Raw genomic sequence first — 112,643 nt, forward strand, 5'->3', positions numbered from 1 at the left:
GCGACGAAGGAACAACGCTACTACTGCGCACAAGGCGCCGATGACAAACGGAATGCGCCAGCCCCAGGCATACAGCTGTTCGGTGGTAAGGGTTTGTTGCAGCACGATCAGCACACCCAGCGCAATGAGCTGGCCGGAAATCAGCGTGACGTACTGAAAGCTGGAGAAGAAGCCGCGACGCTCCTTGGTCGCCATTTCACTGAGGTAGGTCGCCGAGGTTCCGTATTCGCCGCCGACCGAAAGGCCCTGCAGCAAGCGGGCGAATACCAGCAGGATCGGTGCGCCGACGCCGATGCTTTCATAGCCCGGTGTCAGGGCAATGATCAGCGAGCCGAAACACATCAGCAGCACCGATGCCATCAGCGCGGCCTTGCGGCCCTTGTAGTCGGCATACAACCCCATCAGCCAGCCACCAATCGGTCGCATCAGAAAGCCGACGGCGAAGATTGCGGCGGTGTTGAGCAGTTGCGCGGTGGTGTCGCCTTTGGGGAAGAACGCTTTGGCGAAGTACAGCGAGAACGCGGCGTAGACGTACCAGTCGTACCACTCGACCATATTGCCGACCGAGCCACTGAAGATCGATTTGATACGGCTGGAGGTGGTTTTTGGGCCGGCTGCAGTAGCAGCCGACCCGTTGGAGGCGGGATTGGAGGTTTCCATGATGTTCCTTGATTTCATTATTTTTAGAAGGAGGCATTCAGTGCCCTGCTCAGTTCCATAGCAGGAGCTGTGCCACACCATGAGGGCTTGGGCTAGAGCGGTCGCGAGAGCGTGGTAAGCAAGAATCCGCTTATAGACGCAGCGCGGATAGGCGGATTCTTGCTGATAGGAGGGGAGAGCTACTAATGACCGCGTGCCGGTCCGAAAGCAATCACGGCTCCAACAAAGGCGAGCATCAGGCCCATGAGGATCATGATGCCTTTGAACGTGTTCCTGGCGCAGAAGGCTTTTACTCCGTGCCAACCTCCGGTACGAGCCGAAACAGCGTCTTGAAAAAGAGAAATCCGGTAGGGCGACAGGACAATCCATGACGCCAGGCCAGCGCTGAACAGCGCTAAAAGCAAAAGTCCTTCCTGTATGCAGGCGGCCCCGATGGTGACCACCGGAATACCATGGCGCAGCAGCAGAGTCTGGTAGCCAGGCCAGCTCAGCCAGCCGGGCAGCAGGCGTTCACTCCAGCGCTTGTCCGCGGTCTTGAAGCTTTCGCTGACAGGCCCCCAGAGGGTCATGACCATGTAGCTGATAAGCAAGAAAAGTACGGGGGCGCTCAGCGCAATGCCGATTACTTCATACCAGGCAACGTCGGCTCTCGAAGGGTCGAGTGAGGCCGTTATGAATATCGCCAGTGCACCGAACAGATAGGTCCTGAGGTTCGGATTGAACGACACCTGCTCAGGCAGTTTTCGCCAGGACTGCACATCAGCGTCCGGAAATACCTCCATGGCCTCCGGAAAACGATGGATCAGATCAGACGTGAGCGTCTCGCAGGCTTGCCAAAGCGCTTGATCACCTTGTCTTGCCAGGCGCAGTCGTTCATTCAGTGGCGGTGGCTGCAGGATCAAGTGCGCTGCGGTCGCTTCAGGGCTGTCTGCCGGCCCTTCGAGCAAGTGATGCAGGCGAGTGATGAAAGCCTTTTTTTCACAGCGCTGAACCAGGTTCATCCACAACGACATTGGCCCGGAATGCACATCATGTTTCTGATCCCAGTCAAACAGGGCGCTCAGGCGTTCGAACAACGCAGGTGACCAGTGAGGGTTGTTGAGCAGCAGCGACATGGTCCATTGCTCCAACTGCTCCTGACGATCAAAGGACGCCAGCCATGGCTGCTGCTGAAGTGCCTTCAGCGCATCGAGAAAGGCGCGCTCTTCACTGTTTTCAAGCAGCGCGTGCAACGGCTGAAGCGAGCTGTCCAGCAGCGCCTGGGTCAAGCGCTGTGACTGGTGCGCCCTGAGCTGCACCTTTTGCCAGGGTGTCAGCCAGTGCAGTTGCTCAACCGCAGCCTTTATCAGCGGCAGGGTGCCTTCCGGGTCCAGCAGGCATCGGCGAGCCAGGTGCTGCTGAAAAACCTCGTCGCAGCCTTGGTCCTGGGCGAGCTGGTGTTGTGAGTGCAAATTCTCCGGCGTGGTTCGAGACGCTTGCTCGTGCCAGCTCAACTCTATCGCCGGGCGCACCAGTGGATAAGTACTGTCAACATCCGGCAGTGCTCGCTCATCGTCCGGCTGGACGGCCCGTGCAGGCTTGTCCAGAGTCAGCGACTCTGGCGCCTGGTCTGCGAACGACCAGAAGCCTGCGCCCTCGGGGGCGTATTCAACACGATTTCGAGCCCGTTCCAGGGCTTGTTCGTAAGCATCACGCAGCCTCTGGAAGGCGACAGGATCGTCGTCAGGCCGAGTAACTTTAAGCAGTCTTGCGTATTGCCGTTTGATGCTGCGCTCGTCGGCGTCGTCCTGCAGTTCCAGTACGCTCCAGCAATCCATTGCAATCACCATTCACCCCGTTCAAAACGGTCTGCTTCCTGTTCGATCTGCTTGCGCACTTCATTGATCTGCCGGTCATCCTGCGTTTCCAGGACGCGCTGGAATTGCGCTGCCCAGACGCCGATGGTTTCACGGGCTTCGCCCAGGTACTCCTGATAGAGCCGTTCCAGCCGGGCTGTCAGGTGAGTATTGACCTGCCGTTCGCGAGGATGGACCTTGAGCGCTTCCAGCACCTTGAGGCGTTCCTGGATTTCCGCCGGGGTCATGACGCCGGGGTTGTTCTCGATTACCAGCTTATGGTTCTCGCCGGTCATCTGGATAAGCACGTCGGCCTCCAGAAGGCCGTTGTTATCGTAGGTGAAGCGCACGTCCAGTTCGACCTCGCCAGCCTTGGCCTTGGGGACGGGAATGTTCAGTTCGCCCAGTGCGATGTTGTCTTTGACCAGGCGACTTTCGCCTTGAAAGATCTTCAGCAGCACGTGTTCCTGATTGTCGGCAATGGTGTTCACGGTGCGAACCCGGCTGACCGGCACCACGCTGTTGCGCTCGATGATCGGCAGGTAATGGCCGGCCTGATAGCCATTGAACACGTATTGCGTAGTTTCGATACCCAGGGTGTAAGGGCAAACGTCGGTCAGTACCACTTCCTCCAGCGCCGCATCGCGCTGCTTGAGGGCTGCCTGAATCGCGGCACCTTGCGCGACCACCTCATCCGGATTGAGGGTGATGGCCGGAAAACGCCCGAACATCCCCGCAGCCAGTTTGCGGATCAGTGGCATGCGCGTAGTGCCGCCCACCAGCAGGATCTCGTCGAGATCGGCGACGCGAATTTTCGCGTCACGCAAGGCGCGTTCAATTGGCGAACGCAGCCGGGCCAGCAAAGGCGCAAACTGCTCGGTCATCTGCTCCTGGGTGATGGTCTTGCGCCATTCCCTATCTGCATGGCGCAGCACGAAGTCGGCGCTGTCATCCTGCCCCAGCGCCTTGCGCACACGTTCGGCCTCACGCCGTAGCGAGGGGCTCACCAGTTCTTTGGCCGGGAAGTCACTCTCGTCGCGGTGCAGGTCAAGGAAGTGTTCGACCAGCAAACGGTCGAAGTCCTCACCGCCCAGAAAGTTGTCACCTGCGCTGGCACGCACTTCCATCACGCCGTCGAACAGCTCAAGAATCGAAATATCGAACGTCCCGCCGCCCAGGTCAAAGACCAGAAACGAGGTTTCGCCTTCCTTCTGATGCAGCCCGTAAGCCAGCGCCGCCGCAGTTGGCTCATTGATGAGCTTTTCGACTTTAAGCCCTGCCAGTTCACCGGCGATACGCGTGGCCTTGCGCTGAGCGTCGCTGAAATACGCGGGAACACTGATCACTGCTTCAGTGACCGGCTCGCCGAACGCGCGCTCGACATCTGCTTTCAGGCTCTTGAGGACCAGCGAGGACAGTTCTTCCGGGCGATAGGTCTCGGTGCCCAGTCGGATCTCCTGAGCACTGCCCATGTAGCGCTTGAACAGCGCTGTAGTTTTCTGCGGATGGGTCTGCAGGCGTTCGCGAGCGGCCTTGCCGACCAGAATCTGCCCTTCATCGTCCAGCCCGACAACGCTTGGGGTGAGCGTCTCACCCAGGGCGTTGGTAACCAGCTGGCTGCTGCCGTCGCGCCATACGGCTACCAGGCTGTTGGTGGTGCCCAGATCAATACCGACGATCATCTCAAAGATGCTCCCTGCTCTAAATTTGGCGTGATTCTAAATCAAGGTGTTTTTCAGTGCCTGCAACTGCGTGTTCAGTATTGCTGCTCCCCGCTGCGGCGCACGGCCTTGTACAGAAGGGCTGCCAGATCATCTCTGGAATAGGGCTTTTGCAACAGGTCGAAGCGATGTGTTTCGTCCTGAGCAATGGAGGCGAATTCGGTGCTGTAGCCAGTGGTCAGAACCACCGGCATCCACGGATAGCGCGCTTCGATTTCTGTGTACAGCTCCAGCCCGCTCATTCCCGGCATGGCGATATCGGAAAACACCACGTGGAAGTTTTCAGGGTTGCCGGACAGCTCTTGCAGTGCCTCGCGGGCGCTGGATACCCAGAGCACCTGAAAGCCGAGTTGTTCGAGCATCGGGCAGGTGTAGGTGCCAATGTCCTGATTGTCTTCGACCATCAACACGCACAGGCCAGGAGGCGCGGAGAGCACGTAGTGTTGGTTTTCCGGGGCGATTTCTTGATTTTGTGCGCTGGGCAGGCATAACGTAAAACGGCTGCCGCTGCCCAGTTCACTCTCGACCAGCACTTCGCCACCCGATTGCTTGGCAAAGCCGAAGACCTGCGACAGGCCCAGCCCGGTGCCCTGGCCAATACTCTTGGTGGTATAGAACGGTTCGAAGATCAGCCCCAGTTTGTCTTTGGGGATGCCTGACCCGGTATCGGTCAAGGACACCGTCACGTAGTCGCCTTCGCTGAGCGAAGGCGCCAGTTCGCTGGAAGAGCAGGCCGAGCGTTCGACCTTGATGGTCAGGCGACCGGAACCCGCCATGGCGTCGCGGGCATTGACTACCATGTTGACCAGCGCCGTATCGAACTGGCTGCCGTCGGCAAAGATAAAGCAAGGATCTGCAGGCAGGTCGATGTGAACCTGAATGCGCGAGCCGGTGAGGGTGTCCATCATTTCGCCGATCCGCGCCACGCTTTTGCAGACATCGAAGACTTCCGGCTGCAATGCCTGACGGCGGGCAAAGGCCAGCAATTGTCCGGTCAGACGAGCCGCGCGGTCGACTGTACTGGAAATGGCTTCCACATATTTAATGCGCCGCAGTTCGTCGAGGCTGGTGGATTTCAGCAGGTCGGTGCAGGAGCGGATAACCGTCAGCAGATTGTTGAAATCGTGCGCCACGCCGCCGGTCAACTGGCCGATGGCTTCCAGTTTCTGGGCTTGATGAAGTGCTTCCTGGGAAACCCTCAATGCCTCGTTGGCGGCTTCTTCGGCCTGGATATCACGGCCGACAGCGTGAATGAATTCATTGTCCGGAACAGCAGTCCAGGCGATGGTCCGGTATGAACCGTCCTGATGACGGTAGCGATTCTTGAAATGGGGGATGGTTTTACCGTTTTCCAGCCCGCTCATGGCAGCGAGGGTGCTGTCGATATCGTCCGGATGCACCAGCGCGAGGAATTGACTGTCGAGCAATTGTTCTTCCGACCAGCCCAAAGCCTGAGTCCATGCCGGATTGACCGCCGAAATGATGCCGTCAAATTGCGCGACCAGCATCAGATCGGTAGACAGCCGCCAGATGCGGTCGCGATCCCGGGTGCGTTCGATCACACGCTGCTCCAGGGTTTCGTTCAGGGAAAGCAGCGCTTCCTCGGCGTCCCTGAGTTGAGTGATGTCCCTGGATACGCAAAGTATCTTTTCCGGTTTGCCGTCCTTGCCAAAAATAGGGCTGACCTGCACATGCCACCATTTGACATTGCCACCCAGCGTTTGCGCCGAGCCCATGAAGCTGGCGCTTTGTCCGGCGCGGGCGGCTTCGACGGCAGCAATAGCGTCCAGATTGCCCTGGTTCTGCCAGAAGTCCGGCCATGGACAGCCGCGAATCGCGTTGAAATCGCTGACTTCCATGATCCGCTGACCGCCTTCACTCATGAAGGTCAGGCGCGAGTCGAGATCCAGTACTTTGATGCAGTCGTTGATGCTCGACAAAACGCGGTCGGTGAACGCTTCGTTTTCATTTTGCCGGGCTTTGGCAAGAACCTGAGAAGTGGTTTCGTTGACTCGGCTGAATACGCCCTCGATCTGCCCCGTGTCGCCGTAGAGGGGTGAGTAGGAAAGCGACCACCAGGTCTGTACGGATTTGCCATTGCGGATGACGGTGCGCTGAATGTCGTCGGACCTGCAACTGTGCCCGGCGAGCGCCTGCTCGGCCAAATGGCGAACCGCTTCCCACGCATCGCCCCATACGGACGCGATGGGTTGCCCCTGTGCCTGTTGAGCCTCGACGGGCAGGACCGGGCAATAGGCGTCGTTGAAAAACAGTGTGAAATCCTGCCCCCAGAGCAGGTACATGCTGTCCGGACAGTTGAGCATCAGGTTCATCGAAGACAACAAAGCTGCAGGCCATGTGTGCTTCGGCCCCATTGCAGACATCGACCAGTCTGTCTCGCGGATAAGCCGGCCCATTTCGCCGCCTCCCAGTGGGAGGTCGAGGGGAGTATTCACGGTAGAAAATGTCCCATCTTTCGGGCTGCCAAAGTGAGCTGAATGGTTAAAGCAGAAGTAGTGTCATTATGCCTTGTCTGACTCGGCGATCGCTATCGAATGCGACCGCGATCAGTAAGCAGACCCGGTGCAGCCGGAAATGTTCGGTTATGCCCTTGAAGAAGAAGCAGGTCGAGCCTGAAGTCCTCAATTGAGGAACATTTCCCGTGTTAGGGCATGACGTTGCATTTTCTCGTTCAGCGTCCGGCGTGGCAGTTGCAATTCGCCGAGCACGGCTTTGATGTCGCCTTTATGGCGGGTCAGCGAAGCGCGCAGGCATTGCGCTTCGAAGGCTTCCTGACGGGCCGCCAATGATTGCCCCTGCACGGCGCTGTCGGGCGCTGAAGGTGTCAGCTCCAGCCCGAGCGTCTGACGCTCGGCTGCATTGGCCAGCTCGCGAACATTGCCGGGCCAGTCATGGCTGAGCAACTGGCTCAGACGCGCAGCGCTGAGGGACGGCGCATCCCGGTTCAGACGTTCGGCGGCGGATCTGGCGAAGTGGCTGAACAGTTGAGGAATGTCCTCCCGGCGTTCACGCAAGGGCGGCAGGCGCAGCTCGGCCACATTCAGGCGATACGCGAGGTCTTCCCGAAAGCGTCCGGCACGCGCCTCCTCAAGAAGGTCTGGCTTGGTGGCGGCAATGATCCGCAGGTCGACTTCGATGCTTTGATTCGAGCCCAGCCGCTCCAGGCGTTTATCCTGCAGCACGCGCAGCAGCTTGACCTGTTGTGCCATCGGCATGCTTTCTATCTCATCGAGAAACACCGTCCCACCGTCGGCGTATTCCAGACGACCGATGCGCTTGCCTTGTGCGCCGGTGAACGCGCCGCTTTCGTGGCCGAACAGCTCGGCCTCGAACAGGTGTTCCGGGATGGCTGCGCAGTTGAGGGCAACAAAAGGCTTGCCTGCGCGCGGGCCGAAGTCATGCAGGCAGCGGGCGACCAGCTCCTTGCCGCTGCCCGTTTCGCCTCTGATCACCACATTGACCGGCAGCTGCGACAGGTCCAGCACCTGACGGCGGAGGGTTTGCAGGCTGGGCGAGGTGCCGAGCAGGGTGGCGTCCAGCCGGGTGCGTGCGTCGGCCTGCTCATGCAAACGGCGGTTTTCCAGCACCAGTTGACGTTTTTCCAGGGCGCGACGCAGGTTGCTGATCAGGGTTTCAGGGCTGAACGGTTTCTCCAGAAAGTCATACGCACCTTCGCGCATGGCCTCGACCGCCATCGGCACGTCGCCATGGCCGGTCAGCAGGATGACCGGCAAGTCGCGGTCCAGGCCTTGCAGCTGGCTCAGCAGCTCCAGACCGCTCATGCCCGGCATGCGCACGTCGGTCAGCACCACGCCGGGAAAGTGTTCCGGCACGCAGCTCAGGCATTCTTCGGCGCGGGCGAACACCTGCACCTCGAAACCTGAAAGGGTCAGCCACTGTTCGACGGCTTGCCGGATGGGCGCTTCGTCGTCTACCACGATGACCGAGTTCAACATGCCGGGTCAGGTCTCCAGAGCGTCATTGGGCAGGCAGAACCAGAACACCGCGCCATCGGCATGGTTTTCTGCGGTCAGTTGCCCGCCCAGTTGGTGAATGATGGCGTAGGAAACGGCCAGACCGAGGCCCAGACCGTCGCCTACCGGTTTGGTGGTAAAGAACGGATCGAAAATGTTAGCCAGATTGTCCGGGGCGATGCCGGTCCCGCTGTCCCTGACGCTGAGTCGCCAATGCGGGTCGAGCGCATCAATGCGCACTTCGAGACGCCGGGTGGTGCAGTCACGCATGGCATCCAGCGCGTTGCGCAGCAGATTGATCAGCACCTGTTCGAGACGTATGGCATCACCGCGCACCCAGGCCGGGTGCGGCAGGTGCAGCACGCAGTCGATGTGGTCTTCCCGCAGGCGCGGTTCAAGTAACTGCAACGCCTGCTCGACCACCGTCGCCAGGTCCAGCCGCTCGCGCAAGCCACTGGGGCTCTTGCGGGCGAAGGTTTTCAAGTGGCCGGTCAGTGCGGCCATGCGCGTCAGCTGCTGATCCACTGCAGTCAGCGCCTTGCAGGCTTCGTCAATGCGGCCTTGATCAAGCAGCAGGCGCAAGGTTGCCAGTTGCATGCGCTGGGCTGTCAGCGGTTGATTGATTTCGTGGGCCAGCGCTGCCGACATCTGCCCCAGCGCAGCCAGCTTGGCCGATTGCACCAGGCCGTCCTGCGCGGTTTGCAGATCGCGGGTGCGCTCCTGAACCAGTTGCTCAAGCTCGTCCCGGCTGCGTTCGCGCAATCGCGCCAGGCGCCAGCGTTGATAAAGAAACAGGCCGAGAAACACCAGCGCCAGCCAGATGCCAGCAGCGGCGAGCCCGGCATTGCGCATGTCTTCGCTGGAGGCCGGCGGCTTGCGCAGCAGGTGCAGGGTCCACTGTTCGTCGGGCAGCGGCAGTGATTGCCAGAGATAGTCAGCCGTGCCGTCCGGTCCTTCAACACGGCTCAAATGACTGTTGATGCCGAAGCGATCAATGATCCGACTGCGCAGCGGCGATAGAGGTTTTTTGTCGTATTGGCGAGTGCGCAGCAGATTGGCCCGGCCCTCGACGGGGATGGGCAACAGTTCGTGATAACGCCAGTCGGGTCGATTGGCGATGAACACGATGCCTTTCTCATCACTGACCAGCAGCAGGTCGTCGCCCTGACCCCATTCCTGCTCAAGGTTGGGAAACTCCAGTTTCACGACCATCGCGCCACTGAAGATGCCTGCATCGTTCACCACTGCACTGGACAGAAAGTAACCGGGAATCCCCGTGGTCACGCCGACCGCGTAGAAGCGCCCGCTGCCCTTGGCACGGGTTTGCAGAAAGTAGGGGCGAAAGCCGTAGTTATGGCCGACGTAGCTATTGGGTGTGCGCCAATTGCTCGCACCGATGGCCAGCCCGTTTGCATCAAGCAACTCAAGGGTCGATGAGTGGGCCGCGCTGTTGATTTTTTCCAGCTTGATATTGAGCGCGCGTTGCACGTCATCGGTCACCGGACCGCTCAGCGCTGCACGAATTTCGGGGTCCAGTGCCAGGACCGAGGGCAGGGCGCGGTAGCGTTCGATCAGGGTGTGCAGGGTATTGGCGTACAGCGCCAGTTGTTCGCTGCCCCGCGCTGCATCTTCTGCAAGTGCGTGGCGCTGAGCCTGACGCATGGCCAGGCTGGCCGACAGGGCGGCCCCCGCCAGAATCAGCAGCACGTACAAGGAAAGTCGCCAGTAGCGATGCTTGATCGTCATGGTGCCGCCTGAACGGAATCCGCTGGCGTATTGGCAAGCGGTTGCCAGCCAATACGCCGGGGAGGGGCGTTACAGCAGATTGAACGTCGCTTCTTTCACCGCCTCCGAATCCAGGCCGATCATGACCTTGAATTCGCCAGGCTCTGCAGCGTACTTGAGTTCAGGATTGAAGAACTTCAGGTCGTTCTCGCTGAGGGTAAAGGTAACCACCTTCTCCTCGCCTGGCTCAAGCATGACCTTCTCGAAGTTTTTCAGCTCTTTCACCGGACGGCTAATCGACGCGGTAATGTCACGCAAGTACAACTGCACAATGGTTGCACCCGCGACCTTGCCGGTGTTCTTCACGGTAACGCTGGCGGTCAGCTTGCCCTTGCGCTGCATAGTGGCGTCCGACAGCTTGACATCCGAAACGTCGAATTGCGTGTAGCTCAAACCATAACCGAACGGGAACAGCGGGCCATTTGGCTCTTCGAAATAGTGCGAGGTGTAATTGCCCGGCTTGCCTTCGTGATACGGGCGACCGGTGTTCAGGTGCGCGTAGTAGACCGGCAGTTGGCCAATCGAACGCGGGAACGTCATGGCCAGTTTGCCCGACGGGTTGTAATCGCCGAACAGCACGTCAGCTACCGCATTGCCGCCTTCGGTGCCCGGGAACCAGGTTTCAAGCATGGCATCGGCCTGTTCCTGTTCGTCGACCAGCACCAGCGGACGGCCATTCATCAGTACCAGCACCAGCGGCTTGCCGGTGGCCTTGAGCGCCTTGATCAGATCACGCTGTTTACCCGGAATGTTCAGGCTGCTGCGGCTGGCCGACTCGTGGGACATGCCGCGCGACTCGCCCACTACGGCAACCACGACATCGGCCTGTTCGGCGACCTTGACCGCTTCGTCGATCATTTCCTGAGCCGGACGTGGGTCAATCTCCACTTCCTTCTCGATGAAGTTCAGGTAGGTCAGGACATGTTCGTTGTCGCTGACGTTGGCACCGCGGGCATAGACCAGTTTGGCCTTGTCGCCGACGGCATTGGCCAGACCTTCGTATACGGTGACTGACTGATTGGCACGACCCGCTGCCGACCAACTGCCGAGCATATCGAGGTGACTCTGTGCCAGTCCGCCGATGACTGCGATGGTGCCTTGCTTCTTTAGCGGCAGGGTGTCGTTCTGGTTTTTCAGCAGTACCAGCGTCTTGCGCGCGACATCGCGAGCTTCGGCGCGGTGCAGGCGGTCGTCGGAATAGGTATCGGCAGGGTCATCGGCGGCAACGCCTATGCGACCGTAAGGTGAAGCGAACAGGCCCATGTCGTATTTGGCACCCAGCACTTCACGCACGGCGTTGTCGATTTCCTTCATGGAAACCTCGCCGTCTTTCACCAGCCCTGGCAACTGCTCGCCATAGGCCGCGTCGTTCATGCTCAGGTCGACGCCCGCCTTGATTGCCAGTTTGGCAGCTTCGCGGTAATCCTTGGCCACGCCGTGGTCGATCAATTCCTTGAGCGCGCCGTGGTCACTGATGGTCACGCCCTTGAAGCCCCAGTCCTTGCGCAACAGGTCTTGCATCAACCATTTGTTGGAGGTCGCCGGGATCCCGTTGATCGAGTTGAGCGCGACCATGATGCCGCCAGCACCGGCATCGATACCGGCCTTGTAGGGCGGCAGATAGTCCTGATACATGCGCGTCATGCTCATGTCCACGGTGTTGTAATCACGGCCGCCTTCTACGGCGCCATACAAGGCGAAGTGTTTGACCGCCGCCATGATGCTGTCGTTGGCGGCAACGTTCTTGCCCTGGAAGGACCTGACCATCACATCGGAAATTCGCGACACCAGATAGGTATCTTCACCGAAGCCTTCCGAGCTGCGGCCCCAGCGTGGGTCACGGGAAATATCCACCATCGGCGCGAAGGTCATGTCGATACTGTCGGCACTGGCTTCTTTGGCCGAGATCCGCCCCATTGTTGCGATGGCGTCCATGTCCCAACTGGCGGCCATGCCCAGGCTGATCGGGAAAATCGTGCGGTGACCGTGAATTACGTCGTAGGCGAAGAACATCGGAATTTTCAGACGGCTTTTGGCGACTGCGGCTTCCTGAAGCGGACGATTTTCCGAACGGGTAATGGAGTTGAACGTGCCGCCGATTCTGCCAGCGGCAATTTCCTTGAGAATCTGTGGCTGCGGCATTTCCGAACTGATGCTGATGAGTCGCAACTGACCGATCTTTTCGTCCAGAGTCATTTGCTTCATGAGTTTGCCGATGAAGGCATTCTTGGCCTGAAGCGTTGTATTGTCCGCGGCAGAGGCGCTCTGGACCATCACTGACTGACTGGCCATGCCGACCAGCAAACTTAATAAACACAGCTTATTCATGAATGATTTCTCAAGGCTTTTGCCGGTAACTCGCGTTTAATGTCCGACAGCCAGTTTTTGGGTTATGGACCTTTGGCGTTATGGTTCGCACTTGAAGCAAGGATAGTTGCCATCCGCTTCACGGTACGAAGTCTCCCCAAGGTGTGTACAAAAATGGCGGTTTGATTGATTTTTGTACAGACCCTGTTCAATCAAATAGTGACCGCGTCAGGTGTTGGCGGTCGATTATGCCGGGGAACTTGTGTTTTGGCTAAGGCGTGTCGTTTCAATGGATTCAAAAAAACACCGGAGGTCTGGATTTTGAAGTCTGTTTCACAGTGGATGTTGTACGTGGTGATGCTGTTGGGAGGGGTATTGCGTGCCGAGGCAGAGCCATCAGCACTGGTGTTTCCGCCGATGACCGGCAGTGTGGTGGATGCCGCACAAATGCTCGACAGCCAGACTACGGTTCGTCTGGCCAGACTTCTGCGTGCCCATGAAAAGGCGACCGGGGAGCGGGTGGTGGTCGTGACCCTCGCTGATTTGCAGGGCACGAGCATCGAAGAGTTCGGCTCTCGACTCGGTGACGCCTGGGGCCTGGGGCTGCACGGCAAGGATGACAGTGTTCTGCTGGTGGTCTATCGAGACAAGCGCAAGGTCTTCATGGAAGTCGGCGGTGCGCTGAAGGATCGTCTCAATGACGCCCAGACGTCTCTGATCATCGACATGCTGATGACCCCAGAGTTTGACGACAACCGGTTTGCCGTCGGCATAGAACGCGGTACGCGCGCGGTCATCGCGGCATTGGGTGGGCAGATACCCGATTATCCCGAGCCGACAATGCAGATGTCTGAGTATGACGAGCAGACCAATGACGACCATGTCTGGCTGATTGGTATCGTGTTGACCCTCATCGTGTTGGGGATTGTAATCATCAGCGTCAGACGCGGCGGCGCCACCCGGCCCCGCCGTGAAAGAGCCGCTGATCGCAGTGGCGGACGTTTCGGCGGTGGCGGTGCTTCAGGCAATTGGTAGTTGATGGATTCGGAATGAGGGAACCATGGCTTTACTGAACAAAGACGAACAGCGGCAGGTCGCCGAAGCGATTGACCGCGTCGAGCAGCGCACTGACGCCGAGCTGGTCACGGTGCTGGCCGCTCGCGCTGACGACTATGCCTACATGCCGCTGATCTGGGCCGGGCTGATCGGCCTGCTGTTGCCGGGCACGATCAATTACTGCCTTCAATTGATGAGCGCGGACGAGTTGATGCTCGCGCAGATGAGCACGTTCATTATCGTGGCGCTGGTGTGCCGCCTGTCCAAGGTCTCAGCGTTGCTGGTGCCTGTCTCGGTCAGGCGCTGGCGGGCAGGTAATCTCGCCCGTCGCCAGTTTCTTGAACAGAACCTGCACAAGACCCACGACGGAACCGGCATTCTGGTGTTCGTCAGCGAAGCCGAGCGTTATGTCGAAATTCTGGTTGATCATGGCATCGCCAGCCGCCTCCATGACGACACGTGGAAGGCGATGGTCGATGTGTTTACCCAGCAGGTGAAAGACGGGCAGACCCTGCAAGGTTTTCTCGGCTGCATCCATGCCTGTGGCGAGCTGCTTGCCGATCATGTGCCCGTGACCCACGGCAGGAATGAATTACCGAACAGGTTGGTGGTGCTCGGCTAAAAGCGAAGGCAGGCGTCTACTTTATCGACACCTGCCTTTTTAATAGGGGGGGATCAGAGCGTGCGGTTGATATCGTGGAACGATTTCAGGTAAGCCTTCAATTGTGCAACGTGCTCGCTGACCGAAACCGTTGAGTCGTCTTGCTGTGCGCTCTTGTCCAGAAAGCGATACAGCGATCGATACATGTGTTTAGCCTCCTGAGCCCAGGCCTCTTTGCTCTGCTCGACGCGTGACAACAGTGTCAACTCTTCAAGTTTGAACAGGGCGGCCTTGATTTCCTGAGCGTTGGCACGCGACTCGTTCAGCAGCGTGTTGTAACGCTGCCTCAACTTGTCGCGCTCTCCGGTCAGCTCTGAATAATTGATTGCGTCGCTGATTTTTCCCAGCAGCTTTCCGAGTCGGGCAATCCCGGCTTGTAGAAGGGCAATCTCTGGTGACGGTACATTGATCAGCGCCAGTTCTTCTGCGGTGGGGAGCTGGTCTTTGAAAAGATCTGCCAGATTGTATTTCTCGTACGTCTTGATCGCTTCATCCAACAGGCGTCGGTCTTCGGCGATCACGCTCATCCGGATGTCCAGATCGGTCACGCGCTGAGTCAAGTGATCAACGTGCTTCTGCAGCGTACTCTGCACGCGGCTGTCGTCCAGCTTCAGGTTGATCTGTTGCATGTCATCGCTGCTTTCGGCGATGGCGTTGGCCGCTTTAAGGATGATGGCTGTCAGCCCTGTAAGTTGACGAGTACGCTCGACGTTCAGCATACGAATGGCCTGCTGTTTCTGCAGATCACTCAAGTCAGCGTGCGCTTCGATCTGCTGCTGTTTCAAGTCAATCGGTGCCAGATTGACGCTACGCAGTTGCGCCACGATGGCGGACAGGTGTTCACCCCACAGCGCCTCGGCATGACTGAGAGCCCTTTGAAGAGGCAGCAGCTTTTCTTTCATGACCGGTAAGAAGTCCAACTGCAACGACATGACGTGGTCGTAGATATTCTGCCGAGCGGACTCCATGATTCGGGTGCCGGGCGGGGTAAGTTCCATACTGCTAGAGAGGGTGTGTGCGTTCACGGTAATATCCTTATTGAGTGATGTCTTTGCCTGACTTGAACTGGTCCAGTGCACGTTCAAAGATGTTCAGTAGCTCGGTCGAAATATTTCTGATTTCCAGCCACGGTGAGATCACCCCCTGGAAATGAAACGCGAAAATGAACAGTGCGTGATCGTCCTCTATGGTCGCCAGTTCCTGAGCAGAGCTCTTGATGTAGGACGACAATAAGGCCCAGACGTCTTTCAGGTTAGTTGCGCCCTGCTGAGCATCCTGCATGCGCAGGTTCATGTCTTCGGACATTAACTGCAGGCTGAGGATAGCCGCCGCAAGAGGGCGCTTTTCCTTGAGTTGTTGGACCTTGGCGGTTTTGATATGGATCAACCGATTCTTGTCCTTGCGTATCCTTTCTGCCTGGCTGCCGAATATTCCTCCGGTAATGGCGACACCGATGGGGCCTCCAAAGCCGCCCCAGGCAATACTGTTCTTGGCCTTCGTATATTCTTTGGCCTTTTGTTCGATATCGCGTGTTAACTGATCGATATCACTTTCCAGATCCCGGATCTCCTGATCCAGCTCCGAGTTGCTCGAAAGGGTTACCTTGTGTTGAATGCTCGGCATAATCTCCGTGTTCAGGGTGTTGCTGAAGGTGTTTATTTCTTCAGTCAGAAGCTCCGCTGAGTGGCGATGCATGTCTATTCTTCCGGCCATTTGGGTCAGCAAACTGGACAGGGCGCCACACACTTGCTTTTCTGTTGAGCTAAGTGGCAAGGACTTCAGGCCGCTGATGTCCTCAAGCTTCAAGTCGGCAATCGTCAGGGTCAACTGTTCGATGATGTCCATTCTTTCGATATGGGTGATAATCAGACCACCCTGTCTCACGAAATGATCGGCAAATATCCCTATATCGAAGCCGTTGGTCTTGATAGCATTTTCTATTGGCGACCAGCTTCTGGCATGCCGATTGATGGTGATGTAAGTGTCCATGACATCTTTTGGCTCAAGTCCGGGGATGCCGCTTTTTTTGAAGCCCAGGTACTGTTCCGTGAGTGCCAGCGTGGTGGGTAGATTCAGACCTTGTCGCTCATAGCGCTTTAAACTGAGCACGTCTTCCTTGGTCAGAATCAGGCCAGGACTACGGCCTTCATTCTTTTCATCTTCAAGTGTCACTCTCAGGTATTCGACGGGTTTTGTTGTAACGCGTGCGAGGTCCTCGGTTATAAAGGTTTTTACTGGATTAATCATAATGCACGGTCCTTATGCAATGAGTACGGTAGAGCCAATGCTCATGTTTTATATCGTCTGATCGATCGCTTTCAACTGAGCGTCAATATAGAGAGAGTTGCTCGCGGTTCAAGGTTTAATAATGAAACTTGGCAGCGATACTTTTACCGTTTATGTATATTTCAATATTCGATGTAGGCAAATGCGGACAGCCTCTGTGGTTCCGCAAAAATAAGGGTGCCCGGCAATCCGTCACGGGCTAAAATGTGCGCCTGATTTTTTCAAGTCCCGCTCGGGACGTTCGAGGCACCCTTTAATGTCAGTCAACACTCCCGCGCCACTCACAGCTGCGTCTGAGCACCTCGCGCAGTTCCTTGGTCTTCTGGACACCACCCTGTCGCAGAACTCGCTCATCAAGCTGGTCCTGGCCAAATACGTGGGCAGCGAAGCCGAGTTGCAGCGGGTCATCATCAAGCCGCTGATGGTCAAAGAGCAGCCGTGCCTGAGCTTCGTGTATCGCTACAAGACGCGCGATATCACCAAGAACTTTCCGCTTGGCGAAGCTGTGGCCGTGATCGCCGGGCTGATACCGGAATCGTTCAAGAACGCGCACCTGTTGTCGCTGACCGACGAGGTGCAGCTGGAGTTCAGCAAGAAGGGCAAGACGACGCTGTTCAAAAGCAAGGCTCAGCAGGAGCGCCAGGCCCCTTCGGCAGGGCATGATCGGGAGAAGAAGCGCTATCTGGAGCTTACCCGGCCATTCCTGACCGACCTTGGCGTGACCAATAGGCAACATGAGCTGATTCCGGCCATGTCGCGAAAATGGAAGCAGATCAACAAGTTCATCGAAGTGTTTTCCCATGCGCTGGGCTCATCGCCGCTCAAGCTCGATCAGCCGATCAAGGTCGCAGATTTCGGCTCAGGCAAGGGTTATCTGACATTCGCCATCCACGATTACCTGTGTAACACCTTGCAGGCGCAAGGGCAGGTGACCGGTGTCGAGCTGCGCGAAGACATGGTGACGCTGTGCAACGAGGCGGCTGCGAAGCTCGATCATTCGGGCCTCACCTTTGCGCATGGTGACGTGCGTACGGTGGCGCCCAGTGCGCTGGACGTGATGATCGCGCTGCACGCCTGTGACATCGCCACAGACTACGCCATTCATACGGGCATTCGCTCCGGCGCCTCAATCATCATGTGCTCACCGTGCTGCCACAAACAGATTCGTTTGCAGATCCAGAGTCCTGCCTTGTTGAAACCGATGCTGCAATACGGTCTGCACATGGGCCAGCAGGCAGAAATGGTCACCGACAGCCTGCGTGCGCTGTTGCTGGAGGCATGCGGTTACGAGACCAAAGTGTTCGAGTTCATCTCGCTGGAGCACACCAACAAGAACAAGATGATTCTCGCCGTCAAACGCGCCGAGCCCGTCAATCCAGCGCTGTTGCTGGCGCGCATTCAGGAACTCAAGACGTTCTATGGCATCACCGAGCATTGCCTGGAGACGTTGCTGCAGGCCGATGGTTATCTTGGCTGAAGAGAGTCTGGCCGGGCATCCTGCGACCAGTGGCCAGCAACCTGACCACTTCATTGCTCTGGGTCAATGGTTACACCTCGCGTAAAGCAGATGCTTGAGCTATTGCACAAGCATCCGAGCCAACCACGAGGTCCGTCATGATCAGCACCTTTTTCATCCCCGCTGTGAACATCATCGGCACCGGCTGCATTGATGAGGCGATGCAAGCCATCCGCAAATACGGATTTCGCAAGGCGCTGATCGTCACTGATGCAGGTCTGGCCAAGGCCGGAGTGGCGAGCCAGGTTGCAGGGCTGCTGGTCGAACAGGGCATCGACTCGGTGGTGTATGACGGCGCCAGGCCCAACCCGACCATCGCCAACGTCGAGAAAGGCCTGGCCTTGTTGCAGGAACGGCAGTGCGACTTCGTGATTTCTCTGGGCGGCGGCTCGCCTCACGACTGCGCCAAGGGTATCGCCCTGTGTGCCAGCAATGGTGGGCATATCAGCGACTACGAAGGTGTCGACCGTTCGGCAAAACCTCAGTTGCCGCTGATCGCCATCAACACCACGGCCGGAACCGCCAGCGAGATGACCCGCTTCTGCATCATCACCGATGAAGCCCGTCACGTGAAAATGGCCATCATCGACCGCAATGTTACGCCGCTGTTGTCGGTAAACGACCCGAACATGATGGTTGCGATGCCCAAGTCGCTGACAGCGGCCACCGGCATGGACGCGTTGACACACGCCATCGAAGCCTACGTTTCAACCGCCGCCAACCCGATCACTGACGCCTGTGCGTTGCAGGCCATGGCGTTGATCGCCAACAACCTGCGTGAAGCGGTCAGCAACGGGACAAACATCACGGCGCGCGAGAATATGGCCTATGCCCAGTTCCTCGCGGGCATGGCATTCAACAATGCGTCGCTGGGCTACGTGCACGCCATGGCGCATCAATTGGGTGGCTTCTATGATTTGCCTCATGGCGTGTGCAACGCCGTTTTGTTGCCTCATGTACAGCGCTTCAATGCCAGCGTCAGTGCTGCACGCCTGACCGATGTCGCGCATGCCATGGGCGCCAACATTCGCGGCCTGTCTCCAGAAGAGGGCGCCCAGGCAGCCATTGAAGCCATCCGTGCGCTGTCTGCCGCCGTAGAGATTCCGGCAGGCTTGACGGCGCTGGGCGTGAGGGAAGAGGACTTTCCGATGCTGGCTGCCAACGCGCTGAAAGATGCCTGTGGCCTGACCAACCCGCGCCCAGCGAATCGTGACCAGATTCAGGATATATTTCGTCAGGCACTTTAATCATTCGCAAAAAAACAGGCTCGCACATGGACATGCTTCGGCCCTACACCCTTACAGACCGTGACAGTTGTCTGCACATTTTTGATACCAACGTGCCGCGTTACTTTGACCCAAAGGAGCGCGAGCGATTCGCCAGTTTCCTGATGGCGCCGCTGGGTCACTACTTCGTGGTGGAGCGTGATGGCGAGGTTGTGGCCTGCGGTGGATACCTGGTGTTATCGGACCCCTCAGTGGCCGAGCTGATCTGGGGCATGGTCGACAGCAATCGCCACGGCAGCGGCCTGGGCCGTTTGCTCACCGAGGCCCGGCTGGATGTCATGAAGGCTTTACCGGGCGTTACCCGTGCCTACATCAACACCAGCCAGCATGTTCAGGGGTTCTACTCGAATCTTGGGTTTGCGGCAGTCTCGGTCGAAACCGACGGGCATGGTTGCGGAATCGACAGCGTCAAGATGGAGATGGTGTTTTCATGAGTGATAATGCCTGAACGAAGGCTGACAAAAGCCGTGGAACCGCATTAAGCCAAGCCACAGTCCGTATAGCATTCAGGTTGTCCTCGCGATTCCCGCGAACAGGCCTGGGAGTTCAACCGATGAGGCCTCTGCGCTCTCTGTTGCAAGGCAGTTATCTAAGAGGTGCCCTCACGTTAGTGCTGGTCCTGTCAGGGGCGCGATACTCGCAGGCAGCAGACGTGCCGGAAGGCTTTGCCAAAGGGGTAACCGGTGGTGGGTCTGCCGCTGCAGTGCATCCGGCCACACTGGATGAGCTTCGATCAGCACTCTGTGCATCTTATGACTCGCGCGGCGCCTGCACCGATGACACGTCGCGAGTGATTGTGTTGGACCACCTGTTCGACTTTCGCGGAAGTCTGGTTTCCAGTGGTAGCGCTGAAACCACCGAACCGGGTTGCGTAGTGAAACCCTGCCCGCAGGGCGGTGAGCAACTCGCACTCAACGGTGCCAACAACTTCTGCCAGTCAAGACCGCCGGTCAGGGTGACTTACGACAACGCCGGGCTGAAACCCCTGAAAGTCGGCTCGAACAAGACCCTGATCGGAGTCGGCAACAAGGCCGGCATTCAGGGAGCAGGTCTGTTCATTGGTGACGGCGCGCACAACGTGATCGTTCGCAACCTGACGCTTTCGGATATCAACCCACATGTCGTATGGGGTGGCGATGCGCTTACCCTGAACAAGGCCGATGGTGTCTGGATCGATCACAACACCTTTGCGCGGATTGGCAGGCAGATGATCGTCACGGGCTGGGGCACTGCTTCACACGTCACCATTTCCAGCAATGAATTCGACGGCCGAACGCCTTACTCGTCTACCTGTGATGGTCATCATTACTGGGTCTGGCTGTTCCTTGGCAGCCAGGACACGCTGACGCTGTCGAGAAACTATATACACGACACCTCCGGCAGAGCGCCCCATTCCGGAGGCATGAACAATGCTCAAATCCGCGCTCAACTGGTCAATAACGTTTTTCAACGCATGACCTACCAGGGCGCAATAATGTCGCGAACGTCATCCTCACAGCTGCTGGTTGAAGGGAACGACTTCGAGAATGTGGCTCATCCGCTGTTCAACGATACAGACCAACCGGGCACGGCGTTCGCCTTGTTCGAGCCGGTTTCAGCGGCCGCGAGCGATGCCTGTAAGAGCGTGATTGGCAGAGCCTGTGTTGCGAACCGGCAGCGCAGCAGTGGTGATGACTATCGTCCCCAGGATGAGTCGGCGTTGCAGGCATTCAAGGCGTATCGGCAGTATCTGGCGGTGCCGGTTGCGGCAGAAGAGGCCTGGGCGCGGGTGCCCGGGGAGGCGGGGGTGGGGAAGGTCAGTGTGGGTTTACTGCCATGATTTCACTATCTGCGTTGTATCGATCATCGAGTAAACCCACTCGTTGCCGGTCTTGGTTTTACTGAACAGCTTGAGCTCTACCAAGCCGTTGAGGGCGGTCGCGGCTGTGTTGTAAGCGCATCCAATGTTGTCTTTGACATCGGTCACTGTAAACGACTGGTTACTGGTGGACCTGGCTACGTTAAAGATGATTTTTTGCTTGTCGGACAGTTTTGCATACAGCCCGGACGTGTAGAGAAACGCATTGAACTGATCAATCGCGGCAACGGCTGCCTCATGATTTTTCGTGAACTCCTTGATGGCCCTTGCAACGATCTGGCACTGATAGTCGATAAAATACGTCAGGTCCATATCATCAGTTTCAGTGTACAAGTAGCTTCTTCCGTATTTGACGGGGGCGATTTTCAGCAGCGTACTGATAGCGATATACCTGAATCCGCCAAAGTCGGATTTGAACAGATACCAGTAAAACAATGACCTTGCGACTCGACCATTGCCATCATGAAAGGGATGCTCAAAACCGATGACAAAGTGGAGAATGACCGCTTTTATCAACGGATGGATGTAGGGAGTACTGTCGATATTTGTGTGGTCGGTATTGATCCAGTCAATGACTGATTGAAGCCGCTGCGACAACCCTCGAGCAGGCGGCGGCTGGTGAACACTGTTGCCATTGCCGTCCTCGACGACAATGTCATCAACAGACCGAAATTCGCCTGGGCGGTAGCGCTCATCTTCGATCCCCTCGACGCCCACTTGGTGCAGGTCGGTTATCAACTCAAGTGAAAGCGCTTCGTTCCGGCATTCCCAGGCATGTTGCATCATCCGGAAGTTACCGATGATCATCTTTTCATCGGGTGTTCGGGCGCCACGTTTGCGCTTCAACAGTTCTTTCGCCAACTGGGTAGTCGTTGCGGCGCCTTCGAGCTGACTGCTGCTGATGGCTTCGTCTTCGATCAGATCGTTGAGCAGGTACTTCAATTGCCTGGACTCTCCAAACCTGGCATTCATCCATTCCAGCGTCGCATTGGTCGTATTCTGGTCGCAGGCAGACACCGCCATCTGCATCGCAGGCGTATAGAGAAACCCGCAGAGCGTTGACGGCTCCCCAAGGGAAATGGCCATGCCCAACTGGCGATTTCTGGCTTGCCTGACGACCGACCAGGCAAGATCGGTATCCAGCGATTTCGGAAATCTGAAACGCAGTTTGTCAAAATGCAGGTAGCGCCCTTGTGCATCGAAGGGTTGCGCAAGCTCGAGGTAGGCGTCTGCCTGATCGGCATGGTCCTTGATAATTCTGGCGAATGGATTCTGGATGAGCCTGGGCGGCGATTTGATGGTCATTTCAAATTTCCGGTAATTTGAAATGGAGGATACGTAGATTGAGGTGGTATTTCAATTTTGGGTGAAATTGAAATCTCCAAAACGCCGAAACCGCTTTTAAAGTCAGAGCCGCTTCGTAGAACTCGTCATCTAGCCCCCCCAGCCAAACGTAATCGCTGTCAGCGTCAGGTAACGCAGGCCTTTTGCGAGGGTGACCACGAGCAGGAAACGCCACAGGGGCTCACGCATGACACCTGCGATCAGGGTAATCGGGTCGCCGATGACCGGCACCCAGCTGAATAGCAATGACCAACGGCCAAAGCGTGCATACGTGCTTTGCGCTTTGTCGAGGTGGTGCTCGCTGACGGGAAACCAGCGTTTGTGTCGAAAGCGTTCAATTGAGCGACCCAGGTACCAGTTCACCACCGAGCCCAGCACATTCCCCGTCGTTGCAGCCAGCAAGAGAAGGATTGTGACGTAGTGCTCTGAAAGGAGCATGCCGACCAATACGGCTTCAGATTGCAGTGGCAGGAGCGTGGCGGCGCCGAACGCCACACCAAAGAGGCCCAAATAGCTGGTCAGCTCGAACACGATGTCATCTCACGAATACAGACCGTTCCAGCCGTGGATACCTACGTATACCCCTACGCAGATGATTAGCACGCTGGAGAAATAAGGCGCTCGCCGAGCTGCGGCATTGAGCCAGGGGAAACGGTTTGACGCCTTGCGGGCGCCGATAGCGGCGGCGGCCCCGACCGTCACCAGGGTGATTGCCAGACCCATGCTGAAACACAGCACCATCGCGGCCCCCAGCGTGACTTGCTTCACTTGCAGGCACAGCAGCAAAACGGTGATTGCTGCCGGGCAAGGGATGAGCCCTCCAGTCAAACCAAACATCAGGATCTGACTGTTACTGACCTCACGGTGGGTGAAGCGCTTGCGGATGTCGTCGGCATGGGCCTTCTCGTGCGCATCCTGATAGCCCTCGGCAGTCAGCTCCAAACCGCTCAGATCGCTGTGATCATGGTGATGGCCATGGTGATGTTCCTGGAAGTCCAGATCATGATCGTGGCTGTGACCGATGTGTATGCGGTGTGTCTCGTCGTGGTCGTGGTGGTCACTGTGAGCAGCGTTTTCTTCTTCAGATTTAAACAGCTGCTCGCCACGCCATGTGCGCCACAGCATCCAGAGTGCAATAGCGATGATCAGCGCTGAAGACGCGAGCTGAAAGTAGGGCTCCGTGGTTTCTGCATCCAGCCCTTGGCCCAGATACATGCCGCCGATAGCGACCAGCCAGACAACCGCGGTATGCGAGAGCGTCGCCGCTAAGCCAAGCATCACCGCCTGCTTTACCGATCCCCGAATGGCCACGATGAACGCCGCCATCATGGTTTTGGAGTGGCCCGGCTCCAGGCCGTGCAAGGCCCCCAACAGGATGGCGCTGGGGAAATACAGCCAGGCGTGGGAACCACCTTGCTGCAACAGATTGGCAAAGTCAGGCATGTGCAACCTACAGGTATTTGGTGATTTGCTTGAAGGCTTCCAGTGGTGCCCGCTCGCCTTTGGCAAGTGCGCCCATGGTGTCTTCAAGGCAGTGATCGATGTGATCCTGAATCAGTGTGCGTTTCGCCTGACACACCGCCTTCTCGACAGCATGAAGCTGTTGAGCAATGTCCACGCATTCACGACCGTCTTCGATCATGGCGATGATGCTTCGCAAGTGACCGTCTGCACGCTTGAGGCGCTTGATAATCGCCTCGTGGGACTGGTGGGTATGGTTAGGTGGGTGTTCGTGTTCACTCATTTTTTGAGCCTGTCTGGCTGAATTATCTTGTAGACACAGTATCCCCCTGGGGGGGATATGGTCAACGTGTTGCGGAGTGTTTTAGAGAGGGTCATTACTGCAAGTGCCAAGCGTACAAGAATCATCTTGCGGGCCCGTTTTTCACCACGCGAGCTGCGCCTGGTCAGTGACTGCCGCACAACCGGAAACCTGTTTGGCTACGCAAGACGGGATGCCCGGGCGGATGGCTTTTGGGAGGAATTGAAATCAATAAAAAACCGCCGAAGCGGTTTTTTGATCGTGTCAGGTTGTTTGCGCGTGATATCAGCGCGAGGGAATGTCTTTAATATCGTCGGCAATGAGCGTTATCAACCCACCTTTGGAGTCGCCTATGCGTCGCTTGTACAGGCCAGTAATGTCCAGCAGGTAATTGGCACTCTCTTTACTCGCCGCGTAGCGATGGGCTTGCTTCAACTGATTGATCAGCTCCTGCTCAAGGCCATCTTCCACTTGGCTCCGTGAAAGAAAGCGATCGTTTTAATGTGTAGGTGTGTAGGTAGGCTGAATCCTCTCTCTCCTTGATCTGCGGCACTTGCTCAGTTCACGAGCCGGTCATTTCCAGGCTCATCAGATGAGCATAGAAAAAGGGGACATCTGCCATCACGCCAGGTGTCTCTCGGAAAGGCTCATCTTAAAGCGAGTATGCCTAGGTAATGCCTCTACCACATGCCGTTTGGGGGGTAGAGCTTTGCGGTAACTGACACTAGCCGTCGGAAACTGTCAAAACACAAAGCCATGCCCCAGTTCACTCTCCATCCACTCCAGAAAGCGTCTGACTCTTGGAAAGCCCGAATGCGCTTTAGGAAAAACCAAATGGTGAGCTGCCACCGCAGCACTTAGTGTCTCGGGCGCCACTTCCACTAGAGCCCCAGAAGCCAGATATTTTTGCGCAAGCAACGTGCTTTCGAGCGCAAAACCCAGGCCGTGACTTGCGGCCTCCAGCGTCATGTACGACCGATCAAAGCTTAACGCGTAAGGTTGCTCCGGCCTGGCCAGTCCATGCTGGGCAAACCATTCAGGCCATTTGAGAAGGGTCGCCTCGGAGAGGATCAACTCCCTGCCCAGCAAGTCGGCTGCGCTCCTGATCGCACGTTTTTCCAAAAGCTTTGGGGCGGCCAGAACTGAAAACGCCTCATTGCGTACCGTGCGCACCTCATAGCTTGGCCAATTGGGCATGCCGTGGCGGATGTCGACGTCGATTTTGTCCCGACTGAAATGCAAAGACTCATATGAACACGACAGATTGATCTGGATATCCGGGTGACTGATTCGGAAGGCTTCCAAACGCGGCATCAGCCATAGCAAACCAAAACTGGGCGAAGAATGAAGTCGCAGGCAGTCAAGGCTTACATCACTTGTCGCCCGTTCTGTTGCTACTTCCAGGTTGTGCAATAAGCCAGAAATGTCTTTTAGATACTGCTCGCCTACTGGGGTCAGGGTCACCCCACGTGCACCGCGCACAAAAAGCTGGCGGCCAATCATCGCTTCCAGATTTGCCAGTTGGTGGCTGATCGCTGATGGAGTGAGCCCTAGTAATTCCGCTGCTCTGGCGAGGTTGCCAAAGCGGGCCGTCTGCTCGAAGGCTTGAATAGCCTTCAGCGGTGGCAGATTGAAAGGTGCGTTATCGCCTGGGGGCATGTTCGCTCCGCTTGTAGTTGTTATGGCCTAGGAGATAGTTCCCATTCAATCATCTGGCGCATGGATTGACGAGAGGTGAATTTTCCTCACCTAGCAGTGAAGCTTGCGTTATTGCTCAAGACGCGTGGGCGGAACAATCTGACGCATCGATCAGTGAATCGACCTATAAAAACAATCAGAGGTAATTCCCATGCTTCTTCAAGGCAAAGTTGCAATCATCACGGGCGCTGCATCAGAACGTGGCATTGGCCGCGCCACTGCCGTTATTTTCGCCCAACATGGTGCTCACGTAGTCATTCTAGATCTTGATGAATCTGCAGCACGTGACGCAGCTTCATCACTCGGTGAAGGTCACTTAGGCCTCTCTGCAAATGTCGCAGACGAGAACCAGGTCAAACAGGCAGTGGCTCAAGTCATTGCGCATTTCGGTCGAATTGACGTCCTGGTTAACAACGCAGGTATCACTCAGCCTATCAAGACCCTGGATATTCGCCCCTCCGACTACGACAAAGTCCTGGATGTAAGTCTGCGCGGCACCCTGTTGATGTCACAAGCCGTCATTCCGACCATGCGTGCTCAATCCTCGGGCAGCATCGTTTGCATGTCCTCCGTATCTGCCCAGCGCGGCGGCGGTATTTTCGGAGGCCCCCACTATAGCGCTGCAAAAGCAGGCGTTTTGGGCCTCGGTAAAGCAATGGCTCGTGAGTTCGGCCCGAACAATATCCGCATCAACTCTATTGCTCCCGGCTTGATTCATACCGACATCACTGGCGGCTTGATGCAGGATGATCGCCGCCACGCGATCATCGAAGGCATTCCGCTAGGTCGCCTCGGTGCAGCCCAAGATGTCGCAAATGCTGCGCTGTTCCTGGCCAGCGACCTGTCTTCGTACCTCACAGGCATCACGCTAGATGTAAATGGCGGCATGCTTATTCACTAATAACTGTGGGGGCCTTCAACGGCCCAAGTTGCTCTGGATCGACGATACGCTGGGTCTGCGCCTGGCGATCTACAAAAACAAGAGATCAGACCATCATGATATCCACTACTATGACCTCCGACTCGGCCACAGCCGCGCGCTCTAACGCTTACCGCAAGACTGCGTGGCGCCTCATGCCATTCCTGATGCTGTGCTACCTGTGCGCCTATCTGGATCGAGTAAACGTCGGTTTTGCAAAGTTGCAAATGATGAACGATCTCGCGTTAAGCGAAGCTGTTTATGGGCTTGGCGCCGGGATGTTCTTCATCGGTTACTTCCTGTGTGAAGTGCCCAGCAATCTTATTCTTCATCGTGTCGGCGCACGCCGGTGGATCGCGCGGATAATGATTTCGTGGGGCATCATTTCCGCCCTTTTCGCCTTCGTGGAAACGGCTTGGCAATTCTACGGCCTGCGTTTTCTGCTCGGCATTGCAGAAGCAGGTCTGGCACCTGGTTTGCTGCTGTACCTTACCTACTGGTTCCCCTCCTATCGCCGCGCGAAGATGACCGTTCTATGGTTTATAGCCATTCCGCTTTCCGGGATGATCGGTGGTCCTCTCTCCGGCTGGATCATGAACTCATTCGCAGGCTTTCACGGGTGGGCAGGCTGGCAGTGGATGTTTGTCATCGAGGCAGTTCCGACCGTTATTGTGGGCTTGCTGGTACTGAGCTATCTCAAAGACGGTGTACATCAGGCAACTTGGCTGACGGATGGCGAAAAGGAACTGATCAACAAAGAACTGGCTGAAGATAATAGCCAGAAAGTGACTCATGCCTCTGTCGGTGCCTTTTTGCGTGATCGGCGGTTGTGGTTACTGGCGTGCATCTACTTCTGTGTGGTCATGGGTCAGTACGCGATCACTTTCTGGTTGCCAACACTGATCCGCAATGCCGGCGTTTCGAACCCATTGCATATTGGTCTCATGACCAGCGTGCCCTATATGTGCGCGATCGTCGCAATGCTATTGATGGGCCGCAGTGGTGACAAGCACCGCGAACGCCGCTGGCATCTCATCGCACCCATGATCGCCGGTGCCGTGGGGCTAACGCTGGCGGCCGTGTTTGGCGGCAACCTGCTGCTGTCGGTGTTGAGCCTCTGCCTTGCAGCGGCGGGTGTTCTATCGGCATCGTCACTCTTCTGGATGTTACCCACAACTCTGCTCGGAGGCGTGTCCGCTGCGGCTGGCATAGCCGGTATCAACAGCTTCGCCAACCTCGCAGGGTTTTGCTCGCCTTACTTGATTGGTTGGATCACCACTACAACCGGCTCAAGCGCCATCGGCATGTACCTCATCACGGGTGTGCTGTGCATTGGCGCTTGCCTGGTACTGCGCATTCCTGCCGCCTCGGTCAATCGTTGAGTCAACGGAGTAATTACAATGACTGCTACTTCATCAATCGAACCTGCAACTTCGTTAGTACAGCGTGCCCATAATATTCGTCGTCACGCATTGCTCATGGGCCAAGTTCAGGGCCAAGGGTATGTCGGCCAGGCGCTGGGCGCTGCCGACCTGCTCGCTGTGTCTTACTTTCACGCCTTGAGTTACAAGCCTGAAGATCCTGAGTGGGAACAACGGGATCGTTTCTATCTGTCGATTGGTCACTACGCCATCGCGCTTTACGCGGCGCTTATCGAAGCTGAAATCATCCCGCTCGATGAACTCGAAACCTACGGTTCGGACGACAGCCGCTTGCCGATGTCGGGCATGGCCACCTATACCCCAGGAATGGAGATCACTGGAGGCTCGCTTGGCCAAGGCCTAGGTATCGCGGTCGGTGCCTGCCTGGGTCTGAAGCGCAAGCACTCGAAGTCGTTCGTTTATAACTTGCTGTCGGACGGCGAGCTGAATGAAGGGTCGACGTGGGAGGCGGTGATGTCGGCTTCTCACTGGAAGCTCGACAACCTAATCGCCATTGTCGATGTAAACAATCAACAGGCTGATGGTCGTTCAAGCGAAGTTCTGGCGTTCGAACCTATCGTGGATCGCTGGCAGGCTTTTGGCTGGTTCACGCAGCGTGTGGACGGCAACGATCTGGATGCTCTGGTCGAGGCTTTCGACTGCGCACGCAATCACCCCGACACTCAACCCAGAGTCATCATTTGTGATACCAAAATGGGCAAAGGCGTGCCGTTTCTGGAAACCCGAGAAAAAGCTCACTTCATACGTGTGGACGAGCATGAGTGGGACTTGGCCCTGAACAACCTTGATGAAGGTAAAACTGTATGAGCACCTCAAATAACAGCTCTGCCCAAGCTCCCGCAGCAGTGAAAAAGAAGCTGACTACGTCTGCGATGATTGCGTCAATTGCCTCCGAAGGTCAGGCGACTAAATCTGCCCCATTTGGCCATGCATTGGCGGCACTCGCCGATCAGCGCACGGACATTGTCGGTCTTTCCGCTGACCTATCCAAATATACTGATCTGCATATTTTTGCGAAGGCACACCCCGACCGTTTCTACCAGATGGGCATGGCTGAACAGCTGCTGATGAGCGCCGCTGCCGGCATGGCTCGGGAAGGCTTTGTCCCTTTCGCCACCACCTATGCGGTATTCGCGTCCCGCCGCGCTTACGACTTCATCTGTATGGCGATCGCGGAAGAGAATCTCAACGTCAAAATCGTCTGCGGCTTGCCAGGCCTGACTACTGGATACGGCCCAAGCCACCAGGCGACCGATGATCTAGCGATCTTTCGTGCCATGCCGAATCTGATGATTGTTGACCCATGCGATGCACTGGAAATCGAGCAAGCCGTTCCAGCGATAGCGGCTCATCAAGGGCCCGTGTACATGCGTCTGCTGCGAGGCAACGTCCCATTGGTGCTGGACGAATACGGCTATAAGTTCGAAATCGGTAAAGCCAAAACTTTGCGCACCGGCAACGATGTCCTGATTATTTCGACAGGATTAATGACGATGCGAGCATTGGAAGCCGCCAAAGAGTTACAAGCTGATGGGGTAGACGTTGCGGTGCTTCACGTCCCGACCATCAAGCCTCTGGACGAGCAGACCATCCTTGCCGAGGCCAGAAAGCCAGGTCGACTGGTAGTCACAGCAGAGAATCACTCGATTATTGGGGGCTTGGGCGAGGCTGTGGCCACGGTATTGTTGCGCAACGGCGTTACACCCACCTTCCGGCAAATCGCACTACCTGATGCCTTCCTTGACGCAGGCGCTCTTCCTACGCTGCATGATCGCTATGGTATTTCTACGCCAGCAGTGTGCACGCAAATCAAAGGATGGCTGTAACAGCTAAGCCAGGGGGCTGGTGCAGCTCCCTTCTGTAACGGGAGAAGACAATGAACTGTAATCAGCTTCTCGACCCATCCTATGCATATTTCCTGGACGAGCCATCCAGCGAGTGGACACTCGCAACACTACCCGAGATCAGAAACCGGATAAATTCCAGCTTCAAAGCTGCAGGGACAGGCCGTTGCGAACATCGCTGGACATCGGACTCCCCTGACACTACTGGCATTCGCCTATGCCTGTATCGGCCTGACCAGGCTGACGAGGGTGTTCTGCTTCCATGCATTATGTATATCCATGGCGGCGGATTTGTCCTGGGTCGGCCTGAAATGGTCGATGATTATTTAGCGGAGTTGGCGAATGAGCTCAACTCAGTGATCGTTGCAGTGGACTACCGGCTAGCCCCTGAGCACCCATTTCCGATCCCGCTGGAGGATTGCTATACCGCTTTGAGCTGGACTTTTACCAACAGCCTTTCGGTTGGTATCGACACCGAACACGTCGTTCTCATGGGGCATAGCGCGGGGGGTGGGCTCGCTGCTTCGTTGGCACTTCTGGCTCGTGAAAGAAACCAATACCGCATCTCCGGCTTAATGATGATTTACCCAATGCTGGATCACCGCACGGGTTCGTTGGCGACCACTGCTGATAACCCTACGACAGGAAAGCTGAGCTGGTCGCGGGAAGCAAACCAATTCTGCTGGGAATGTTTACAGGGTTCTTACAGCCCCAGTGATGAGAAGGCGTTTTACTTCTCCCCGGCTCTTGCGGTGAGACTGCAGGGGTTACCGCCGAGCTTTATCTGCGTGGGGGCTTTGGATCTTTTTTTAGAAGAGGACGTGAATTTCGCGCTTAATCTATCCCGATCCGGGGTTGCCACAGAGATGCACGTTTATCCCGGCGTACCTCACATGTTCGATCTGGGCCCAGGGGATGTCACTGACCGATGTCGGCGGGATATAGCGGCAGCGCTGAGGAGAATGTTGGCGCGATAGTGACCATAGGCAAGTCAACAAAGCCTTCACTGTGTATCAGATCCACCGGGTAGCTTACGCCCCAAGCGGCACAGTTTTTTCGCCACCTGAAAAACCGTCGTATCGTCGGGTCATCCGTAGTCAGTTGATTGTTTGGAATGACTGGTGGTTATACGTGGGCGCCCCAGATTTTGGTTCCTTATGGCCACCTTTATGACGGGAAGCTCGGAGGTCACTCCCCTGACTATTGCGGTGCGGGGGCGTTGACAGGGTGTGGCGCAAGCTCGAATCAAAAGCGTCGGTGCGAGGGGAGCGGGCGCTCTGAATTTGGCAGGAGGCTGACAGCTATACCGCAAACGTCACTCATGCTTTTGGTTGAAGATGATTGGTCAGATGTTCTGATTCGGAATTTCGGTACAGAGTGAGAAGGATTGAAAGCAGGTTTTTGGGTTATTTGAGTTGGGGGGGCAGGCTAACCGTGCGTCAGGGCTTATTGTTATTCATTGACCTTGCCCCCGAGAAACGTATCCCTTAACCCGGCATCCGGGTTGGGTATCTAAGGTTGCAGCATTTTCCAGTTCTTCTCGTATTGCATCGGACTTACGTAAAGCAGTGTTGAGTGAAGGCGATCCTGGTTGTACCACAGCAGCCAGTTCATGACCTCGTCCTTGGCGGCGCGTCGGGTCTTGAATTTCAGGCCATGCAGGCGCTCCACTTTAAGCGAACCAAACACGGTCTCGCTGCACGCGTTATCCCAGCAGTTGCCGCGTCGACTCATGGAACTGGCGATCCCGTAGGCCAAGAGGGTATTTCGGAAGTCGAAGCTGGCGTACTGACTTCCCCGATCACTATGAAACAGTAACCCTGACTCCTTTGGTGGGTGGCGCTTGAACCAGGCCATGCGCAACGCATCGATCACCAAACTGCTTTTCATCCGCTCATCCATCGACCAACCCACGATTTGACGGCTGAACAGGTCGATAACGACGGCCAAAAATAACCAGCCCTCATCGGTCGGGATATAGGTGATGTCACCCACCCAAGCCTTGTCTGGCTCCGTCACAGTGAACTGACGATCCAGAAGATTGGGTGAAATCGGCAAGTCATGGGCGCTATCGGTCGTGACCCTGAAACGTCTTTTGCCCTTGCCGTAAATGCCGTGGAGCTGCATCAGCTTTTGCACACGCTCCTTGCCGACACGAACACCGTCAGCCAGCAACCCCCGCCAGATCCGAGGCCAACCGTAACTGCCACGGCTACGGGCATGAGCAACGCGGATGTGCACGAGCAATGCCGTGTCGCTGACACCTCGTTGAGGGCCATTGGCTGCACAGCGGACTTGGTGACCGTGAAAGCCGGTAGCACTGACGCCCAGCACCCGGCATTGCACGCCAATAGGCCAGAGACGCCGATTATCAAAGATGAACGCGTACTTCAGCTGGATGCTTTTGCGAAGTACGCCGTCGCCTTTTCCAGAATGTCGCGCTCCATCTTGACGCGCGTCAGCTCGGCTCGCAGACGGCTTATCTCCATCTGCTCGGGAGTGACAGGCTTGATGTCAGCGCCGGTCAGCCTGCCTTGTCGATGAGCCTTTACCCAGTTGAACAGGGTTTGGTCAGACATACCCAGAGAACGGGCAGCGGCAGCAAGTGTCAGGCCGGTATCAACCAGTCGCACGGCCTCAAGCTTGAACTCGAGGGTGTATTTAACGCGGTCTGTCTTGGACTTAGTCATGTCGTATCCTTGCGGCTATTGAGATGCATGGCAAGGGATACGTTTTTCAGGGGCAACGTCACATTTCTGCACAGAAGAAGATCTTCGCTCACCACTCCCTATGCTCATCACTTTGGTTTGATGCCTAGGTGGAGAGACATGAGCCATTGAAGCGAAAGGCTGTACCGAATGGGTAGGTGGGTTTTACGCTGAGAAGCCTTGAAAGGTGGAGCGGGTAGAGGGAGTCGAACAGGTACGGTTTTTAAAGGCTTGCGGAGGGGGATTATCCATCACCATACACATGACCATACACGGTGTTAGGGGCTACGCCGGATCGGCTAGCCCCATCAGTTCATGCCTTCAGGCAGCGTCGCGTCTGGTCGCACCTCGCTCCAGCTTTTTAGCTGCTATCCACGCCTCAACCTCGGCCAGGTCGAACCGAACCCGAGCTCCCCGGCTGGCGCTGGTTTTGATCGGTTCCGGGAAGGTCTTGTCACGTACGCGCAACTTATTCAGTCCGGACACCGATCCCATCCCCAGCATCTTCACAACTTCTGGATTGCCCACCAGCTTGGTGTTTTGAAACTCGCTCATGTCATGCCCTCGGTTTGTCATGTCGCTCTGCCTTCCTGACTCGTCAGGTTTTGGTCTGTTGCTGAAACTGCCGCATCACGGCCGCGCGTCACTCGCGTAGGAAAAGCCTCTCCCTCCCAGTTGCCTGGGTTGCCGCGAATTCGCTCGCGCTCTTGATACATGTGCGGACGCTTTTCGCTGAACGCCTGGGCGCATGCCTCAAAGCGTTTGCCCCCGTCCTCCATCGCTATCAACTGCTGGCCAACCTGCGAGCCGATCTGCACCCAGCCGGACTTGTCGCGTCCGAAGTTTTCCGTCTTGAAAAGGCGGTATCGGTTGCGATGGCCTGTGCCTGGCGAGCTGGACTCGGTGTTCATGTAGAACTGCACGCCGTCCTGGCGGGCGTGTAGGACTGTCTTAGCCATCAGATCGGTCTCCTGATTCCGCCACGGTACGAAGCTTCAGCGCGATCCCGCAGGAGTTGGCCAAGCCAGTCAACTGGCCCACGGTCGTGGCCGGGTCTTGAAGTGCCTGACCGAACCGAATCAGACGCTCGCCCAGGCTCTCGAACTCGGTGCGCAGGTGGAGCTGGGGGCCTTGGCTGAGTGTGCTCATGCCTGCTGCTCCTGGTCAGCCTTTGCAGCTTCGTGCGCAGCGGCCTTGGCCAGCGCATCAAGCAAGAGCTCTTGCCGCTCCTGGCCATGCAGGTACAGGCGAAGGGCGCGGATCACGACGGTGTTCATGCTGGTGTCGCTTGATGCCGCTGCACGCTCGACCTCGCTTCGCATGTCGCCCGGGAAGCGCACAACGAACTTGTCTGCACCGCGGCTACCACCTTCATACCGCTGCATGGCGATCACTCCCGGTGCGAGGGTTGGCCAACTTGGCGGTACGCATCTCGGAGCGGTCGACAGCCAAGTCTGCCGGAGCATCAATGCCCAGACGGATCTGGCCATCGCGGCCACTGATCACGGTAATTTTGATGTTGTCGCCAATGACAATTGATTCGCCGAAGCGACGGGTTAGACACAGCATGGTGCAACTCCTTTTGGTTTCTACAGGCAAGCCGAGGGCCTGCCGCGATTGTTGGCTTTCGCAAAATCAGGTTTGTGTTAGGCGGCTTGGAAAGCCTCAAAGCGGCCGACGGAAACGCGGCTCTCAATGCGACGCTCGCCTGGACGGCGAACTCGATTGAATGAATTGTCATTGGTGGCCGACTGGCCGACGAGAATTGCGCACAAGGTGATGATCATTGGACTGATCAAACCGCGCCGAAATGCTTCTGCAACAAGGGCGGGGCGCTTGTAAACGCCGAGCTTGTGCATGCAGGATTCGATGCGGCCTTTGATTGATCTCGGCGAGAGACCGTCATGCTTGGCGATCTCCTTGTCGGTATGACCGGCAGCTACGGCAAGCAGGCACGACAGCTCACGCTCGGCAAGGCCAAGACCGAGTTTTCCTTTCCATGTGCCATTGCTGATGTATTGCATGAGGAGCCACCCGTGACCAAAGTTGTCGTCTGGCGGCTATAGTGCTGGCGGGATTTATCTATGTCAATCCCTGCGGGATTATATTTTACAGGCCAGGTATTTTTGCGTCGATAACGCGCCCGATTATTTCCCAGTTGCCGTCGATTTCGATCGGTTTAAAGCCTGGGTTGAGGGGCATCAAGTATGCGACCCCGGCGTCGTTTAGGTACTGCTTGAAAGTGGTTTCGCCATCAAGATGACGGGCTACGTAGAACTTGCCGCTGATTAAATCGAAGCCTTCTGGCTGAACGAGTATTTTCGTTCCTTCTGGAAAGCTCGGAACAGCTTGCGTAGTCATCGATGGGCCTTTTACGTCAAGCCAATACCCTCCCGCACCAGCATTTTCGGTCGATCCTAGATACTCCTCGGCATGACCCGCAACATAATCAGTGGGCGATTCGGCTCTATCTCCCGCTGCAATCCAACTGATTAACGGGTAGCTCATCGCAGGCCGCCAAGGGTGTAGAGCGGGCGATACATTGGAAACACCATCGGTTTCAGTTGAATAAGTTTCACGCATTTGCCGAGCCAGTTCGCGTAGATCCTGGCTGGAAACCGTCATTTCTCCGATGGCCTTTGCCAGCCTTGGACTGAACTGCTCAACACGAGTGCCAAGGACTTTGGCGACCTTTGCGGCGAACTCCATATTCAACGCATTGCGCCCATTTAGATAATGGCTAAGTGACCCCTGATTCATGCCCAGTAGCTCGCCCACCTTTTCCTGGGTGAGGCCCAGACGATCCTTGTTTGCCAGGTAAATCGCCTTGAGGGCAGCACATTCGGCAAGTTCTTCTTCGGACAACGGTCGTTTTTTCATGGGTGAACCTTATGGGCAGCGGGATTTTGAATCAAATCCCGCAGGCATTGACTTTTATAAATCCCGCTAGCACTATTTAAAAGAACCGAAATAGTGGAGTCACCCCGGTGCAACGAATTCCTCTTGCTGAATACGCAGCTAAGCGACATGCCGGTACAGCCGAAAAGCTCGGAATGAGCCAGGGCTCGTTAAGCAAGGCTATCCGTGAAGGGCGATCCATCTTCGTGATCGTGTCCGACGACGGCAAACTGTCCGCCCTCGAAGAGAAACCGTTTCCAAGTCAGCGGCGAGGCAACTCAGCTCACCGATGCACAAATAATAATCCCGCAGGCTCTGAATTGTCAGGCTCAAAAGTACCTGTTAATCCATCCAGTACCCAGCAGGCTTCCCAGTGACCGCCTGCCAATCCAAGTTTTTGCTGTCCGGCTAACCCAAACGCCAGGCACAAAAAAGCCCGACCTAAGTCGAGCCTTTTGTTCAGCACCCGCGCCAACGGGAGCTGCACATTCACTTTGCTTCGAGAAAATCAAAATGAAATCAGAAAATATCACCCGTTCAACTTCAGCGCAAGTATCCCTCCTCACCAAAGGCGTTGAGTTTGGCGAAACGCCAATTGCAAACCGAGGCGAATGTCTGTTTCAGACAGTTCCTGAAATGGCAGTTGAAGACGCTCTGCAGAAAGCCCGGACGCTGTCTTTAGGGCTCTCCCAGATTTGCGAGGACATGAGCGAGTCCATCAATTACGGGAATCTCGTTCACTGCGATGGCATGTCAGTTCTAGGTTTCGTGGCTGAGGCGATTCATGCGCTGATCTGCTCGACCCAGGATGGCATCACCGCCCCCGAGCAACATGGGACAGGCCAATGAGCATCCCCTCCCTTGGTGAGTTGATCTTGGATGTAGATCAAGCTTTCCCTGCCGAGTCCTCAGGAATCGCATTGACTTCTCACCAAATAACCCAGCTCAAACGCATCCGGCAAGCATCAGGAGAGACTGCGAATGTCCTAATCACCGGCATTGAGGCGATCGGCGAAATGATGGGGCTGACTGAAGGCGGCGAAATGTCCACTGAGTCCGTTGTGGGTATCGGCTGGCTTCTCAAAGAGCTGGCAGGCCTAACCCGCAGACTGCAAGAAGAGCGCAACGCCGCAGGCCACAAGCTGGAAAACATGAGTTCCGCGCCACAAAACGGCGCATCTGTAAATCGTGGCGCGAGTGATGGGGGTGCCCAATGAGCAATCCAGAGCATTACACACACGTCGCCAAGCGGATCGCTGAATCCCTGGACACCATCGGAATTCTTTCTGAAGTGCTGGCAGAAAACACTGTTGCCCGCGAAGGCTCCGACGAAGGCGAGAGCGACGAGCAACTGAGCTGCAGATGCGAGGCCGGTGTGCAGGCCGCTATTCGTCTTATTGCGATGGCTGCATATACCGACCTTCAGTCGATGGCCCAAGGCTTGGGGATACCAGAATGAACCTGATCACCAGCACGGCCCTGACCATGTCATCCCAACAAATTGCCGATCTTGTCGGTTCCCGCCATGACGATGTGAAACGCTCAATTGACCGCCTTGTTGCAAGAGGCGTGATATCCCAACCGCCAGTGGCGGATGGGCCAAGGTCGGCCAACGGCGTCGTGGTTCAGGAGTACCACGTTTGCAAGCGCGACAGTTTCATCGTGGTGGCACAGCTCAGTCCTGAGTTCACCGCGGCGCTGGTCGACCGCTGGCAAGAGCTGGAGGATCAAGCCGCTCGCCCGATGACCCAGGCCGAAATCACGGCGGCGAACGCTAACCACTTGGTGGAAATGGAACGCCAGCAGCGTGAACAGCAGGTTGCCATCGACCGGATCGAGCGCCGGGTTGAGGTAATCGCCGAACAGCGGGTTTGGGATCACTGCCCACAGAACTGCATTCCGCTCGGTCGCATCCAGGCAGAAATGAACAAGGCCTACGGGCTGTCCGGACCGATGGTTTCGTTCGTGCTGCGCCAGTGGCCGAACCAGCCCAATCACGCAGGCATGGTCCGTAACGTCCACGAGGAAGCGAAGGGCAGCCAGTACATCGTCTGGTCCAAGAGCCTCGTTACCGCCGCGTTCAAACGCTTCGTCTCCGAATGCCAGATGGTCAGCGCCACCCAGGCTACACACCCTTATTTTGAAGGCCGGTTTCGACTGGTGCGTAAGGTCAAATCATGAGCAAAAAACCGTCCCATCAGCAGCTTGTTGAGCGTGTGGCAGCTCTGACCGTTGACTGGTATCGCGCGCAGGCGCTCGTCCGAGACGTGCGAAAGCTTCTCAATAACGAGTATCAGCAGTACTTCGCTGCACACGGCGAGCCCGAGCCGAACTTTCGCCGAATCAACCCTGACGACCCGGCCTACATGCCAGTTATCAACTTCACGAATCAGACATATGAGCAGTTGCAGAAGGCCAAGCAAGCGAAGGGCAGCGCGAAGCGCCGCATGGAGAACGCTGTGCGCGCTCTGATGGCGTATCGCGGCGAGGTCATCGAAGCGCCAAGGCTTGCACCTGTGCGTCGTGCCAATGCCTCAGGGGAGACGCTGCAATGAGCATGGAATTGATGGTAAAGGCCATGAAGACCAAGGTGGGTAATCCTCTGCGCAAGTTGGTGCTGGTCAAATTGGCGGACAACGCCAGTGATCAGGGCGAGTGCTGGCCGTCGTACCAGCACATCGCAGACCAGTGCGAGATTGGCCGCTCAACGGTCAAGCTGCATGTTCGCGAGCTAGAAAAGGCCGGGTTTTTGCGTCGAGAGTACCGCCGGAAAGGTGAGCTTAATCAGTCCAACCTTTTTCACTTGTCGCTCGATGGTGGGTCATCAGATGCCCTACCGAGTGGGGCACCAGATAACCCACCTGGGGCAGGAGATAACCCAGGGGGTGGGGCAGGAGCTGCCCCCAGAACCAGTCACTCTTATGAACCAGTCAATGAACCTAAACCTGTGTGCAAAACAGGTACGGTGAAAGGGTTTGATCAGTTCTGGAAGCTGTACCCTCGCAAGGTCGGAAAGGACAAGGCGTTGAAGGCCTGGCAAAAGCTTCAGATGACCGAGGCCCTGTATGACCTGATCGTCGCAGCGCTGGCCAGGCACGTGCTGACACCGGGCTGGGCGAAGGACGACGGCCAGTTTATCCCGCACGCCGCCACCTGGCTCAACGGCAAGCGCTGGGAGGATGAAGTGGAACTGGCCGGCAAGACCGGTTCGGGCTCCCGTCACACCCAGCTCGATCAGGTGGACCACACCGACGGGCTGGAGCTGGACGACAACGGTAACTACCGGATTGCGGGAGATGGCCAATGACCACTCAACCGCGCTACGCCATCGATACCCGCCAGAGCGATTGCTCAACACATGGCCGCTACACTAACGCGCTGGTCGAGCAGTTCGGCGCAGATCCGGTCTGGTACGGCTGCCCTGGCTGCGAGTTCGATAACCGTCACTCGGCTGACATCAGCATCCGAGCTGGCGGCGTGCTGGTCCACACCGAGCGGTTGCTGAACTCACGGCTGCTCGATTCATGCATCCCGGCCCGGTTCCAGCAGGCCACCCTTGAAAACTGGGTTGCTGGGAATGAAGACGCCAAGACGAAGGTATGGAACGTCGCCACTGGCTTCGTGGAGGCCTTCGCCGAAAACTATCAGGTCGGCCGCTGCGTGATGCTGCTGGGGCAGGTAGGCACCGGCAAGACTCATCTTGCCACCGCCATACTGCAGCAGGTCATCCGTTACTTCGGAGCCCAAGGGGTACACGGCCTGTACGTGACTGCCGGTGGCATCATCCGCTGCATCAAGGACACGTTCGGCTCGCAGATCAAGACCGAATCGCAGGTCTATGCCGATCTGATCGGCCCACACCTGCTGGTGATCGATGAAGTGGGATTGCAGACCGGCACGGACTTCGAGCGCCAAGTGCTCTTCGAGGTGATCAACGGGCGGTACGAGCAGCTCAAGCCGACGATTATCGTCAGTAACCTGAGCATCACCGATTTGAAAGTGAGCATGGGGGATCGCGCGGTGGATCGGCTGCGTGACCGTGGCGGGCTGGTCTGCGTGTTCCGCTGGCCCTCGGCGCGAGGTGCAGCATGAGCCGCGAACTTTACAGCCTTGAGGCCGAGCATGGCCTTCTGGGCGCACTGCTGCTGGACGCTTCACTGTTCGACGCCATCACCGCACGCATCACAACGGCCGACTTCGCCTATGACGACAACGCTGCGATGTATCAGGCAATCATCGATACACACGCCACCGGCCAGCCTGTCGACGTGGTGACAGTGGGGTTTGCATACCCAGACCTCCCGAGCGGGGAGCGAACCCTGGCCTACGCGTCAGAAATCGCCAAGAACATCCCCAGCACGGCCAACTGGGCCGGATATCAACGCATCGTGCTGGAGCGTTCCGCGCTGCGCAGAGTGGTTGAGGCGGCGGAGGTGATCAAGGATTCGGCCAGTGAAAGCTTGCCAGTCGCTGACATCATCGCGCTGGCTCAGCAGGCGACGGCGGACTTGCGCGACCTGGGCGCACCCGACCGGAAGGATTACTACAAGTACAGCGAGGTCTTGCCGGGCGTAATCGACGGCATTGACAGTCGGTTCAACGGAGCAGCGCAGCTCGGACATGAAACCGGGCTCAAGGATCTTGATGATCTGATCCGAGGCCTTCGCAAAAAGAACATGATCGTGATAGCAGGCCTGCCGGGGTCAGGGAAAACCTCGCTGGGCGTGCAGATCGCTCAGAAAATTGCATGCACTGACAACGGCGTCGGGCTCATCGTCTCGATGGAAATGACGAAAGAGGAGCTGGTCACGCGTGGTCTCGCATCAGTTGGCGGCATAAGCCTGACCCGCATCGATCAGGGGCACACGCTTCAGGATGACGACTGGCCCCGCCTCACCAGCGCTGTGAACGTGCTGCAGAACTCTAAGTTGTTCGTCTGCGATGAAGAAGGCATGACCGCCGCCCGCATTCGCTCAACAGCCAGGCAGGTGCAGCGCAAGGAAGGGCTCAACATTGTGGTGGTGGATTACATCGGCCTGATCGCCGCCGAGGGCGCTGGTCAGAACCGAACGCTCGAGCTGGGCAAGATATCTACGGCGCTGAAGAACATGGCCAAGGAGCTGGACGTGCCGGTGATCGTCCTGGCGCAGCTCAACCGCGGATCAACCAACCGCACGGACAAAAAGCCACGCCCTAGCGACCTGCGCGACTCGGGCCAGATCGAGGCCGACGCCGACGTGGTGATTCTCGTTCACCGTGACCCCGACAGCGAGGAAGGCCAGAACGGCGTCACCGAGTTGATCGTGGGCAAGTGCCGCCACGCCAAAACGGGGTCGTGCATGGTCCAGCAGCAAGGGCAATTTGTCCGTTTCGTGGACTTTGCCGGTAACTCCTACGCGACGGACGAAGAGGTCGAGATTGGCCGCGCCTTTGCGAACCGTGGGTATCGGGGGAGGGCAGGTAATGAATGACCTGGTGAAGACACTCACTGTGATCATGACGGACGCAGAGATCCGTCGGCATGCCTCACGCCTGCACGTGCGTGCGCTGCGCGATGCTCGGCACCCTGAACTGCACTTCCGCTATTCCACCGTCGACCGCGCCAAAGGATCCTGGCATGTGGTGGTGCGGGGCAAGTGGGGCAAGGCTGGTAACTATCCCGGCATCAACGCCAAACTGATGCAGTCCACGCTGGCGAGCATCCTCGCACGCCGATCTGCGGACCCGGCGGCAAACTCAGTCACAACCAGCTGGGCCACGGTCGGCGACGTGCTGACCTGGTACACCGACCGCATGAGCCGCGACCGGGGGTTGTCAGTCAAGCGCAAGGCCAGCGCCCAGTCTGCGCTGCGCCGCCATCTGGTGCCCCGGCTCCAGGATGTGGAGCTTGAAGCCCTGACCAGCCCTACGCTGGACAGGCTGTTGATGTGGCCCATGCAGGAGCGGTACGAGTTGTCTTTCGTGCGCTCGGTGTACGGCGTGCTGGCCGTGGCTTTCCGCCAGGCGACCCGGCTGGCGCTTCTGGACACCAATCCGATGGCCAGCTTCAAGTACACCGACTTCGTACAGACGCGAATCCGGCCCAAGGCTGCCCGACTGCGCAGTGATGATCTGCCGCCTTTGCTGCTGGACCTGGCTGAACGTATCGACCGGGCACCACTGGAATCTATGCTCGCGCTGATGATGCTGTGCCACGGAACCCGCCTGGGTGAGACGCGGTTGGCCCGCTGGAAAAACGTGAACCTCGCGACCCGGCAGTGGTTCATCCCGGCGGCAGACACCAAGACCAAGGCGGAGCACACGCTGCCACTGACACCGCAGGCGTGCGCGCTGATCGAGCGTTACCGGAGGCTGCAACAAACCAGCGGGTATCAGGGGCCATTTCTGTTCCCTGGGCGCTCCGGTGCAGCGATCAGCGCAACGTTGGCCAGCACCCTGTTCACGGGCTTGGCCAAGGGCGAATGGTCCAGCCACGACTTGCGCAAGGTGGCCCGTACAGCGTGGGCCGATCTGGGCGTTGACTACATGGTCGGTGAGATGTTGCTCAACCACGCCATGAAGGATCTGGACGCGACTTACATCCATACCGCCGCCGAGGGCCTGAAACGCCAGGCGCTGGAGGCGTGGCACAACTACCTCGAACAGCACGGGCTGACCCCTTTGCTGGGTGAGACATATGCAGGACACGAAAACATGAAACCTACCCCGCAGGCCATGGATATTAAGGCGTTCAGCGATTCTCAGTATCCATCCCAAGGGAGGAAGCATAACGAAAAAGCAACCTCCCACACCCCAATCGGAGGAGGCGGCGATGAGTAAGCTCGCGATAGCAGCACCCCGCAGAATGCTGGCGGACTTCTCCCCAGCCGTTTATCAGAGCGTCATGTCGGCAATCGTTCGCGTCCTGGCGACTGACAACATCGACAATAGTGCCAAGCAGAGCTGGCAGAAGCTCATCGACTCCGGCGGGAGAACGGGCGGTTCAAGGGCTCTGCTGTCAGCACGTGACCAGTTCGATTACGACTGCTGCCTGCACGCTCTGCTGCACCGGGAGTTGAGCAAGGCCCACTGGGATCTGCTGGTGGGCAAGTTCTCTACCAGCAAGGGCAACCGCGTCGGTGCGATATCCAGGACGGTCTATCGCATCAACTCGCCAGCGCCGGCCCTGTTCGTCTACAAGGCCACCACTGTGTGGTTTATCCCCAAGATGAAGGGCGTACAGGGCAAGCGATCCAGTGACGTCGCAATTCTCCCAGCAGAGTTTTACGACATGAACACATGGGACACGGAGGCCAGGCCAGCATCGACACGGGGCCGCTGGAGGCTTGGGATTCACAAGTGTCTGGAGGCGATGCAGGAGGGTGCGGTGGTGCATGTAACGGAGATTCTGGATCGCGAACAGCTGTTGTGTGATGGAGCTTGACAACCATGGGCAAATGGTTGAAATTGCCGCCCATCATATGATCTCTGCGCGCTAACGGGATCGAATCGAAAAAGCCCGGCCATTGTGTCGGGCTTTTTGCTAGCTTTGAGTGTAAAGATAGCAAATCGACATTGCGACATGTCTTGTCAGTGAGTAATATCGCCGACCCACGATTTAAGGCGATGCTCAGTATGGATGGCGGAGTGGTTACGGCGGTCAAGGCTGCAAACGAGGATTTGCTTGAACGCACTGTGATCGAACTCAAGAGCATTGTCAGTGTCGAAACCGTTACGCCCTTGATTGATGCGCTCAACGCGGCAGTCGAAGGCGACATGATTGAGCTTCACATTCGGCACAATGGTGGTGGTGATGTTGATGTCCTGTTCGCACTGATATCAGCGATTGTTCACACCAAGGCTCAAGTCGAGATCACCATCGGCCGATACATCATGAGTGCGGCGGCCACCTTGTGGCTTTGGTTTTGGCTATGGCGCGCCCCTCACGTCAAGTCGTTGATGCCGCTGAAGCCAGCGATTCTGATGTATCACCGCCCGCGCAGGTCGTACGGAGAAGATTATTATTGCTTTGCCGAAAGCCTGAGTAATAGTGACCAAACAAAATCTTCACTTGTGCAAAAAGTGAAAATATTTGACGATCTCTTCGATGCGATGATGGATCGACTAGGCTGGAGTCAGATCGCCGATCCATTTTTGATGGTAGGTGAGGTTTCGTACCAGCACTATTTGCAGCACATGAAAGAGGCATATTACGGGAACAAAGACTGTGTCATTCCCGTTTTTCCCGACCAAGGAGCAACAGATGAAGACCTTCGCACTGAGTAACAAAGCGTTCAACAGCGGCCAGGACATCAAGCCAGATCTTGGAGTTTCGTTGGAGCAACTGCGCCGTTACAAAGAAGCCGACGAAAGCCTGCAGGCTGCCTGCTTCAGTCGCGGAATCGAAACTCCTCGGTTGGTAGCTAAGGCTAAGTAATAGCTTTAGGCGAAAAAAGCCCGGCAATCAAATCCGGGCTTTTTTTCGCCTAAAATTTGTCCCGCTTTCAGTGCTGGCGGACTGATTCAAAGACATCACACCCATTTCAAGGCTTGCCACATCGGCGGGCCTTTTTCATTTCTGGAGTAATGATGGACCCAACCGACCTTGGCCCAGGCACAGCTACCTGGCTGGGCGGAACGGGCACTATCCTGCTGGGTGGCTTCCTGTGGTTGAGGAAATTCCTCTCCAGGGATGCGACCGACCGCGCCATGGACAACGCCGACATAGGCACCGTCCGCAGGCTGAACGAACTACTCGACTCGGAACGCCTTGCGCGCAAAGAAGCCGAGGCCCGAGCCGACCAGTTCGCCAAAGAACGTAACGAGCTGGCTGCCGCTGTTGGCCGTATGGAAGGGAAGATTGAAGCCCTGACTAGTCATATCGTCCAGCTCACCGACAAGGTCACCACGCAAAGCGCGGAGATCGCCCGGCTGCGTGCTCAGCTCGGAGGTATCAACTGATGGAAAGATGCGTAAGAGACTTCATCGCCCGGCGCTGGTGGCGTGGCCTGGAAGTGTGGGTCATTGCCTCGCTGCTGGTGACTGGCTCGTTCGCGCTGGGCTTCGGTGCGTCGCAGTGGTCCCTCGCCAGCTGGTACAGCACACAGGTCACTGAGGTGCGCCGCGGTTACGACGAGGCAACCAAGCAACGCGACATGCGCCTGAACAAGCTGGCCAACACTGCGACCGAGGCAGCCGAAAAGGTTGAAGGTGCTGCAGCAAAGGCAGAAGCCGCAGCGGGTACGGCGACAGAAGCCGCCAAGACTGCTGGTACTGCCGCCGACAAGGTCAACGAGGTTCTGGAGCGGCAGACGCCGTGACGCACCACATATTCAAACACTGCCATTTCGTGGCGCGGAGAAAGCATGAGTGAGCAAAAACTAATCGATTTGCTGCTCGATGATGGGGAAGGGTAGGCGTGCCGCAGGTAAATGCGGCGCGGATTACTTAAGTTCTGAAAGGCGCTACTTCTCCAGGCATAGCTGGGAACCACAGCCAGTCTCCCTCCTGCAATGGATTGTTGAAGTTGCGCTTCACCTCGAATACGCGATCATCCCCGTTGCTGCCGGTTACGGACAGGACATGCGCTGATTGCCAGCCCTTGAATGGCTCGGTCTTCAGGCCAAGCCATCCTGCGCGCAGCACCGCGGCGCTGGTGTTGTCTGCACCGGTATAAATGGTTCGTTCCCCTGGGTTAAAGGTGAATGGGATACCGATCAATCTGATCGGATCATCATCAGATGTGTAAACCTCAATATCTGCGGTACTTAATTCCACATTGCTGCTCCTTGCGTTTGGTTGACCGTCACTGATACCGGCAACCAGCCACTATTTCAATCATCCTTTCGAATTACTGAGGTAGCTCATGACGGACGCTAATACATTGACTGCGGGCACTGCGTCCAAGGTCGAGGCGATACAAGGGTTCGCCAGTGGCTTCATGCTCGATCCTTTGGAGCAGGCCATTGAGTCGACTGTTCGGATGCTGCGTGATGAGCATCAGCAGATGAAGGATGTGGACGCCGAGCAGGACACGTCATTGAGTGATCGGCTGGGCTCACACCTCGACGCATTGCTGGTTATCCAGATTCAGCGAGTGTCCGTCGACGTCGCTGCTGCCGCCTAAGCATCATGGCGACCAACTCACCCTGGCATCACCTATACAAAACCAAGCGATGGTATCGGTTGCGGTGGTATCAGCTACAGGCCGAGCCAACGTGTCGGTTCTGTCGTGCGCTGGGTACGGTCGAGGCAGCCAACACTGTCGACCACGTCAAGCCTCATAAGGGCGACGAGGTTCTGTTCTTCGATCCGACCAATCTTCAAAGCCTATGTAAGACGTGCCACGACGGTGCCAAGCAGAGGCAGGAGAGGACAGGCATCCTGCCAGGGCACGACGTGTCAGGCATTCCGGTTGACCCCAACCACCACTGGAACCGTGGATGAACGCATCGGCACCGGGTTGACCTCATAGGCTGTCTCAATCGTCGAGATGCGCCATTGATAGAGTAGGTCGATCGAAAAATCGAAATCTATAGAGGGGGAGGTCAAATAATAGGAATTCTTATTTGATAGGACCGCCCTCGACCCTCTCCTTCATCCCTAACCCGGAAAACGCCGCCAAAACACAACGCGGCAACATTGAGAAATTCTATGACAGTCAAGCGCAACCGCTCCGATAGCGGCACATCGGCGGTTGCTGCTATGCAGGCCGCTGCTGCTGGTGCACTCAAGCCGCCACGTTTCGTCAACATCCGACCCGCCGACAAACCTTTTTGGAGTTCCATTGTGCGCGCGCGCACGCGAGATAGCTGGACCGACTCCGATTTGGTGCTGGCCGGGAACCTGGCTCGATGCCTCTCCGACATCGAACGGCTTCAAAAAGAGATCGATATCGAGGGTGATGTCCTGAAGAACGACCGCGGAACCCCGGTGATCAACCCAAAACACAGCCTGCTGGAGACCTTGAGCCGTCGTGCCGTGGCTTTGAGCCGCACGCTTCAGGTCCATGCCCAGGCCACACAGGGGGATTCACGGGACCAAGGCAAGAAGGCGACCAAGCAACGTGCCGCCGAAAAGGTCCTCGCCGAGCAGGATGACGACGATTTGATCCCAAGGGCGATGCACTGATGGCGGTCAAGCGCAGGACGCGCGGCGAAAAGGTCATCGCTTTCATTGAGAAGTACTGCCGGGTTCCGGAAGGGCAGCACATCGGCAAGGAACTGCGGCTCGATCAGTTTCAAAAAGATTTCATTCTGGAGGTGTACGACAACCCTGCCGGGACCAGAACCGCTTACCTGAGTATCGCCCGCAAGAACGGCAAGACCGGTTTGATCGCTGGCATCCTGCTGGCGCACACCGTCGGGCCGGAGGCGGTGCAGAACTCGCAGATTGTCTCGGGCGCGATGAGTCGAGAGCAGGCCGGGCTTGTGTTCAAGTTGGCTGTGAAGATGATTCAGCTCAACCCTGAGCTGCAATCTTTGATTCACATCGTGCCCAGCAGCAAGACATTGATCGGCACGCCGCTAAATGTTGAGTACCGGGCGCTCTCCGCTGAAGGCAAAACTGCGCACGGGCTGTCACCCATCCTGGCAATCCTCGATGAGATTGGTCAGGTGCGTGGCCCGCAAAGCGATTTCATCGACGCGATCACAACCGCTCAGGGCGCACACGCTGCTCCGCTGCTGATCGCTATCAGCACGCAAGCGGCGCAGGACAGTGACCTGTTCAGCATCTGGCTGGACGATGCCGAGAAGTCGCAAGACCCGCACATCGTCAGCCACGTTTATCAGGCTCCAAAGGATTGCAAGGTCACCGACCCAGAGGCGTGGAAGGCGGCCAACCCGGCGCTGGGTTCGTTCCGGTCGCTGTCCGATCTTGAGCAACAAGCCGAGCGCGCCAATCGGATGCCGGCGTCGGAAAACACGTTCCGAAATCTTTGCCTGAATCAGCGCGTGTCGACGGTTTCTGTGTTCGTCTCCAAAGGCGTTTGGGTTGGCTGCGGTGATGATCCGGATAGCCCTGATGGTATGGACCTGTACGCCGGGCTCGACCTGTCGTTCAGAACAGACCTCACGGCCTTCGTCGTCATTGGCAAGCGCAATGGCAAGTGGAGCGTGTGGGCGTTCTTTTGGACGCCAGAGCAGGGCCTTGCCGAACGCGCCAAGCGTGACCGGGAGGCCTATGAGGTGTGGGCGCGGGAAGGGCTGCTGCTGACCACGCCTGGCGCGACGGTGGACTACGGGTATGTGGCTGCGGACATCGCTCGGATTCTTGCTGAGCTGGGTGGCGACATTCAGGCAATAGCCTTCGACCGATACCGCATCGACCTGTTCAAGCGTGACGCCGAGGCCCAGGGCGTGGTCCTGCCGCTGGTGGAGTACGGCCAGGGTTACAAGGACATGACCCCGGCCATTGATGCCTTGGAGTCAGAACTGCTCAACGGGAGGATCAGCCACGGCATGCACCCAGTGCTGACGATGTGCGCATCCAACGCAGTGATCCAAAAAGACCCGGCGGGCAATCGCAAGTTTGCAAAGGACAAGGCGACCGGCCGCATCGACGGGATGTCGGCCCTGGCTATGGCGTTCGGCGCAACCCTTGGCGCTCCCGAAGAGATCAAGGGCGACATCGACGATTACCTTCAAAACGGATACTCCGGACTTTTATAGGCTCAATATGGCGTCTCGCTGGTACAACCCAATGAGCTGGAGTTTCTTTGGCTTCAACGATCCCAAGACGGGTGAATACGTTGAAGTTCAGACAGACATCGGCGGACAGACCCGCTCCGGCGCGGTCATCACCCCCAAGAAGGCCCTGGCAATTCCCATTGTCTGGTCCTGTATCAAAATCCTCAGTGAGACGGTTTCGGGCCTACCACTGAAGCTTTACGAAGATCAGCCCACTGGCCGGGTGCTGGTGAAGGACAACAAGCGGGCGCTGCGGATACTGGCAAAGCCGAATCCGTACATGACGATGCTGAACTTCATCAAGGCCGCCGTAGTGAACATGGCCCTGCGCGGCAACGCTTATGCGTTGATTGAACGTGCCGACAATGGCGATTTTATCGGCCTGATACCGGTTGGCGCGGACGCCGTAGAGATCGATATTGACGATGATCTTCTGTACTGGGTGACCCTTCAGGGCAAGCGCTTTCCTGTATCCCCCGAGAACATCCTGCATTTCAAGTTGTTCAGCGCCGACGGGATCTGCGGGCTTTCGCCTGTTGAGTTTCACAAAGAGGCGATGGGCCTGGCCAAGGCTGCACAGGACTGGTCGGCGCGCTTTATGCGCAAGGGTGGCTTTACCGGCGGTTACGTCATCTACGAAAACTTCCTCACGTCCGAGCAGCGCGATCAGGTGCTGAACAAGTTTCCGAAGATCCGCGACGGAGACGTTGAGGACATCGGGAAAATGGGCCTGCTCGAAGGCGGGCCAACGATCGTGCCCGCTGGTATGACCCAGAAGGACAGCCAGTTCATTGAGTCCCAGCAGTTTCAGGAAGAAGCGCTCGCGGGCATCTGGGGCGTTCCGCTCTACCTGGCCAACCGTGCTGGTAAGACCTCAATCATGGGTTCGAACCTGGAGCAGCAAACCAGCGGCTTCATCACGTTCGGCCTGAGTCCATACATCAAAGCCATCGAGGACGAGGTCAACGACAAGCTGTTCGCAGGAACTGCAATGTTCGTCGAGTTGGTCGTCGAGGGATTGCTGCGTGCTGACAGCGCAGGACGAGCCGCCTACTACAAAAGCGCCTTGGGCGGGTCCGGCGGTTCAGGCTGGATGACCATCAACGAGGTCCGCCGCAAAGAAAACCTTCCTCCGCTGGCTGGCGAAGAATACGACCGGGTCACCCGGTGGGAGATGCAAACCAATGTTCAGCAAGATTGAAGTGCCCTTCGAAGTAAAGGCCAGCGACGACTCTGGAAACTTCGAGGGTTATGCGGCGGTGTTCAACAACGTCGACCTGGGCGACGACGTGATTCTTCCGGGTGCATTCACCAAGGTGAAAACCACACGGGGCGGGCGCCTCAAGTTGGCCCTGTTCCACGACCTGACCCGCCTTGTCGGGTCCGCAGAGTTCACTCAGGACAGCCACGGCCTCTACATCAAAGGCAAGGTAAACCTGGCTGTCAGCTACGCCCGTGACGCTTACGAGCTGATGAAAGAGGGCACGCTCGACAGCATGTCCATCGGTTTCAACACGATCCTGGCCGCGTATGAAGAACGCGAGGGTCGGAGCATCCGCATCATCAAGCAGGCCGAACTCTGGGAGGCCTCGCTGGTGCCTTTCGGCATGAACCCAGATGCAAAAGTTACCGACGTGAAGTCGGACATCAGAATTTTTGAGAAGGCCTTGCGCGATCGCATGGGCCTTTCTCAGAAGGAGGCGGCAGCAGTCGCCTCGCTCGGCTACTCCGCAGTGCACCGTGATGGTGGAACTGAGGCCACGGCGATCGTGGAAGGGCTGAAATCACTCTCCACCACTTTTGATAATTTTTTTAAGGTGTCGCCATGACCGATCCAATCCAAGAAGTAAAAGCCTCTCTCGAAACGCAGTTGAAGGAAGGCTTTACTGGCTTGCAGAAAAAGTACGACAACGTTGCCGATGAGATGCAAAAAGGCAACACCATCACCACCGAGATGAAATCTCAGATCGAAAAGCAAAAGGGCGAGATCGAGCGCGTCATCGAGCAGGTCCAGAAGCTGGAAGAGAAGGGCATCAAGCTGCGCAGCCAGCCTGGCGAGGCAAAGAGCTTTATCGACCTGGTCAAAAGTGACGATGCCTACAAATCGTTGCAGGCCAAGAGCGTGTCCCTGGCCGATATCGAAGTGACCAAGTCCGACATGGCCAGCATGAAGGAAATGAAGGTCACCAGCGCGGGCATCGTGGCGCCGAACTATGACCCTGTCATTCAGCCCGGCATTCGCCAGGAACTGCGCATCCGCGACCTGCTGACCACGGTGCCGGTGTCTGGCCAGAACTACACCTACTTCCGTGAAAACTTGCACACCCGTGGCGCGGCTCCGGTTGCGGAAGGGGGCTTGAAGCCAACCAGCAACGTGACGTTCACGACCGAAACCGACCGGGTCAAGAAGATCGCCGTCTGGATGCCGGTTACCGATGAGGCGCTTGACGACGTTCCGCAACTGATGGCCTACCTGCAGGAGCTGCTGCGCTACGACCTCAAGCTCGAGGAAGAGCGCCAGATTCTGAAAGGCGACGGCGTTGGTGAAAACCTGAATGGCCTGATGACTCAGGCCACCACCTACGACGTAGCGCTGACGAAGACCGGTGATACCGCCATCGACCTGGTGCGTCGTGCGATTTACCAAGTTCGCAAACAATCCATGCTGTCTGCTGACGGCATCGTTATGACCGAACTCGACTGGATGAACATCGAGCTGCAGAAGGACGGTGAGAACCGCTATCTGTTCGCGAACCTTCAGGGCTTGGTTACCCCGGTCCTCTGGGGCCGTCCGGTGGTCACCTCTGACAGCGTCGACGAAGGTGATGGTGATACCGGCGGCGAATTCCTTGTAGCGAACTTCGCGCGTTCGTCCGTGCTGTTCGACCGCATGTCGTTCCTGTTCAAGATGGGTCTGATCAACGATCAGTTCATCAAGAACGAACGCGCGCTGCTGGTTGAAGAGCGTCTCGGTCTGGGCGTGCGTCGTCGTGAAGGCCTGGTCAAAGGTCGCTTCGTCTCCGCGTCGTAATTCACCCGTACTGATATGGCTGGCATTCGTCGGCCTTTTTGGTTTCAGGAGGCAACATGAAAATTAAAGCTGTTTGGGGGTTCGTCGGAAACGCCGCGCTCCTTGGTGCTGATTCCACGTCAGTCAAGGCTGGCGTTGTGTTTGACGAGGTCGATGATGAATACGCCCACGTGCTGATCGGTAAAGGGCTTGTCGTCGAGGTGGACGCTGACGGTAAACCGAAGATTCAAAAGTCGAAGGACTCCAAGCCTGCGGCCCCCAGAGAGACCAAGTAAATGATCGATCTGGCCCGCGTGAAGCTTCATCTGAAAGTGGACGGCGAAGAGGAAGACATGCTCATCGCTGGCTACTTCGAGGCGGCCAAGTCTCACGTCGCCATGCATTGCGATCGGGAGCTTGTCGAGACCGCGCCCACTGGTCCTGAGCAGATGGGCTTCACGCCGGATGTTGAACAGGCGGTGCTGCTGCTCGTTGGCCACTGGTACGCCAACCGCGAAGCGGTGGTCATCGGAACCATATCAACTGCGGTCCCGTTGGCTGTTGACCGACTGCTCTGGCCAAGGAAGCGTTTCTGATGAGAGCTGGCTCAATGCGACACCGTCCTACGCTATACAAACCCGAGCGGATCAGGAATCGAACCGGTGGCTTTGACGACGCCTGGGTCGAGTCCGGCAAGCTCTGGGCGGAGTTCACGCTGCCTACTGGCCGCATCGAGGCGGTTGCTGAAAAGCTGTCTGCCGTCGTGACAGCGGAGGTGCGGGTCAGGCCTCGCGCTGATCTGGTCGCTGGCTGCCGCCTTGTGAACAAGGGCGTCACCTATCTGATCGTGGCGGCGCTGCCGGACAACGAGCTTTCAATGCTCCGGCTGCTCTGCACCAACGTTCCCAATCCCTGAGGATATTCCTATGAAAGTTCGAGCACTTGCCAGCATTTCCGGCGCCGTAGGCGAGCGGACCGCAGGCGATGAATTTAGCGTGGACGCTGCCACGGCAAAGTCCCTGTTTGATCGCGGTCTGGCCGAAGAGGTCAAGGACGCTCCGGCGCCGAAGGCCGACAAGGCCAAGGAGTAATCGGTGGCGCGCCGGTCCCGTATGTCCGGTGACTTCAAGTTACGCCGGACGCTGCGCAACATTCATCAGACGATGGACAACGAGCTGCGCCCAGCCTTGCAGGAAGCCGCCAACAAGATCCTGACAACCATGAAGTCAACCGTTCCGCGCGACACTGGCGAAGCGGCCGACGCACTGCAGGCGTTCGTCTCCAAGAGCGGCCTGGATGCGCAGATCGGCATCCGGGGCAAAAAGGACAACCGCCGATTCTACTATCTGCGGTTTCTGGAATATGGCACCAAGGGCTACAGCGGGACAAAGCGCGCTGGAAACCGTAGCCGATCGGCCAAGAACAAGTCGGATGGCAACACGTTTTTCGGCAAGTACCCGAACATCCCTGCGCTTCCAGCCCATCCGTGGTTGCGGCCTTCGCTGGACGTGAACCGGGAGGTGGTGCTGGCAGACATACGCGCCGCTGTGAATCGAACTCTGAAGAAGGCCAGTCAAGGGGGTAGCGATGGCTGATCCGTCCGTTGCCCTGCAGGTAGCGATCTTCGAGCGGCTACAGGCCGAGGTGTCATGCCCCATCTACGACGGCGCACCACTGGACACGCCTATGCCGTATGTCTCCATCGACCGCGAAATCTCGACCAACACCAGTCCTATCGCCGGGCGCAAGCGTCAGCAGCGCCTGATCTATTTCACGGTGTGGTCAGATGCTCATGGTCAGGCCGAGGTCAAGCGCATCAACGCCGAAGTGACTGCGGCACTGGATGAGCGCCCATTGCCACTGGAAGTCGGCAGGGCAGTGTCTGTCAGGGTCGAGCGCGCAGATGCACAGCGTGACGCCGACGGAATCACCTACATGGGCTCTATCACGGTCCGCGTTATCACCACCCACTGATTCAACATCTGCCGCTTTGCGGCTTTATCCAATGTGCCTTTTGGAGGAATTTCCATGGCCGACAATCTGAATACCGCTGCAGGGTGCCGACTTAGCCTCGGCACCAAAACCGGCGCCGATACCGAAGCCGATTACAAACAGGACGTTTACGTCGAGATCGGCGAAATCGAAGACCTGGGCGAGTTTGGCGACACCTTCAGTTCGGTGACCTTCACGTCGCTGAAGGATGGCCGTGTGCGCAAGTACAAGGGCACTGCTGACGCTGGCGACATGACGCTGACCGTCGGCCTGGACAACGGCGACGCGGGACAAAAAGCCGTCAAGGTTGCCCATAAAGACCGATCCAAAGGCGATTACAACATCAAGGTCACGCTGAACGACGGTGACGCGACCGCAACGCCTGCCGTGCTGCCGACCACCTTCTACTTCCGCGTGAAGGTGATGAACAACACCGTTGCGCCAGGCGCAGCTGACAACGTTGTGCGCCGCAACATCACCATGGGCATCAACTCCGATGTCATCGAAATTGCTGCCGGCCCTGCGGCCTGACCGGGTGAACCATGAGTAAGACTTTGCACGGCAACATCGATCTTGTCATTGGCGGGGCCACCTACCAACTGCGGCCGACCCTGGCTGCCGTCCGTGCTATCGAGGCCCGTTTCGGCGGACTCCGAGGTGCAGCCAGCGCGCTGCATCAGGTCAGCGTGGACGGCGCGGCGCTGATCATCGCTGCTGGCGCCAACCTGACTGAAAAACAGACTGAAGGTTTGGCCGAAGCGGTATGGCAGGAGGGCGTAGCAGCCATGACTCCGCAGCTCAACGATTACCTGGCAGCCCTGTACAACCCTCGCGGTGGTGAGCCGGGAAAGGAACAGCCGACGGCGTCAGCGCCGTAGAGGCGGGGAGCTACGTCGATCGGCTTTATGCGGTGGCCACCGGCTGGCTCGGCTGGTCACCGCAAGTGGCGTGGCATACCTCGCTGCCCGAACTGTTCCTCGCTATGGACGCGAAGATCGAGTGGGCGCGAATGACCAGCCCTTTCCCCAGCAACACGCAATCCAGCTCCCAATCCAAACCCGAGCCGACGACCGTCGCGCAGAAGCTGCGTATGGCGCTTACCGGCAAGGGCAGTACATAACTTTTTTCCGGAGTTCTACACGTGGCCGATACCGACGTCCAAGGCATGCTGGTCCGCATCGAAGCCACCACGGCGCAGCTGCGGCAGGAGCTGACGCGCTCGGAAGGCTCGGTGTCGAGCACAGCCCAGAATATCGATCAAAGCCTGGGAAGGATTGACAACGCTTTTGACCGGGTGAACGCCAATGCGCGGACGGTGGGTCATGCAATTACATCGGTGTTCGATCAGATCGGCGCCGGTAACCTGGCCGCAGCGGGCTCGATCGCTGGATTGGTAGCGCTGACGACCAGCACCATTGATTACGCGAAAGAGATGAAGAACCTCTCTGCGCTATCGAACACGACGGTCGAAGATTTCCAGCGCATGAGTTACGGCGCGAAGACTGTAGGCGTTGAGCAGGACAAGCTGGGCGACATCCTGAAAGACACCAACGACCGCGTCGGCGAGTTTCTGCAGCGCGGCGGCGGCGAGATGTCTGATTTCTTCAAGGAGATCGCACCGAAGATCGGGGTCACCGCTGGTCAGTTCGCCAACCTCTCCGGGCCGCAGGCCTTGCAGCTTTATTACACCTCGCTCGAAAAGGCCGGACTGAACCAGCAGCAGCTCACCACCTACATGGAAGCGATGGCTGACGAAACCACGGCGTTGATCCCTCTGCTGCGCAACAACGGCAAAGGGTTCAAGGAACTGGGTGATCAGGCCGATCGCGCGGGCGTGGTCATCTCAGAGTTCAATATCAACCGTCTCGTCTCTGCGGGGCAGGCTATTTCCGGATTGAAGGCGACCTTCTCCGGGGCGGCCAATCAGATCACCATCGGTCTGCTGCCAGGTATCGAGAGTGTCACCAAGGCTCTGCAAGGTTTGCGCGACAACGGCGGCGCTCAGCGCCTGGGGGAGATGATCGGTTTTCTGGCCGAGAACGTTGATGTACTGGTCGCGGCGCTGGGCGGCAAGATGGCGGCGGCTTTCGCCAAGTTCGCCATCGATGCGGTGACATCGTCTGCTGCGGCTACCAAGGCCACGCTGACCAATATCGCCACCACCAAGGCTTCGGCCATTGCCAAGGCCGAGGAAACGGCGGCATCGGCAGCGTCCGCAGCGGCAAAGCTTCGTGAATCAGTCGCGGCGTACTCCGCTGCTCAAGCACTGGAAGCGGAAACAATCGCCCGGCTCGCTCAGCTGCAAGCCTCGCGTCAGGCGCTTGCCTATCAGGCCCGGCTGGCCGTCGGAACCGCTGAAGAGGTGCGGTATACCTCTGCGCTGGCTGCCATGGATCTCGAACTGGCGGCGGCCAAAACGGCGGCGGCAGCCGCGACCCAGCGCCTTACCATTGCAACCGCGGCGTCGTCGTCAGCTATGGCGCGCGACACGGCAGCCACGACCGCCAACGCTGCTGCCCAGGCTCAGGCCGCAGCGGCCAAGAACGTGCTGGCGCGGGCGAGCTCGTCCCTGTTGGCGCTGCTGGGCGGCCCGGCCGGGATTGCGGCATTGGCGATCGGCGTAGGTGTGGCGTTCCTGGCCATGGGTTCCAATGCCCAGACCGCGCGCACAGATGTGAACGACCTGAAGCGGTCGGTCGAGGAGGTGCGCAAAGAGTTCGCGCAGCTCACCCGCGATCAGCAGCAGGGCGCACTGGTGCGTATCACCGAGCAGCAGCGCGATTCGGCCAAGGAAGCGGCGGGCGCGTTCGAAGGGCTGCGCACGTCAATGCAGCGGGCGCTCGTCGGCCCGCGCTCCAGTGAGGCTGGCGGCAAACAGTTCGCCGCGCTGGCGAGCAGCATGGAGGAAGCCAGAAAGGCCGGTCAGCCACTGTCCGACACGATCCTCAAGGTTGGCCAACAGCTTGGCATTCCTCAGAAACAGCTGGACGGCTGGGTCAAGCAGTCCGAAGCCGTCAGCACCCTGGACGTCAATACCAACCTTCTGACGGCCCGTCAGGAGCTGTACACCAAGCAGCTCGACGGCAGCACCAAAAGTACGAAGGACAAGACCGACGTCGATATTGCCGCCGACAACGCCGGCAAGAATTATCAGCAGACCCTCGACAAGCAGATCCATGCGCTCAAGGACAAGACGAAGCTCGAGGAAGCCGACCGGTTCATTACCGAGAACAAAATCGATCCGCAGGGCGCCCTGGCAAAACAGATCCGCGATACCGCCAAAGCCTACGACACCCAGAAGGATGCGGATAAGTCGGCGACCGAGGCGGTTCAGAAAAACAAGGAGGCGCAGAACAAGCTCGAGCAGCAGCTCAAGACCGCCGCAGACGCCTACGCCAAACTGAAGGAAACCTTCGACCCGGTCAGCGCGGCGACGGACGAGCAGAAGAAAAAGACCGACGAACTGCAACTGCTTTACAAGTCCGGGAAGATATCAACGGAAGAGTACGGCAAAGGCCTGCAATGGCTGAAGCAACAGTATGACCAGACCGTGGCTGCCGCTGGTGGCATGGCCGAAGCGATGAAGTACGAGGCGGACTTGCAGCGCCAGCTTGCCCTTGCGACGGCGTCTTACGAGCAGACGGCCTTATCAGTCGGCATGGGCAGCAAAGAGGCTGAGCGGGCGCAGGCGCGGTTGTCGCTGGAGCAGGACACCAACAATAAGGTTCTGGCGCTGCGCACTGAGCTGGCCACTGCCACAACGGACAAGCAGCGCCAGGCGCTGGAATCGCAGATCGCCCTGACCCAGCAGTACGGCGCCCGGCAGTTGGCAGCGATGCAGCAAGGGTATGTGAATCTTGATGCGGCTCAAGGCGACTGGAAGCTGGGAGCAAAGTCCGCGTTTTCCGATTATCTCGAAGCTGCCAAGGACGTCGCCGGCCAGACAAAAACCGCTTTCACCAGCGCGTTCGGTTCGATGGAAGACTCGTTGAGCACCTTCTCGACGACGGGCAAGTTCAAGTTCCGCGATCTTTCGACATCGATCATTACTGACCTGGGCCGCATCGCATCGCGTAAAGCGTCTTCTGCTTTGCTGGGGATGCTATTTGATGCGGGGGTTAGCTATCTCGGCTCCGGTGTCGGAGGAAGCGGGAACGGCCTGGCTGCTGGCTCGGCTGGCGCATCGTCATCGAGCCTCGGGGCGTCGCAAGCAGGCTACTCATCCACCTACTTCCCTCAGGCAAAAGGTGGCGCGTGGTCGAGCGGAGTACAAATGTTCGCCGACGGCGCGGCGTTCACCAACAGCATCGTAAGCACGCCCACGGCGTTCGGCATGGCCGGAGGCGGGGCAGGCGTGATGGGCGAGGCCGGGCCGGAGGCGATCATGCCGCTGGCGCGCGGTTCAGACGGTTCGCTCGGTGTTCGCATGGTTGGAGGTGCTGCCACCAGCGGCGGCACGGTCGTAAAAGTGGAGGCCCCTGTTTACCTGACTCTTGAAGACCGGAGCGGCGAAGGCATGGAGATCGACAGCGCCGCGCTTCAGCAGAACATGCAGCGCCAGATGCTCGGCGTGGCGCAGAAGGCCATCGCCGATTCATGGCGACCCGGCGGCACAAGCCACCGAAACACCAGTGGGAGAGGCTGATGGCCGTAGAAACGTTTGTTTGGGAGCCAGACGATGAGGCTGGTGGTGACAGTACGTTCAGAACCCGTGAGTCCAAGTTTGGCGATGGCTATGTCCAGGTGTCCACTGACGGCCCGAACGCTGAAGAGGACACCTGGTCGCTGTCGTTCGGCGGCACGGGCAGCGAGATCAAACCGATTGTGGACTTCATCCGCGCTCATCAGGGCGCCCGTGCGTTCCTTTGGACACCGCCCGACGAAAGCCTCGGCCTTTATCGCTGCTCTACTTTCCGTCGACAAAGAAAGCCAGGAGGCCTCGCCGTTCTGACCGCTACTTTTGAAAGGGCATACCATCCATGAGTTTGATCACACAGTTGCAAAGGCTTGAGCCGGGCGCTGATATTTTGCTGTTCGAGCTCGATGGCTCCGACTACGGCGCCGACGTTCTCCGGTTTCACGGGCACGCGATACCGCACACGTCGGATGAACTGACGGCGGCTGGCGCCGACGTTGATCAGCTTCCAGCCAAACCCATCTATTGGCAGGGAGAAGAATACAGCGCCTGGCCGGTCCAGCTGGATGGCGTGGAAGCAAACAGCGATGGAACCGCAGTAAGGCCTACGTTCGCGGCGGGCAACGTTAACGGTCGTATCACAGCGCTTTGCCTGGCTTTCGAGGATTTGCTCGAGTTCAAACTGACCATGCGGCACACGCTGGGCCAGTACTTGGATGCAGAGAACTTCCCCGCCGGCAACCCTGATGCTGATCCGACTCAGGAATCTATCGAGGTCTGGCTCCAACACGGCGACCGATCCAAACGAAGAGTTTCGCATCAGCCCCGAGGATTACGCAGCGGCGGAAGACGTAGGCACCGTTATCGGAGTTGTCCACTCGCACCCCGACGCGACCAGCAGGCCTTCACCGCGCGACCTGGCGATGTGTGAGGCTACTGAACTGCCTTGGCATATTTTGAGCTGGCCTGAGGGCGATCTGCGTACCATCGTGCCCACCGGCAACACGCCGCTTCTGAAGCGCCCGTTCGTGCATGGTGCCTGGGACTGCTGGCAGGTCTGCGCCGATTGGTACAAGCGCGAATTTGGCCTGGAGTTCGAAGCATTCAATCGCACGGACGGCTGGTGGGAGAGTGCGGACGCCGAAAGTCTCTACGAATCCAACTATGAGGCGGCTGGCTTTGTCAGAGTCGATCAGCCGCAACGCGGCGACATGATTGTGATGGAGGTCGGCCGGACCAAGCATCCGAACCATGCCGGGATTTACCTCGGTATCGATGCCACGCTACCTAAAGAGGGCTGCGGGGTGTACGGACCTGGGCCTTTCCTGCTGCACCACCTATACGGAAGGCCAAGCGAGATCATCGTTTTCGGTGGTCCGTGGCTGGACAGGACACGCCTGATCCTCAGACACAGCAATTTAAAGCAAACGATTTAGGGCGGTCTGGATAGGTGGACATGTCAGTGTTAGGCTCATGCTTTAACTGCCGAGTAGCGACATATGGATTCTGAAGTGGATTCTAACTTTGGCGATTATGCCGTGGGCGCCTGCACCTAATTAAGGGTTTTCATATGAACTACAGCAAAATCGAAACTCAAGAGCGCGTAAGGCTGACAATTCAAGCTATGGCTCGGAAAGACTTCGGCGAGATAAAAAAGCTTATGGATAGCAGCCCAATGGAAGTGGTAGAAACCCACAGCCTTGAGTACCTGAATACTGCCAGAATGTTGCCCCGAGTGGCTGCGCTTTTTGAGATGGAGATGCGCGGACTCGCGCTTTCGGTGCAAATTGCAGAAGACAAACCGCCCTTAATGGCTCAGATGAATGCCGCAAAATCCGCTTGGTCAAACTTCTGTGCTGGCTACGGAATAGATCCCGAGGTGCTTATTGGGACGGCCGGCGGACATCACCCCATAGTCAAACAGTTTCTTGGCTGGTGCTGCATGCCACCTGACGTTGACATGGTGAAGCATTGGACTGGGCTTTTTCAGGTTGCCGCAACAGGCGAAGTTCTTGGTGAAAAAAGGCACTAAGTTCAACCTAAAAAATGCCGCATGTTAATTTTATATATATATCGATAAAGGAAGATAGATACAATGCGTTTTTTTGCTATTACCAACTTATCTTTTCTTTTGCTGGCAGGATGCGCCAATATTAGTGATACGCGCAATACTCATCCGGTTTTGTCTATATCTTCAAAAAAACCTGCGAAGGATGTGGCGCAATGCATTCGTGACGGCTGGCAAAATGTAAGTGTTTGGGGGGCGGGTATTGGCGGAACTCTTCAAGAGTCCAGTGGTAGCTACACCGTGATAGCTCCCGACGCGCAAACTCCATGGCACCTGGTGGACATATCGCCATCGCCAAAAGGCTCTACGATCAAATACTATTTTTACAGAGAGTGGCAATCTCCCTTGGATCGCATAAAAAATGCGGTTATAGGTTGTGCCGGCTAATTTTTTAAATTCAAAAATTAACCGCCGATCGGCGGTTTTTTTTCGTCGGGGGAATCATGGCTTATACAGCAGCTCACTATACGCCGCGCACGGAAATAACATTGGTTGGCCGTATGTGGAGAGGACTTGAGAAGGTTCATTATCGGGTATTAGATGGAGGCAACGCCGCAGAGGTTTTCAAGGCTCTTGATGTATCAGTTGACGGATTTAGAGATGAGCTTCTGAGGCTATCTCGGCTGGGGATGAGATTTGCAATTTTTCGAAACGGAAAGAACATTGGGGAAAAAGACTTTGGTCTCGGAGGGACCAGAGAGCTAAAAATCATCCCTGTGATCGCTGGCAGCAAACGTGCCGGCGTTCTGCAGACTGTGATTGGAGTTGCCTTGATTGCTCTTGCTTGGTGGAACCCTTTGGGCTGGTCAGCTGCTACCACGATGATGGTTGCCAGCGCCGGCGTTGCCAATGGAGCCGGCGGCGTCATCCAGTTGCTCAGCCCCCAGCAGGGCGGACTCTCGCAAAGTGCATCACCGGAAAACCTTCCCAGTTATGCATTCGGTAGCGCAAAGAACACCACAGCCAGCGGCAACATCGTTCCGATCTGCATCGGTTATAGACGCTGGGGCGGCGCGATTATATCTGCCGCGATCTACGCAGAAGACAAAACGTAACCCCCGTCCGCAACACCAAGCCGCCCGAGAGGCGGTTTTTTTATGCCTGGAGAAAAGCATGGGCGCAGCACTGAAGATCGATATCCACGGTGAGAAAGGCGGCAGCAGCAGTCCGAAGTCGCCGACCGAGGCCTCCGATAGCCTGCGTTCTACCAACTTGGCCAAGCTGCTCATCGCTGTGGGCGAGGGCGAGTTCGAAGGCACGCCGACGGCGTTCGACATCTACCTAGACAACACGCCGATCAATGATGCCAGCGGCAACGTCAATTTTCCCAACGTGAAATGGGAATGGCGCACCGGCTCTGTCGATCAGTCGTACATCCCTGGCATTCCTTCAATCGACAACGAGACGACAGTCAACGTCGAGCTGCGCAACGACTCGCCGTGGGTTCGCTCAATCACCAACACTCAGCTGTCGGCTGTGCGCGTACGCCTGGCTTGGCCTGCCCTCCAGCAGCAGGACGATGAAGGTAACGTCGGCGGCTACCGGATCGAATACGCCATCGATGTGGCCACTGACGGCGGCAGCTACCAGCAAGTGCTGCTTGAAGCCGTGGACGGCAAGACAACCACCCGCTATGAGCGCTCACGCCGCATCGATCTGCCTGCCGCCACATCCGGTTGGCAGATTCGCGTCCGCCGCCTGACCGCCAACCAGAATACCAACAAGATCGCCGACACAATGCTGGTGGCCGGGCTAACAGAGGTCATCGACGCAAAGCTGCGCTATCCGAACACTGCATTGCTCTACATTGAGTTTGATGCTGAGCAGTTCACCAACATTCCCGCAGTTACGGTCAAGTGCAAGGCGCGAAAATGGCCGGTCCCGAGCAATTACGACCCGTTCACCCGTACCTATTCGGGCGTGTGGGACGGCTCCATGAAAGAGGCATGGACCAACAACCCTGCCTGGGTGACATATGGCGTATGCACTCAAGACCGGTTTGGCCTCGGTAAGCGCATCAAGCCGTGGATGGTCGACAAGTGGGAGTTGTACCGCATTGCGCAGTACTGCGATCAGGACGTACCAAATGGAGTGGGCGGGGTAGAACCCCGCTTCCTGTGCGACATGAACCTGCAGGGCAAGGCTGACGCATGGTCCTTGCTGCGCGATATCGCCGGAATTTATCGCGGCATGACCTACTGGGCGCAAGGCCAGCTGGTCGCGCAGGCAGATATGCCGCGCACGCAAGACTTCGACTATGTCTTCACTCGAGCCAATGTCATCGACGGCAAGTTCAACTATGGCAGCTCCTCGGCGAAGACACGCTATACCCGGGCCATCGTCAGCTACGACAACCCTGACAATAACTACGACACTGACGTCATTCCATTTTCCGACCCGGCACTGCAGCGGCGCTTCGGTGACAGACCGACCGAGCTGACTGCAATTGGCTGCACGCGCGCGTCCGAGGCTCAGCGTCGCGGCAAGTGGGCCATTTTGAGCAACAATCAAGACCGCACCGTGAGCTTCAGCACCGGCATGGAAGGGGCTATCCCGCTGCCTGGCTACATCATCCCAGTCGCTGACTCGCTTCTTGCCGGCCGGGAGATCGGCGGACGTATTGCTGGTGCTGCTGGAAAAGTAGTAACCCTCGACCGCGACACCTTGGCAAAGGCCGGTGACCGTCTGATCGTCAACCTGCCCAGCGGCCAGGCTGAAGGCCGGACAGTGCAGTCCGTTGCAGGCAGGGCAATTACCGTTACTGTCGCTTACAGCGAGACGCCTACCACCCAGCTGCAATGGGCGCTGGATGCCGATGACCTGGCTATCCCTCTGTACCGGGTGCTGAGCGTCAAGCGCAGCGCGGAAGGTGATTATGCGATCACTGCTCTCCAGTACGAGCCAAGCAAGTTCGGCTACATCGACACCGGCGCCCGGCTGGAAGAGCGTCCGATCAGTGTCATTCCGATCACGGTCGTTCCATCGCCTTCCAGCATTTCGCTGGCGTCAACGACGGCGATCGCGCAGGGCCTTGCCGTTACAACCATGACCATCAGCTGGCCCGCCGTGGCCGGCGCGGTGGCTTATGACGTCGAGTGGCGCAAGGACAGCGGTAACTGGATCAAGGTACAGCGTACCGGCTCTGCCAGCGTCGACATCACTGGCATCTATGCCGGTGCCTATCTCGCTCGCGTGCGCGCCGTCAGCGCCTATGACATCTCGTCGAGCTGGCGGAATTCGATCCTGACCCAGCTCAAAGGCAAAGAGGGGCTGCCGCCTGCTGTCACCTCTCTGACTGCCGCATCGTTGATCTTCGGCATCAAACTGAACTGGACCTTTCCGGCAGGTGTGGAGGATACGCAGCGAACCGAAATCTGGTACGGGCCAACGACCGACCTGGCCAAGGCCACCAAGCTGAGCGACCTGGCCTATCCCCAGTCGGAACACGTCATGCAGTCCTTGAAAGCGGGCGTGACGTTCTTTTTCTGGGCGCGACTGGTGGACCGGACCGGCAACATCGGGCCTTGGTATCCGGCCGGTATCGGCGTCATGGGGCAGACCAGCAGCGATGCAGGCCCTGTTCTGGATCTGCTGGACAAGCAACTGACCGAAAGCCAGTTCGGTGAACACCTGCTTGGCAGGCTCGACCTTATCGACGGCGACGGACCTGGCTCGGTGAACGAGCGACTGGAAGAGCTCAAAGCCAATATCGGCGAAATCACCGACGCGCTGGTCTACGTGCCGACCGATGCCTATGTGCGCGACAACACCGTGCGCGTGGGTGACAACCTCTGGACGGCCATCACGGCTGTTCCCGCGGCGGCCAACGGGTCCAACGCTCCGCCGAACCCGGCGTACTGGGTCAACACAGGCCAGTCGATTCGCTCGGCCAACGCCCAGGCCGATCAGGTCTCCAAAAACACAGCCAACATCGCGACGGTCGACGGCAAGACCACGGCGACCGCCACTCAACTGAATGCGCTGCAGGCCTCGTCGAGGGATGACGGCGTAGAAGGCGAAATGGCCGCAGCTCTCAAGGCTTGGGAAGAAACAGCCAATTACGCGCAGGAAGTCAGGGTACGAACCGAAAATGATTTTGCGCAGGCTCAGCGCACAACGCTGCTGGATGCTCGGGTGGCGGGCAACGACGCAAAAATAAGCATCGTTGAAACTGCGCAAGCCACGGACAGGGAGGCGACTGCACAGCAGATCACGAACCTGACGGCGACGGTTACGACGAACCAGACAACGGTTCAGGCGGCCATTCAGTCCGAAGCGGCCACGAGGTCTAACGCTGACGGTGCGCTGGCTACCCGGATTGAGACGGCGCAAGCCAAGGCAAACGACGCGACAGTTGCGGTTCAGCAGACAACCAGCGCTCTGGCCGCCACCAACAACAAGCTGGCCGGAATCTGGTCGGTGAGAATGGAGCTCACGCAAAACAACATCCCGTACGCGGCCGGGTTCGGTCTTGGACTTGAAAGCGGGGCGGCAGGCACGACCTCGCAGTTCGTGGTGAGGGCCGACACGTTCTTGGTGATGAATACCAGCTCGCAATCGCCGCAGTCGTTTTTCGGTATCACTGGCGGGCAGACATTCATTCGCTCGGCATTTATCGAGGACGGTTCTATTAGCTGGTTGAAAGTTGGAAACCTTCAGTCTTCTGACTATGTGGCGAACGTTAGCGGCTGGCTTTTTCCAAAGACCGGTCCGTGGCAGCTCAACGGAAGTATGGCCGATGGGCGTAGGTCAACCATCAGCAACTCATCCATAAAGATGTATCACGCCAACGGTGTTCTTGGCATCGATTTGAGTCTTTGACATGACGGGGATAACGCTAAAAACCGCTGATGAACGAGTGCTGGTCGACATGACCATGAAGCTCAGTCAGACAATGGGTAGTGTCGATACAAACGGCGTGAACGGGGCCGTGACGATTCCAGCGCCGCCCCCCGGGAAAACGGCCTACTTTATTCCCGTCGCGTTGGTGGATCTCCAGCGCGAAAAAGGGAAGAGGCCAGGTATTACGCTGTCTGGCACTTCGCTGTCTTGGGCTTATTCCTATAACACCAACGGTTGGGGTTACTTCTCGGCGAACTGTCGAATTTATTACGGGTATTACTGATGACTTCGTTGGTGGTAAATAAAGATACCGGTGAATTGTTGTTCGATACTTCCAGAATATGTTACGGACTGGTTAAGAGTGGCTATCTGGTCGCCGGAGAAGTTTGGCAGAGAAAGGTGCTGCGGTCGGTTACAAACGATCCTGATCAGGGCGGTAGTTACATCGACAGCACGCGAGCAGGCGACCAGATGTTCACGACAACCGTAAACAGCCCTCGATCACCGATTGTGTTTCTCGTTGGTAAAGGGTGCCTGCAAGGGACGTCTATCAGCGGCTCGGCTATGACGTTCCACTTCAGCGCAGCAAGTACCGCAACCAAGGCCTATGTGTTCGATCTGATGGCCGACAATATTCCGGGGTCGCCGTATCTGAAGACATACACCGATCAGGGCGTATGCACTTTCAACTCCCTCCAGCCCCCATTGAACGTGGTTGCAACAGTTCAGGCCCCCGCACCAGGCGCAGCGGACGCTTGGAACCGTAGGCCTCTACCTTACGCAGGAGGGAGCTGGCAGGCCATCCGGACCCAGACAGCTTCTGTCGATTTCCAGAGCCACTTCGTCGTTGATGTACCGCTTGGTCAGGGAATCGAATATGCCGCTTGCTTGCCTTGGTCCCGCGCTGCTGCGGGCTATATTGATGCATCGATTACGGGCGTAAACGCCAAGGTTATCGGTTTCTCTGAAGGGGCTTATGGGCGCAACGGTGGTATCAGCTTCATGTTCGCCCCAGCAGGCGCTACTTCCAGCATCGACTTGTCCAGTAACCAGTACAGCATCCCCGGCTCTCTGGCCAACCTTCCCTTGGATCGATATCCGCAGGCGCTTGTTGTTCCGACAGCGAACTTGCCATTCCCTTACAACTGAATTTTAAGGAACCTTATGCCTTGGTCGAGAGGCGGCACAGTTGCCGTAACCCAAAATTCCACGACTGTAACTGGCACTGGCACAACGTTCACGTCCTCAAGGATCGGCGATGCGTTCAATGCACCAGACGGCCGACGTTATGAAGTGTTCAACATCATCAGCGACACCGTGTTGGCAATTATCCCTGCTTATACGGGCGCAACTGTCAGTGGCGCTGCCTATTTCATTGAGCCAGTCCAGGGTTACCCGAAGGCGCTGACAGATGCTTTTAATACGGTAAACCAGCGCTGGGGTAATTCACTGGCAGCGCTGGGCACCACCGGCAACTACGACACACTGCCTGTTTTCAAAGGCGGCACAGGCCGCACGGACGGGAGAGCGCTGCTGCTCGAAGTCGGGGTACAGCAGGCGAGCGCCCTTTACAATGTCCAAGGCTTGTATATGGGTTGGAACTCCGCTGGAACCGGTGAAGGACACTTTATTGTCAACCGTGGTGGCGGCACCGGCGGGTTCACTTGGCGCTCCGTCAACGGTGCCAACACAGCGACCGGGCCGAGCATGACCTACAGCTACGACGGGCTGCTGACTGTGTCGTCGCTGTCTGTAACTGCGGCACCTATCGGCATCGCATCTGGGGGGACTGGCGGTAACAGCCAAACCACCGCGCGGAACGCCCTGGGCGTAGGACCCGAACAGGCACCGACGTTCGGCGGTATCGAACTTAGCAACACCAGTCCCTACATCGACTTTCACTACAACAAAACCGCAGCAGACTATGACGTCAGGCTCATAAACGCTGCCAACGGCGTCCTCACGCTGCAGGGGGCGTATGAGGTGACGGGACGACTGGCGTCAGCAGGCACCTGGTGCAGAGCAGGTCTGAGCGCCGGTCGAGGCGGCACGGTGTACAACTACAACTGGACCGGCTCTAACGTCGACGTCTGGATCGACAACACCTATGTCGGGACCATGACGCTGTTCGGGTCTGATTACCGGTTCAAGAAGTACATCGCCGCCGCCAAAGTGAAGTCGTACCTTGATCGGATCGATGCGTACAGGATCGTCACCTACCAGCGCAAGATTTTCGGCGCAGTGTTTAGCGGCGATGGCACCACCTACCAAGGCCTGATCGCGCATGAGGCCCAAGAGGTAAACCCGCTGGCCGTTACGGGCGTGAAGGATGGCGTAGACGAAAACGGCCAAGCACGGATTCAGCAGCTAGATCCGATGGCACTGATCACAGATGTGATGGGCGGCACCAAAGAGCTTCACGCCGAAACAATAGAGCTTCGCGCCGAGCTTGGAGCGCTACGTGCAGAGTTTGAGGCGTTCCGCACCGAGATGGCAGAGTTCAAGGCATCGATTCAGCCAGCACCCGAACCTGCCGCCGCGTAACACCTGCACAGCGACACCCGCATCCCGCCATCGAGCGGGTATTTTTTTGCCTGGAGAAACCCAAATGCCCATCACCACACAGCAGTTGCTGCTGATCCTACCGAACGCCGGCCAGAAAGCCGGCGTTTTTGCACCCGTCCTGAACACGGCGATGAGCAAGTACCAGATCGTCACCCGCCTGCGCATCGCGGCTTTCATCGCCCAGGTCGGTCATGAGTCCGGTCAGCTGCGTTACGTCCGCGAGCTTTGGGGGCCGACGCCGCAGCAGTTGGGCTACGAGGGCCGCAAAAACCTCGGCAATACCGTTGCGGGTGACGGCTCGAAATTCCGTGGTCGCGGCCTGATTCAGGTGACGGGCCGGGCCAACTATGCCGACTGCGGCGAAGCGCTGGGGCTGGACCTGATCAGCCATCCCGAATTGCTCGAGCTGCCGCAGCACGCCGCAATGTCGGCGGCTTGGTTCTGGCACTGGGCCGCACTCAACACGCTGGCCGACAAGGGCGACTTCCTGACCATCACCAAGCGCATCAATGGTGGCACGAACGGCCTAGCTGATCGGCAGGCTCTGTACGCCCGAGCGCTTGAGGTGCTGGCGTGAAGGCCTTGCCGTGGAGGGCGGTGGGTTTGATGCTGATTCTGCTTGCGCTGGCCGCTGCGTTGTACGGGGCATATCGGCACGGCGTGACCGTTACCGATCTGGCCTGGCAGGCGAAGTGGGCAAAGCAGGTCAGTGCCCAATCCGAAGCGGTGGCCACCTCGACCGCCGAGTACCGAACTGAAGAGCAACGCCGCCAGAAAGCGGCCAACCAGGTGGCAAATGATGCGAGACAAGAACAGACCGCTGCGCTTACTGATGCTGGTGTCGCTGACGATGCTGGTGACCGGCTGCGCGTCGAAGCCGGAAAACTGGCAGCCACTGCAAGTTGCGCCCCCGGTGATACCGGCCCTGCCGAACGAGGCAAGGCAGCCACCCGCGCCGCTATGGTGCTCTCCGACCTGCTCGGCAGGGCTGACGCGCGAGCGGGAGAGCTGGCAAAGGCTTATGACAAGTCCCGAATAGCCGGACTGGCGTGTAACCGCTTTGTTGATGAGCTATCCAAAACCACCAATTCAGCTAGGCCGTAGGCCGCCGGGGAAGCACTGTGCAGACAGCAACGAAGCAAGAAACCTACGACCGCACGATGAAAGTTACGTTGGCAGTGAAAGCGAACGGCGGTTCTGTGACGGTCCAGATCCAGGCGGGTGACAGCTGGATCAATACCGACACGTTCTGGAAAGACGGTGCTTATCAGTTGAGCGTTCCGCCCGCGACGATCCGCATCGTGCCATCTGCTGGCGCAGCATTTGAGGTATACGCATGAGCCTTCTGGTCAACCCGATCCCACGCCGCCAACCCATCCGGCGCGGGCTCGGCCTGCTGGGCGATAGTTTCTCGGGCAACTGCCACACCATCGCTGCGACAGCCTTCGGAACCGAGGCCTACGGTTACGCGGCCATGATCGCGGCGCGCACCGGCCTGTTTCCCAGCTACGCCGACAACCAGGGCAAGCTCGGCGACCACACCGGGCAGTTTCTGGCCAGGCTACCGGCCTGCATTGCGTCGTCGACCGCGGACTTGTGGCTGCTGCTGTCGCGCACGAACGATAGCACCACGGCAGGTATGAGCCTGGCGGACACGAAAGCCAATGTGATGAAGATCGTCACCGCGTTCCTGAACACGCCCGGCAAGTATCTGATCGTGGGGACCGGTACGCCACGCTTCGGAAGCAGGGCGCTGACCGGTCAGGCGCTGGCCGATGCGATCGTCTACAAAGAATGGGTGCTGAGCTACGTCAGTCAGTTCGTGCCGGTGGTGAACATCTGGGACGGCTTCACCGAGGCTATGACGGTTGAAGGTCTGCATCCGAACATCCTGGGTGCAGACTTCATCAGCTCGCGGGTCGTGCCGATCATCACCGCCAACTTCGAATTTCCCGGCATCCCGCTGCCCACGGACGCTGGCGATATCTACTCGGCCATTCGTCCGTTCGGTTGCCTCAATGCCAACCCGCTGCTGGCAGGCACGGGCGGCATTCTGCCCGCCGGCGTGAACGCCGTGGCCGGGTCGGTGCTGGCGGACAGCTACAAGGCTGTCGGCTCTGGCCTGACCGGCATCACTACACGGTGGTACAAGGAACCTGCCGCCTATGGCGAGGCGCAGTGCATCGAACTGGGCGGTAACATGGCGGCGGCGGGCGGCTACATCTATGTGCAGCCCACGGCCAACGTGGTACAGACCAATCTGGCAGCCGGTGACGTTATTGAAATGGTGTCGGCGGTGGATAGCCTGGGAGGCCGAGCTGACCATCACCAAGCCGGTCAGCGGTGCGTCGACCACGTTCTACTATCGGTCGATGGACAAGTACCAAGAGCCGTTCACCATGCCAGCCAGCTTCTCAGGGCAACTGGAGACGCAGCGCGGGACCATCGACTTGGCGGAAGCGGTCATTACCTCACGCATGGGCTTGTACCTGGCCGCAGGTGTGGCGCAGAACTCAACTGCAAAGGTCGCGCAGTTCGGCATACGGAAAGTGTGATCGGCAAGCTGGCGGGCCTATTGATCCATGCCCTGATAGGCTCCGTTACATTCGCTCCACATTACTGCTGCAATACTGGCCCATCAAAGCTTTGATTCGCGCTCGATAATAGAGGACTATTCAACGCCCGATAAGCAGGTGAGCTATGAAGAATCTCTCTTTTTCAAAAGCAAAAGCATTGGCAGCGCTTGCCTTTGCCAGTTACCAGCAATACGAAGCGACCAGTACCACGCTGGGTAAGGTTGTGGATGCGACGGATATTGCACAGCAACTGGCCAAACCCTTATCTGCCGAGCGCATGGCGCTGGAGCATGAAATGGAGCATCTTTCTCGCTCAGAGGCGCTGGATTTAAACGCGTTGATGTACCTTGGTAGAGATTACCTGCATAGCACTGACTTTCAAGACAAGAACGAGATTCGCGCGATTTTTGATTCGTACACTACAGACTTCTCCAGTGAAGACACTGAACAGCTCATAGGCGCTTGCTTGGAAAAAGACCTAGTGCTGCATCAGTACTTAGCTATTGGGCTGAAGTGCATCGACGGGGCCTACTGATCCGGGATCAGTTGCAGAAACGGGAAGCCTTTTATTTCCAGCCTGTAATCAGGCTGGATCGTGAGTCATCGCAAACCGCCGCTCGGCCAGTCTCATCTGGAAAACCGGAACGCCACTGAAATTAGCAGCTGCTATGAGGGCGTCCCTGTCTTTCTCGGAAGCCCTGGCCCCTATGTAAACAGCTTTCAGCGGGGCAGGTACATTCAGCGGCTCATTGCTATTTATAATTAAACGCCATTCTTTCTCATATTGCCAATCTTCGGTTTTATGGATTGCTGCAGCTATGCCAAATAGATTATTAAAGTCATCAGGTCTATCGTCGCTTGCAAATAGGTGGCTTACATCTAACATTCCAGCGTCATATAAGACAGGCCACAAGGACCTAACGTACATATCTCGACGCGGTAACTGATGGAAATCATATTCCATCGCAAATCCCTTGTGGTCCTCGGCGTAGTGCGACCACATTAGGATAGAGTCAATCCTTTCGCTTAGAGAACATATCTTATAAATTCCCATCATTCTTGATCTAAACGCAAGAGAAACTTCATTCGACATCTTTTCGTAACGGGATTCTACAACGCTTTTTAAGGCCTCAAGCTGTAGGCTGTCTAGCTCGCCCGCCGCCTGCGCAAGAAGGTCATCAAGGTCATTGCCGAAATAGAAGTTTGCTTGAAGAGCGCATTCATAGGGATCATTGAAGGTGTCTGGGCTGGCACAGAAAAGAGTTTTTTCAATGAAATTGTTCATGGCATTTTTTGTAAAGCCACGACATTTGAATAACCTATTTGGAATGTATGGCGTTTTAATATCCATCATCCCTTCTATTTTTTCACGAGACGTCGTCAGGGAGGTAAGAGAGTCCTTTAGCTTTAGTTGCCACTCGGGTTGATTCATCGTGCCATTCCTTTTGCAATCGATCTGAAGTTTTCTTCAAGCTCATTCGTCATTCCCTTCTCCAGACTATCAAGGTAGTCCGCGTACCACTGCACCATCTGCTGGCGCTGGCGCAAGTAAACTGCCTTATCGTACACACCCTTGATACCTGTCTTCTTGTGCGCCAAATGCGCCTCTATCCACTCCTCCCTCCAACCATGCTCGTTCAGCAGCGTGCTGCAAGTGTGCCGTGTGCCGTGGCCTGTCATGCGCCCCTTGTAGCCGATCAGAGCAAAGCATTTGTTTATAGTCGCGTCAGATATCACCGGGACCTTTTGCCCGCTGGACGGGAACAGGTATCGGGATCGACCTGTGATCCTGTGCAGGTCCTTGATCAGATCCACTGCCTGGATCGGCAGCGGCACCACATGATCACGCCCCATCTTCATCTTGGCACCCGGAACGCTCCACAGCCCCTTCTCCAGATCGAACTCCGCCCACTCCGCCCATCTGGTCATCCCTGGCCGTGATGCGGTCCAGACGGTGAGCCATGCTGCAGCCTTGACGATTGCACCGCTCTGCGACTGCCGCAGAGCCTGAAGGAATTCAGGTAGCTCAGCTTCCATTAGGTGCGGGTACTGGGTTTCCTCTGGCGCCTTTGCTGCGATGTCCACCAGGTTGCTGGCCGGGTTGTTCTCTGTCATCCCCATTGCGATGGCCAAGCCAAATATCTGGTTGACCCACACGCGAACCTTTTCCGATGTGTTGTGGGCGCCGCGCTTTTCGATGGACGCCTGCAGCTTCGCGCAGTCAGACCGCGATATCTGATCCAGCGGCTTATCGCCAAGGGCTGGGAGGATGTCGTTATCAAGCGCGCCCCGCATCCCCTTCACGGTCTTTTCTGCCCGGCCGTCCGCCATTTTCTTGTGCAGCCACAGATCGGCAGCAGCTTTGAACGTGTTGGCAGTCACAGCCGTTTTGGATGCTCGAGAGGCTGCCTTGTGCGCAACCGGATCGACCCCGCTGGCCGCAAGCTTCTGAGCCTCGAAAGCCTTCTCTCTGGCTTTTTTTGTGGTCACTTCAGGGTACGAGCCAAGTCCGTGCCACCCCCATTTGCCGTCGGGCTTCTTGAATCTCAACTCCCACCGCTTGCGTCCGGACGGGCTGACCACGAAATACAGACGGTCCACACCGTAGGTTTCCCGGTACTCCTTGGCTTCTGGTTCGAGCGCTGCAAGCACGGTGTCAGCGAGCGGCCGACGCTTGATTTCAGTCCGTTTCATAGGTGTGTCTTGTATGGTGGAGTTCGATTTAAACGGCACCATACATGCCACCATACAAGAAAAGCAATACTAAGCGGGATTGAATGGGCGCAATAGGGATTAGTAGGGGATAGCTGAAAAGGCCAAAGTTGGCGTAGTTTAAGGGTTTCGAGGCTGTGCGGGGCGTTGCGGGGATATTAGGGAATTGCTATATGGAGCGGGTAGAGGGAATCGAACCCTCAACTAAAGCTTGGGAAGCTTTCGTTTTACCACTAAACTATACCCGCTCTGATAGCTGCTCTGAGCGGCTGACTTTGTACCAGAACCTTGCCCTGATTTGAAGCGCTAATTTCACTGCGCAGCGCTTTCCCTCCTGATTTCCTTCATGAAAACCAACCGCCAGACGAAAATATTCCGCAGCTGACGGCGGCTTCCTTGCCGGTTTTCAGAAAGCCAGCGCCTGATGGCTCTTGACCCGGTTGTGGTCGTTACGCGACACCTGTTCCGGTTGCAGGAACGTCATGAGCACCTGTTTCGAATCACTGCAGGCTGCCTTGTGTTCCATGTCCAGAAAGTGGCCGGTGGCGTCGATGGTGCTGAAGCTGCAATCGCGCAGGTATCTGGAGAAGTGGGCGGCGTCGTTTGCGGAGGTATATTCGTCCAGAGCACCATTGATGAAGCGCACGGGGATGGTGATGTTCTTGCCCGCGTTCAGGTAGTTGTCCGGATCGAGCTCCAGGACCTGGCTGAAGTGGTAATGCATCTGGTCATACTCGTGAGCATCCAGGTTGCTGATGTGACGGAAATTGAAGCGCTTGAACAAGGCAGGCAGGTGTTTGCCGACGGTGTTGTTGATCAGGTGGCCCATGTCATAACGGTTATGCGCGCCCAGGTGAGTAATGCCGTGGCACAGGTAGTCATGCATTTTCTCATTGATCACTGGGGAGAACGAACTGATAACTGCGCTTTCGATGCGTTTTGGCCGGTGCGCCAGTGCCACCAACGTCGCCGCGCCACCCCATGAGAAAGACAGGACATGCTCGGCGTTGAAGTGATCGATCAGTTCCAGCAGCAGTTGGCCTTCCTCTTCCCGAGTCAGCGGTGCGCCATGCAGGTTGTGAGGTTTGGATTTGCCTGAGTAGGGCTGATCGTATAGCACCACATTGAAGGCCGGATGAAGGCTGCGCACGGTCTGGGCAAATGACGCGGTAGTGGCCAGCGAGCCGTTGACCAGAATGATGGTCTTTTCAGCGGCGTCGGTGCGATAGAGCTCGGTGTAAACCCGAAACTGTCCTTGTATGTCCAGCACTGCTTTTTCTGGCGACATGGTTATAACTCCTGGGGTAAACAGGTATGCGTTGCAACGACGTTGCACGAGTTTCGTGACAGGCAAGCGATAGCCGATTAATGGCCCAGGTGATCCTGACGAGCGGGTCGACAGGTATTGTTATTGGCGGGCAGTTTGTCGTGGGCCAGTGGCGCGCATGACAAATAATTTCTTGGAATAGGAAGGTAGCGGGTCAGTCGCGTTTGCGCTGATATCTCGATTCAAGCAGGCGATCCGCCATCTCGCAAGTGACCGCTCGTGCATCTCCGCGCAATCCGCCAGACGGTCATGAGGCTTAAAACAGGCTGATTTCCGAGGCGTGCAACGCACGGTACTGACCCGGCATCAGCGTTGGGTCCAGCAGCAGATCGCCGACGCATTCTCGATGCAGCTTCATTACCTTGTTGTCGAAGTGGCCGAACATCCGCTTCACCTGATGGTAGCGGCCCTCGGTGATGCTCAATCGTGCGCTGCGCTGCCCCAGCAAGGTCAATTGCGCCGGTTGGGTGGTTATGTTCTCGAAAGCGAAATACAGGCCTTCGGTGAAGCTGGCCGCGTAGCGCTCGTCAATGATCTGCTCGGTCTCGACGTAATACACTTTCGGCAGTCGGGTCTGCGGCTGGGTGAGACGCCGCGACCATTGACCATCGTTGGTGATCAGCATCAGCCCGGTGGTGTTGAAGTCCAGTCGTCCGGCGATGTGCAGTTCGTGCTTGTCAGGCTCATCCAGCAGGTCGATTACCGTCGGATGCTGCGCATCGACCGTGGCGCTGACACAGCCTTGAGGCTTGTGCAGCATGAAGTAGTGCGCAAGCTTGCCAGGCTGCAGGATCTCGTCGTCGAATGCCACGCAACTGAATTCACGCACTTCATGGTGCGGATCACACGTTGTCAGCCCGTCCACTTTCACCCGGCCGCTGGCCAGTGCCAGACGCACATGCTTGCGATTGAAACGTGGCAGGTTACTGAGGAAGCGATCAAGACGCATGAAGACGGCGATGCATGGCGGACGGGAGGTATATCTTACTCTGTGATCGGGCGGGACGGTTGCTCAGGCGCTATGTCGATAATCCCCGCGCAGCGTGGGCACAGGCACGCCTTATTGCGGATGTCCTCCGGCAGGGCGGCAAGCAACGCCAGGTCGATGTTTTCCGAAAAGCACCAGCAGGGCTGATCTGCAGCACGCGGGTCAGCCAGGCTGCACTGGTTGCTGAAGCCGCACACAGGGCAGAGGCGGGTGTCGGTCAGGGCAGTTGTCATGCGGGTTCCGGTAGCGTGCTCGATGATCAGGGGGCAGTCGGGTCAGGCCAGTTGGGTTATCACTGGCCTCGCTGCCGGAGCATGATAGACCGGGGCGCGGCGCAACGCTGCCGATATTGCTGCGCATCGACAGTGCACCAGCAATATTCGGTCGTAATGGATGCCTTGAATCGACAGGCTGCTGAACAGATCGGCCAGTGACGGAGGTGGCATGCCGAAGCGGTTGCGCACCGTCAACACGTCCATCGGTGTCGGCGGCAGCCAGCCCTTGAATGGCAAGGCATTCGAGTTGCGCACAACCCGCGCGATCTCTTCGTAGGGCTCATCTCTGATGGTCTGGAACTTGGACAGGCTGTAGTTTTTCAGCCTGCCGGGGAGCGACGTGCCGGCGATGAACTTGTTGGTGATCGGTATTGATTCAATGAGTGGTGGCGGCGGAAGCAGCATGTTTTCAGCCGTGGTGGAGATTGCGAATGGTTGGGCAGTCCGGTTGACGATGCGATGCAGTGTCGGGTCTATCAGTTCGTAACCATGAGGTGCGTAAGTGCGGATCTCTGTGCCGTTGGGTATCTTCACCGTTGCGGTCCACGGCATGTAGTACCCATGGGTGCTGACCACCAGCGTTCGCGCCTGGCCCCGGTCGGATGTCCACAATAGAAACCTGCGGCCCAGTTTCCAGGCATGTACGGGTAACAGTCCCGGTGCTGCAGTTACGGCAATGCTCCAGCGCTTGAGCAATGCATCGGTATGAAAGAACTTCTCCAGCCGGGTCTGACGCGGCTTCATGAAGCGCTGGCGTATCGGGTTGATGCTCCGCAGTCCAGCGAGCGATCCGGCGGCAACCCGCGTGGTGTGCCCGACAGGTTTCACGATTCGGCTCAGCGTGCGCAACAACCTCGGCGTTTGTATACCCAACTGCATCAAGCCCATTGATAGCGCAGCCAGAAGCGCCTGGTTTTTTTCCGCGTAGCGACTGCCCGGCAGACGGGTCGCGGCAATACTCAGTGAGGTGATGCCGATTTCCGTCGCTAGTGTGGCAACGAAGGCCGGTGTCAGCAGCAGCGACATGGGCACCAGCAAGCGTTGCAGATGTTGCAGGCGAGCGGTCCAGTATGCCAGCGAAACCTGTGTAGACGTCACGATCCGCTCTTCGGCATCATTCAGCGCATTGTGTTTGAGAAGTTGATGGAGAAAGGCAAATGGCGAGCCCTCCAGCTTTTTTTCGCACAGTGAATGGTGCATGGCTTTTCGCGTGTCAGGGTTATACAACGCATCGGTCCACGGACGCAGGATGGAAGCGGGCGGGCTCGGGGCCTGAACTCCGCCCCATAACCTGAACAGGTAGTCCAGGCGTTGGTGATGGCGGATCGGTACATAGTGCATCACGGCCTCACGCCAATCGGCCTGCGCTGTTTTCTGATTCAGATAGTGCTCAAGTGCTTTTTTGTCTGTGAACTCGATGAAGGCGTCGGGATGACCTGCCTGATAAAGCACGTTCGGTCTGCCCGGTTGGTCAATGACCAGCAGCCCGGTGTGCTGATGTTCCATGCCATCGATCAGCGAGCCCTGAACGAAAAAGCCCAGTGTCCGCCAGTGGTTCTGCGCAGCTGGTGCGAGAGCTTCCACGACCTGATCAAAGCCGCTGCGCTTGAGATGGCCACGCTTCAGGCTGATCAATGCCTGGGTGATGAACGTCGCCAGAAATGCCTGTTCGATCTCCGTCTTGCGCTGCTTCCAGAAATCGTCAATGCGCCGGGTCATCCAGGACAGAAAACCGAATGCTTTGATGTAGTCCTCAAGCACCTGTGCAGGGACTGCGAGCAACTGGCTCTGGTCCCCTTCGCCTTTGCCGGTGGTGTCGAGAAAGACCACCGTACTGCCATCGTGATCAACGTAGCCCTGTGGGTAATCCACGCGATAGTTGTTCATCAGCGCTTCGCTCAGGCTGATCGGTTTTTCGTCAGGGGTATGAACATACGGAGACGGATTACGGGCGCTGCCGAGCGGGCTGATTGAGCTTCCTGGCTGATAGGCGATAAACACATGGTCAGGGTTTAGCGTCAGACCATGGTGGTCCTTTAGATAAGCCGCCATTACCTGAGCAGCCATTCTGGGCGCGACCGGTATCTGCTGCACAATGCTGGTGTCTGCCTGCCAGAGGTCCACGGCACCTGCCAGCGTCAGGCTGCGTGCAATAGGTCGTTCGATGTCTTGGCGTATGTCGCCGCTGGACGAAGTCTTGGACAGTAATACCCGGGTCAGTTCGCTGAACAGGTCTCCTGTGATCAGTACGGCATCGGCAACAAGGCGCGCCTCCTGATCAAGTGCATGCACTGCGTGGCCATACAATCCCGAGGCGTTCACGGCCGCCAGCAGCCTGTCGGTCATATACTGCGGATCATCGCTGATGTACTCGATGACGTTGCCCTTTGCGCCCAGCACGTGAATGAAGCAGTGTGAGGTAGTTTTTGACCTGACCTGAAAAATACCTGGCAATGTTTCGCCGCCGAGTGATAACACCCGCACCTCTGATTTCTCACCGCGCCCGCTTTGTTCCAGTGCCTCTGCGTCGGCAGGGAAAACGCTCAGTCCCAAGGCATCCAGTGCCAGAAAGTAGCCATCCCGGCTGATGTGCCTGTGGGCATATTTTCGGGTCAGCGTGTCCAGAAAACTCAACCGTGACAACGTGCGAAAGGTGGCTGCATGCCGAGCCCGGAAAGCGTCGATTGTTGCGCTGTAATCGCGATCCAGAGGCAGTTCGCTGATCCACTTGAACACTTGCGCCGTGCTCAGTGAGAGTGTCTGGTCAGACAGAGGCGTGTCAGCGATGTCGCTGCGATACAAGGCTACAAAGCGCGCCGGTTCGAAGGTGGCCAGTGCCACCTGGGTCAGCGACAGGTGAGCGCTGTAATGCTCATGTCCGTCGTCCTCCACGGCGGGTCGGTTCTCGGTGCTGAAGGTGATCATCAGCGTGTCCGGGTCCAGTGTTTTGCCAGTCTTTTCTGTGAGCAGCTTGATCACTTGTTGGCGAGCGTAATGGTGACGGGACGGTGGGAAGTCCATGTCCAGTTGGCAGGCTTTCAGGAGCAATGCCGAGTTTGCAATCAGCGGGAAGCCGGGGCTTGTGCGCAGGGCGTCGAGTTGGCGTTCGATGTCCGCAGCCTTCTCTTCAGGCTCGGGCTCTTCAGTCAACAGCGGGATTGGATGTTCAGAGTGCGGAAAATGGAACGGTGGCACCGTAAACGGCTGTGTGGCGTTGAGTGTGTCGTGTCCTGTGCTGCTGTACTCGGGCCGCAGAATACCCGGCAGCTCCAGCAGGGACGAGGAAGGTTGAAATACAGCGTCCTGGCGAAACGGATTCCAGAGAAGGTTCATGACGGCCGGTCAACGTGAGTGGGTGCTCACTATGTCGGGAGACGTGTCTGAATACGGCATAACTATTTATCGCGAAACAGGTGGCATGACGCTGTCATGCCACCTGTTCGATCATTGCTGTTGCAGGTAAGCACGCCAGCCGCCGAGGTGGCTGATATCGCGAGCGCCTTCAAGCCCATAATTTTCGCAAATGAAGCCGCTTTCCCAGCGACCATCGGCCAGTTGCACTTTGCCCAGCCCGAGCGGTGCCGGTATACCGGTCAGAAACGAGCCCAGTTCGGCGCTCGGCAGCTCCCAGATTTCAACGGCAATCGCCACACCATCCTTGGTCACGCGCACCATACCGGGCCTGAACGGCGGGCCACCAGCCAATGCATACAGACGATAATCGGGCGAGCTTTGCGTGGTTTCAAGCAACCGGCCGCCCCGTTGTCGGAGCTGCCAGTTCAGCGCCAGACCGTCCAGGTGCGCGCCGCACACGACCACGCGGGCCATGTCATTGCCAGCGGTATTGGTAGGAGCAGGCGGCACAGGGCTGTCACCGCCAATCAGCGGCAGGGCGGTCTGGCGCTGAAAGGCATCCGCCAGACTGAGCAGATAGTGATCGGTGAATGCTCTGCCGAACAGCGTTACGCCCCACGGCAGGCCGTTGTCCATGAATGCGCTGGGCACGGCGATGGCGGCGTAGTCGAGCAGGTTGACGAAGTTGGTGTAGTAACCCAGCTCGGAGTTGCGCAGGACGGGTTCGGCGCTCAGTTCTGCCGAAGTCACCGGGCGTCCGATGCTCGGTGTCACCACACAGTCCAGCCCTTCCAGCGCTTGGTCGCAAATCACTTTCAGCGCTTGCAGGCGGTACTGCGCGCGAAAGGTCTCGACGCCGCTGACCGAGGGCGCCTTGGCCAGTACCGCACGAATCACCGGCAGCACGGCGTCGGGATTTTCTTCCATCAATTGCCCGACGACGCTGTAGCGCTCGGCCACCCACGGGCCTTCGTACAATAATTGCGCCGCTTCCAGAAAAGGTGAAAGGTCGACGGTAACCGCTTCGCCGCCCAGCGCCGTCATGCGGTCGATGGCATCGCTGAAGAGTAATGGCCCTTCAATGCAGCCGAAGAACTCCAGGTCTTCGGCACGTGGCACGCCGAAGCGGAACGGGCGCGGGGTGCCGAACGCGGAGGCAGCATTCCACTGCGGATTGCGGCGGCTGTACTCGTCGCGCGGGTCAACCATCGCAACCAGTCCCAGCAACTGGCTGGCTTCCCTCGCCGTGGCGGTGAAAGTCGACACGCAGTCTTGCGTACGACAGGCGGGGACCACGCCAGCGGTGGAAATCAGCCCCTTGCTGGCCTTCATGCCGACCAGATTGTTCAGCGCCGCGGGCACTCGCCCCGAACCTGCGGTATCAGTGCCCAAGGAAAAACTGCTGACCCCCAGCGCGACCGCCAACGATGAACCGGAGCTGGAGCCGCCAGACGGATACGCCTCCAGAACGCTGTTGGGACACACGCCGTAGGGCGAGCGACTGCCGTTCAGGCCGGTGGCAAACTGGTCCAGGTTGGTCTTGCCCATCGGCACTGCACCCAGCGCGATCAGTTGTTCGACGATGGTCGCCGAGCGTTCTGGCGTGTAGGCGTAATCCAGGCAGGCAGCGGTGGTTGGAATACCGGCCAGATCGATGTTGTCCTTGATCGCGAAGGGCACGCCGTAAAGGGGCAGATCCTTGAGATCGCGCCCTTCCAGCGCGGCGAGGTAGGGTTCCAGCTCGGCCGGGCTGAGCAGATGAATAAACAGGTGATAGCCGGGATTGAGCGTAGCGGCTTTTTCCCGTAGCGCCAGGATCAACTGGCGGGGTGACAGACGGCCAGACTGGTAGGCCGCGCGCACGCTGTCCAGACGCAGGTTGTTCGGCAGTGCTGTGTCGTTCATGACAGGATTCCCTCGAAATAGAAAATTGATCAGTTCAGTCTGCTGCCAGCACCACTACGCGTTGCCCCGCCCGTACTGCAGAGCCGGGCTGCACCCGGACTTCCTGCACCACGCCACCGACCGGGGCGAGGAGCGGGATTTCCATCTTCATCGACTCCAGAATCACCAGCACATCGCCTGCTTCGACACGCTCACCGGGTTGTACCTGGACCTGCCAGAGATTGCCTGCGATGTGGCTGTCGACGCCTTGCTGGCCCGCTTGCAGGGGCAATTCTTCGATATAAGGTGCGACGCCTTCATCGCTCTGAAAATCAGCCTGGCCGGTGGCAATCCAGCGTTCGCGCTCGGCGTTGAAGGCGGCGTGTTGCTGGGCTCGAAACGCTGCAATGCCGTCGGCTTTGCGCGTCAGAAAGGCCTGGTAATCGGCCAGGTTCAGGGTGCTGTGTTCGATGTTCAGATCGAAGCGGCCCAAGGGGAAATCGCGGCGGATGCGTAGCAGTTCGTCGGCGCTGACCGGGTAGAAGCGGATCTGATCGAAGAAGCGCAGCAGCCAGGGTTTGCCCTCGAACGCGGCGACGTCGCGATAGCGATTCCACATCTGCAACGTGCGGCCGACGAATTGATAACCGCCGGGGCCTTCCATGCCGTACACGCACATGTAAGCGCCACCGATGCCGACCGAGTTTTCCGCCGTCCAGGTACGCGCTGGGTTGTACTTGGTCGTCACCAACCGATGGCGCGGGTCCAGCGGGGTGGCGACCGGTGCACCGAGGTAGACATCGCCCAACCCCATGACCAGATAGCTGGCATCGAATACTGTTCGCTGCACTTCATCAAGGTTGGGCAGGTCGTTGATGCGACGGATGAACTCCAGATTGCTCGGGCACCACGGCGCGTCCTTGCGCACAGTGGTCATGTATTTCTCGATGGCCAGTTGGCAGGCCGGGTCATCCCATGAGAGAGGCAGATGGACGATGCGTGAAGCGACTTGCAGGTCTTTCGCTGCGCACACCGCGTCCCATTCTCCGGCAATGATGTCGAGCAGGTGTTGAAGCGGCAGTTGTTCGGGGCGGTAGTGGACCTGCAGCGAACGAATGCCCGGTGTCAGGTCGATCACGCCCGGCAGGGCTTTGGTTTCCAGCGCCAGCATCAACGCATGGCCGCGCAGGCGCAGCACCAGATCCAGTTCCGGTGCGCCGATTTCCAGCAGCAGATGCGTGTCGCCGGACAGTCGCGCAACCAGGCGTTTGTCGTCCTGACCAATATCGAGAATGATCGGAGTGCGCAGGCGGGCCGCCTCATGTGGGAGCGAGCCGGGACCTTGTAGGAGCGGACTTGTCCGCGAAGAGGCCGGTACAGGCGATGCATTTTCTGCGTCTTGAATAATGCCTTCGCGAGCAAGTTCGCTCCCACGGGCATCAGTGTTTCGCATATTTTGTGGCAACACTGCGGCCATTGCCGCATGACACGCCTCGACACTCACCGGCGTGAACCGGACCTTGTCGCCAGCCTTCAGTTGCCCCAATTGCCACAGATCCGCTTCGATGATGGTCACCGGGCAGACAAATCCACCCAGGCTTGGCCCGTCCGGGCCGAGGATCACCGGCATGTCTCCGGTGAAATCCACTGCGCCAATCGCATACGGGTTGTCGTGGATGTTGGAGGGATGCAAACCAGCCTCGCCACCATCGGCGCGTACCCATTCAGGCTTGGGCCCGATCAGCCGCACGCCGGTGCGACTGGAGTTGAAATGCACTTCCCAGTCAGTCGCAAAAAAGGTCTCGATGTAGGCTTCGGTAAAATACTCCGGCGCTGCATGAGGGCCGTAGATCACCCTGAACTGGCGAACTTCTTTCAGCGCGCCCAGCTCATCATCGGCAATCCGCTGCCCCGCACTGCGGTCAATCAATGGCGCGATATGCAGCACGTCTCCGGCCCGTAAGGCCCGGCCGCCATGCCCGCCGAACTGGCCGAGGGTGAAGGTGCTTTTGCTGCCCAGGTAATCCGGTACGTCCAGCCCGCCGCGCACGCACAGGTAACTGCGCACGCCAGCTCCCGCGATAGTGCCCAGCGACAAGGTTGAACCCGCGCACACCCACAGCGCGGTGTTCATGGCGCACGCTTCGCCATCCAGCGTGATCGGGATTGGCGCGCCGGTCACTGCGATCACCGCATCGGTATTGAAGCGCAGCAGCGGCCCACTCATGGTGATTTCCAGCGCGGCGCAGCCTTCGGCATTGCCCAGCAACCGATTACCCTGACGCAGCGCGCGACTGTCCATCGGTCCGGATGGTGGTACCCCGACCGCCCAGTAGCCCAGTCGTCCCGGATAATCCTGAACGCTGGTCTGCGTACCGCCGCTCAGCACCTCAAAGGTGTCAGCGTGATACACCAGACCCTCCAGGCACCGTGTCCACGGCTGGCCGCTGGCGAAGGGCGCGTCGTCGATGATCTGGCGCAGGTAATCGCGGTTGGTCTCCACACCGTACAGACGCGTTTCGTGAAGCGCGGCAGCCAGCCCGGCGCTGGCCTGATCGCGGCTCGGTGCCCAACTGATCAGCTTGGCGATCATCGGGTCGAAATACGGCGGGATTTCACACCCGGCCTCAACCCAGGTATCAATGCGCAGCGCACGGCCATCGGCAGGCGGAAAGTTCACGGCCGTCAGCAGGCCGGGGCAGGGCTGGAAATCGCGGCCCGGATCTTCGGCGTACAACCTCGCCTGAATCGCATGGCCGACCGGTTTCAGACCGGCTTGCAGATGATCGAGTGGCGGCAGATCGCCGGCGGCCAGTTGCACCATCCAGCTGACCAGATCGACCCCCCACACTTGCTCGGTGACGCCGTGCTCGACCTGCAAGCGGGTGTTCACTTCCAGAAAATAGAAGCGCTGATCCTCGCTGTCGAAGACAAACTCGACGGTCCCTGCGCTGCGGTAATTGACCGCTTTGGCCAGCTTGATTGCCGCTGCACACAGCTCATCGGCCATGCCGTCAGGCAGGTTGGGGGCCGGGGTTTCTTCCAGCACTTTCTGGTTGCGGCGCTGCACCGAGCAGTCGCGCACACCGAGGGCCAGCACTTCGCCCTGGCCGTCGCCGAACACCTGCACCTCAAGATGGCGGGCGCGCTGGATGTATTTCTCGATGAACACACCGGCGTCGCTGAAATTGTTCTGCCCCAGACGTTTGACTGCTTCGAACGAGTCCGCCAGTTCCTCGGCGCTGCGGCACACACGCATGCCGATACCGCCACCACCCGCAGTACTTTTGAGCATCACCGGATAGCCGATGCTGCGCGCTGCCGAGATGGCTGATTCCAGGCTGTCGAGCAGCTCGGTGCCTTCCAGCAGCGGCACGCCATGCTGTCGCGCCAGTGCGCGGGCGGTGTGCTTCAGGCCGAACACGCGCAGTTGCTCGGGCGTCGGGCCGACGAAGGCGATACCGGCGTCCTCGCAGGCTTGAGCGAACCCAGCGTTTTCAGAGAGAAATCCGTAGCCGGGATGAATGGCTTTGGCGCCGCTGGCTTTGGCGATGGCGAGGATCTTGTCCACCGCCAGGTACGTCCCGGCCGCGCCGCCTTCGCCCAGGCTGTGGGCTTCATCGGCCTGCATCAGGTGCAGGCTGGCGGCGTCGGCTTCGGAATACACCGCCACACCTTTCACCTGCAAGCTGCGCAGGGTCCGCAGGATGCGGCAGGCAATGGCGCCACGGTTGGCGATCAGCAGTTTTTCGAACATGGCATAACCCCGGAAACCCAGTCGCGCTCGGTTTCGTGATGGGAAGCGGGCCGTCCCGCTATTGATCTGGCTACGCAACGGTCGTCCGTTGCTGAGGGCGGTCGCCGGGTCAGTCGCGAATCACTAACTGTGCGGGCGTCGGGTTGTAGCCGTTGCACGGATTGTTCAACTGCGGGCAGTTGGAAATCAGCACGATCACGTCCATTTCGGCACGCAGCTCGACGTATTTACCGGGCGCGGAAATACCGTCTTCAAAGGTCAGGCCGCCGTCGGCTGTCACCGGCACGTTCATGAAGAAGTTGATGTTCGGCCCGATGTCGGCTTTGCTCAGGCGGCCGTCATGCAGGCAGGCGCGCAGGTAGTTGTCGCGGCAGCTGTGCATGTAACGTTTTTCCAAGGCGTAACGCACGGTGTTGCTCTCCTGCGCGCACGCGCCACCCAGCGTGTCATGGCGACCGCAGGTGTCATCGATGATGGTCAGCATCGGCTGGCCGAGGTTGGAAAACAGCACGCTGCCGGTGGTCAGGTAAACGCTGTTCTGGCGGCGCAAGGTGCGTTGTACGTCGTAGCGTTCACGCGGGTTGGCGAGGTTGAAAAACAGCGTGTCGACCGCCTGATTGCCCTGCAGATCGAGAATGCGCACGGTTTGCCCGGCCTTGACCTCGGCCAGAAAGGGTTCGCCGGCCGGGATGGTCGCGTCGCAGCACAGGTTAGTAGGTGAGTTCATGGCAAGGCTCCTCAGGCGAACAGGCGGTCGGTGTTGATGAAGCCGCGCTCGTTTTCCGGGCGCGAGGTACGGCAGTGCTCGGCGACGCTGGCGTCGGCTTTCATCCAGCTGAGTTTGAGCGGCTGCGGCGCGTATTCCGGGTTGGGGTCCATCGGGTGTTGCAGCGCGGTCAGCACCACCAGCGTGTCCATCGGCGCATACAGCTCGATGTAATCACCGGCTTTCGAGTTGTTCGGGGCGAAGTGCAGCGTGCCTGTATCGTCGACATCCACACGGCTGAACAGGTTGAGGGTCATGAGCAGGTCTGACAGCCCGAGCCCCCATTTGCCCAGCTCGACCAGCAGGTTGTCGACGCCGTTGCGGAAGAAGCCGTTGCGCAGTTCCTGATAGCGCCCCTGGCCGTACTTTTCAGCGACCTCCTGTGCGTTGAGCACACCGCCAATGCTGTCGCTCCAGCCGCACGTGTCAGTGACAATGGCCGCCAGCACGCGACCCATGTCCGAATACAGGCAATGGCCGTTGCTCAATTTGGCGGTGTGTTGGCATTTGAGGCTGTCCGGCAGGTTCAGGCGCTCGGTTTTTTCGCGAGCGTTAAGCAAGGTCAGGCTGACGTTGGCGTTGCCGTGCAGGTCGGTCAGGCGCAGCAGTTCGCCGCGCTTGAGGATGAACGAACGATGGCCGCCACCGGGCAGCAGTTCTTCGGCGAAAACCGGGTAAAGCGTGGTCGAATCAGTCATTGAACGGGCTCCTCTGAAACGGTAATCAGCGAATCGATAGCGGCGCGCTCGGCGCGGCGTTCGCTGTTGAGGGGAATGTCGTATGTGATGCGTGCGCCATACGCACCGGGTTCATGCGGGTCGTGGCGCACCTTGTCGAATACCAGCAGGCGGGTGCCGAGGTTGAAGCCTTCGGACAGGTCGTGGGTGACCATGAACACGGTCAGTTTCGTCTCGCGCCACAGGTCCAGCAGCAAGTGATGCATGTCCTTGCGAATGCCGGGGTCGAGCGCGCCGAACGGTTCGTCCAGCAGCAGGACACGGGGTTTCATGATCAGCGCCTGGGCAATCGCCAGCCGCTGTTGCATACCGCCCGACAATTGCGTCGGGTACTTGTCCAGCGCATGGCTCAGCCCGACTTTTTCCAGCAGGTGCGCGGCCTGCTCACGGGCCTGGCTTTTGGCCTGACCGAACAGGCGACCGAGCAACGGCGAGCGGGGCAGCTCCAGGCCCAGCGCGACGTTATCCAGCACCGACAGGTGCGGAAACACCGAATAGCGCTGGAAGACCACGCCACGGCTGGCATCCGGCTCACTGGCCAGCGCCTTGTCGTCCAGCGTGATCAAGCCGCGACTCGGGGTTTCCTGACCCAGCAGCAGACGCAGAAAGGTCGACTTGCCACACCCCGAGGCGCCGACCAAGGTGCAGAACTCACCCTCGGCGACGTCCAGATTCAGGCCTTCAAGCACCACCTGATCGTCGTATTGCTGCCAGACGTTACGCACACGGATAAAGCTCATGCGCGGGCTCCTTCGTACCAGGGAAAGGCGCGTCGGGTCAGGGCTTTCAGGGCCCAATCCATCAGCCAGGCGAGCAGGGTGATCCACACCACATAGGGCAGAATCACGTCCATCGCCAGATAGCGTCGGACCAGAAAGATCCGGTAGCCCAGGCCGTCGGTCGATGCGATGGCTTCGGCCGCGATCAGGAACAGCCACGCCGAGCCGAGCACCAGTCGCAGGGCAATCAACAGGCGCGGCAGCAGTTGCGGCAGAATCACTCGCAGGATCAGCGTCCAGGTGGTGGCCCCCAGCGTCTGTGCCTTGATCAGCAGTTCGATCGGGATCTCCCGGGCGCGCTGCTCCAGATCACGGGCCAGTATCGGCGTGATGCCGATTACGATCAGCATCACTTTCGACAGCTCGCCCAGACCGAAGACGATGAACAGAATGGGCAGGATCGCCAGCGGCGGCACCATCGACAGCACCGTCAACAACGGCGACAACGGTGCGTTGAACAGCGGCAGAATGCCCGCCGCAATGCCCAGACAAAGGCCCAGCAAGGCGCTGATCCCGAGACCGATCGCCAGACGCTTGAGGCTCGACGCAGAGTCTTGCCACAGCAGGTAGTCACCGGTTCGGGCGTCTGCGGTGAAGGCTACACGTTTGACCGCATCGGCCATCTGCATGGCGCTGGGCAGCAGTTTGTCGGTGGGGTTTTCCGCAAGCCGGGTGGCCGAGCCCATGAAATAGGCGAACAGCAACAGGGCGAACGGCAGGATCACCAGAATCAGGCGACCGGCGCGATCCGGATGGCGGTTTATCAAGCGCATGGCAATGACCTTTCTACTGAACGTGATTTACAGCTTGCCGTCGGCGGCCATCTGCACGTAGCTGGGGTCAAAGTGCAGCTTGAGGTTGGCCTTGTCGCCGAGGATTACACCATTGGCGAACGACATGCCGACGGCATCGGCGTCGCGAGCGCCTTCGCCGAGCAATCCGTGAGCGAACGAGAATTCAGCTACTTTGCGCTGGGTTTCAGGCAGCTGTTTGCTGGTGGCGAACTCAAGCGCTTCCTTCGGTGTGGCGAACAGCTTGGTGGTGTCGAGTTGCGCCTGGAAACCGTTCAGATCGGTGCCCGATGCCTTGGCCATGTGTTCGAGTGCAGCCTTGCTCTGGGCGTTTTTGGCGTTCATCAGCGCGACTGTTTCAAACCATGCGCCGGTCAGGGCTTTGCCCAGTGCCGGGTTATCTTTCAGGGTTTGGGTGTTGACCACCATCATGTCCATGATTTCGCCGGGGATCTGGCTGGAATTGAAGACTTCGGTGACGCCGGGTTTGGCTTTGATGTCCGACAGCATCGGGTTCCAGGTGGTCACCGCCTGCACGTCATCGGTATTGAAGGCGGCCGAGATGTCGGCGTCCGAGGTGTTGACGACCTTGAGGTCTTTTTCGCTGAGTTTGACGCTGTCCAGCGCGCGGGCCAGCAGGTAATGAGACACCGACAGTTCGACCAGATTGACGTCCATGCCTTTGAGGTCGGCGACCTTCTTGCCTTCGCCCTTGATCACCACGCCGTCGTTGCCGTTGGAGAAGTCACTGACGATCAGCGCGGTGCTTTCCACACCGCCTGCGGCCGGGATGGTCAGGGCGTCCATGTTGGTCATGGTGCAGCCATCGAACTGGCCGGCGGTGTACTGGTTGATGGATTCGACGTAATCATTGAGCTGAGTGACATCGATTTTGATGCCGTACTTTTTCGCCCATTTGTCGATGATGCCCTGGCTACCTGCGTATTCCCAAGGCATCCAGCCTGCGTAGATGGTCCAGCAGACGTTGAAGTGATCTTTCTGGGCGGCATTCGCCGATAGGCTCAACGCAGCAAGCAGGCCTGCGGTGAGCAGGCCGAAGAGACGAGACTTTTGCATGTTGAGAAATCTCCAGTAGTGAAAAAAGGCGGCCAGGAGCAACGTGACACCACTGGTGTCCCTGTCTCCCGGGCTTTTGTCCCGCCGTGTAACCTCTACTGGAGGTCGCCAACTCTCGGACCAGCCACTTGCCTGTCGGCAAGCCGGAACCCTAGTCGGCTATTGCAAATTGTGGTGCCGCGAACCTGTGTTGACTCCTGCACGCCTGTTATCAAGCGAGAGTTGTGCCAACTTGCTGGAAGCATCGGTCTTAAGGGGCCGCTGCCAATAGCGAGCGTTCGAAGAGTCTGGAATTGCCTTGTGCTGGTGCGGCGTTGCACCGCAATGAAGCGTGAGGGCGCCCGTTGATTCGAAATGTTTTGTAGCATGTTTGTATAAAACTGAAACAGTCCCGTGCGGCATGGTTTTGCAGCGGTTTGGTTTCATATCGCCATCATCGGTAGCCCCTGCCGGCCAGGGGCTCAGGGCACTAGAAGTGCATTTCGCTGTCTGATCTTTCGTCCGCCAACCGCTTTGGCGGACGCCGACCAGCGTCGCTGGTTTGTGCCCAATCGCGGTCCAGGAGGCCGCTATGTATCGAAGACCCTTGCTTGTCACGTTGCTGACCCTTTTCCTTGCTGGTTGCTACGGAGGCCCTGGTTATTACGAATCCGATGTGTACACGCAGCCGACTACAGTCGTCGGTGGCGCTTACGCGTATGACAATGGCTACCGCTCCACCTACTATCAGGAGCAGCGCATTTATGTAGCGCCTCAACCGCGCTATTACAGCCAACCCCGCTACTACGCCCCGGCCCCGCGTTACTATGCGCCGCCGCCAGTACCCCGTTACTACCAGCCAGGACGCCCACCAGGCTATGGCTGGAGGAATGATGGCTTTCGTGGCAATGGCGGTTTCGGGCGTAACGACGGCTTCCGCGGAGACCGTGGCAACCGCGGCTGGGACGACCATGGCGGACGCGGCGGGCGAGATGGTCGCGATCACGGAAGAGGCGGACGCGGCGAAGGTCGCGGCGGGCATCGGTAGCACCCACTAGCGTGCCGACGCTCCGCGTCGGCACGCCTTTCTGAACGCTTTGCATCCCGTCTTGAATGCGCATAGCGCGACCAGCATTGACTTTGCTGCCCGGCTTTCCTAGTGTCCGCGCATTGTTTTTACTGGATGTAACCATGACTAGCGATGACCGCATCAAGCTTGAGCCCAGCTGGAAAGAAGCCCTGCGTGATGAATTCGAACAGCCCTACATGGCTCAGTTGCGCGAGTTTCTGCGCCAGGAGCATGCGGCAGGCAAGGAGATCTATCCGCCGGGACCGCTTATCTTCAACGCGCTCAATTCCACGCCGCTGAATAACGTCAAGGTCGTCATCCTCGGTCAGGACCCGTACCACGGCCCGAATCAGGCGCACGGCCTGTGCTTTTCCGTGCAGCCGGGCGTGCCGACGCCGCCGTCGCTGGTCAACATCTATAAAGAGTTGAAGCGCGATCTGAACATCGACATTGCCAATCATGGTTGCCTGCAATCCTGGGCGGATCAGGGCGTTCTTCTGCTCAACACCACCCTGACCGTCGAACGCGCCAACGCTGCGTCGCATGCGGGCAAAGGCTGGCAGCACTTCACCGACCGGATCATTCAGGTGGTCAGTGAGCACCAGCCGCATCTGGTGTTTCTGTTGTGGGGCGCTCATGCGCAGAGCAAGCAGAAACTGGTCGATGCCACCAAGCACCTGGTGCTGACGTCCGTCCATCCATCGCCTCTGTCAGCCTATAAGGGCTTTTTGGGCAATGGCCATTTCGGGCGGACCAACAAATACCTTGAGCAGAACGGCATCGAGCCGATCGACTGGCGACTGCCGGCTCTCTGACTGAAGTGCTTCTGACTGACCTGCTCAGTCAGCGAGCCGCCTGTTCCAGCGTCGGTACAGCGGCTCGGCGAGAAACAGCACAAACAACAAGCGCATCACCTGCATGGCCGTCACCAGTGGCACCGACAGTTGCAGCACCTCCGCGGTCAGGCTCATCTCGGCAATGCCACCGGGCATCATGCCCAGCGTCAGTGAGCGCAAGTCCAGTTGGGTGAGGGCGCTGAGACCCAGCGCTGCCAGTGCAGCGATCAACATGGTCAGCGCGGTGCCCAGCAGCGTGCGCGCTAGAAACGAAGGCGCTCGCCTGAAAAATTCCCGATTGAAATGACAGCCCAGCCCGCTGCCGATCAGCAATTGACCGAGTTGACTGGCTCCATTGGGCAAGCCGATCCGCAGGTCCCAGGCCACGCTCACCACGGCACTGAGCAGCAACGGGCCGAATAGCCACGGGTTAGGCTGTTTGAGACGTTGCCACAGCCAGGCCAGTGCTGCACCGACCGGCAGCAGAAAAGCCAGCCAGCGCCAGTCCACAACCGTGGTGTGCAGGGCAGGTGCACCATCCCCCAGCAGGTACTTGAAGATCGCCGGCACGCAGAGCACCACGGCCAGTACCCGAAGACTCTGCGCCGCCGCCACACTGCTGAGCCTGGCGCCGTTGCGAGCGCCGAGGTTGACCATCTCCCCGGAACCGCCCGGCATGCTGGAGAAAAACGCCGTAGGGCGATCTTCCCCTGTGCGCAGCATCAGCCAGACGCCCACCAGGCATGACAGGCTGGTGACCAGCGCGCCAATGAAAATCAGGCCGAAATGCGCGAGCACCTGTTCGATGACCACCGGGGTGAAGTGCAGGCCGATACCGATGCCGATGATCAACTGGCCGCATTTGCGGCCACCGGGAATCTGCGCCAATTGCCAGGGTGTCAGGCAGCGCACCAGGATGATCGCCAGCAGAGAACCGACCATCCACGGCAACGGCCAGCCGACCTGGCTGGCGAGGTAACCGCCGAGCAGGCCGACCAGCGGCGTCGCCCACCAGTGGCGCAGAGTGGGCTCAGCCATGAATCGCGGCAGCTCGCTGCTTCGCGCGTTTACGCCAGATCCGGAGCAGCGGGAACAGCAGCATGAACACGGTCACCACCCAGACCCCGAGCGTGATCGGACTGGACCAGAGAATTCCCAGTTCACCGTTGGAGATCGACAGCGCGCGGCGCAGATTCTGCTCCATCAGGCCGCCGAGGATGAACCCGAGCAGGATCGGCGACAACGGGAAGTCCAGCTTGCGCAGGATGTAACCGAAGATGCCGATGCCGACCATCAGGAACAGGTCGAAGGTGGTGGCATGCACCGCATACACACCAATCCCGGTGATGATCGCGATCACGGGCACCAGTGCCCAGTTCGGCACCGCAAGTATGCGGGTGAAGATGCGGATCATCGGGATGTTGAGGATCACCAGCATGGTGTTGGCGATGAACAACGACGCGATCAGGCCCCAGACGATGTCCGGTTGTTGCTGAAACAGCATCGGGCCGGGTGTGATGTTGTACAACGACAACGCACCGATCATCACTGCCGTAGTGCCAGAGCCGGGAACGCCCAGCGTAAGCATCGGCACCAGCGCGCCGCAGGCCGTTGCGCCGATGGCGGTTTCCGGTGCTGCCAGGCCGCGCATGTCACCCTGGCCGAACTTGCCGCTAGCCCCGGCGATGCGTTTTTCGGTCATGTAGGCAACCGCGCTGGCCAGCGTCGCACCGGCACCCGGCAGCACGCCGAGGATGAAGCCCAGCAGCCCACAGCGAATGTTGACCACAAACACTGAAGCGGCTTCCTTGAAGTTGAACATCATGCGTCCGGTAGCTTTGACCGCTTCCTGACCTCGATGGGTTTTCTCCAGCAACAACAGAATCTCGCTGATCGAAAACAGCCCAAGGACCAGCACCACGAACTGAATGCCATCGGTCAGGTGGATGTTATCGCCGGTAAAGCGGTAAACGCCGCTGTTGGCATCGATACCCACTGCTGACAGAAACAAGCCGATCAACGCCGCGATAAACGTTTTCAGTGGTCTATCGCCGGCCATGCCGCCCAGACAGACAATTGCGAACACCATCAGCACGAAGTATTCCGCCGGACCGAACGCAATCGCCCATTTGGCGAGCAAGGGCGCGAACAGCACCATGCCGCAGGTGGCAATGAAGGCACCGATGAACGAGCTCCATGCCGACAGCGACAAAGCGACCCCGGCCAGGCCCTGACGCGCCATCGGATAGCCGTCCAGCGTGGTCATGACTGTCGAAGCTTCACCGGGGATATTGAGCAGGATCGAGCTGATACGGCCGCCGTATTCACAGCCGAGGTACACCGCCGCCAACAGAATCAGTGCCGATTCAGGCGGCAGACCCAGGGCAAACGCAATCGGGATCAACAGCGCCACGCCGTTGATCGGTCCCAGCCCCGGCAGCAGGCCGACGACGGTACCGATCAGCGTGCCGGACAGCGCGGTGATCAGGTTGTACGGGGTGAGGGCGACGCCGAAGCCCTGGCCCAGATAGCCGAAAGTATCCATGTCAGTTCTCCATAACGCTGAGCAGGCCCAAAGGCAAAGGGACATCCATGGCCTTGTCGAACAGCAGGTACAGGCCGACGCTCATCAGAATGACCACCACAATGCTGGGCAGCCAACGCCCGCCGTACAGGCGCGCCATGGGAATGCCGATCAGGATGCTGCTGAGAATGAAGCCCAGCGGTTCGAAGAGTCCGGCAAAGATCAGCAGCAATACGATGCATGCGCCGATCTTGATCAGGGTCGGGCGATCCAGCGCGGGCTCTTCTTCGGTGTGAACGATGGCTGCAGGGCGAATCAGCAGGTACAGCAGACCTGCGCTCATCAGCCCGAGCATCAACAACGGAAAGGCACGAGGGCCGACCGGTTCATAGGAGAAAGGTGCCTGATAAGGCCAGGCCATGAGGGCCAGGCCTGCGCATGCCAGTAACAGAATGGCAGCGAAAATGCGTTGTATGACCATGAGAAGCTCCTGCGTCGCGCCCGTCTGGCAGGCGCAACCGAAAGTCAGTCAATTGCGTTCAATTACTGAATCAGGCCAAATTCCCTGGCCATCATTTTGTAGTCGGCGACCTGTTTTTTGACGTAGGTGTCCAGTTCCGCGCCGGTCATGGCAAACGGGAACAGCTCGCGCTGATCACGCAGTTTGGCGAAGTCTTCCGAGGCCAGAATCTTGTCGAACGAGGCTTTCCACCAGTTGAAGTCTTCGTCGCTGACCTTCGGCCCCAGATAGAAGCCGCGCACCACGGGCCAGACGATGTCGTAGCCCTGTTCCTTGGCGGTCGGGATGTTTTTCATTTCCGGCTCGTCGATGCGCTTGTCGGCAAATACCGCGAGCAGGCGCATGTCACCGCTCAGGATGTGCGGCATCGAGTCGGAAATGTCGGTGCTGCCCACCTGAATATGGCCACCGAGCAGTGCGGTGGCGATTTCCCCGCCACCTTCCAGCGCGACATAGCGCAAGGCACGGGGATTGATACCTGCGGCCTTGGCAATCAGCGCGGTCTGCATCCAGTCCTGGCTGCCGACCGTGCCGCCTGAGCCGATCACGACCTTGCTCGGATCAGCCTTCAACGCCTGGACCAGATCGTCGAGGTTTTTGTACGGCGAGTCGCTTTTCACGGCGATGGCGCCGTAGCTGGTGCCAACCGCGGCGAGCCAGCGCACTGCGTTCTCGTCGAAGCGACCGAATTTACCTTGCGCCAGATTGAGCAGAGAACCGCTCGACCACGCGACCAGCGTGCCTGCATCAGCCGGACGCTGGGCCACCACTGCGTTATACGCCACAGCACCGACACCGCCGGGCATGTAGGTCACGCGCATCGGGGTGGTCAGAATCTTCTCGTTGATCAGCGCGCTCTGAATCAGCTTGCAGGTCAGGTCGAATCCGCCGCCTGGCGACGCCGGGGCAATGCACTCGGGGCGCCTGGGCTCCGCGAGCAATTGGCTGGCGAGTAGCATGCATCCAGTGGTTGTCGCGATCTGACGCAGGGAAAATGTCATGTTCAGTCTCCAGTTTTCTTGTTTTTGGCTGAGAGAGGTTTTGATCAGCAAGCTGCTTGATAACCGCTTTTGTCAGACGCGCGACGAAACGCTGTTCGCTGACAACGGGCTGTTATCGGTACAGAGGTGTGCATGGAGGAGGGTGGAGCGGAGTAATGACCGATCTGTCAGGGGCGGATGGTCAAGGAACGAGCAAGCCTGGTATGGCGTAGACATGGGGTGACTCCGTTTACCGATTTATTGTTTTTATTTTCCAGACCGCATCCGGGCGTCTGTTTTACGTACCCTTCCAGCACGCTGGCCGGTGGGTCGTTTCGCGATGCTAAATGATCAACCTTTCGCAAACCTTTCAGTTGCCTGTCAGATGACCGATAAGAGTTGGCAGGTGGTTTCTGCACTTCACAGGCGGCGGCCTGCCTGTAAACTCCGCTGCTACAAAGCCCCTATAACAACAGTGACAATCAGGAGACGGCGATGCGGGTTCTTCTTGTGGAAGATCATCTGCAACTGGCTGAAAGTGTCGCGCAGGCGCTCAAGAGCGCTGGTTTGACCGTTGATGTGCTACATGACGGCGTGGCCGCCGATCTGGCGTTGAGCAGCGAGGAATATGCCGTCGCGATTCTCGATGTGGGCCTGCCGCGCATGGATGGCTTCGAAGTGCTGGCGCGTTTGCGAGCGCGCAGCAAGAACCTGCCAGTGCTGATGCTGACCGCGCGCAGCGACGTCAAGGATCGCGTTCACGGTCTGAATCTGGGGGCAGACGATTATCTGGCCAAGCCATTCGAACTGTCGGAGCTGGAAGCCAGGGTCAAGGCATTGCTGCGTCGCAGCGTGCTGGGCGGCGAACGGCAGCAATGTTGCGGAGTGCTGACCTATGATCTGGACACACGGCGTTTCACATTGGGCGAAGAATTGCTGGCGCTGACGTCACGCGAGCAGGCTGTGCTGGAAGCGCTGATCGCCCGGCCTGGGAGGGTGATGAGCAAGGAGCAACTCGCAGCGCAGGTGTTCGGACTTGATGAAGAAGCCAGTCCCGACGCCATCGAGATCTACGTCCATCGCCTGCGCAAGAAGCTCGACGGGCATGCCGTGGCGATTGTCACCTTTCGTGGTCTGGGGTATCTGCTTGAAAGCCGCGATGATTAACGACAGCCTGCGCTGGCGGCTGCTGTGGAATCTGGCATTGCTATTGGTGGTGCTGATGCTGGCCAGCGGCATGAGTGCGTACTGGAATGGGCGTGAAGTGGCCGACACGGCCTATGACCGCACTTTGCTGGCGTCGGCCCGGACCATTGCCGCCGGGCTGACCCAGCGTGACGGGACGCTGAGCGCCGACATTCCGTACGTGGCGCTCGACACCTTTGCCTATGACAGCGAGGGGCGCATCTATTACCAGGTCAATGACATTCATCAGAAGCTGATTTCCGGCTACGAAAACCTGCCGTCACCGCCACCCGGCACCTTGCGCACCGATGACTATCCGGCGCTGGCCAAATTCTATAACGGGACCTATCAGGGCCAGGACGTGCGAGTTGTCAGCCTGCTCAAGCCGGTGACCGATCCTGGCATGAACGGCACTGCCGAAATTCGCGTGGCAGAAACTCAGGAGGCGCGCAAAGGCATGGCGCGCAGCCTGATGGCCGACACCTTGTTGCGTCTGGGCATGTTGGGCGGTGGCGCGTTGCTGCTGGTCTGGTTCACGGTCAGCGCGGCCTTGCGCCCGCTGGAGCGATTGCGCACGTCGGTCGAAGAGCGCCAGCCGGATGACCTTCGCGCGTTGCCGATGGTTGAGGTGCAGCATGAACTGCGTCCGTTGGTGGGCGCGCTGAACCACTTTACCGAACGGCTACGCCTGCAGTTCGAGCGTCAGGCGCAGTTCATCGCTGATGCGGCCCATGAGCTGCGCACACCGTTGGCGGCTCTCAAGGCGCGAGTCGAGCTGGGGTTGCGTGAGCGCGACCCGCAACGCTGGCGAGAAACACTGGAATCGGCAGCGCTGGGCACGGATCGACTCACGCAACTGGCCAATCAGTTGCTGTCGCTGGCGCGCATCGAAAACGGCGCGCGGGCAATTGCCGAAGGCGGCGCGCAGCAACTGGACCTCAGTCAACTGGCCAGAGAGCTGGGCATGGCCATGGCACCGCTGGCTCATTCACGCGGCGTTGCGTTGGCGCTTGAAGCGGATGAACCGGTCTGGCTGCGTGGCGAGCCGACCTTGTTGAACGAGTTGCTGAGCAACCTGATCGACAACGCGCTGGCGCACACGCTGCCGGGAGGCAATGTGGTGCTGCGCGTGTATGCGCCCGGAGTGCTTGAGGTGGAGGATGATGGGCCGGGGATTCCGCCAGAAGAGCGCGAAAGGGTTTTCGAACGCTTTTATCGTCGCAGTCAGCAGGGCTGTGGAGCAGGGCTCGGCCTGGCGATCGTGGGAGAGATCTGCCGCGCGCATCTGGCCAGGATCACGCTGCATGACGGTGCCGAGCGGGGCCTCAAAGTGCGAGTCAGTTTTACAATGTCCTGAAGCCGATGACGCTAGTAGAGCATGCTCTTGGCTTCGTCCATTTGCGCTGCCAGCGTGCCGTCGGCTTCGCTAAGCCGCAACTGACTGAACGCGGGCAGTTCGGTCATCTCGATCTCGCTGAACGGGTGATCCGTGTTCTTGTGGACATGCACCGTGGCGATCTGCACCAGGTCAGTGTAATCAGGGCTTTTTGAAACACGCGCAAAATTCTGGAACTGACCCGGTACGCAAGCCAGCAGTTCGGGGAAATCCCAGGAGCGCAGCAGGCGCTCGCCGATGACCGGGTGAATGCTGTCGATCACGTGGTTGAGGCTGATGGGGTCCGACAGCAGCTCGAAATGATCTTCGGCGTAGGTCAGGATCGGCAGTATTCCAATCAGGTGGATCAAACCGGCGAGCGTGGCCTGATCAGGCTTGAGGTGGGTGTAGCGCTGGCAAAGGGTATAGCTGATGCCAGCGACCTGGAGGCTTTGTTTCCAGATTTCACGCATCTTCTGTTCGATGACTTCCGACTTGGCGTGGAACATCTGCTCGACGACCAAGCCGATGGCCAGGTTGCAGGTGTAATTGACGCCCAGGCGACGAATGGCGGTGTTGACGTCACTGACTTCAAAATTCGGGCGCAATAAGGGGCTGTTCGCCACCTTGATCAGGCGTGCGGAAAGGGCTGTGTCGCTACCAATGACTTTGCTCAGGTCCGAGATACTGATTTCAGTGTCTTCGGCGGCAAGACGTATCTTCAATGCCACTTCCGGCAGGGTAGGCAGAAACAAGGCATCTCTGTCGATAGCCTTGATCAGGTTTCTCTGCACCTCGTCAGCCATCTTGCTCATGTGCATCTCGCAGCCGTTAGGAGTGTCCAGAGTTTTTCGCGCGCCCAAAACAGCGCCAGCGTGCTGCTGGATCGCTCTAGAGACATTAGGAACTTGAATGCGTTCGCCAGGCCTAGCGCAGAGTTTCGAGTTTACTGTCCAGCGTGTAGGGCAGTTCACTCATTTGCAGCGCTGCGCCTTGCGGCGAACCAAGATGCAGATGACCACTTTCTGCAGCGTCGCCCTGGAGCACGGCGAGCAATTCGATGCCTTGCCCGGCCTGTGCGGCCAGCACCACGTTGCCCACGGCACTGGCGTGTACGGGGGAAAACAGCGCTGTGCCGGGCTCCGGAATCTGCTCACCTTGCAGGGTCAGGCGATAAAGCCTGCGCTTGAGTTTGCCCAGATACTGCATGCGCGCGACGATTTCCTGGCCGGTGTAGCAACCCTTCTTGAAGCTGACGCCGCCGACCGCCTGAAGGTTGATCATCTGCGGGATGAACTCTTCACGCGTACTTCCGAATACCTGGCCGATGCCGACGCGGATCTGGCCCAGCAGCCAGTCATTCAACGGGCCTTCTGTCAGTTGTGCTGCCAGACGCGACTTGATGTCGTCAGCCTGATCGGCGCGGACCCACAGTTCGGCACGGGCCGGTGAAACACGAATGGCGATCAATTCGTTGGCCCTTGCCACGGCGCCGGTTTCCTGCGGCAGATCCAGCCCAAGGCTGGCCAGCGCGTCGTCAGCCTCCTGCAGACCAAAGCGCACCCAGGCAGCGCTTTCGTCGGTGAGTTTCGATTTGGAGAACACTGCGTATTTGCGCAGGTCCAGCAATTGCGGCTCGATCAGCTCGCTGGCCATTGCCAGCAGGCACCCATCACCTTCGAACACAATACGGAAACTCGACTGCATACGACCTTTCTGTGTGCAGCGGGCCCCCAGGCTTGAGGTGCTCTCACTCAGATAACCGAGGTTGCATGTCAATTGACCTTGAAGGAATTTGCTGGCGTCCACGCCGCGAACGGCGAGAACGCCCTCATGGGATAGCGTGCAGAAAAAAGCTGTGTGGGCCATGGTCATCGCAGATTGGGAAAAAGTCCGGGGACACATCATAGTGCCCAGTCGACGATATGAATACGGGTACATGAAAACTGCTGCGACCATTGTGCGGTTCGCGCTACTGGCTCACGGCTGTATACTCGCCGCCTACTTTGAGGAGCGCTCCATGGTCGAAGACGTTGAACTCAACCGCCTTTACTGGCACAGCCGCCGTGGCATGCTTGAACTGGACGTGCTGCTGGTGCCGTTTGTCCGTGAGGTCTACCCGCATTTGAATGACGTGGACCGCGATCTTTATCGCCGTCTGCTGACCTGTGAGGATCAGGACATGTTCGGCTGGTTCATGCAGCGCGCCGAATCCGAAGACCCAGAGCTGCAACGCATGGTTCGTATGATTCTGGATCGTGTCCAGCCCGACTGACCTTTTCGAATGCCATTGGCAGGCTTCGCGCCTGCTGCTGGCCGCTTATCTGTTTGCTCAGGCACTGGCGCTGACCGCGCTGCTCTGCCTGGATATTCACCCATGGGCAGCGCTGGCCGGATGCTTGTCATGCCTGGCGCATGCCGTCTGGGTGCTGCCCAGATCGATACTGCTCGGGCATCCTGCGGCCTACCGCGCGCTGAAACGTGATCGGCAGGGCTGGCAGCTCTGGAGTGAGCGAGGCGGGTGGCAGCCGGTTTGCCTGAGGCCTGACAGCCTGGCCTTGCCATTGGTGGTGATTCTGCGTTTTCGCCTGATTGGCGGCGATGGCAAACCTTCAGGGTTAGCCGCCAGCTGTTGCATCCCCCGGGATGCGCTGACGCCGGATGTTCACCGCCGCCTGCGTGTGCGCCTGAAATTCAGCCGGCGTAATTGGGTGGCAGCAGAATAGTGTCGAGTGCCTCGGGCAACATGTCGGGATAATCCAGCGTGTAATGCAGGCCGCGGCTTTCCTTGCGTTGCATGGCTGACTGGATCATCAGTTCGGCGACCTGCGCCAGGTTGCGCAGCTCGATCAAGTCGCGGCTGACCTTGTAGTTGCTGTAAAACTCGTCGATTTCGTCAAGCAACAGGCGCACCCGGTGCTGGGCGCGCTGCAAGCGCTTGTTGGTACGCACAATGCCCACGTAGTCCCACATGAAGCGCCGCAGCTCGTCCCAGTTGTGCGCGATGATCACGTCTTCATCCGAATCGGTCACCTGGCTGGCATCCCAGGCAGGCAAGTCCCTGGGCATGGGTATGTCATTCAGCTGCTTCTCGATGTCTGCAGAGGCGGAGCGAGCATAGACAAAACACTCCAGCAGCGAGTTGCTGGCCATGCGGTTTGCACCGTGCAGGCCGGTGAAGCTGGTTTCTCCAATGGCATACAGGCCGGGCACGTCGGTATGGCCCTGGCTGTCCACCATCACACCGCCACAGGTGTAATGCGCGGCAGGCACCACTGGAATTGGCTGACGGGTGATGTCGATGGAAAACTCGAGGCAGCGCTCGTAGACGGTCGGGAAGTGCGTCTTGATAAACGCTTCGGGTTTGTGGCTGATGTCCAGATAAACGCAATCGATACCCAGGCGTTTCATCTCATGGTCGATGGCCCGCGCCACGATATCGCGAGGGGCCAGTTCTGCCCGTTCGTCGAATCGCGGCATGAAGCGCTCGCCGTTGGGCAGCTTGAGGTAGGCGCCTTCACCGCGCAGCGCTTCGGTGATAAGAAAGCTCTTGGCCTGCGGGTGATAGAGGCAGGTGGGGTGGAATTGATTGAATTCCAGATTCGCCACCCGACACCCCGCACGCCAGGCCATCGCGATGCCGTCACCACATGCGCCATCCGGGTTGCTGGTGTACAGATAGACTTTTGCAGCGCCGCCCGACGCCAGAATCGTGAAGCGCGCGCTGTACGTGTCGACTTCGCCACTGTTTCGATCGAGAACGTAAGCGCCCAGGCAGCGCTTGCCTTCAAGGCCAAGGCGGCGTTCGGTGATCAGGTCGATGGCGGCGCGCTGTTCCAGCAATTCGATATTCGGTCGTTGGCTGGCTTGCTTGAGCAGGGTGCGGAAAATCGCCGCGCCGGTGGCATCGGCCGCATGAATGATGCGTCGGTGACTGTGACCGCCTTCACGGGTCAGGTGAAACTCATAGCCGCTTTCATCCGCGTCCCCGCCATCACCGCGGGTAAACGGCACGCCCTGATCAATTAGCCACTGAATGGCCTCGCGGCTGTGCTCGACCGTAAAGCGCACGGCGTCTTCGTGGCAAAGGCCCCCGCCGGCATTCAGGGTGTCTTCTACATGAGACTGCACGGTATCGGTGTCATCGAGCACTGCCGCGACGCCACCCTGGGCCCAGAATGTCGAACCGTTGGCCAGATCGCCTTTGCTCAGTACGGCAATCCGCAGATGCCCCGGAAGCGTAAGGGCGAGACTCAGCCCTGCAGCGCCGCTGCCAATTACCAGTACATCGTGCTGAAAATGTTGGCTCATCTGCGCATTCTGCCCTTGGCGGCCACTAGTATAAGTATGGGGGTAACGGCACAATAGCCGCGCCTACATGGCAATGTGAAACCACGGCGGGCAGAGATTGTGCTCCAGTCTCTGACGTCATGCATATTGTTTTCCCGGGATATTCACTGGAAATGCTTCAGTTCAGTGATTTTTCGGCGATATATGCAGTTCGGGGTCCACGCCTGTCATTGCGTCAATGGAACTTTTCAGTGAGGTCCAGGCTCAATAGCAGGTTGCCTACAAAGGAACAGCGCCTTTTTTGCAGTGTTAGATAAGTGATCATCAACTGCGAATCCGGCGACAAGACTATTCGCGCAGCCGACCCTGTCGAGCTGCGTTTTTCGTGCAGGCGTCAAGATGGTCTGCAGGAAACTTGCTTGAAGGGGGAGAACTTTTGCGAAAAGCCCGAGTCTATGTTTGCGAGCCTGAACAATGTCAGTTGCAACGCTCCTTCAAGCTTAATGAGGAGTGTTCATGCTAACCCAGGAAGAGGATCAGCAGCTTGTCGAGCGCGTTCAGCGCGGTGATACGCGAGCATTTGATCTTTTGGTGCTGAAATATCAGCACAAAATTCTAGGGTTGATCGTGCGATTTGTGCACGACACCCATGAGGCTCAGGATGTTGCACAGGAAGCGTTTATCAAGGCTTACCGTGCACTCGGAAATTTTCGCGGTGACAGCGCTTTTTATACATGGCTGTATCGCATCGCCATTAACACGGCGAAGAACTATCTGGTATCGAGAGGTCGTCGACCACCAGATAGCGATGTAAGGTCTGAAGACGCGGAGTTCTACGACGGCGATCACGGCCTCAAGGACATCGAGTCGCCGGAGCGTGCATTGTTGAGAGATGAGATCGAAGGCACCGTCCATCGGACCATCCAGCTTCTCCCGGAAGATTTGCGTACGGCACTAACTTTACGTGAATTCGATGGTCTGAGTTATGAAGACATTGCGAGCGTCATGCAGTGTCCTGTTGGTACCGTGCGCTCTCGCATCTTTCGCGCTCGGGAAGCCATCGATAAAGCCCTGCAGCCGTTGTTGCAGGAATCCTGAGACAGCGGCGATAGCCCAAGAGAGGAACCCGCCATGAGTCGTGAAGCCCTGCAGGAATCGCTGTCCGCGGTGTTGGATAACGAAGCGGACGAACTGGAATTACGTCGGGTATTGAATGCCATTGACGATGCCGATACACGTGCAACCTGGTCGCGTTATCAAGTTGCTCGTGCAGCGATGCACAAAGAGTTGTTGATCCCTCATCTGGATATCTCGGCTGCTGTATCTGCCGCGATTGCCGATGAAGTCAGCCCGCTCAAGGTTGCACGTGGTCCTTGGCGCACGCTGGGTCGCCTGGCCGTTGCAGCATCGGTTACCGTAGCCGTTCTGGCCGGTGTCCGCCTGTACAACCAGGACGACATCACCAGCACGCAATTGGCTCAGCAGACCCAACAGCCTGCCAACCTGACTGTTCCGCAAGTCAAAGGCCCAGCTGTACTGGCCGGCTACACTGAAAGTGCCGAGCAGGCACCGGGTCCTATGGCCAACGGTGTGTTGCAGGGTGCTGGTGAAGGCGATCAGCGTCTACCGGGTTACCTGCGCCAACACGCTCAGGATGCGGCCTTGAAAGGTACTGAAAGCGCGCTGCCGTATGCGCGTGCTGCCAGCCTGGAAAACCGTTAAGGAGGATCATGCGAGCCGTCCCTCTACTGCCATTACTGCTTGGTGGATGGCTTGCCCTCCCGGTACAGGCGGACGACGCGCAAGACGCTATCAATCGTCTTGCCAAAGTTGATCTGTCGCAGAGTTATCAAGGCACATTTGTATACGAACGCAACGGTAGTTTTTCTACCCATAGGATCTGGCACCGCATAGCGGACGGCAAGGTTCAGGAGCGTTTGTTGCAACTTGATGGTTCTGCTCAGGAAGTGTTGCGCGTTGGCGGGCTCACCGAGTGCGTTAGCGGTACGCTTGAAGCGGGTGTAGCCAATCCGGCTGTTTCTACCGCCCGTGCGTTCGATGTCAAAAGACTTTCCGCCTGGTACGACATGAAAATTGTCGGCAAATCCAGAGTGGCCGGTCGCCAGACGACGATAGTTGCATTGTCGCCCAAAGATCAGCATCGCTACGGCCTGGAACTTCATCTGGATAACGAAACCGGACTTTTGCTCAAATCACTGTTGTTAAGTGAAAAGGGTCAATTGCTTGAGCGTTTCCAGTTTACCGATCTTGATACTGCCAGCGTATTGTCAGATCAGGTGCTCAAAGCCAGCGCCGAGTGCAAGCCGGTGTCTGTCGTAAAAACCAAGCCTGAAGCGTCCATAAGTCCCGTTGCATGGCGCTCGGACTGGCTGCCCCCGGGTTTTGAACTCGGTAGCAGTGGCGTCCGCAAGGATCCCGCTACGCAGTCTTCCGTTACCCGTCTGATGTACGGCGACGGTCTGGCGCGTTTCTCAGTGTTCATCGAAGCCGTGAAAGGCTCGTCTTCGTCAGATATTCGAACCCAGTTAGGGCCTACAGCAGCTGTTTCGCGTCGTCTCACCACGCCTCAGGGTGACATGATGGTGACGGTCGTCGGAGAAGTGCCCATGGGGACTGCCGAGCGTATTGCGTTATCCATGCGCAGTGATGACACTCCAGCAAAGCAATGAATATCTGAAGCGACGAATACCTTGGGTGTAGAAATTTTCATCTTGGGTCAATGAGCCGCCAGACCGCAGTCAAACTGGCCTTGGGCGAGATACTGAAATGTTTGGTGAGGTTTTCACGTTGCAAAACTCCTGTATTTTTTCTATAGGTCACAGCCTCGCAGCTCTGGCCTTTGTCGTTTGTGGGCCATACATCTGACTCTGGAATGAGCATTGCTGCTCGGGATTCCTGAGGCAGCTGCTCTGTACTGCTTAATTTTGCTCGTTACGAACGGGAGCCGTATGTCGATACCACGTATGAAGTCTTATTTTTCCTTGATTGCCGCCGTGCTGATGCTTGGACAGGTCGCTGCGGTCCAAGCCGAAAACCTGCCCGACTTTACCGGGCTGGTCGAACAGGCGTCGCCCGCTGTGGTGAACATCAGTACCCGCCAGAAATTGCCGGATCGGGCTATCGCCAATCAACAGATGCCGGATATGGAAGGCCTGCCGCCGATGCTCCGCGAATTTCTCGAGCGCAGCATGCCGCCGGGTTCACGGGCGCCTGGCAAGGGTGATCGCCAGCGCGAGGCTCAGTCGCTGGGTTCAGGTTTCATCATTTCGCCTGACGGCTATGTTCTGACCAACAACCATGTAATCGACGGTGCCGACGAGATTCTGGTGCGCCTGTCTGATCGCAGCGAATTGAAAGCCAAGCTGGTCGGCACTGATCCACGCACTGACGTCGCCGTTCTGAAGATCGAAGGCAAGGATCTTCCGACTGCCAAGCTGGGCAACTCAAACACGCTCAAGGTAGGTGAGTGGGTGCTGGCGATAGGTTCGCCTTTCGGCTTCGATCACTCGGTGACCAAGGGTATTGTCAGCGCCAAGGGGCGCAGTCTGCCGAATGACACCTATGTGCCGTTCATTCAGACCGACGTGGCGATCAACCCGGGTAACTCGGGCGGTCCGCTGTTCAACATGGCGGGCGAAGTGGTCGGGATCAACTCGCAGATCTTCACCCGTTCCGGCGGTTTCATGGGGCTCTCGTTCGCGATCCCGATTGACGTCGCCATGGATGTTGCCAATCAGCTAAAGGCCAGCGGCAAGGTCAGTCGCGGCTGGCTGGGTGTGGTCATCCAGGAAGTGAACAAGGACCTGGCCGAGTCGTTTGGTCTGGACAAGCCTGCCGGTGCGCTGGTTGCTCAGGTGCTGGAGGACGGTCCGGCGGCCAAGGGTGGCTTGCAGGTCGGTGACGTGATTCTCAGCGCGAACGGTCAGCCCATCATCATGTCGGCTGATCTGCCGCACTTGATCGGTAACCTCAAGGACGGCAGCAAGGCCGAACTTGAAGTGATTCGCGATGGCAAGCGTCAGAAACTGACCGTCACCGTCGGCGCGCTGCCGGATGAAGGTCAGGAAATGGGCGACATGCCTGGCGCCGGTGCCGAACGCAGCAGCAATCGTCTGGGCGTATCGGTGATCGAGCTGACCGCCGAGCAGAAGAAGACCCTGGACATCAAAGGTGGCGTGGCAATCAAGGAAGTCACCGGTGGCCCGGCGGCGCTGATCGGTCTGCAACCGGGTGACGTGATCACTCACCTGAATAACCAGGCGATTACCACCGGCAAGCAGTTCACCGAAGTGGCTAAAAGCCTGCCGAAGGATCGTTCCGTCTCGATGCGCGTTCTGCGTCAGGGTCGAGCGACCTTCATTACCTTCAAGCTGTCCGAGTAACGGGCTGATTGGACCGGGAAGGGTGGCTACGGCCACCCTTTTTTGTGGCTGAATGTTTGCCCGGCATTGATCCGAATGCCTGTAAGCGTGACGCCTCTTGCTTAGTTCAGGTACAATTCCCGGCTATTTTTCGGCGGGCAATCTGCCTGCAACCTTTTTGAGTGTTGATCCGTGAGTGATTTGAGTCATATCCGCAATTTCTCCATCATCGCCCACATTGACCATGGCAAGTCGACGCTGGCCGATCGCTTCATTCAAATGTGCGGCGGCTTGACCGAGCGCGAAATGGAAGCGCAGGTGCTTGACTCCATGGACCTCGAGCGCGAGCGCGGGATCACCATCAAGGCCCATAGCGTTACCCTGTATTACAAGGCCAAGGACGGTATCACCTACCAGCTGAACTTCATTGACACCCCCGGACACGTCGACTTCACCTATGAAGTCAGCCGTTCGCTGGCCGCGTGCGAAGGTGCATTGCTGGTGGTCGATGCCGGTCAGGGCGTAGAGGCCCAGTCGGTTGCCAACTGCTACACCGCCATCGAGCAGGGCCTTGAGGTCATGCCGGTACTGAACAAGATGGACTTGCCGCAGGCCGATCCGGACCGCGTCAAGGAAGAGATCGAGAAGATCATCGGCATCGATGCCACTGACGCCGTCGCGTGCAGCGCCAAGAGCGGCATGGGGGTCGACGAGGTCCTTGAGCGTCTGGTAGCGACCATCCCGCCACCGACCGGTGACATCGAAGCTCCGTTGCAGGCGCTGATCATCGACTCATGGTTCGATAACTACCTGGGCGTCGTGTCGCTGGTGCGTGTACGCCATGGCCGCGTTCGCAAGGGCGACAAGATCCTCGTCAAGTCGACCGGCAAGCTGCACCTGGTCGACAGCGTCGGCGTGTTCAACCCCAAGCACACCGCGACCGTTGATCTGAAAGCCGGCGAAGTGGGCTTCATCATCGCGGGCATCAAGGACATTCACGGTGCACCGGTCGGTGACACCCTGACGCTGAGCACGACCCCCGATGTGGACGTGCTGCCCGGCTTCAAGCGTATCCAGCCTCAGGTTTATGCAGGCCTGTTTCCGGTCAGTTCAGACGACTTCGAAGACTTCCGTGAAGCGCTGCAGAAGCTCACGCTGAACGACTCCTCGCTGCAGTATTCGCCGGAAAGCTCCGACGCACTGGGCTTCGGCTTCCGTTGCGGCTTCCTCGGCATGCTCCACATGGAGATCATCCAGGAGCGCCTGGAGCGCGAGTACAACCTCGACCTGATCACCACCGCGCCCACCGTAATCTTTGAGTTGCTGTTGAAGACCGGTGAGACGATCTACGTCGACAACCCATCCAAACTGCCTGACCTGTCGGCCATCGAAGACATGCGCGAACCTATTGTTCGGGCAAATATTCTTGTGCCGCAGGAGCACCTTGGCAACGTCATTACCCTGTGCATCGAAAAGCGTGGCGTGCAGCACGACATGCTGTTCCTCGGCACTCAGGTTCAGGTGAGCTACGACTTGCCGATGAATGAAGTGGTTCTGGATTTCTTCGATCGTCTCAAGTCTGTCAGCCGTGGTTATGCTTCGCTGGATTATCATTTTGATCGTTACCAGTCAGCTAACCTCGTCAAACTCGACGTGCTGATCAACACCGAGAAGGTCGACGCCCTGGCTCTGATCGTTCACCGCGACAACGCTCACTACAAAGGGCGTGCGTTGACCGAGAAGATGAAAGAGCTGATTCCTCGGCAGATGTTCGACGTGGCAATTCAGGCGGCTATCGGCGGTCAGATTGTGGCGCGGACAACCGTCAAGGCGCTTAGAAAGAACGTATTGGCCAAATGCTACGGTGGTGACGTCAGCCGCAAGCGTAAATTGCTCGAGAAGCAAAAGGCCGGTAAGAAACGCATGAAGCAGGTCGGTAATGTGGAAATTCCACAGGAAGCCTTCCTCGCAGTGCTCAGGTTGGAATAGTCAGGTCCTATGTCACTAAATTTCCCGCTGTTGTTGGTCATTGCTGTGTTTGTCTGTGGCGTGCTCGCACTGATCGACCTGATTGTCCTTGCGCCTCGTCGCCGGGCAGCCATTTCGAACTATCAGGGCAGCGTCGGTGAACCTGACATTGCTGTCGTCGAGCGATTGAACAAGGAACCTTTGCTGGTTGAGTACGGCAAATCGTTCTTTCCGGTGTTGTTTATCGTGCTGGTGCTTCGTTCGTTTCTGGTCGAGCCGTTCCAGATTCCATCGGGCTCCATGAAACCGACGCTGGATGTAGGCGATTTCATTCTGGTCAACAAGTTCTCGTATGGCATCCGCCTGCCGGTCCTGGACCAGAAGGTGATCCAGATCGGTGACCCGCAGCGTGGCGATGTGATGGTGTTCCGCTACCCTAGCGACCCAAGCGTCAACTACATCAAGCGCGTCGTCGGTCTGCCGGGTGATCGCATCCGTTATACCAGCGACAAGCGACTGTTCATCAACGGTGAGCTGGTTGCCAAGAAGCTGATCGGCTCCGAGCCGGGCACACTGGGCAGCGCGGAACTGTATGAAGAGCAACTGGGTGCAGTCGAGCACCAGATCCGTCAGGAAATGACCCGTTACCGTGCGCCGCCCGACAGTGAATGGACCGTACCTGCCGCTCACTACTTCATGATGGGCGACAATCGCGACAACTCCAATGACAGCCGCTACTGGGATGATCCCAATATTCCCAAAGACGAGCTGGGCATGGTTCCAGACAAGAACATCGTGGGCAAAGCCTTCGCGGTATGGATGAGCTGGCCAGAGCCGAAGCTCAGCCACTTCCCTAACTTTGCACGCGTTGGGTTGATCAAGTAATCGATGCGGCGCTGCCTTGAGCAGCGCCGTTTGTCATTTGGGCTGACGGGAAGCGCCTCTGAACGACGCGTCGGCCCGGTCGGGCAAGCTGCGCACTTTTGAGGTCGAACATGAAGTTCTCTACTTCTCAAAAAGGTTTTTCGCTCGTGGGATGGCTGCTGGTGCTGGCGTTGGTCGCCTTTGCGACCAGCACGGCCTTCAAGCTGGTCCCTCACTACCTCGACTACATGACGATGAAGAAAATCATCGAAGCGGTCGACACCAACCAGACCCTGGATATCACCACGGTCGACGAATTTTACGGTTATGTCGGTAAGAACATGCAGGTCAACAGCATTCGGGATATAGATTTGAACAAGGCGTTGAAAGTAACGGTGGAGAACAACGCGTTCAAAGCTCATTTGAATTATGAACAGCGTGAGCCGTGGTTCCAGAACATCGATCTGGTATTGAAGTTCGACAAGCAATTCAGCGTGGGTAAACCGTGAGCGTATCCCTGAGCCGCCTGGAGCGTCAGCTCGGCTACACTTTCAAGGATCAGGAGCTGATGGTTCTCGCCCTGACTCATCGCAGTTTTGCCGGTCGCAACAATGAGCGTCTGGAATTCCTCGGTGATGCCATTCTCAACTTCGTAGCCGGCGAGGCGCTGTTCGAGCGTTTTCCGCAGGCCCGCGAAGGTCAGTTGTCACGCTTGCGAGCGCGGCTGGTGAAGGGTGAAACCCTGGCACTGCTGGCGCGCGGTTTCGATCTGGGCGAGTACCTGCGTCTTGGGTCCGGCGAGTTGAAAAGCGGCGGTTTCCGTCGTGAGTCCATTCTGGCTGACGCGCTTGAAGCGCTGATCGGAGCGATCTATCTCGATGCAGGCATGGAGGCAGCACGTGAACGTGTGCTGGCCTGGCTGACCACCGAGTTCGATAGCCTGACGCTGGTGGACACCAACAAGGACCCGAAAACCCGATTGCAGGAATTCCTTCAGTCGCGCGCCTGCGATCTGCCGCGTTACGAAGTGGTGGATATTCAGGGCGAACCGCATTGCCGGACGTTTTTCGTCGAATGCGAGATCAACCTTTTGAATGAAAAGAGCCGAGGACAGGGTGTCAGCCGCCGGATTGCCGAACAGGTAGCCGCAGCAGCAGCACTCATTGCCCTGGGCGTGGAGAACGGTCATGACTGATACAACCGCAACTCGCTGTGGCTATGTTGCCATCGTCGGCCGCCCTAACGTAGGCAAGTCCACGCTGCTCAACCATATTCTCGGTCAGAAGCTGGCGATTACTTCGCGCAAGCCGCAGACCACTCGTCATAACATGCTGGGCATCAAGACCGAGGGCGCTGTTCAGGCCGTCTATGTCGACACCCCCGGCATGCACAAGAATGGCGAAAAAGCGCTTAACCGCTACATGAACAAGACGGCGTCGGCTGCTTTGAAAGACGTCGACGTGGTGATCTTCGTTGTGGATCGTACCCGCTGGACCGACGAAGACCAAATGGTTCTGGAGCGTGTTCAATACGTCGAGGGTCCGGTGATTCTCGCGATCAACAAGACCGATCGTATCGAAGACAAGAGCGCGCTGATGCCGCATCTGGAGTGGCTGCAAGGCCAGTTGCCGAATGCCTCCATCATGCCGATCTCCGCGCAGCACGGGCACAACCTGGAAGCACTGGAAAGCCTGATCGCTTCCCATCTGCCCGAGAGCGAGCACTTTTTCCCGGAAGATCAGATCACTGACCGCAGCAGTCGCTTCCTGGCTGCCGAACTGGTCCGCGAGAAGATCATGCGCCAGTTGGGTGCCGAGCTTCCGTACCAGATCACCGTCGAAATCGAAGAGTTCAAGCAACAGGGGCGTACGTTGCACATCCACGCCTTGATTCTCGTCGAACGTGATGGTCAAAAGAAGATCATCATTGGCGACAAGGGTGATCGCATCAAGCGTATCGGCAGTGATGCCCGTCGCGACATGGAGCTGTTGTTCGACTCCAAGGTCATGCTCAACCTGTGGGTCAAGGTCAAGGGTGGCTGGTCCGATGATGAGCGCGCACTGCGTTCGCTGGGTTACGGCGACCTTTAAGCTGTCCTTTCGCCTGCCCCCTGAGCGGTCGGGCGAATTCTTTTCTTTCGAGCCCGCCTGATGAGCACGCCTACCGGCCAACCTGCTTATGTGCTCCATAGCCGTGCCTATCGCGAAAACAGCGCGCTGGTCGACTTCCTCACGCCGCAAGGGCTTCTGCGGGCGGTGTTGCGCAGTGCCAAGGGCAAGGCCGGTTCGCTGGCACGGCCATTCGTGCCGCTGGAAGTCGAGTTTCGCGGGCGTGGCGAACTGAAGAACGTCGGGCGCATGGAAAGCGCAGGTGTGGCCACCTGGATGACCGGTGAAGCGCTGTTCAGCGGCATGTACCTCAATGAATTGCTGATTCGCCTGCTGCCTGCCGAAGATCCGCATCCCGCTGTATTCGATCACTATGCCGCCACCTTGCTGGCGCTGGCAGCGGGCCGTCCACTGGAGCCGCTGCTGCGTTCCTTTGAATGGCGGCTGCTGGACGATCTCGGCTACGGTTTTGCCATGGACGCCGATATCAACGGCGAGCCGCTGGCAGCAGATGGCATGTACCGTCTGCAAGTGGATGCCGGGCTTGAGCGTGTCTACCTGTTACAACCCGGGTTGTTCCAGGGCGTCGAGCTGCTGGCCATGGCCGAGGCTGACTGGAGCATCCCTGGCGCATTGTCTGCCGCCAAGCGTCTGATGCGTCAGGCGCTGGCTGTGCATCTGGGCGGACGTCCGCTCGTCAGCCGAGAACTGTTTCGCAAGCCTTGATCAGGCTTTATCCTCTAGAGCCTGCTCGAACGGTCTCAAGTCGATCAAATCAGCCCGTCCATTTTTCTGGAGACAACCGTGATTCAAAGTACTCGCATCCTGCTCGGCGTGAACATCGACCACGTAGCCACCTTGCGTCAGGCTCGCGGCACGCGTTATCCGGACCCGGTGAAAGCCGCGCTGGACGCCGAAGAAGCGGGCGCCGATGGCATTACCGTTCACCTGCGTGAGGACCGTCGACACATTCAGGAACGTGACGTTCTGCTGCTCAAGGATGTGTTGCAGACGCGCATGAATTTCGAGATGGGCGTCACCGAAGAAATGCTCGCCTTTGCCGAGCGCATCCGCCCGGCGCATATCTGTCTGGTGCCGGAGACGCGTCAGGAACTGACCACTGAAGGTGGTCTGGACGTTGCCGGGCAAGAAGCGCGCATCAAGGCGGCGGTCGAGCGACTGGCGAAGATCGGCTGTGAAGTCTCGTTGTTCATCGACGCCGACGAGCGTCAGATTGCGGCGTCAAAGCGCGTGGGGGCGCCAGCCATCGAACTGCACACCGGCCGTTATGCGGACGCCCAGACGCCGACCGAAGTGGCCGAAGAGCTGCAGCGGGTTGCCGATGGCGTAGCGTTTGGTCTTGCTCAGGGCCTGATCGTCAACGCCGGTCACGGCCTGCATTACCACAACGTCGAAGCGGTCGCGGCAATCAAGGGCATCAATGAACTCAACATCGGCCACGCGCTGGTGGCTCACGCTTTGTTCGTTGGCTTCAAGGCGGCGGTGTCCGAAATGAAAGCGCTGATCGTCGCGGCTGCCAGGTAAGTATCGGTCAAGGCTTGCGCCCCACGATCACCGCACGCATGGGTGCTGGCAGGCCTTCTACCGTCTTGCTGTGATCGGCAGGGTCCAGATAATCGCTCAATGACTGAAAGCGCATCCACTCGGTGCTGCGCTGTTCTTCGACTGTCGTGTGGCTGACGTCCACGCAACGCACGTCAGTAAAGCCTGCGCGGCGCATCCACAGCTCCAGCGCGGGCACTGAGGGCAGGAACCATACGTTGCGCATTTGCGCGTAACGGTCTTCCGGCACCAGCACCTGATGCACATCGCCCGGCACCACCAGGGTTTCCATGACCAGTTCGCCACCTTTGACCAGACAGTCTTTCAGCGCCAGCAAATGGTCGATCGGCGATTTGCGGTGATACAGCACGCCCATGGAGAACACCGTGTCGAAGCCTTCCAGATTGGCCGGCAGGTCTTCAAGCGCGAAGGGCAGGTGCCAGGCGGGAAGGTCAGGCAGGTAGCGCTGCATGGCCTGGAACTGGCAGAAGAACAGCCAGTTAGGGTCGACGCCGATCACGCTGTCGGCACCGGCACCCAGCATGCGCCATTGGTAATAGCCGTTGCCGCACCCTACGTCCAGGACGCGTTTGCCCTTCAGATCGAGGTGTGGTG

General features: G+C 58.1%; 116 protein-coding genes, 1 tRNA gene, 4 pseudogenes and 1 riboswitch (2 of these 122 cut by a window edge). Of the genes and pseudogenes, 75 read left to right on the top strand and 46 right to left on the bottom strand.

The window, feature by feature from the left end:
* The 7 genes from N018_RS05065 to bglX form a co-directional block, all read right to left on the bottom strand.
* A protein-coding gene (locus N018_RS05065; RefSeq protein WP_024647305.1) for an MFS transporter crosses the window boundary here: on the bottom strand, positions 1-660 show its beginning. 666 nt of this gene lie to the left of the window's left edge; only the first 660 of its 1,326 coding nucleotides appear in the window; the start codon lies at positions 658-660; its stop codon lies off the left edge, out of view.
* A 182-nt stretch (positions 661-842) separates the two neighbouring features.
* Positions 843-2,477 carry a J domain-containing protein gene (locus N018_RS05070; protein ID WP_025388973.1) on the bottom strand — a complete coding sequence of 545 codons (1,635 nt, stop codon included), beginning with the start codon at positions 2,475-2,477 and terminating at the stop codon, positions 843-845.
* Positions 2,478-2,482: 5 nt separating this feature from the next.
* Positions 2,483-4,177 (bottom strand): molecular chaperone HscC, encoded by a 1,695-nt coding sequence (locus tag N018_RS05075; RefSeq protein ID WP_024647307.1) that lies wholly within the window; start codon positions 4,175-4,177, stop codon positions 2,483-2,485.
* Positions 4,178-4,251: 74 nt separating this feature from the next.
* A complete protein-coding gene (locus tag N018_RS05080; protein WP_025388974.1) occupies positions 4,252-6,633 on the bottom strand; it encodes a PAS domain-containing protein in 2,382 nt (793 codons plus the stop codon).
* A gap of 225 nt (positions 6,634-6,858) precedes the next feature.
* Positions 6,859-8,193: a sigma-54-dependent transcriptional regulator gene (locus N018_RS05085; protein WP_024647309.1), complete on the bottom strand. Its 1,335-nt coding sequence runs from the start codon at positions 8,191-8,193 to the stop codon at positions 6,859-6,861.
* Between the two features lie 6 nt (positions 8,194-8,199).
* The gene (locus N018_RS05090) at positions 8,200-9,957 is read right to left on the bottom strand and encodes an ATP-binding protein (RefSeq protein ID WP_024647310.1); all 1,758 of its coding nucleotides are present in this window, start codon (positions 9,955-9,957) and stop codon (positions 8,200-8,202) included.
* A 69-nt stretch (positions 9,958-10,026) separates the two neighbouring features.
* Positions 10,027-12,324: a beta-glucosidase BglX gene (gene bglX / locus N018_RS05095; RefSeq protein ID WP_025388975.1), complete on the bottom strand. Its 2,298-nt coding sequence runs from the start codon at positions 12,322-12,324 to the stop codon at positions 10,027-10,029.
* 321 nt (positions 12,325-12,645) lie between these two features.
* On the opposite strand from bglX, the gene N018_RS05100 reads away from it, so the two are divergent.
* Together N018_RS05100 and N018_RS05105 are read left to right on the top strand one after the other, a co-directional pair.
* Positions 12,646-13,338, top strand: a complete 693-nt coding sequence (locus tag N018_RS05100) for a TPM domain-containing protein (RefSeq protein WP_038401025.1) — start codon at positions 12,646-12,648, stop codon at positions 13,336-13,338.
* Positions 13,339-13,363: 25 nt separating this feature from the next.
* Positions 13,364-13,981 (top strand): TPM domain-containing protein, encoded by a 618-nt coding sequence (locus N018_RS05105; protein WP_025388977.1) that lies wholly within the window; start codon positions 13,364-13,366, stop codon positions 13,979-13,981.
* A 53-nt stretch (positions 13,982-14,034) separates the two neighbouring features.
* On the opposite strand, the gene N018_RS05110 is transcribed toward N018_RS05105, so the two are convergent.
* Together N018_RS05110 and N018_RS05115 are read right to left on the bottom strand one after the other, a co-directional pair.
* A complete protein-coding gene (locus N018_RS05110) occupies positions 14,035-15,051 on the bottom strand; it encodes an alpha-xenorhabdolysin family binary toxin subunit B (RefSeq protein ID WP_025388978.1) in 1,017 nt (338 codons plus the stop codon).
* A 4-nt stretch (positions 15,052-15,055) separates the two neighbouring features.
* Entirely contained in the window at positions 15,056-16,267 is a 1,212-nt protein-coding gene (locus N018_RS05115; RefSeq protein WP_025388979.1) for an alpha-xenorhabdolysin family binary toxin subunit A, read from the bottom strand.
* 295 nt (positions 16,268-16,562) lie between these two features.
* On the opposite strand from N018_RS05115, the gene N018_RS05120 reads away from it, so the two are divergent.
* The 4 genes from N018_RS05120 (at position 16,563) to N018_RS05135 (ending at position 20,927) form a co-directional block, all read left to right on the top strand.
* A complete protein-coding gene (locus tag N018_RS05120) occupies positions 16,563-17,783 on the top strand; it encodes a class I SAM-dependent methyltransferase (protein WP_025388980.1) in 1,221 nt (406 codons plus the stop codon).
* 137 nt (positions 17,784-17,920) lie between these two features.
* Complete coding sequence (gene yiaY / locus N018_RS05125; RefSeq protein ID WP_024647317.1) at positions 17,921-19,069, top strand: L-threonine dehydrogenase; 1,149 nt, start codon at positions 17,921-17,923, stop codon at positions 19,067-19,069.
* 26 nt (positions 19,070-19,095) lie between these two features.
* Entirely contained in the window at positions 19,096-19,542 is a 447-nt protein-coding gene (locus N018_RS05130) for a GNAT family N-acetyltransferase (RefSeq protein ID WP_025388981.1), read from the top strand.
* A 119-nt stretch (positions 19,543-19,661) separates the two neighbouring features.
* Positions 19,662-20,927: a right-handed parallel beta-helix repeat-containing protein gene (locus N018_RS05135; RefSeq protein ID WP_025388982.1), complete on the top strand. Its 1,266-nt coding sequence runs from the start codon at positions 19,662-19,664 to the stop codon at positions 20,925-20,927.
* On the opposite strand, the gene N018_RS05140 is transcribed toward N018_RS05135, so the two are convergent.
* The 6 genes and pseudogenes from N018_RS05140 to N018_RS05165 form a co-directional block, all read right to left on the bottom strand.
* Positions 20,916-22,271: a Fic family protein gene (locus N018_RS05140; protein WP_025388983.1), complete on the bottom strand. Its 1,356-nt coding sequence runs from the start codon at positions 22,269-22,271 to the stop codon at positions 20,916-20,918. The genes N018_RS05135 and N018_RS05140 overlap by 12 nt on opposite strands.
* 129 nt (positions 22,272-22,400) lie before the next feature.
* Positions 22,401-22,841 (bottom strand): YqaA family protein, encoded by a 441-nt coding sequence (locus N018_RS05145; RefSeq protein ID WP_025388984.1) that lies wholly within the window; start codon positions 22,839-22,841, stop codon positions 22,401-22,403.
* Between the two features lie 9 nt (positions 22,842-22,850).
* Positions 22,851-23,753 carry a nickel/cobalt efflux protein RcnA gene (locus N018_RS05150; RefSeq protein ID WP_025388985.1) on the bottom strand — a complete coding sequence of 301 codons (903 nt, stop codon included), beginning with the start codon at positions 23,751-23,753 and terminating at the stop codon, positions 22,851-22,853.
* A 7-nt stretch (positions 23,754-23,760) separates the two neighbouring features.
* The gene (locus N018_RS05155; protein ID WP_025388986.1) at positions 23,761-24,054 is read right to left on the bottom strand and encodes a metal-sensing transcriptional repressor; all 294 of its coding nucleotides are present in this window, start codon (positions 24,052-24,054) and stop codon (positions 23,761-23,763) included.
* Positions 24,055-24,381: 327 nt separating this feature from the next.
* Positions 24,382-24,570 (bottom strand): annotated as a pseudogene (locus N018_RS27925) (hypothetical protein); the annotation flags it as partial.
* Between the two features lie 243 nt (positions 24,571-24,813).
* A complete protein-coding gene (locus tag N018_RS05165) occupies positions 24,814-25,731 on the bottom strand; it encodes a LysR substrate-binding domain-containing protein (protein WP_025388987.1) in 918 nt (305 codons plus the stop codon).
* Between the two features lie 190 nt (positions 25,732-25,921).
* On the opposite strand from N018_RS05165, the gene N018_RS05170 reads away from it, so the two are divergent.
* The 5 genes from N018_RS05170 to N018_RS05190 all read left to right on the top strand — a co-directional run bounded on the left by N018_RS05170 (position 25,922) and on the right by N018_RS05190 (position 30,952).
* Positions 25,922-26,671 carry an SDR family NAD(P)-dependent oxidoreductase gene (locus N018_RS05170; protein ID WP_025388988.1) on the top strand — a complete coding sequence of 250 codons (750 nt, stop codon included), beginning with the start codon at positions 25,922-25,924 and terminating at the stop codon, positions 26,669-26,671.
* Positions 26,672-26,766: 95 nt separating this feature from the next.
* Positions 26,767-28,071, top strand: a complete 1,305-nt coding sequence (locus N018_RS05175) for an MFS transporter (protein ID WP_200866325.1) — start codon at positions 26,767-26,769, stop codon at positions 28,069-28,071.
* Positions 28,072-28,089: 18 nt separating this feature from the next.
* Complete coding sequence (locus N018_RS05180) at positions 28,090-28,938, top strand: transketolase (RefSeq protein WP_038401033.1); 849 nt, start codon at positions 28,090-28,092, stop codon at positions 28,936-28,938.
* Positions 28,935-29,957 (top strand): transketolase family protein, encoded by a 1,023-nt coding sequence (locus tag N018_RS05185; protein WP_025388990.1) that lies wholly within the window; start codon positions 28,935-28,937, stop codon positions 29,955-29,957. Before N018_RS05180 ends, N018_RS05185 begins: the two co-directional genes overlap by 4 nt.
* 50 nt (positions 29,958-30,007) lie before the next feature.
* On the top strand, positions 30,008-30,952 hold the full coding sequence (locus N018_RS05190; protein ID WP_025388991.1) for an alpha/beta hydrolase: 945 nt from the start codon (positions 30,008-30,010) through the stop codon (positions 30,950-30,952).
* Between the two features lie 535 nt (positions 30,953-31,487).
* On the opposite strand, the gene N018_RS26100 is transcribed toward N018_RS05190, so the two are convergent.
* The 8 genes from N018_RS26100 to N018_RS05235 form a co-directional block, all read right to left on the bottom strand.
* A protein-coding gene (locus N018_RS26100; protein WP_195757160.1) for an IS3 family transposase occupies positions 31,488-32,665 on the bottom strand; the annotation gives its coding sequence in 2 pieces (ribosomal slippage) (positions 31,488-32,392 and positions 32,392-32,665; 1,179 coding nt in all).
* A 339-nt stretch (positions 32,666-33,004) separates the two neighbouring features.
* Positions 33,005-33,238 (bottom strand): helix-turn-helix transcriptional regulator, encoded by a 234-nt coding sequence (locus N018_RS05205; protein WP_005745586.1) that lies wholly within the window; start codon positions 33,236-33,238, stop codon positions 33,005-33,007.
* Between the two features lie 17 nt (positions 33,239-33,255).
* Complete coding sequence (locus tag N018_RS05210; RefSeq protein ID WP_025388992.1) at positions 33,256-33,642, bottom strand: hypothetical protein; 387 nt, start codon at positions 33,640-33,642, stop codon at positions 33,256-33,258.
* Entirely contained in the window at positions 33,635-33,832 is a 198-nt protein-coding gene (locus N018_RS05215; RefSeq protein ID WP_025388993.1) for a hypothetical protein, read from the bottom strand. The genes N018_RS05210 and N018_RS05215 overlap by 8 nt, the downstream gene beginning before the upstream one ends.
* Positions 33,829-34,068: an Arc family DNA-binding protein gene (locus tag N018_RS05220; protein ID WP_025388994.1), complete on the bottom strand. Its 240-nt coding sequence runs from the start codon at positions 34,066-34,068 to the stop codon at positions 33,829-33,831. Before N018_RS05220 ends, N018_RS05215 begins: the two co-directional genes overlap by 4 nt.
* Positions 34,055-34,252: a carbon storage regulator gene (locus tag N018_RS05225; protein ID WP_025388995.1), complete on the bottom strand. Its 198-nt coding sequence runs from the start codon at positions 34,250-34,252 to the stop codon at positions 34,055-34,057. The genes N018_RS05220 and N018_RS05225 overlap by 14 nt, the downstream gene beginning before the upstream one ends.
* A gap of 77 nt (positions 34,253-34,329) precedes the next feature.
* Positions 34,330-34,707 (bottom strand): LuxR C-terminal-related transcriptional regulator, encoded by a 378-nt coding sequence (locus tag N018_RS05230; RefSeq protein WP_025388996.1) that lies wholly within the window; start codon positions 34,705-34,707, stop codon positions 34,330-34,332.
* A gap of 85 nt (positions 34,708-34,792) precedes the next feature.
* Positions 34,793-35,563 carry a LexA family transcriptional regulator gene (locus N018_RS05235; protein ID WP_025388997.1) on the bottom strand — a complete coding sequence of 257 codons (771 nt, stop codon included), beginning with the start codon at positions 35,561-35,563 and terminating at the stop codon, positions 34,793-34,795.
* 107 nt (positions 35,564-35,670) lie between these two features.
* Between N018_RS05235 and N018_RS26105 the strand changes: the two genes are divergently transcribed.
* From N018_RS26105 to N018_RS05300, 15 genes are all read left to right on the top strand, one after another.
* A complete protein-coding gene (locus N018_RS26105; RefSeq protein ID WP_080274791.1) occupies positions 35,671-35,958 on the top strand; it encodes a Cro/CI family transcriptional regulator in 288 nt (95 codons plus the stop codon).
* 136 nt (positions 35,959-36,094) lie between these two features.
* The gene (locus N018_RS05240) at positions 36,095-36,430 is read left to right on the top strand and encodes a hypothetical protein (RefSeq protein ID WP_025388998.1); all 336 of its coding nucleotides are present in this window, start codon (positions 36,095-36,097) and stop codon (positions 36,428-36,430) included.
* Positions 36,427-36,798: a hypothetical protein gene (locus tag N018_RS05245; protein ID WP_025388999.1), complete on the top strand. Its 372-nt coding sequence runs from the start codon at positions 36,427-36,429 to the stop codon at positions 36,796-36,798. The genes N018_RS05240 and N018_RS05245 overlap by 4 nt, the downstream gene beginning before the upstream one ends.
* Entirely contained in the window at positions 36,795-37,040 is a 246-nt protein-coding gene (locus N018_RS05250) for a hypothetical protein (RefSeq protein WP_025389000.1), read from the top strand. Before N018_RS05245 ends, N018_RS05250 begins: the two co-directional genes overlap by 4 nt.
* Positions 37,037-37,762 (top strand): Rha family transcriptional regulator, encoded by a 726-nt coding sequence (locus tag N018_RS05255; protein WP_025389001.1) that lies wholly within the window; start codon positions 37,037-37,039, stop codon positions 37,760-37,762. Before N018_RS05250 ends, N018_RS05255 begins: the two co-directional genes overlap by 4 nt.
* Positions 37,759-38,136: a hypothetical protein gene (locus tag N018_RS05260; protein WP_025389002.1), complete on the top strand. Its 378-nt coding sequence runs from the start codon at positions 37,759-37,761 to the stop codon at positions 38,134-38,136. Before N018_RS05255 ends, N018_RS05260 begins: the two co-directional genes overlap by 4 nt.
* Entirely contained in the window at positions 38,133-38,888 is a 756-nt protein-coding gene (locus tag N018_RS05265) for a helix-turn-helix domain-containing protein (RefSeq protein ID WP_025389003.1), read from the top strand. The genes N018_RS05260 and N018_RS05265 overlap by 4 nt, the downstream gene beginning before the upstream one ends.
* Complete coding sequence (locus N018_RS05270) at positions 38,885-39,673, top strand: ATP-binding protein (protein ID WP_025389004.1); 789 nt, start codon at positions 38,885-38,887, stop codon at positions 39,671-39,673. The genes N018_RS05265 and N018_RS05270 overlap by 4 nt, the downstream gene beginning before the upstream one ends.
* The gene (locus N018_RS05275) at positions 39,670-41,052 is read left to right on the top strand and encodes a replicative DNA helicase (RefSeq protein WP_025389005.1); all 1,383 of its coding nucleotides are present in this window, start codon (positions 39,670-39,672) and stop codon (positions 41,050-41,052) included. The genes N018_RS05270 and N018_RS05275 overlap by 4 nt, the downstream gene beginning before the upstream one ends.
* Positions 41,045-42,400: a tyrosine-type recombinase/integrase gene (locus tag N018_RS05280; protein WP_025389006.1), complete on the top strand. Its 1,356-nt coding sequence runs from the start codon at positions 41,045-41,047 to the stop codon at positions 42,398-42,400. The genes N018_RS05275 and N018_RS05280 overlap by 8 nt, the downstream gene beginning before the upstream one ends.
* Positions 42,393-43,004 (top strand): hypothetical protein, encoded by a 612-nt coding sequence (locus N018_RS05285; protein WP_025389007.1) that lies wholly within the window; start codon positions 42,393-42,395, stop codon positions 43,002-43,004. Before N018_RS05280 ends, N018_RS05285 begins: the two co-directional genes overlap by 8 nt.
* 149 nt (positions 43,005-43,153) lie before the next feature.
* Positions 43,154-43,846 (top strand): hypothetical protein, encoded by a 693-nt coding sequence (locus tag N018_RS05290; protein ID WP_154219933.1) that lies wholly within the window; start codon positions 43,154-43,156, stop codon positions 43,844-43,846.
* Entirely contained in the window at positions 43,824-43,997 is a 174-nt protein-coding gene (locus N018_RS27240) for a hypothetical protein (protein WP_154219934.1), read from the top strand. The genes N018_RS05290 and N018_RS27240 overlap by 23 nt, the downstream gene beginning before the upstream one ends.
* A gap of 152 nt (positions 43,998-44,149) precedes the next feature.
* Positions 44,150-44,521 (top strand): hypothetical protein, encoded by a 372-nt coding sequence (locus tag N018_RS05295; protein ID WP_025389009.1) that lies wholly within the window; start codon positions 44,150-44,152, stop codon positions 44,519-44,521.
* The gene (locus tag N018_RS05300) at positions 44,521-44,880 is read left to right on the top strand and encodes a hypothetical protein (protein ID WP_025389010.1); all 360 of its coding nucleotides are present in this window, start codon (positions 44,521-44,523) and stop codon (positions 44,878-44,880) included. The genes N018_RS05295 and N018_RS05300 overlap by 1 nt, the downstream gene beginning before the upstream one ends.
* A gap of 127 nt (positions 44,881-45,007) precedes the next feature.
* Here N018_RS05300 and N018_RS05305 read toward each other — a convergent pair whose 3' ends face one another.
* On the bottom strand, positions 45,008-45,337 hold the full coding sequence (locus N018_RS05305; RefSeq protein ID WP_025389011.1) for a hypothetical protein: 330 nt from the start codon (positions 45,335-45,337) through the stop codon (positions 45,008-45,010).
* 88 nt (positions 45,338-45,425) lie between these two features.
* On the opposite strand from N018_RS05305, the gene N018_RS05310 reads away from it, so the two are divergent.
* The 32 genes and pseudogenes from N018_RS05310 to N018_RS05455 all read left to right on the top strand — a co-directional run bounded on the left by N018_RS05310 (position 45,426) and on the right by N018_RS05455 (position 70,473).
* Complete coding sequence (locus tag N018_RS05310; RefSeq protein WP_025389012.1) at positions 45,426-45,686, top strand: hypothetical protein; 261 nt, start codon at positions 45,426-45,428, stop codon at positions 45,684-45,686.
* A 5-nt stretch (positions 45,687-45,691) separates the two neighbouring features.
* A complete protein-coding gene (locus N018_RS26110; protein ID WP_025389013.1) occupies positions 45,692-46,006 on the top strand; it encodes an HNH endonuclease in 315 nt (104 codons plus the stop codon).
* A 207-nt stretch (positions 46,007-46,213) separates the two neighbouring features.
* Positions 46,214-46,690 (top strand): hypothetical protein, encoded by a 477-nt coding sequence (locus N018_RS05320; protein ID WP_025389014.1) that lies wholly within the window; start codon positions 46,214-46,216, stop codon positions 46,688-46,690.
* A complete protein-coding gene (locus N018_RS05325; protein WP_025389015.1) occupies positions 46,690-48,231 on the top strand; it encodes a terminase large subunit in 1,542 nt (513 codons plus the stop codon). The genes N018_RS05320 and N018_RS05325 overlap by 1 nt, the downstream gene beginning before the upstream one ends.
* 7 nt (positions 48,232-48,238) lie before the next feature.
* Entirely contained in the window at positions 48,239-49,450 is a 1,212-nt protein-coding gene (locus N018_RS05330) for a phage portal protein (RefSeq protein WP_025389016.1), read from the top strand.
* A complete protein-coding gene (locus N018_RS05335) occupies positions 49,434-50,078 on the top strand; it encodes an HK97 family phage prohead protease (protein ID WP_025389017.1) in 645 nt (214 codons plus the stop codon). The genes N018_RS05330 and N018_RS05335 overlap by 17 nt, the downstream gene beginning before the upstream one ends.
* Entirely contained in the window at positions 50,075-51,280 is a 1,206-nt protein-coding gene (locus tag N018_RS05340) for a phage major capsid protein (protein ID WP_025389018.1), read from the top strand. The genes N018_RS05335 and N018_RS05340 overlap by 4 nt, the downstream gene beginning before the upstream one ends.
* A 56-nt stretch (positions 51,281-51,336) precedes the next feature.
* Positions 51,337-51,555 carry a DUF7302 family protein gene (locus N018_RS05345; protein ID WP_025389019.1) on the top strand — a complete coding sequence of 73 codons (219 nt, stop codon included), beginning with the start codon at positions 51,337-51,339 and terminating at the stop codon, positions 51,553-51,555.
* The gene (locus tag N018_RS05350; RefSeq protein ID WP_025389020.1) at positions 51,556-51,855 is read left to right on the top strand and encodes a head-tail connector protein; all 300 of its coding nucleotides are present in this window, start codon (positions 51,556-51,558) and stop codon (positions 51,853-51,855) included.
* A complete protein-coding gene (locus N018_RS05355; protein WP_025389021.1) occupies positions 51,855-52,175 on the top strand; it encodes a head-tail adaptor protein in 321 nt (106 codons plus the stop codon). The genes N018_RS05350 and N018_RS05355 overlap by 1 nt, the downstream gene beginning before the upstream one ends.
* A gap of 10 nt (positions 52,176-52,185) precedes the next feature.
* Entirely contained in the window at positions 52,186-52,350 is a 165-nt protein-coding gene (locus N018_RS27730; protein WP_195757167.1) for a hypothetical protein, read from the top strand.
* Positions 52,351-52,353: 3 nt separating this feature from the next.
* Complete coding sequence (locus N018_RS05360; RefSeq protein ID WP_025389022.1) at positions 52,354-52,854, top strand: HK97-gp10 family putative phage morphogenesis protein; 501 nt, start codon at positions 52,354-52,356, stop codon at positions 52,852-52,854.
* The gene (locus N018_RS05365; RefSeq protein ID WP_025389023.1) at positions 52,847-53,233 is read left to right on the top strand and encodes a DUF3168 domain-containing protein; all 387 of its coding nucleotides are present in this window, start codon (positions 52,847-52,849) and stop codon (positions 53,231-53,233) included. Before N018_RS05360 ends, N018_RS05365 begins: the two co-directional genes overlap by 8 nt.
* 54 nt (positions 53,234-53,287) lie before the next feature.
* Positions 53,288-53,782, top strand: a complete 495-nt coding sequence (locus N018_RS05370; RefSeq protein WP_025389024.1) for a hypothetical protein — start codon at positions 53,288-53,290, stop codon at positions 53,780-53,782.
* A gap of 11 nt (positions 53,783-53,793) precedes the next feature.
* On the top strand, positions 53,794-54,129 hold the full coding sequence (locus N018_RS05375) for a hypothetical protein (RefSeq protein WP_025389025.1): 336 nt from the start codon (positions 53,794-53,796) through the stop codon (positions 54,127-54,129).
* Between the two features lie 65 nt (positions 54,130-54,194).
* Positions 54,195-54,371 (top strand): hypothetical protein, encoded by a 177-nt coding sequence (locus N018_RS05380; RefSeq protein WP_229631289.1) that lies wholly within the window; start codon positions 54,195-54,197, stop codon positions 54,369-54,371.
* 21 nt (positions 54,372-54,392) lie between these two features.
* Entirely contained in the window at positions 54,393-57,896 is a 3,504-nt protein-coding gene (locus N018_RS05385; RefSeq protein ID WP_025389027.1) for a phage tail tape measure protein, read from the top strand.
* Complete coding sequence (locus N018_RS05390) at positions 57,896-58,234, top strand: phage tail protein (protein ID WP_025389028.1); 339 nt, start codon at positions 57,896-57,898, stop codon at positions 58,232-58,234. Before N018_RS05385 ends, N018_RS05390 begins: the two co-directional genes overlap by 1 nt.
* A pseudogene (locus tag N018_RS05395) lies at positions 58,231-58,668 on the top strand (phage minor tail protein L); the annotation flags it as partial. The gene N018_RS05390 and the pseudogene N018_RS05395, both read left to right, overlap by 4 nt.
* A 1-nt stretch (position 58,669) precedes the next feature.
* Positions 58,670-59,323, top strand: a pseudogene (locus tag N018_RS05400) (C40 family peptidase); the annotation flags it as partial.
* Positions 59,324-59,457: 134 nt separating this feature from the next.
* Positions 59,458-59,919, top strand: coding sequence for a hypothetical protein (locus N018_RS05405; protein ID WP_025389031.1), 462 nt, complete (start codon positions 59,458-59,460; stop codon positions 59,917-59,919).
* Between the two features lie 63 nt (positions 59,920-59,982).
* Entirely contained in the window at positions 59,983-60,342 is a 360-nt protein-coding gene (locus tag N018_RS27245; RefSeq protein WP_154219935.1) for a hypothetical protein, read from the top strand.
* 56 nt (positions 60,343-60,398) lie between these two features.
* Positions 60,399-61,010: a tail assembly protein gene (locus tag N018_RS05410; RefSeq protein ID WP_025389032.1), complete on the top strand. Its 612-nt coding sequence runs from the start codon at positions 60,399-60,401 to the stop codon at positions 61,008-61,010.
* Positions 61,011-61,068: 58 nt separating this feature from the next.
* Positions 61,069-64,776 (top strand): phage tail protein, encoded by a 3,708-nt coding sequence (locus tag N018_RS05415; protein WP_025389033.1) that lies wholly within the window; start codon positions 61,069-61,071, stop codon positions 64,774-64,776.
* 1 nt (position 64,777) lies between these two features.
* On the top strand, positions 64,778-65,080 hold the full coding sequence (locus tag N018_RS05420; protein ID WP_025389034.1) for a hypothetical protein: 303 nt from the start codon (positions 64,778-64,780) through the stop codon (positions 65,078-65,080).
* Entirely contained in the window at positions 65,080-65,946 is an 867-nt protein-coding gene (locus N018_RS05425; RefSeq protein ID WP_025389035.1) for a hypothetical protein, read from the top strand. Before N018_RS05420 ends, N018_RS05425 begins: the two co-directional genes overlap by 1 nt.
* 15 nt (positions 65,947-65,961) lie before the next feature.
* Entirely contained in the window at positions 65,962-67,341 is a 1,380-nt protein-coding gene (locus tag N018_RS05430) for a tail fiber domain-containing protein (protein WP_025389036.1), read from the top strand.
* Positions 67,342-67,405: 64 nt separating this feature from the next.
* Positions 67,406-67,939 (top strand): glycoside hydrolase family 19 protein, encoded by a 534-nt coding sequence (locus tag N018_RS05435; RefSeq protein ID WP_025389037.1) that lies wholly within the window; start codon positions 67,406-67,408, stop codon positions 67,937-67,939.
* Positions 67,936-68,466 (top strand): DUF2514 domain-containing protein, encoded by a 531-nt coding sequence (locus N018_RS05440; protein WP_025389038.1) that lies wholly within the window; start codon positions 67,936-67,938, stop codon positions 68,464-68,466. The genes N018_RS05435 and N018_RS05440 overlap by 4 nt, the downstream gene beginning before the upstream one ends.
* Before the next feature lie 56 nt (positions 68,467-68,522).
* Positions 68,523-68,702, top strand: coding sequence for a hypothetical protein (locus tag N018_RS05445; RefSeq protein ID WP_038401041.1), 180 nt, complete (start codon positions 68,523-68,525; stop codon positions 68,700-68,702).
* Positions 68,699-69,917, top strand: a pseudogene (locus tag N018_RS05450) (SGNH/GDSL hydrolase family protein). Before N018_RS05445 ends, N018_RS05450 begins: the two are co-directional and overlap by 4 nt.
* A 145-nt stretch (positions 69,918-70,062) precedes the next feature.
* On the top strand, positions 70,063-70,473 hold the full coding sequence (locus N018_RS05455) for a hypothetical protein (RefSeq protein WP_025389040.1): 411 nt from the start codon (positions 70,063-70,065) through the stop codon (positions 70,471-70,473).
* A gap of 48 nt (positions 70,474-70,521) precedes the next feature.
* Here the strand turns inward: N018_RS05455 and N018_RS05460 are convergent, their stop codons facing one another.
* From N018_RS05460 to N018_RS05525, 14 genes are all read right to left on the bottom strand, one after another.
* A complete protein-coding gene (locus tag N018_RS05460) occupies positions 70,522-71,370 on the bottom strand; it encodes a DUF2971 domain-containing protein (protein ID WP_025389041.1) in 849 nt (282 codons plus the stop codon).
* A complete protein-coding gene (locus N018_RS05465; protein WP_025389042.1) occupies positions 71,367-72,632 on the bottom strand; it encodes a tyrosine-type recombinase/integrase in 1,266 nt (421 codons plus the stop codon). The genes N018_RS05460 and N018_RS05465 overlap by 4 nt, the downstream gene beginning before the upstream one ends.
* A 192-nt stretch (positions 72,633-72,824) precedes the next feature.
* A tRNA-Gly gene (locus tag N018_RS05470) sits at positions 72,825-72,898 on the bottom strand.
* A 158-nt stretch (positions 72,899-73,056) separates the two neighbouring features.
* A complete protein-coding gene (locus tag N018_RS05475; RefSeq protein WP_025389043.1) occupies positions 73,057-73,938 on the bottom strand; it encodes an alpha/beta fold hydrolase in 882 nt (293 codons plus the stop codon).
* A gap of 295 nt (positions 73,939-74,233) precedes the next feature.
* The gene (locus tag N018_RS05480) at positions 74,234-74,926 is read right to left on the bottom strand and encodes a pseudouridine synthase (protein ID WP_025389044.1); all 693 of its coding nucleotides are present in this window, start codon (positions 74,924-74,926) and stop codon (positions 74,234-74,236) included.
* A gap of 35 nt (positions 74,927-74,961) precedes the next feature.
* Positions 74,962-75,198, bottom strand: a complete 237-nt coding sequence (locus N018_RS05485; protein WP_025389045.1) for a cysteine-rich CWC family protein — start codon at positions 75,196-75,198, stop codon at positions 74,962-74,964.
* Positions 75,199-75,240: 42 nt separating this feature from the next.
* On the bottom strand, positions 75,241-78,573 hold the full coding sequence (locus N018_RS05490) for a dermonecrotic toxin domain-containing protein (RefSeq protein WP_025389046.1): 3,333 nt from the start codon (positions 78,571-78,573) through the stop codon (positions 75,241-75,243).
* Between the two features lie 111 nt (positions 78,574-78,684).
* Positions 78,685-80,499 carry an allophanate hydrolase gene (atzF, locus tag N018_RS05495; RefSeq protein ID WP_025389047.1) on the bottom strand — a complete coding sequence of 605 codons (1,815 nt, stop codon included), beginning with the start codon at positions 80,497-80,499 and terminating at the stop codon, positions 78,685-78,687.
* Between the two features lie 34 nt (positions 80,500-80,533).
* Positions 80,534-84,235 carry an urea carboxylase gene (uca, locus tag N018_RS05500; protein ID WP_025389048.1) on the bottom strand — a complete coding sequence of 1,234 codons (3,702 nt, stop codon included), beginning with the start codon at positions 84,233-84,235 and terminating at the stop codon, positions 80,534-80,536.
* 109 nt (positions 84,236-84,344) lie between these two features.
* Positions 84,345-84,962 carry an urea amidolyase associated protein UAAP2 gene (locus N018_RS05505; protein ID WP_024645320.1) on the bottom strand — a complete coding sequence of 206 codons (618 nt, stop codon included), beginning with the start codon at positions 84,960-84,962 and terminating at the stop codon, positions 84,345-84,347.
* A gap of 11 nt (positions 84,963-84,973) precedes the next feature.
* Positions 84,974-85,699: an urea amidolyase associated protein UAAP1 gene (locus N018_RS05510; RefSeq protein ID WP_024645319.1), complete on the bottom strand. Its 726-nt coding sequence runs from the start codon at positions 85,697-85,699 to the stop codon at positions 84,974-84,976.
* Positions 85,696-86,478, bottom strand: coding sequence for an ABC transporter ATP-binding protein (locus tag N018_RS05515; protein WP_025389049.1), 783 nt, complete (start codon positions 86,476-86,478; stop codon positions 85,696-85,698). The genes N018_RS05510 and N018_RS05515 overlap by 4 nt, the downstream gene beginning before the upstream one ends.
* Positions 86,475-87,290, bottom strand: coding sequence for an ABC transporter permease (locus tag N018_RS05520; RefSeq protein ID WP_025389050.1), 816 nt, complete (start codon positions 87,288-87,290; stop codon positions 86,475-86,477). The genes N018_RS05515 and N018_RS05520 overlap by 4 nt, the downstream gene beginning before the upstream one ends.
* A gap of 27 nt (positions 87,291-87,317) precedes the next feature.
* Positions 87,318-88,385, bottom strand: a complete 1,068-nt coding sequence (locus N018_RS05525) for a putative urea ABC transporter substrate-binding protein (protein ID WP_025389051.1) — start codon at positions 88,383-88,385, stop codon at positions 87,318-87,320.
* A gap of 63 nt (positions 88,386-88,448) precedes the next feature.
* Positions 88,449-88,551, bottom strand: a riboswitch (guanidine-I (ykkC/yxkD leader).
* A gap of 489 nt (positions 88,552-89,040) precedes the next feature.
* Here N018_RS05525 and N018_RS26125 point away from each other — a divergent pair.
* Both N018_RS26125 and ung read left to right on the top strand, forming a co-directional pair.
* A complete protein-coding gene (locus N018_RS26125; protein ID WP_195757183.1) occupies positions 89,041-89,412 on the top strand; it encodes a hypothetical protein in 372 nt (123 codons plus the stop codon).
* A 143-nt stretch (positions 89,413-89,555) separates the two neighbouring features.
* Positions 89,556-90,248 carry a uracil-DNA glycosylase gene (ung, locus tag N018_RS05535; RefSeq protein WP_025389053.1) on the top strand — a complete coding sequence of 231 codons (693 nt, stop codon included), beginning with the start codon at positions 89,556-89,558 and terminating at the stop codon, positions 90,246-90,248.
* Between the two features lie 24 nt (positions 90,249-90,272).
* Here ung and N018_RS05540 read toward each other — a convergent pair whose 3' ends face one another.
* The 4 genes from N018_RS05540 to N018_RS05555 form a co-directional block, all read right to left on the bottom strand.
* Entirely contained in the window at positions 90,273-91,307 is a 1,035-nt protein-coding gene (locus N018_RS05540) for an AbrB family transcriptional regulator (RefSeq protein WP_024645313.1), read from the bottom strand.
* On the bottom strand, positions 91,300-92,814 hold the full coding sequence (locus N018_RS05545) for a tripartite tricarboxylate transporter permease (protein ID WP_024645312.1): 1,515 nt from the start codon (positions 92,812-92,814) through the stop codon (positions 91,300-91,302). The genes N018_RS05540 and N018_RS05545 overlap by 8 nt, the downstream gene beginning before the upstream one ends.
* A gap of 1 nt (position 92,815) precedes the next feature.
* Positions 92,816-93,274, bottom strand: coding sequence for a tripartite tricarboxylate transporter TctB family protein (locus tag N018_RS05550; protein ID WP_024645311.1), 459 nt, complete (start codon positions 93,272-93,274; stop codon positions 92,816-92,818).
* Between the two features lie 62 nt (positions 93,275-93,336).
* Positions 93,337-94,314 (bottom strand): Bug family tripartite tricarboxylate transporter substrate binding protein, encoded by a 978-nt coding sequence (locus N018_RS05555; RefSeq protein WP_024645310.1) that lies wholly within the window; start codon positions 94,312-94,314, stop codon positions 93,337-93,339.
* 474 nt (positions 94,315-94,788) lie between these two features.
* On the opposite strand from N018_RS05555, the gene N018_RS05565 reads away from it, so the two are divergent.
* Together N018_RS05565 and N018_RS05570 are read left to right on the top strand one after the other, a co-directional pair.
* Positions 94,789-95,460 (top strand): response regulator, encoded by a 672-nt coding sequence (locus tag N018_RS05565; protein ID WP_024645308.1) that lies wholly within the window; start codon positions 94,789-94,791, stop codon positions 95,458-95,460.
* The gene (locus tag N018_RS05570) at positions 95,453-96,835 is read left to right on the top strand and encodes a sensor histidine kinase (RefSeq protein ID WP_025389054.1); all 1,383 of its coding nucleotides are present in this window, start codon (positions 95,453-95,455) and stop codon (positions 96,833-96,835) included. Before N018_RS05565 ends, N018_RS05570 begins: the two co-directional genes overlap by 8 nt.
* Positions 96,836-96,846: 11 nt before the next feature.
* Here N018_RS05570 and N018_RS05575 read toward each other — a convergent pair whose 3' ends face one another.
* A complete protein-coding gene (locus N018_RS05575; RefSeq protein WP_024645306.1) occupies positions 96,847-97,668 on the bottom strand; it encodes an HDOD domain-containing protein in 822 nt (273 codons plus the stop codon).
* Between the two features lie 112 nt (positions 97,669-97,780).
* Complete coding sequence (gene ygfZ / locus N018_RS05580; protein ID WP_038401687.1) at positions 97,781-98,722, bottom strand: CAF17-like 4Fe-4S cluster assembly/insertion protein YgfZ; 942 nt, start codon at positions 98,720-98,722, stop codon at positions 97,781-97,783.
* A 151-nt stretch (positions 98,723-98,873) separates the two neighbouring features.
* Between ygfZ and N018_RS05585 the strand changes: the two genes are divergently transcribed.
* Both N018_RS05585 and N018_RS05590 read left to right on the top strand, forming a co-directional pair.
* A complete protein-coding gene (locus N018_RS05585) occupies positions 98,874-99,128 on the top strand; it encodes a succinate dehydrogenase assembly factor 2 (protein ID WP_024645304.1) in 255 nt (84 codons plus the stop codon).
* Entirely contained in the window at positions 99,112-99,579 is a 468-nt protein-coding gene (locus tag N018_RS05590) for a protein YgfX (protein ID WP_025389056.1), read from the top strand. Before N018_RS05585 ends, N018_RS05590 begins: the two co-directional genes overlap by 17 nt.
* On the opposite strand, the gene nadB is transcribed toward N018_RS05590, so the two are convergent.
* Positions 99,548-101,164: an L-aspartate oxidase gene (nadB, locus tag N018_RS05595; RefSeq protein WP_025389057.1), complete on the bottom strand. Its 1,617-nt coding sequence runs from the start codon at positions 101,162-101,164 to the stop codon at positions 99,548-99,550. The two genes, N018_RS05590 and nadB, sit on opposite strands and share 32 nt — an antisense overlap.
* Before the next feature lie 495 nt (positions 101,165-101,659).
* On the opposite strand from nadB, the gene rpoE reads away from it, so the two are divergent.
* From rpoE to pdxJ, 11 genes are all read left to right on the top strand, one after another.
* Positions 101,660-102,241 carry an RNA polymerase sigma factor RpoE gene (gene rpoE, locus N018_RS05600; RefSeq protein ID WP_002554912.1) on the top strand — a complete coding sequence of 194 codons (582 nt, stop codon included), beginning with the start codon at positions 101,660-101,662 and terminating at the stop codon, positions 102,239-102,241.
* 33 nt (positions 102,242-102,274) lie between these two features.
* The gene (locus N018_RS05605) at positions 102,275-102,865 is read left to right on the top strand and encodes an anti sigma-E factor RseA C-terminal domain-containing protein (protein WP_024645301.1); all 591 of its coding nucleotides are present in this window, start codon (positions 102,275-102,277) and stop codon (positions 102,863-102,865) included.
* An 8-nt stretch (positions 102,866-102,873) separates the two neighbouring features.
* A complete protein-coding gene (locus tag N018_RS05610; RefSeq protein WP_025389058.1) occupies positions 102,874-103,833 on the top strand; it encodes a MucB/RseB C-terminal domain-containing protein in 960 nt (319 codons plus the stop codon).
* Between the two features lie 330 nt (positions 103,834-104,163).
* A complete protein-coding gene (locus N018_RS05615) occupies positions 104,164-105,546 on the top strand; it encodes a DegQ family serine endoprotease (protein ID WP_418903468.1) in 1,383 nt (460 codons plus the stop codon).
* Between the two features lie 171 nt (positions 105,547-105,717).
* Positions 105,718-107,514 carry a translation elongation factor 4 gene (gene lepA, locus N018_RS05620; RefSeq protein ID WP_024645298.1) on the top strand — a complete coding sequence of 599 codons (1,797 nt, stop codon included), beginning with the start codon at positions 105,718-105,720 and terminating at the stop codon, positions 107,512-107,514.
* Positions 107,515-107,523: 9 nt separating this feature from the next.
* A complete protein-coding gene (gene lepB / locus N018_RS05625; RefSeq protein ID WP_024645297.1) occupies positions 107,524-108,378 on the top strand; it encodes a signal peptidase I in 855 nt (284 codons plus the stop codon).
* A gap of 110 nt (positions 108,379-108,488) precedes the next feature.
* A complete protein-coding gene (locus N018_RS05630) occupies positions 108,489-108,866 on the top strand; it encodes a DUF4845 domain-containing protein (RefSeq protein ID WP_024645296.1) in 378 nt (125 codons plus the stop codon).
* Complete coding sequence (gene rnc / locus N018_RS05635) at positions 108,863-109,552, top strand: ribonuclease III (RefSeq protein ID WP_007248792.1); 690 nt, start codon at positions 108,863-108,865, stop codon at positions 109,550-109,552. The genes N018_RS05630 and rnc overlap by 4 nt, the downstream gene beginning before the upstream one ends.
* Positions 109,545-110,447: a GTPase Era gene (gene era / locus N018_RS05640; RefSeq protein ID WP_024645295.1), complete on the top strand. Its 903-nt coding sequence runs from the start codon at positions 109,545-109,547 to the stop codon at positions 110,445-110,447. The genes rnc and era overlap by 8 nt, the downstream gene beginning before the upstream one ends.
* A gap of 60 nt (positions 110,448-110,507) precedes the next feature.
* Complete coding sequence (gene recO / locus N018_RS05645; RefSeq protein WP_024645294.1) at positions 110,508-111,191, top strand: DNA repair protein RecO; 684 nt, start codon at positions 110,508-110,510, stop codon at positions 111,189-111,191.
* A 78-nt stretch (positions 111,192-111,269) separates the two neighbouring features.
* Complete coding sequence (gene pdxJ, locus N018_RS05650) at positions 111,270-112,010, top strand: pyridoxine 5'-phosphate synthase (protein WP_024645293.1); 741 nt, start codon at positions 111,270-111,272, stop codon at positions 112,008-112,010.
* A 7-nt stretch (positions 112,011-112,017) separates the two neighbouring features.
* On the opposite strand, the gene cmoB is transcribed toward pdxJ, so the two are convergent.
* Positions 112,018-112,643 carry the 3' portion of a tRNA 5-methoxyuridine(34)/uridine 5-oxyacetic acid(34) synthase CmoB gene (gene cmoB, locus N018_RS05655; RefSeq protein ID WP_025389059.1) on the bottom strand. 334 nt of this gene lie beyond the right edge of the window, so 626 of the gene's 960 nt are visible here — the last part of the coding sequence; its start codon lies beyond the right edge, outside the window — the gene reads right to left on this strand; the stop codon is at positions 112,018-112,020.

The sequence above is a fragment of the Pseudomonas syringae CC1557 genome (assembly GCF_000452705.1).
GTDB classification, from domain to species: Bacteria; Pseudomonadota; Gammaproteobacteria; order Pseudomonadales; family Pseudomonadaceae; genus Aquipseudomonas; species Aquipseudomonas syringae_F.

Excerpts from the sequence above, each read along its gene's own strand:
- N018_RS05505 (WP_024645320.1), bottom strand. The coding sequence starts at position 84,962 with ATGAACTCACCTACTAACCTGTGCTGCGACGCGACCATCCCGGCCGGC.
- N018_RS05425 (WP_025389035.1), top strand. The coding sequence starts at position 65,080 with ATGACTTCGTTGGTGGTAAATAAAGATACCGGTGAATTGTTGTTCGAT.
- N018_RS05190 (WP_025388991.1), top strand. The coding sequence starts at position 30,008 with ATGAACTGTAATCAGCTTCTCGACCCATCCTATGCATATTTCCTGGAC.
- yiaY (WP_024647317.1), top strand. The coding sequence starts at position 17,921 with ATGATCAGCACCTTTTTCATCCCCGCTGTGAACATCATCGGCACCGGC.
- N018_RS05170 (WP_025388988.1), top strand. The coding sequence starts at position 25,922 with ATGCTTCTTCAAGGCAAAGTTGCAATCATCACGGGCGCTGCATCAGAA.
- N018_RS05230 (WP_025388996.1), bottom strand. The coding sequence starts at position 34,707 with ATGCAATACATCAGCAATGGCACATGGAAAGGAAAACTCGGTCTTGGC.
- N018_RS05250 (WP_025389000.1), top strand. The coding sequence starts at position 36,795 with ATGAGCAATCCAGAGCATTACACACACGTCGCCAAGCGGATCGCTGAA.
- N018_RS05570 (WP_025389054.1), top strand. The coding sequence starts at position 95,453 with ATGATTAACGACAGCCTGCGCTGGCGGCTGCTGTGGAATCTGGCATTG.
- N018_RS05540 (WP_024645313.1), bottom strand. The coding sequence starts at position 91,307 with ATGGCTGAGCCCACTCTGCGCCACTGGTGGGCGACGCCGCTGGTCGGC.
- N018_RS05355 (WP_025389021.1), top strand. The coding sequence starts at position 51,855 with ATGAGAGCTGGCTCAATGCGACACCGTCCTACGCTATACAAACCCGAG.
- N018_RS05445 (WP_038401041.1), top strand. The coding sequence starts at position 68,523 with ATGAAAGTTACGTTGGCAGTGAAAGCGAACGGCGGTTCTGTGACGGTC.
- bglX (WP_025388975.1), bottom strand. The coding sequence starts at position 12,324 with ATGAATAAGCTGTGTTTATTAAGTTTGCTGGTCGGCATGGCCAGTCAG.
- N018_RS05225 (WP_025388995.1), bottom strand. The coding sequence starts at position 34,252 with ATGCTGTGTCTAACCCGTCGCTTCGGCGAATCAATTGTCATTGGCGAC.
- N018_RS05295 (WP_025389009.1), top strand. The coding sequence starts at position 44,150 with ATGGACCCAACCGACCTTGGCCCAGGCACAGCTACCTGGCTGGGCGGA.
- N018_RS05075 (WP_024647307.1), bottom strand. The coding sequence starts at position 4,177 with ATGATCGTCGGTATTGATCTGGGCACCACCAACAGCCTGGTAGCCGTA.
- N018_RS05100 (WP_038401025.1), top strand. The coding sequence starts at position 12,646 with ATGTTGTACGTGGTGATGCTGTTGGGAGGGGTATTGCGTGCCGAGGCA.
- N018_RS05135 (WP_025388982.1), top strand. The coding sequence starts at position 19,662 with ATGAGGCCTCTGCGCTCTCTGTTGCAAGGCAGTTATCTAAGAGGTGCC.
- N018_RS05205 (WP_005745586.1), bottom strand. The coding sequence starts at position 33,238 with ATGAGCGAGTTTCAAAACACCAAGCTGGTGGGCAATCCAGAAGTTGTG.
- N018_RS05265 (WP_025389003.1), top strand. The coding sequence starts at position 38,133 with ATGAGCATGGAATTGATGGTAAAGGCCATGAAGACCAAGGTGGGTAAT.
- nadB (WP_025389057.1), bottom strand. The coding sequence starts at position 101,164 with ATGAGCCAACATTTTCAGCACGATGTACTGGTAATTGGCAGCGGCGCT.
- N018_RS05275 (WP_025389005.1), top strand. The coding sequence starts at position 39,670 with ATGAGCCGCGAACTTTACAGCCTTGAGGCCGAGCATGGCCTTCTGGGC.
- N018_RS05410 (WP_025389032.1), top strand. The coding sequence starts at position 60,399 with ATGGCTTATACAGCAGCTCACTATACGCCGCGCACGGAAATAACATTG.
- N018_RS05610 (WP_025389058.1), top strand. The coding sequence starts at position 102,874 with ATGCGAGCCGTCCCTCTACTGCCATTACTGCTTGGTGGATGGCTTGCC.
- atzF (WP_025389047.1), bottom strand. The coding sequence starts at position 80,499 with ATGAACGACACAGCACTGCCGAACAACCTGCGTCTGGACAGCGTGCGC.
- N018_RS27240 (WP_154219934.1), top strand. The coding sequence starts at position 43,824 with ATGAAGACCTTCGCACTGAGTAACAAAGCGTTCAACAGCGGCCAGGAC.
- N018_RS27245 (WP_154219935.1), top strand. The coding sequence starts at position 59,983 with ATGCGTTTTTTTGCTATTACCAACTTATCTTTTCTTTTGCTGGCAGGA.
- N018_RS05130 (WP_025388981.1), top strand. The coding sequence starts at position 19,096 with ATGGACATGCTTCGGCCCTACACCCTTACAGACCGTGACAGTTGTCTG.
- N018_RS05510 (WP_024645319.1), bottom strand. The coding sequence starts at position 85,699 with ATGACTGATTCGACCACGCTTTACCCGGTTTTCGCCGAAGAACTGCTG.
- N018_RS05480 (WP_025389044.1), bottom strand. The coding sequence starts at position 74,926 with ATGCGTCTTGATCGCTTCCTCAGTAACCTGCCACGTTTCAATCGCAAG.
- N018_RS05085 (WP_024647309.1), bottom strand. The coding sequence starts at position 8,193 with ATGTTGAACTCGGTCATCGTGGTAGACGACGAAGCGCCCATCCGGCAA.
- N018_RS05285 (WP_025389007.1), top strand. The coding sequence starts at position 42,393 with ATGAGTAAGCTCGCGATAGCAGCACCCCGCAGAATGCTGGCGGACTTC.
- N018_RS05465 (WP_025389042.1), bottom strand. The coding sequence starts at position 72,632 with ATGAAACGGACTGAAATCAAGCGTCGGCCGCTCGCTGACACCGTGCTT.
- N018_RS05090 (WP_024647310.1), bottom strand. The coding sequence starts at position 9,957 with ATGACGATCAAGCATCGCTACTGGCGACTTTCCTTGTACGTGCTGCTG.
- ygfZ (WP_038401687.1), bottom strand. The coding sequence starts at position 98,722 with ATGGCCCACACAGCTTTTTTCTGCACGCTATCCCATGAGGGCGTTCTC.
- N018_RS27730 (WP_195757167.1), top strand. The coding sequence starts at position 52,186 with ATGAAAGTTCGAGCACTTGCCAGCATTTCCGGCGCCGTAGGCGAGCGG.
- N018_RS05105 (WP_025388977.1), top strand. The coding sequence starts at position 13,364 with ATGGCTTTACTGAACAAAGACGAACAGCGGCAGGTCGCCGAAGCGATT.
- N018_RS05365 (WP_025389023.1), top strand. The coding sequence starts at position 52,847 with ATGGCTGATCCGTCCGTTGCCCTGCAGGTAGCGATCTTCGAGCGGCTA.
- N018_RS05210 (WP_025388992.1), bottom strand. The coding sequence starts at position 33,642 with ATGGCTAAGACAGTCCTACACGCCCGCCAGGACGGCGTGCAGTTCTAC.
- N018_RS05320 (WP_025389014.1), top strand. The coding sequence starts at position 46,214 with ATGACAGTCAAGCGCAACCGCTCCGATAGCGGCACATCGGCGGTTGCT.
- N018_RS05325 (WP_025389015.1), top strand. The coding sequence starts at position 46,690 with ATGGCGGTCAAGCGCAGGACGCGCGGCGAAAAGGTCATCGCTTTCATT.
- N018_RS05120 (WP_025388980.1), top strand. The coding sequence starts at position 16,563 with ATGTCAGTCAACACTCCCGCGCCACTCACAGCTGCGTCTGAGCACCTC.
- N018_RS05300 (WP_025389010.1), top strand. The coding sequence starts at position 44,521 with ATGGAAAGATGCGTAAGAGACTTCATCGCCCGGCGCTGGTGGCGTGGC.
- N018_RS05460 (WP_025389041.1), bottom strand. The coding sequence starts at position 71,370 with ATGAATCAACCCGAGTGGCAACTAAAGCTAAAGGACTCTCTTACCTCC.
- N018_RS05430 (WP_025389036.1), top strand. The coding sequence starts at position 65,962 with ATGCCTTGGTCGAGAGGCGGCACAGTTGCCGTAACCCAAAATTCCACG.
- N018_RS05550 (WP_024645311.1), bottom strand. The coding sequence starts at position 93,274 with ATGGTCATACAACGCATTTTCGCTGCCATTCTGTTACTGGCATGCGCA.
- N018_RS05150 (WP_025388985.1), bottom strand. The coding sequence starts at position 23,753 with ATGCCTGACTTTGCCAATCTGTTGCAGCAAGGTGGTTCCCACGCCTGG.
- N018_RS26110 (WP_025389013.1), top strand. The coding sequence starts at position 45,692 with ATGGCGACCAACTCACCCTGGCATCACCTATACAAAACCAAGCGATGG.
- N018_RS05080 (WP_025388974.1), bottom strand. The coding sequence starts at position 6,633 with ATGGGCCGGCTTATCCGCGAGACAGACTGGTCGATGTCTGCAATGGGG.
- N018_RS05585 (WP_024645304.1), top strand. The coding sequence starts at position 98,874 with ATGGTCGAAGACGTTGAACTCAACCGCCTTTACTGGCACAGCCGCCGT.
- N018_RS05420 (WP_025389034.1), top strand. The coding sequence starts at position 64,778 with ATGACGGGGATAACGCTAAAAACCGCTGATGAACGAGTGCTGGTCGAC.
- N018_RS05270 (WP_025389004.1), top strand. The coding sequence starts at position 38,885 with ATGACCACTCAACCGCGCTACGCCATCGATACCCGCCAGAGCGATTGC.
- N018_RS05575 (WP_024645306.1), bottom strand. The coding sequence starts at position 97,668 with ATGAGCAAGATGGCTGACGAGGTGCAGAGAAACCTGATCAAGGCTATC.
- N018_RS05490 (WP_025389046.1), bottom strand. The coding sequence starts at position 78,573 with ATGAACCTTCTCTGGAATCCGTTTCGCCAGGACGCTGTATTTCAACCT.
- N018_RS05330 (WP_025389016.1), top strand. The coding sequence starts at position 48,239 with ATGGCGTCTCGCTGGTACAACCCAATGAGCTGGAGTTTCTTTGGCTTC.
- N018_RS05435 (WP_025389037.1), top strand. The coding sequence starts at position 67,406 with ATGCCCATCACCACACAGCAGTTGCTGCTGATCCTACCGAACGCCGGC.
- N018_RS05185 (WP_025388990.1), top strand. The coding sequence starts at position 28,935 with ATGAGCACCTCAAATAACAGCTCTGCCCAAGCTCCCGCAGCAGTGAAA.
- N018_RS05175 (WP_200866325.1), top strand. The coding sequence starts at position 26,767 with ATGATATCCACTACTATGACCTCCGACTCGGCCACAGCCGCGCGCTCT.
- N018_RS05165 (WP_025388987.1), bottom strand. The coding sequence starts at position 25,731 with ATGCCCCCAGGCGATAACGCACCTTTCAATCTGCCACCGCTGAAGGCT.
- N018_RS05555 (WP_024645310.1), bottom strand. The coding sequence starts at position 94,314 with ATGACATTTTCCCTGCGTCAGATCGCGACAACCACTGGATGCATGCTA.
- N018_RS05240 (WP_025388998.1), top strand. The coding sequence starts at position 36,095 with ATGAAATCAGAAAATATCACCCGTTCAACTTCAGCGCAAGTATCCCTC.
- N018_RS05255 (WP_025389001.1), top strand. The coding sequence starts at position 37,037 with ATGAACCTGATCACCAGCACGGCCCTGACCATGTCATCCCAACAAATT.
- recO (WP_024645294.1), top strand. The coding sequence starts at position 110,508 with ATGAGCACGCCTACCGGCCAACCTGCTTATGTGCTCCATAGCCGTGCC.
- N018_RS05155 (WP_025388986.1), bottom strand. The coding sequence starts at position 24,054 with ATGAGTGAACACGAACACCCACCTAACCATACCCACCAGTCCCACGAG.
- N018_RS05140 (WP_025388983.1), bottom strand. The coding sequence starts at position 22,271 with ATGACCATCAAATCGCCGCCCAGGCTCATCCAGAATCCATTCGCCAGA.
- N018_RS05350 (WP_025389020.1), top strand. The coding sequence starts at position 51,556 with ATGATCGATCTGGCCCGCGTGAAGCTTCATCTGAAAGTGGACGGCGAA.
- N018_RS05235 (WP_025388997.1), bottom strand. The coding sequence starts at position 35,563 with ATGAAAAAACGACCGTTGTCCGAAGAAGAACTTGCCGAATGTGCTGCC.
- N018_RS05070 (WP_025388973.1), bottom strand. The coding sequence starts at position 2,477 with ATGGATTGCTGGAGCGTACTGGAACTGCAGGACGACGCCGACGAGCGC.
- N018_RS05260 (WP_025389002.1), top strand. The coding sequence starts at position 37,759 with ATGAGCAAAAAACCGTCCCATCAGCAGCTTGTTGAGCGTGTGGCAGCT.
- N018_RS05565 (WP_024645308.1), top strand. The coding sequence starts at position 94,789 with ATGCGGGTTCTTCTTGTGGAAGATCATCTGCAACTGGCTGAAAGTGTC.
- N018_RS05390 (WP_025389028.1), top strand. The coding sequence starts at position 57,896 with ATGGCCGTAGAAACGTTTGTTTGGGAGCCAGACGATGAGGCTGGTGGT.
- N018_RS05370 (WP_025389024.1), top strand. The coding sequence starts at position 53,288 with ATGGCCGACAATCTGAATACCGCTGCAGGGTGCCGACTTAGCCTCGGC.
- rpoE (WP_002554912.1), top strand. The coding sequence starts at position 101,660 with ATGCTAACCCAGGAAGAGGATCAGCAGCTTGTCGAGCGCGTTCAGCGC.
- N018_RS05605 (WP_024645301.1), top strand. The coding sequence starts at position 102,275 with ATGAGTCGTGAAGCCCTGCAGGAATCGCTGTCCGCGGTGTTGGATAAC.
- lepB (WP_024645297.1), top strand. The coding sequence starts at position 107,524 with ATGTCACTAAATTTCCCGCTGTTGTTGGTCATTGCTGTGTTTGTCTGT.
- era (WP_024645295.1), top strand. The coding sequence starts at position 109,545 with ATGACTGATACAACCGCAACTCGCTGTGGCTATGTTGCCATCGTCGGC.
- N018_RS05310 (WP_025389012.1), top strand. The coding sequence starts at position 45,426 with ATGACGGACGCTAATACATTGACTGCGGGCACTGCGTCCAAGGTCGAG.
- N018_RS05340 (WP_025389018.1), top strand. The coding sequence starts at position 50,075 with ATGACCGATCCAATCCAAGAAGTAAAAGCCTCTCTCGAAACGCAGTTG.
- N018_RS05215 (WP_025388993.1), bottom strand. The coding sequence starts at position 33,832 with ATGAGCACACTCAGCCAAGGCCCCCAGCTCCACCTGCGCACCGAGTTC.
- N018_RS05515 (WP_025389049.1), bottom strand. The coding sequence starts at position 86,478 with ATGAGCTTTATCCGTGTGCGTAACGTCTGGCAGCAATACGACGATCAG.
- N018_RS05520 (WP_025389050.1), bottom strand. The coding sequence starts at position 87,290 with ATGCGCTTGATAAACCGCCATCCGGATCGCGCCGGTCGCCTGATTCTG.
- N018_RS05335 (WP_025389017.1), top strand. The coding sequence starts at position 49,434 with ATGTTCAGCAAGATTGAAGTGCCCTTCGAAGTAAAGGCCAGCGACGAC.
- N018_RS05115 (WP_025388979.1), bottom strand. The coding sequence starts at position 16,267 with ATGATTAATCCAGTAAAAACCTTTATAACCGAGGACCTCGCACGCGTT.
- N018_RS05375 (WP_025389025.1), top strand. The coding sequence starts at position 53,794 with ATGAGTAAGACTTTGCACGGCAACATCGATCTTGTCATTGGCGGGGCC.
- ung (WP_025389053.1), top strand. The coding sequence starts at position 89,556 with ATGACTAGCGATGACCGCATCAAGCTTGAGCCCAGCTGGAAAGAAGCC.
- N018_RS05630 (WP_024645296.1), top strand. The coding sequence starts at position 108,489 with ATGAAGTTCTCTACTTCTCAAAAAGGTTTTTCGCTCGTGGGATGGCTG.
- N018_RS05485 (WP_025389045.1), bottom strand. The coding sequence starts at position 75,198 with ATGACAACTGCCCTGACCGACACCCGCCTCTGCCCTGTGTGCGGCTTC.
- N018_RS05245 (WP_025388999.1), top strand. The coding sequence starts at position 36,427 with ATGAGCATCCCCTCCCTTGGTGAGTTGATCTTGGATGTAGATCAAGCT.
- N018_RS05180 (WP_038401033.1), top strand. The coding sequence starts at position 28,090 with ATGACTGCTACTTCATCAATCGAACCTGCAACTTCGTTAGTACAGCGT.
- uca (WP_025389048.1), bottom strand. The coding sequence starts at position 84,235 with ATGTTCGAAAAACTGCTGATCGCCAACCGTGGCGCCATTGCCTGCCGC.
- N018_RS05525 (WP_025389051.1), bottom strand. The coding sequence starts at position 88,385 with ATGCAAAAGTCTCGTCTCTTCGGCCTGCTCACCGCAGGCCTGCTTGCT.
- N018_RS05615 (WP_418903468.1), top strand. The coding sequence starts at position 104,164 with ATGCTTGGACAGGTCGCTGCGGTCCAAGCCGAAAACCTGCCCGACTTT.
- N018_RS05405 (WP_025389031.1), top strand. The coding sequence starts at position 59,458 with ATGAACTACAGCAAAATCGAAACTCAAGAGCGCGTAAGGCTGACAATT.
- N018_RS05475 (WP_025389043.1), bottom strand. The coding sequence starts at position 73,938 with ATGTCGCCAGAAAAAGCAGTGCTGGACATACAAGGACAGTTTCGGGTT.
- N018_RS05345 (WP_025389019.1), top strand. The coding sequence starts at position 51,337 with ATGAAAATTAAAGCTGTTTGGGGGTTCGTCGGAAACGCCGCGCTCCTT.
- N018_RS05415 (WP_025389033.1), top strand. The coding sequence starts at position 61,069 with ATGGGCGCAGCACTGAAGATCGATATCCACGGTGAGAAAGGCGGCAGC.
- N018_RS05220 (WP_025388994.1), bottom strand. The coding sequence starts at position 34,068 with ATGCAGCGGTATGAAGGTGGTAGCCGCGGTGCAGACAAGTTCGTTGTG.
- N018_RS05280 (WP_025389006.1), top strand. The coding sequence starts at position 41,045 with ATGAATGACCTGGTGAAGACACTCACTGTGATCATGACGGACGCAGAG.
- N018_RS05545 (WP_024645312.1), bottom strand. The coding sequence starts at position 92,814 with ATGGATACTTTCGGCTATCTGGGCCAGGGCTTCGGCGTCGCCCTCACC.
- N018_RS05455 (WP_025389040.1), top strand. The coding sequence starts at position 70,063 with ATGAAGAATCTCTCTTTTTCAAAAGCAAAAGCATTGGCAGCGCTTGCC.